We start from the raw sequence: 89,922 nt of genomic DNA, 5'->3' as shown, positions 1-89,922 counted from the left end.
GGGGTGTCGTCGCCCGGGAACTCGTACTTCGACAGCAGCTCGCGCACTTCCATCTCGACCAGCTCGAGCAGCTCGGCGTCGTCCACCATGTCGGCCTTGTTCAGGAACACGACGATGTACGGCACGCCGACCTGACGCGACAGCAGGATGTGTTCGCGCGTCTGCGGCATCGGGCCGTCAGCGGCCGAGCACACCAGGATCGCGCCGTCCATCTGCGCCGCACCCGTGATCATGTTCTTCACGTAGTCGGCGTGGCCCGGGCAGTCCACGTGGGCGTAGTGACGGTTCGGGCTTTCGTATTCGACGTGAGCGGTCGAAATCGTGATGCCGCGAGCCTTCTCTTCCGGCGCCGCGTCGATCGCGTCGTACGCCTTGAATTCGCCACCGAAACGCTCGGCGCCGACCTTGGTCAGAGCGGCCGTCAGCGTGGTCTTGCCGTGGTCGACGTGACCGATCGTGCCGACGTTCACGTGCGGCTTGGTGCGCTCGAACTTACCCTTGGCCATGGCTATCGCTTCTCGTGTTTGGTCTGTGTGTCGCGTTGGCTGTTGGTAAAGCAGCCGGGTGTCGCTTGAAGATGGTGCTCACGAAAGGAATCGAACCTTCGACCTCCTCCTTACCAAGGAGGTGCTCTACCGACTGAGCTACGTGAGCGAAACTTGGTACCGACGGGCTGTGCGACTTTCGTTCAATGGAGCGGGAGACGGGAATCGAACCCGCGCAATCAGCTTGGAAGGCTGAAGTTCTACCATTGAACTACTCCCGCGCCGCGTGCAGCCAATACAGCGTTGGAACTTGGAGCTTTGAAACTTTACCGCTTTGCCTGAGCGCCGTATCGATGAAGCTGATCGTCGCACCGGCCAACCTGGTGGAGGGAGGTGGATTCGAACCACCGAAGGCGTAAGCCAGCAGATTTACAGTCTGCCCCCGTTGGCCGCTTGGGTATCCCTCCGAAGAGCCCGTAATTTTGAAGTGCGATCTTCAGCTTGTCAACGCACTTTCACGAAATCTTTCGGGATTTTTTTCGCCCCCGCCGCCGGCGCTTGCGGCTGTCGACCGCGGGGGCGCGTAGTCTACTCAAACATTGAACCGGAAGTGCAAGACATCGCCTTCCTGCACGCGATATTCCTTGCCTTCCAGGCGCAGCCGGCCGGCGTCGCGGGCGCCGGACTCGCCCTTGTACTTGATGAAATCGTCGTAGGCGATGGTTTCGGCGCGGATGAAGCCCTTCTCGAAGTCGGTGTGGATCACCGCGGCGGCCTGCGGCGCGGTCGAGCCGGCCTTGACCGTCCAGGCGCGCACTTCCTTCACACCCGCGGTGAAGTAGGTCTGCAGGCCCAGCAGGGCGTAGCCGGCGCGGATCAGCCGGTTCAGGCCCGGCTCGGCCAGGCCCAGGTCGGCCAGGAAGGTGTCGCGGTCGGCGTCGTCGAGCTGGCTGAGCTCTTCCTCGATGGCGGCCGAGACCGGCACCACCTGGGCGCCCTCGGCCACGGCGCGGGCGCGCACGGCGTCGAGGTGCGGATTGTTCTCGAAGCCGTCCTCGAGCACGTTGGCCACGTACATGACCGGCTTGAGGGTCAGCAGGAACAGGTCGCGCAAGGCGGCCTTGTCGTCGTCCGACAGGTCCAGCGCGCGCGCCGGCTTGCCGGCGTCCAGGCCGGTGCGGACGCGGCCGAGGATTTCCTTGCGCACCACCGCTTCCTTGTCGCCGGTCTTGGCCGAGCGCTCGGCGCGCTGCAGGGCCTTCTCGACGCTTTCCAGGTCGGCCAGGGCCAGCTCGGTGTCGATGGTCTCGATGTCGGCGATCGGATCGACCTTGTTGTTGACGTGGATCACGTCCGGGTGCTCGAAGCAGCGCACCACGTGGGTGATCGCGTCGACCTCGCGGATATGCGCCAGGAACTTGTTGCCCAGCCCCTGCCCGCTGGCCGCGCCGGCGACCAGACCGGCGATGTCGACGAACTCGACCGCGGTCGGGATCAGCTTCTGCGGCTTGACGATCTCGGCCAGCGCGTTGAGGCGCGGGTCCGGCACCGGCACCGCGCCGACGTTGGGCTCGATCGTGCAGAACGGGAAGTTGGCCGCGGCGATGCCCGCCTTGGTCAGCGCGTTGAACAGGGTCGACTTGCCGACGTTAGGCAGGCCGACGATGCCGCATTTGATGCCCATGGGTGCTGAGTCCGGAAATGGAAAATGGCGAACGGGGAATGGGAGCCGCGCGCCGAACCGCGCGTGTCGCTGCGAGCGTGCAGCTCCCGGCAAAGAATCTTTCGGGCGAGGACGGGAATCGCGCAGCGGCGAACTTGCGTTCCCCGCGCCCTCTTCCCCGTTCCCGCTTCACTTCGCGGTATGCAACCGCGTCATCGCGTCCATGAAATTGCCCTGCACCGCCAGCGGCATCGCGTCGATGGCCTCGTCGATGGCGCGCAGGATCGTGGCCTCGTCGTCCTTGCCGGGACGGCCGAGCACCCACGGGGTGACTTTGTCCTTGTGGCCGGGGTGGCCGATGCCCAGGCGCAGGCGGTGGAACTTGCCGTGGCCGAGCAGTTGGATGGTGTCGCGCAGGCCATTCTGGCCGCCGTGGCCGCCGTCGAACTTGAGCCGGGCGGTGCCGGGCGCGAGGTCGAGCTCGTCGTGCGCCAGCAGCGCTTCCTCGGGCTCGATCTTCCAGTAGCGCAGCGCGGCGGCGACCGACTTGCCGGAGAGGTTCATGAAGGTGGCCGGCTTGAGCAGCCACACCGGCTTGCCGGCGATCTCGATCTTCGAGGTTTCGCCGAACAGCTTGGATTCCAGGCCGAAGCGGCCGCCGAACTTCTCGTTCAAGGCGTCCACAAACCAGAACCCGGCGTTGTGCCGGGTCCGGGTGTATTCGGCGCCGGGGTTGCCCAGGCCGACGATCAGGCGCAATCCCGCCATGACTCAGGACAGTCCGCAAACGCGGACCGGCGCGCCGGCTACGGCGCGCCGGCCGGCGATCACTTCTTGTCTTCGTCCTTCTTGGAGACCTTGGCGGCCGGCACGTCCGCGGCCGGCGCGTCTTCGGTCGGCTCGGCCTCTTCCTTGCCGTGCTTGGCGATCACGATGGCGACATCGTGTTCCTTGCCCAGCTTCAGCTCGGGAATCTCGACGCCCTTGGGCAGCTTGAGGTCCGACAGGTGGACGATGTCGCCGACCTTCAGGTCCGACAGGTCGATCTCGATGAACTCCGGCAGGTCCTTCGGCAGGCAGGACACTTCGACTTCGTTGAGCTCGTGGGTGACCACGACGTCGGCGGACTTGCCGGCCGGCGACTTGTCTTCGTTGAGGAAGTGCAGCGGCACCGACACGCGCAGCGCCTGGTTGGCGTCAACGCGCTGGAAGTCCAGGTGCATGATGATCTGCTTGAACGGGTGGCGCTGCATGTCGCGCAGCAGGACCTGCTCGACCTTGCCGTCGACGTCCAGGCTCAGGATCGAGGAGTAGAACCACTCGTGCTGGCTGGCCAGCCAGATCTTCTCGTGCTCGAGCTGGATCGGCTGCGGAGCGGCGCTGCCGCCGTAGATGATGGCCGGGATGCTGGCGGCATGACGAAGGCGGCGGCTCGCACCCTTCCCCTCGACCTTGCGGCCAGTGGCCTTGATGGTGTGTTCGGACATTTGCGTGTACTCGATGGTTACAGCGTTGGAACCGCCTCGCGGCGGTGGGGAAGCTCATCCGCGACCAGATGAGCCTTGAAACGAATTCTTTCGATCAATCGACGTAGAGCGAGCTCACCGATTCGCCGAAGGCGATGCGGCGGATCGTCTCGGCCAGCAGTTCCGCCACGCTGAGCTGGCGGATGCGGCCGGTGGCCCGGGCCGCAGCGGTGAGCGGGATGGTGTCGGTCACCACCAGCTCGTCGAGCTGCGAACGGGTCACGTTGTCGATGGCCGCGCCCGACAGCACCGGGTGGGTGCAATAGGCCACGACCTTCTGCGCGCCCTGCGCCTTGAGCGCCGCCGCGGCGGCGCACAGGGTGCCGGCGGTGTCGACGATGTCGTCGACCAGCACGCAGGTCTTGCCCGACACGTCGCCGATGATGTTCATCACCGTGGCGACGTTGGCGCGCGGGCGGCGCTTGTCGATGATCGCCAGGTCCGCGTCGTCCAGGCGCTTGGCGATCGCTCGCGCGCGCACCACGCCGCCGACGTCCGGGGACACCACGATCAGGTTGTCGGTGCCGTGCGCGCGCCAGATGTCGGCGAGCAGCAGCGGCGAGGCGTAGACGTTGTCGACCGGGATGTCGAAGAAGCCCTGGATCTGATCCGCATGCAGATCGACCGTGAGCACCCGGTCGGCGCCGACCGCGCCGAACATCTTGGCCGCGACCTTGGCGGTGATCGGCACGCGCGAGGAGCGCGGGCGGCGGTCCTGGCGGGCGTAGCCGAAGTACGGCACCACCGCGGTCACGTTGGCCACCGATGCGCGCTTGAGCGCGTCGATCAGGACCAGCAGTTCCATGAAGTTCTCGGCCGTCGGCGCGTTCGTCGGCTGAATGACGAACACCTCCTGGCGGCGCACGTTCTCTTCGATCTCGACCTGCACTTCCCCGTCGGAGAAGCGGCCGACGAGGGCCTTGCCGAGCCGGATGCCCAGCTCCTTGCACACGGCCTCGGCCAGCGGACGGTTGGCGTTGCCGCTGAAAACCAGCAGGTTGCGATCGTTTTGCACTGTCTTGGGACCGGGATTCGGGATTTGGGATTCGCGATTCGTAGCGGCGGCTGCGATGTACTGCCTTTTACGAATCGCGAATCCCAAATCTCCAATCCCTCGTTGTGGCAGGGGCGGTAGGATTCGAACCTACGAATGCCGGGATCAAAACCCGGTGCCTTGGGCCACTTGGCGACGCCCCTGCGGAAACCTGGATAGAACGCGAGATACCACTTGATTTGCTGCGCGACGGGAGGAGCCGCTGGCTCAACCGCGCCGGTTGGTTTCGAGCGCGGCATGCAGCGGCGAGCGCCCTGCCCCGGCCGCCGTCCAGGCGCGCAGGCCCGGCGGCAGTTCCGCCAGCGCGGCCTCGGCGGATTCGCGCGTGGCGAACTCGACGAAACACCCGCTGCCGGACCCGGTCAGGCGTGGCGATCCGATCCGCGCCAGAGCGGCGAAGGCGGCCTCGACGGCCCCCTCGCGCTGGCGCAGCACCGGCTCGAACGCATTCCCGAGCGGTCTACCCGAAACGAAGTCCGACATTGTCGCGGGCGCGGCATCCCGCGTCAATTCAGCGGATTGAAAAAGCGCCGCGGTCGGGGCGTGGACGCCGGGGTCGGCCAGCACGTACCAGGCCGGCGGCAGGTCGATCGGGCGCAGTTGCTCGCCCACGCCTTCGGCCCAGGCATTGTCGCCGCGCACGAACACCGGCACATCGGCGCCCAGGCCCAGGCCCAGCCGGGCCAGGGTGTCCACGCCCAGATCGGTGCCCCACAGCGCATCCAGGGCGACCAGAACGGTCGCGGCATCGGACGAGCCGCCGCCGAAGCCGCCGCCGGCCGGAATGCGCTTTTCGATGACAATGTCCGCACCTTGACTGCAATTCGACGCCTTTTGCAGCGCCAGCGCGGCCCGCACCGTGAGATCGTCGGCCTCGGCCACGCCGGCCACCGATCCGCCGTGGCGGACGATGCGGCCGTCGGCGCGCGGCCGCAGGCGGATGGTGTCGCCCCAGTCGAGCAGACGGAACACGGTCTGCAGCAGGTGGTAGCCGTCGGCGCGGCGGCCGACGATGCGCAGGAACAGATTCAGCTTGGCCGGGGCGGGCCAGGCCGACCAGGCGGGGTCGCCGATGGAATCGTGGGCCGAATCGGTGGAATCGAAGGACATCGGAAGCGCCGGGAACGTTCTGGGTTGCGATTCAGGGAGCCGCGGCCGCCCCGCCCTGCCACTGATCCACGATCAGCCGCACCCGCGCCGAATCGCGGCGCGCGTCCAGGCGCGCGGGCAGGTCGCCGCTGGCGGGCCATTCGTAGGCGATGGTCCAGCCGCCCTGGGCGATGGACTGCGGGCGCCCGTCGGCGCCGGGGACGATGCGCGCGTCGGCGCCGTCGCCGGCCGGCAGGCCGCGCAGCCACTGACCGAGCGCAGCCACCGGGATGTCCCAGCCGGTGGCCTGGAACAGCACTTCGGCGGCGTCCGCGCCCTCGCGCGGGCCGCCGTCCAGGCCGTCCAGGCGGGCGCCGTCGGGGCCGCCGCTCAGGCGCCAGCTCTGGCGGGTGACCGGCGCGCTCAGCGCGACTTCGTAGGCGCCGCCGCGCTGGTTCCATTCGATCCGGCCGCTACCGCCCTTGCCGGCGGTGGATACGGCGATGCGGCCGGTCAGCGACCAATCGGCGGTGGCGCGCACGCGCGCGGCGCGCGCGGCTTCGCGTTCGGCGGCATCGGCGGCCGGCACGACCTGCCCCGCCGGCGCGCCGGGACGCACGCCGGCGCCGGCGCACGCCGTCAACAGCGCGCCCAGCAACAGCGCCGCGCCGATGCGGGCGGGCGCAGCCAGCCTCGCGCCGGCAGCGGCTCGACCGAGGTCCGCCGCGCTCACAGCCCGTACTTCTTCAGCGCCCGCAGCAGCGAGCGGTTCTCGGCATCGATCTTGCGGCCCTGCTCGAAATACTTGCGCGCCTCGTCGCGGCGGCCGGTCTCCCACAGCAGCTCGCCCAGGTGCGCGGCGATTTCGGCGTCCTTGAGCATGGTCATGGCGCGGCGCAGTTCGACCTCGGCCTCCTTGACCCGGCCCAGGCGGTAGAGCACCCAGCCGTAGCTGTCGACGATGGCGCCGTTGTCCGGCTCGGCGGTGCGCGCGCGCTCGATCAGCTCCAGCGCTTCCTGATAGCGCGTGGTGCGGTCGGCCAGGGTGTAGCCGAGCGCGTTGAGCGCGGCCACGCTGTCGGGCTCGGCCACCAGGATGCGGCGGAAATCCGCTTCGGCGCGGGCGATGTCGTCCCGGCGCTCCCAGCTCAGGGCGCGCGCGTAGAGGATTTCCGGCTCGTCCGGGAACGCGGCCAAGCCGCGGGCGAAGGCCTCGTTCTCGCCGGCGACGCTCTTGTCTTCGGCGCGCAGGTTCGCTTCCAGGATGTAGGCGTCGCGGCGGGTGTCGTCCTCGGCCGAGGCGTCGGACTGGATCGCGCGCAACGCGGCGAAGGCTTCGTCGGCGCGCTTGAGCTTGTGCAACACGTTGGCCGCGCGCAGCCGCGCGATCTCGCGCTGCGGGCCGCCGGGCACGCCCTGGTACCAGTTCAGCGCCTCGTCGAAGCGCTCCAGATACTCGGCCAGCTGGCCCAGCAGCAGGCGCCGGGCCGGATCGGGCTTGGCCGCGCTGGCGCGCAGTTCGTCGTAGAGCGCGGTCAGGGTCGGCTTGTCGTCGGCGCGGGCCAGGAACGAGGCGCGCAAGGCGTAGGTCTGGTCGTCCTGCGGGCCGCGCGCGAGCACTTCGGCGACCTTCTGGAAATCGTTGAGGCCTTCGTACTGCTCGGCGATCAGCGCGCGCAGGCCGTTGTCGCTGTCGGCCAGCGGCACCAGGCTGGCGAGCAGTTGCGCGGCTTCTTCGCTCTTGCCGTCGTCGCGCAACTGGGTGACGCGCAGCAGGCCGACCCGCGGCTCGCCGGGGAAGCGCCGCACCACCTCATCGATGATGCGTTCGGTCAGCTTGGGCTGGTCCAGCCGCTGCGACAGGCCGCCGAAGGCGACCCAGGCCATCAGGTTGCGCGGCGGCAGGCGGCCGCCGTCGACCAGTTTCTCGACCATCCGCGCGGTCTGCTTGGGATCCTTGGAGCCGGCGGTGAGCACGCCCAGCGCCTGGCGCCAGCCGGTGTCGGGCGCGGCGGTCATCAGCGCGACCAGTTGCCGCAGCGCGGCGCGTTCGTCGCCGCGGCGCAGCGACAAGGTCGCCTCAGCCGCGGCGAACACCGGGCCCTGGCCGCCGAGCTTGCGCCACAGCGCCAGCGACTCGGTCGCGGCGGCATCGTCGCGCGCGACCAAGGCGATGCTGGTGGCGCGCTCGGCAAGCACCTTGTCGCTGGCGGCGCGCGCGGCCTTGAGATAAGCCGCGGAGGCCTCGTTGAGCTTGCCCGACTGCAGCGCGAATTCGCCGACCAGCAGCGGTTCCAGCGAGGCGCCGGTGGGATCCTTGGCGGCGCCGGCCTGGATCGCGGCGCGGGTCGCGGCGAGGGCGGCGGCGCTGGGCTCGGCGACCGTACCGGCGGCCGGCGCCGGGGCGGTGGCGCCGGCCAGAGCGCTCCAGCCGCCGGCCATCAGCAGCAGCGCGGCGGCCAGGGGCGCGCGGCGGCCGCGGACGGGGCGGCGGGCGCGCTGGGTGTTGTCTTCGGGGCTGTCTATTGGACCGATCGAGAAAATCGAATCGTAAGAAGACACGGGGGGACCAGTGGGCCGGTAGAATGGCGGCCTTCAGCAGCCCGCAGCTTATCGCAAGCGCCTGAACCGATGTCCCGCCTCCGCCGCCATCCGATGGAACTTCCCCGCCGCTGCGGGACGGCTGCGCGCGCAGGCGATCGGGTAGCGCGACGCCCGCCTCCATGAGCCTGTACGTCCTCGGCCTCAACCACCAGACCGCGCCGGTCAGCCTGCGCGAACGGGTGGCGTTCGCCGGCGATACGGTGCCGGCGGCGCTGGCCGCGCTGCGCGCGCTGGCGCCGGTGCGCGAGGTCGCGCTGCTGTCGACCTGCAACCGCACCGAGATCTACGCGGTGGCCGACGACGACGGCCGCGCCCTGGCCGAGTGGCTGGCCACCCATCCCGACGATGCCGGCGACCTGCACGGTTATCTGTACCGCCATCGCGACGCCGAGGCGGTGCGGCACCTGTTCCGGGTCGCCACCGGCCTGGATTCGCTGGTGCTCGGCGAGCCGCAGATCCTGGGCCAGGTGAAAGACGCCTGGGCCGCCGCGCGCGGCGCCGGCACCCTGGGCAGCCAGCTCGACCGGCTGTTCCAGCAGGCCTTCTCCACCGCCAAGCGCGCGCGCACCGACACCCGCATCGGCGCCAATCCGGTGTCGGTGGCCTCGGCCGCGGTGCGGCTGGCGCAGGAATCCTTCGCCCGGCTGGAAGACTCCAGCGTGCTGCTGGTCGGCGCCGGCGAGACGGTCGAACTGGCCGCGCGCCATCTGGTGCAGGCGAAAGCCAAGCGTCTGCTGATCGCCAACCGCACCCTCGCCCACGCCCAGGACCTGGCCACCCGCCACGGCGGCGTGGCGCTGCCGCTGAGCGAGATCGACCGCCACCTGGCCGAGGCCGACATCGTGCTCAGCGCCACCGCCAGCCGCGAACCGATCCTGCGCAAGCCGCAGGTGGCCGCGGCGCTGGCCGCGCGCAAGCACCGGCCGATGCTGCTGCTGGACCTGGCCGTGCCGCGCGACATCGCCGCCGACGTGGCCGAGCTGAAGGACGTATTCCTGTACACCGTGGACGATCTGGAACGCGCCATCGAAGACAACCGCCGCAGCCGCCGCGAGGCCGCGACCGAGGCCGAGGCCATCGTCGAGCTGCAGGTGGCGCGCTTCGTCGAGACCCTGGCCGCGAGTACCCGCACCGCGCCGATCAAGCGCCTGCGCGACCACGGCGAGGCCGCGCGCGAGGAAGTGCTGGCCAAGGCCCAGGCCCAGCTCGCCGCCGGCCAGGATCCGGGCGAAGTGCTCAACTTCCTCGCCCACACCCTGACCAACCGCCTGCTGCACGCGCCGACGATCGCCCTGCGCGAAGCGGCGCTGACCGGCAATCCGGAACTGGCGCGGGCCGCGGACAAGCTGTTCCCCGCCGCCAGCGGCGGGTCGGCAGTGGGCAATCGCGAATCGGGAACGGAGCGAAGCGAAGCGGCCGACGCCGAATCGCTGCAAGACCGTTAGCGCGGCCAGCCGCCGCGTTTTCGCCGTCTGCGCTTGCCCTCTCCTATTCGCTCTGCCGACTCAATGACCCCCACCCTGCGCCGCAAACTCGAAGCCCTGGCCGAACGCCGCGAAGAACTCGAACGCCTGCTCGCCGATCCCGGCGTGATCGGCGACAACGAGCGTTTCCGCAAGTGCTCGCGCGAGTTCGCCCAGCTCGAACCGGTGGCGCTGGCGCTGGCCGCCGAGGCGCAGGCCAAGGCCGACCTGGCCGCGGCCGAGGCGATGCGCGCCGATGCGGAGCTGCGCGAGCTGGCCGACGAGGAGATCGCCAGCGCGCACGAGCGCCTGCAGCGGCTCGACGTCGAGCTGATGGCGCACCTGATCCCGAAAGACCCGCGCGACGACGGCGACCTGTACCTGGAAGTGCGCGCCGGCACCGGCGGCGACGAGGCGGCGATCTTCGCCGGCGACCTGTTCCGCATGTATTCGCGCTATGCCGAGCGGCAGGGCTGGAAGGTCGAGATCGAATCGTCCAATCCCGGCGAGCACGGCGGCTTCAAGGAAATCATCGCCCGGGTCGAAGGCCGCGGCGCGTATTCGCGGCTCAAGTTCGAATCCGGCACCCACCGCGTGCAGCGCGTGCCGGAGACCGAATCGCAGGGCCGCATCCACACCTCGGCAGCGACCGTGGCGATCATCGCGGTGGAGCCGGAAGGCGAGCCGATCGAGATCAACCCGGCCGACCTGAAGGTCGACACCTTCCGCTCCTCCGGCGCCGGCGGCCAGCACGTCAACAAGACCGAATCGGCGATCCGCATCACCCATATCCCCAGCGGCGTGGTGGTGGAAAACCAGACCGAGCGCAGCCAGCACGCCAACCGCGACAAGGCGCTCAAGCGCCTGCAGGCGATGCTGGCCGACGCCGCCGCGGCCAAGGCCGCCGCCGCGCAGGCGCAGGACCGGCGCCTGCAGGTCGGCAGCGGCGACCGCAGCCAGCGCATCCGCACCTACAACTTCCCGCAGGGCCGCATCACCGACCACCGGGTCGAAGGGCTGACCCTGTACGACCTGCCGAACGTGATCGCCGGCGACCTCGACGCCCTGATCGGGCGTCTGGTGCACGAACACCAGGCCGACGAACTGGCGCGTTTGTCCGCGGGCTGATATCTGCCGGCTGACGCCGCCGCTGTTTGCCCGCGCCAACGCAACTACGACGCGGGGTTCCACGCACGGACTCGCCCGCCGTCCGACACTGCCGCGATTTCCCCCTGCAGGAGCGGCGCGAGCCGCGACCGCGACAACGCAGCTGCGGCGCAAGTTTCGGCGTAGTTGCGCTGTCGCGGTCGCGGCTCGCGCCGCTCCTACAGGTAGATCGCCTGCATTCGGCGCGAACTGGGGGACTGCGCGCACCCCGCCGCGATCGGCCGTCGCCGGTCATGACGCTGCCCCCGACCTGCGGCCATAATCGGCCCTCCCCCGCTGCGCCGACGTCCGCATGAGCCTCGCCATCCGCCGCGCCCGTTCCGCCGACCTCGACCTGGTCGCGCCGTTGTTCGACCGCTACCGGCATTTCTATACCCAGCGCGACGACGCCGCGGTCTCGCGCGCCTTCATCGGCGAACGCCTGCAGCGCGGCGATTCGGTGCTGCTGCTGGCCGCGCTCGACGATGCCGCGGCCGCGGGCTTCGTCCAGCTCTATCCGACCTTCTCTTCGGTGCGCGCGGCGCGGGTGTGGGTGCTCAACGACTTGTTCGTCGAGCCCGGCGCGCGCCGCCGCGGCGTCGCCCGCGCCCTGCTCGAGGCCGCCGCCGAGTTCGCCCGCACTGATGGCGCCGCGCGCCTGGAGCTGGAAACCAACCACGACAACGCCCAGGCCCAGGCGCTGTACGACGCCGCCGGCTGGCAGCGCTTCGACGGCACCCAGCGCTATCACTTATCGCTGGCGCAAGCCGGCCTGCCGCCGGCGCAAGCCTGAGCGCCGCGAGCCCCGCGCCATGACCGATCCGCGCGCCGCCCTGCGCCAGTCCCTGCGCGCCAATCCCAGCGATGCGATGGGCTGGGTGATGCTGGCCGAACACGAGCTCGACGCCGGCGACGCCGCCTCGGGCGAACTCGCCGCCCGGCGCGCGCTGGAACTGCGCCCAGGCCATCCCGAAGCGCTGGCGCGGCTGGGCCGCGCGCAGTGGATGCAGGGCCGCCGCGACGAAGCCGTACAGAGCCTGCGCGCGGCGACCCGCGCGGCGCCGCAGCATCCGGGCATGGCGGTGTGGCTGGGCCATGTGCTGGAAGACGTCGGCGACGCCGAGGGCGCGCTGGCCGCCTACGCCCACGCCTACGCGCTGGCGCCGCAGGAACCGCAGCTGGCCGCCTACCTGCTGGCGTGGCGGCGCAAGCTGTGCGATTGGCGCGATCTCGACCGCCTCGCGCGCCAAGTCCGCGACGCGGTCGCGCGCGCACAGGCCTCGGTGGAACCGTTCGCCTTCCTCAGCGAAGACGCCAGCGCCGCCGAACAGCGCCGCTGCGCCGGCCTGCGCGCGTCCGCCATCGCCCGCGCCGTGCCCACGTTGCCGCCGGCGCCGGTCAAGGACGCACAGGCGCCGGTGCGCGCCGGCTTCCTCTCCAACGGCTTCGGCAACCACCCCACCGGCCTGCTGACGGTGGCCTTGTTCGAAGCGCTCAAGCGCCGCGGCGGGCTGGAGGTGCATCTGTTCGCGCTCAACCGCGACGACGGCAGCACGATCCGCCGGCGCCTGCGCGAGGCCGCGCAGCAACTGCACGATGTCGCCCAGCAGCCGCACGCGCGCATCGCCCAGACCATCCGCGGCGCCGGCATCGACGTCTTGTTCGACCTGCGCGGCTGGGGCGGCGGCGGCACCCCGGAAGTGCTGGCGATGCGGCCCGCGCCGGTGCAGGTGAACTGGCTGGCCTATCCGGGCACCAGCGCCGCGCCGTGGATCCATTACGTGCTCGCCGACCGCTTCGTCCTGCCCGAGCCGATGGCCGAGCACTTCAGCGAAACCGTGGCCTGGCTGCCGCGCTGCTTCCAGCCCTCCGACACCGCCCGCGTCGTCGCCGAACCGCCGGACCGCGCCGCCTGCGGCCTGCCCGCGCAGGGCGTGGTGTTCTGCTGCTTCAACAACAGCTACAAGCTCAACCCGCGCAGCCTCGCGCGCGCGCTGGCGGTGCTGCGCGGCGTGCCCGGCAGCGTGCTGTGGCTGCTGTCGGGGCCCGGCAACGCCGACGCGCGCCTGCGCGACGCCGCGGCCGGCCACGGCATCGATCCGGCGCGGCTGGTGTTCATGCGCAAGCAGCCGCACGCCGACTACCTGGCGCGGCTGCGCCATGCCGACCTGTTCCTCGACACCCATCCCTACAACGCCCACACCACCGCCTCCGACGCGCTGTGGGCCGGCTGCCCGGTGCTGACCGCGCCCGGCGCGACCTTCGCCGCGCGCGTAGCCGGCAGCCTCAACCACCACCTCGGCCTGGGCGACATGAACGTCGCCGACGACGCCGCCTTCGTCGCCCGCGCGATCGCGCTGGGCAACGACCCGGCCGCGCTGGCGGCGTTGCGCGCGCAGCTGGCGGCGCGGCGCGCGGACAGCGGCGTGTTCGACATGGACGGCTTCGCCGTCGACTTCGCCGCGATGACCCTGGCGATGGCCCGGCGCCAGCGCAAGGGCGAGGCGCCGACGCCGCTGCAGGGGCCGGCGCGCGTCTGACGCGGCCGCCGTCGTCGCCGGCGCGCCGCTGCGCGCCCGAGGCGGCGCGCTCGAGGCGGTACGTTCGACGCAGCACGATTAACTCCGCGTGGACCGAACGTTCACGTGCGTCGTCGGCGAACGCGGCTACCGTCGCAGCTTCGAACTGAATCGTTCAGACGCCGCGCGCGCACGCTTGCCCGGCCTGACGCGGAGGAACGCAATGCGTAGACTGGCCGCCTTTTCGCCGTTCGCCGAACCGCCCGTGAACACGCTGCATCTCGAATTGCGCACGGCCACCGCACGCCAACATCAAGACCTCGACGCTGCGCTCGCCGGCGCGCTCGACGACCGCCGCGGCTACACCCGCTATCTGCTCGGCATGCTCGCGCTGGTCGAACTGCTGGCGGCGGCGCCACCGGCGGTGGATGCGCGCGCGGCCTGGAGCGAGTGGTTCGATCCGCGCCGCCAGGCGCTGCTGCGCCAGGACCTGCGCGACCTGGGCCTGCTGCCGCTGGCGCACGGACTGGCGCCGCTGCCGGGGTCGAGCTGGATGGGCGCGAACTACGTGCTGGAGGGTTCCACGCTGGGCGCGCGCGTGCTGCTGCGCGCCGCCGAGCGCCTGCGCTTGCGCGAGCCCGGCCTGCCGCTGGCGTTCCTGCAGCATCACGCCCGGCCAAGCGATCGCTGGCCGCGTTTTGTCGACGAATTGCAGACCCTCGAAGGCGGCCTGCGCGCGGACGCCGTGCGCGGCGCGCGGCTGGCCTTCGGTGTGGTCGCCGATGGATTGATCGAAAAGGAGTCTGCGTGACCGATCCGAAGTTGCAGGCCGCCTTCGAGGCCTGCGCGCGCGAACCGATCCATCTCAGCGGCGCGATCCAGCCGCACGGCGCGTTGCTCGCGTTCGCCGCGCGCAGCGGAGCGATCGCCGCGGCCTCCGACAACGCCGCCGAACTGTTCGGCGCCGACGATGCCGTCGCCCTGCTCGGCCAGCCCATCGACGACCTGTTCGACGCGCACGCGCTGGAGCTGATCCGCGCCAGCGCCGCGGCCTCGCGGCCCGGCGAGTTCCCGCGTCTGGCCGGGCTGGTCAACGCCGGCGTGTGGGGCGGGCTGCATCATTTGTCGGTGCACCTGCGCTCGGACTTGATCCACGTCGAACTGGAGCCGGCCGCGCGCGCCGTCGCCGAGCCGCTGGAAGCGCACGCGATGATCGCCGGGCTCGAAGCCCGCACCCAGGCGACGCCGTTCTTCCAGGCCGTGGCCGAGCAGGTGCGCGCGCTCACCGGTTACGACCGGGTCATGGTCTATGCGTTCCGCCACGACCACTCCGGCGAAGTCGTGGCGCAGTCGCTGGGCGGCGAACTCAGTTCCTATCTGGGCCTGCGCTTTCCCGCTTCCGACATCCCGCCGCAGGCGCGCGCGCTGTACCTGGCCAACCGGGTGCGGGTGATTCCCGACGCCGGCTACGCGCCGGTGCCGGTGCGCACCGCGGCGCAGGCGGCGCCGCTGGACATGAGCTTCGACGTGTTGCGCAGCGTCTCGCCGATCCATCTGGAATACCTGCGCAACATGGGCGTGTGCGCGTCGATGTCGATCTCGCTGATCGTCGACGGCCGCCTGTGGGGGCTGATCGCCTGCCACCATCCGCAGCCGCGCGCGGTCGGGCCGCGCGAGCGCATCGCCGCCGACGTGTTCGGCCGCTATGTGTCGCTGCTGCTGAGCACGCGCAACCTCAAGCAGATCGCCGCGGCCGAAGCCGCCGCGCGCCTGCACCGCGACCGCCTGGAACAGGCGCTGGCGCAGGCGTCCTCGCTGTTCGCGGTGCTGCGCGAGCAGCCCGATGCGCTGCTCGGCGCGCTCGCCGCCGACGGCGCGGCGGTGGTCGCCGGCGATGAGGCGGTGCTGGCCGGCGCCGACTTCGACCCGGCGCTGCTGGCGCCGGCCTTGGCCTGGGCGCACACCCACGCGCGCCACGCCGCCGCCGGCACCCACGCGCGCGCGGACTGGAACGCGAGCGGGCGCGGCCCGGCCGGCCTGTTCGCGGCGCCGCTCGACGCCGAAGCCAGCGGCTGGCTGCTGCTGTTGCGCAACGAACAGGTCGAACACGTGCGCTGGGCCGGCTCGCCGGCCGACGCCTACCAGCTCGACGCCGGCCGCCTGACCATCGGCCCGCGCACCAGCTTCGCCGAATGGAACGAAACCGTCTGCGGCACCGCCGAGCCGTGGTCGGAAGAAGTCGCCGAGGGCGCCGAACGCCTGCGCCTGCTGTTGTCGCGCTACCTGCATGCGGACGCGCGCAACCCGGCCGCGCACGACGACGTCGGCGGGCGCCTGGTGCGCCTGGACGCGCACGGCCACCGCCGCCGCCTGCTGCGGCTGGCCAACCTGCTCGACGATGCAGCCGAACATCTGGACCCGGCGCAGCGCGCGCAACTGGACGAGGCGATCGCGCGCATGGAAGCCGCGCTGGCGCTGCCCGCCGGCGCGGACCGCCGCGCCGCCGGCTGAGCGCCCGGCGCGGCGCCGCCGCCTGGGATCGCTGCCTGGGATCGCTGTCGAAAACCGCCGGTACACGCGCACGTCTTCACCGTGCCGCAACCCCGCCCGCGGCCGGTTTGCGCTAGTCTCGGCGGCATGACCGCAGAACGCGATTTCATCCCCCTGAACCTGTGCGTGCTGACCGTTTCCGACAGCCGCACCCTCGCCAACGACAGCTCCGGCGATTACCTGATCCAGTCGCTCACCGACGCCGGCCACCGCCTGGTCGAACGCAAGCTGTTGCCGGACGATCGCTACAAGTTGCGCGCGGCGGTGTCGCAGTGGATCGCCGATGAGGCGGTCGACGGCATCCTGGTCACCGGCGGCACCGGCTTCACCGGCCGCGACTCCACGCCCGAGGCGCTGCTGCCGCTGCTGGACAAGCAAATGCCGGGCTTCGGCGAGCTGTTCCGCGCGCTGAGCTTCGACGAGATCGGCACCTCGACCTTGCAGTCGCGCGCGTTCGCCGGCCTGGCCAACGCCACCTTCCTGTTCTGCCTGCCGGGCTCGACCTCGGCCTGCCGCACCGCCTGGGAAAAGATCGTCAGCGCGCAACTCGACGCGCGCACCCGGCCGTGCAACCTCGCCACTTTGCGTCCCCGCCTCAAGGAGTGATGCGCATGTCGCTGGATACCACCTTGCGCTTGCTGGCCAAGGCCAGCGGCCTGAGCGTGACCGACCTGGCCACCGCGATCCCGCGCGCCGGCGCCAACACCGTCAGCGCCTGGCTGCGCGGCGAGAAGCTGCCCGGCCGCGACCAGCTCGACGCGCTGGCGCGTGCCTTCGGCGTGCCGGCCGGCGCGCTGCTGGCCGAACTGGCCAGCACGCTCGATCCGGCCCGCACCCAGGGCGAGCACGACCTGCTCGCCGCCTACCGCGCGCTCGACACCCGCCAGCAGGGCGCGTTGATCGAAGTCGCCGCGAGCATGGCCGGCACCCGCCGCGCCGCGCCGGCGCGCAGCGCGCGCAAGGCGCCGGCGAAGAAGAAGGCTTCCGCCCGCAAGAAGGCCGCCCCATGAGCAAGCTCAAGCGCAAGGAATACGAGGAACAGCTGGCGCCGTTGCAGCTGGAGCTGGCGGCGATGGCGCGCTGGCTGCAGCACAGCGGCAAGCGCGTGGTGATCCTGTTCGAAGGCCGCGACACCGCCGGCAAGGGCGGCGCGATCGGTTCGATCTCGGAAAACCTCAACCCGCGCCAATGCCACGTCGTGGCCCTGTCCAAGCCCAGCGAACGCGAGGCCGGGCAGTGGTATTTCCAGCGCTACGTACCGCACTTGCCGGCGGCTGGCGAGATCGCCCTGTTCGACCGCAGCTGGTACAACCGCGCCGGCGTCGAGCAAGTGATGGGCTTCGCCAAGCCCGAGCAGGTCAAGGCCTTCCTCAAGCAGGCGCCGGTGTTCGAGAAGCTGCTGACCGACGACGGCATCGTGCTGTTCAAGTACTGGCTGTGCTGCGACCAGGACAAGCAGGAGGAGCGCTTCGCCGAGCGCCTCAACGACCCGCTCAAGCGTTGGAAGCTCTCGCCGATCGACCTGCAGGCGCGCGCCCACTACGACGACTACACCCGCGCCCGCGCAGCGATGCTGGAGGCCACCCACACCAAGCACGCGCCGTGGACGCTGGTGGATTTCAACGACCAGCGCCAGGGCCGGCTGACCCTGATCCGCGACCTGCTCGCGCGCCTGCCCGACACCGACGTGCCGCCGGCCAAGCTCGAGTTCCCGCCGCTCAAGGGCAAGCCGGCGAAGGAGAAATACGGCGCGCTCAAGCCGATCGGCGCGAAGTCGCACAGCAAGGGCTGAAACCAGCGGAGACGCCATGGACCGCGAACAAGCCGAACGCACCAGCCTGCTGCTGGCCGGCATGAACGCCACCCTCGACCGGCACCTGCTGCAATTGCAGGCGCAGCTATCGCACGACGAGTTCCGCGCCTTGTGCGCGGACTTCGGCCGGATCATGGGCGAAATGCTGAGCGTGACCGCCCCGCTCTACCGCCAGTTCCCGCAGCTCGAACCCGAAGAACTCGGCGGCCCCTACCGGATGGAATTCGTCGAAGTCCCCGAGGCCCTGTTCGCGCGCAAGGCGATCCCGCCGAGCGCCGAGTTCGATTGACGCGAAAATCGGTCGCTACCTGTAGGAGCGGCGCAAGCCGCGACCGCGACAACGCACCCGCGGCGCAAGTTTCGGCGTAGTTGGGTTGTCGCGGTCGCGGCTCGCGCCGCTCCTACAAAAAGCGCCATCCACCGCAAACCTACCGCTCAACCCTGCGAACGCCGATACGGCTGGAACAACTGCAACAGCCACGGCTTCTGCGCCAGCACCAGACTCACCCCCACCCGCTCCTGCGCGCTCAGCGCCGCGTCGCGCGCCAGCAGCGCGTCGAATTCGCGCGCCACCTCGCCCAGGCGCTGCTTGAGCTGGCCGATGCCGGCCGGGCTCAGCGCGCCGCTGAGCAGCAGCAGCACGTCCTGCTCGCCGTCGAAGGGGTCGGCGAAGTAGTCGTGCAGCAGCTTGAGCCGGAAATAGCGCTCCATCGGGCCGTCGGCGCGCCAGCGGAAATTGCGCGCGGTCAGCGGGCGGCCGCGGTTGCCGGGCATCAGCTCGATGATGCCGAGCCGGTCCAGCCGCACCAGCAGCCCGGTCCAGCGCGCGTCGTCGAAGTTGAAGTGGCCCTGCACGTCGGACTGCTTCCAGCGGTTCAAGGTCAGGAACAACGCCAGCAGCAGCGCCGGTTCGTCGACTAGGGCCTGCTCCTGCGCCTCGCTGAGCGTGGCCATCGGCGCGCGCCCGCGCCCGGCTTCGGCGCTGAGCTCGGCCAGGCCGATGTCGAGCACATCGCAGATCTCCTCCAGCCGCGCCAGGCTCATCGCCCGCCGCGAGAACATGCGCTTGACCGCTGCCTCGCTGAGCTTGAGCCGGCCGGCGAGGTCGCGATAAGTGAGGTCCTGGGCACGCAAAAAGCGCTTCAGGGCGTCGACGAGTTCGAGGGAAAGAGCCATGGGTAGCAAAATACGCTACCTCGCAGGGAAAGCCGAGCCACCTTGGCGATGAGCGTTGCCAGCTCCGCGCCCACCACCGAAGTTGGGCCTCGGATCGAAACGAGGTGGCACCGATGCCAGGGATTGCCGAACGCCTGCTCCCCTTTGCGATGGCCTGCGCCGTCGCCACCGCCGCACTGCCGGCGCACGCGGCCGTGCAATCCGACGGCGCCAGCCGGCAATCGGCGACCAGCCTGGACGCCTCGGTCGAAGTGCCGGTGGCCGCCGCCCATGCGCTGTCGGAAGGCGCCAAATTTTCGGTCACCGCGATCGAGGCCAGCGGCAACGCGGTCGCGGTGACGGTGTCCGCGGTCGGCGCGGGCGCCTCGCTGGTGGTCAAGCTCTCGGCCGAACAGGCGCGCACGCTGGGCTTGTCGGTCGGCGCCTCGGTGGTGATCACCGCGGTCGCCGCCGGCTGGCTGATCAGCGACGCCGCCGGCCACGTGTTCTGTTTCGTCCCCGACGAGCGCGCACGCCGCCACCTGCACAGCCGCAGGTTGAGCTGAGGTGGAAAGGGTTCCGGGAAGGTTGGGCAGGGAGCGGGACCCGGCGCAGGGATCGCGCCGGCGCAACACCGCCCCGGCATCGCGCGCGCACGGCAGGATGCTGATGGCCGCGACGATGCTGGCGGCGACGCTGGTCTTGCTGCCCGCGCAAGGACGCGCGGGCACCGGCTGCGGCAGCGAACCGCTGGCGCCGCGCAAGCTCGCCGACGCCGCCCAGACCGCGCTGACCGTGGCCGACGCGCTCGACCGCCGCGACGCGCCGCTGGCGCTGGTGGCGCGGGTCGGCACCGACCTGTCGGCGCAGGGCCTGGTCTACAGCCACGTCGGTTTCGTCGTGCGCGACCACCCGGCCGGCCGCTGGACCGCGGTGCACCTGCTCAACGAATGCGGCAGCGACCGCTCCAATCTCTACAGCCAGGGCCTGGTCAATTTCTTCGCCGACGACCTGGTCAAGCAGGACGCGCGCATCGTCTGGCTCGAACCCGAACTGGCGCAGCGCCTGGCCGAGCGCCTGCGCGCGCTGCCGCAAACCGCGCTGCACCAACCGCACTACAACCTGATCGCGCGCCCCGGCAGCGCCGAGTATCAGAACTCGACCGCGTGGGTGCTGGAAACCGTGGGCGCCGCGCTGTCGCCGACGCCAGCGCCGAATCGCGGCGCCGCGTTCGCGGCCGTGCAGCGCGACGGCTTTCGCGCCGACCGCGTGCATATCCCCTACTCCAAGCGCGTGCTCGGCGGTTTGTTCAGCGCCAATGTCGCCTTCACCGATCACCCCATCGCGACCCGGCTCGGCGGCGAGTATCCGGTGGTGACGGTGCGTTCGATCGTCGACTATCTCGAGCGCAGCGGCCACGTGCAGGCGCAGCAGGAATGGCGCAACGGGCGGGCGATGACGGCGCTGGGCGCGCTGTAACCCGCATCGGCGCGCTGTGGCTCTTTGTAGGAGCGGCGCGAGCCGCGACCGCGACAATCCAACTGCGCCGAAACTTGCGCGGCAGTTGCGTTGTCGCAGTCGCGGCTTGCGCCGCTCCTACAGGTAGCTACCGGTTTTCGCGGCGAACGGCTTGTGCGCTCAGAACACGAAGTCGACCACGCCCTCGACGAAGTCGCCGGCCTTGTCGGCGCCGGCGCTGAGGCCGTCGCCGATGGTGTCGGTGACGTCGCGCACCACGCCGCCGCCGGGGATGCCGGCCCAGTCCAGCGCGTCGCCGGCCCAGCCGCCCCACTGGTCGATGGTCTCGTTGGCCAGTTCGCCGCCGCTGTCGATCAGCACGTCGGTGAAGTTGCCCGGGTCGGCGGCGATGGTCAGCAGCATCTGGCCCCAGCCCTTGATCAGATCCGGGCTCACCGCCGAGGTGCCGATGCCGGTGTAGCCCTGGTCGCCGTTGAACTGGCCGTAGATTTCGCGATGGGCGTTTTCCCAGGCGTTGTGCTGGCCGCCCGAGACCGAGGCCAGTTCCTGGATGTCGCCGACCAGCGGGGTGCTGGCCTGGAAGCTGGCGTCCTGGGTCAGGGTGGTGCCGTTGCAGCTTTCGGTGAAGGTGAAGGTCTGGGTGCCGCGCAGGACGTGGCCGTCGAGGGTGTTGATGGTGATGGCGTGGTTGTCCGCGTCGAGGCGGATCTCCACCGGCAGCCAGGTCGGCGGCGGGCCGCCGGTTTCCAGCATGTAGCGGCCGCCGTCTTCCAGGCGCTGCGCCGGCGGGCGGATTTCCATGCCGCCGGCGCCGAAGACCTCTTCGGGGTTCTGCACGAAGTGATCGTAGGCTTCCTGCGGCGTAGCGTTGGGGATATCGCTTTGATAGACCGCGCGGGTGACTTCGCGGCCGACCTCGCCGATCGGCGGATTCGGCTGCAGGCCCTGCAGGATGCTGCTGACGTCGCCGTCGCTGGGGTAACGCGGCGTGCCCGGCGTATGCCCGGTCAGGTAGCTGGCGAAGCCGCGCGTGGCCAGCGCCAGCAGCGCGTCGCGCTGGTGTTCCTGCTGATCGTGGCTGCCGCCGACGGCGAGGTCGGGGTCGGGGCCCTGCACGCCGATCTCGAACTGATTGGGGCCGGAATCGGCCTTGACCGGGTTGAGCCCCGGCGCGCGCGGATCGGCCGGCGGCGGCGCCGGCGTGCAGACGGGGAAGTTGGCGGGACGGTAGGCGTCGACGGGCAGCATGGGGAACTCCTTGCGCGGGGGCCGTGCCATTGCACTCCCGCGCCGCGCCCACGCCAATCCGGGGCGGCCCGAGCTAGGGGCGGCCCTAGGCCGCGGATGCTTGAGGTGTTGTGTAGGGGCGGCGCGAGCCGCGACCAACCGAAGCCACGCCCGAAAGCGAATCCCCCCGAAGCCCGCACCCCACAAGCAGCGCTTTTTGTAGGAGCGGCGCGAGCCGCGACCGCGACAACGCGGCTACGCCGCAAGGTTCGTCGTGGTTGCGTTGTCGCGGTCGCGGCTTGCGCCGCTCCTACATGAAGCCCAACTTTTCGCAGGTGGAGCGCCTCAGGCAGCCATTCAGCCGCAGACGAAACCGTCGCCGGCCTCGGCCTCTGCGGCCGGCTCGCGTTCGAGCCGATCCACGCGCGCGTTCGCCGTGCCGTGACCCAGCCATTGGGCGAGGCGCTCGATGGCCGAGTCCTCGCCGACCGCCAGCACTTCCACCCGGCCATCGCGCAGATTGTTGGCGTAGCCGCGCAAGTCCAGCGCCACGGCCTGTTCGCGCGCGCCGGCACGGAACCACACGCCCTGCACCTTACCGCTGACGTAGAAGCGCGTGGCGGCCATCAGGTGTGGCCGGCGCTCGCGCCGCCCTTGCCCGCTTCGGCCGGCGCAGCTTTCTCGCCCGGCTTCGGCCCGCCCGCCTTGGCGATCGCGTCCTCGAGCTTCTTCGCGTCGACCGGGCCGAGGAATTTCTCCGCGACCTTGCCGTCCGGCCCGATCAGATACGTCATCGGCAGCCCCTTGGGCGTGTCGAACGACTTGGGCGGATCGGTCACATCGACCACGGCGATGGGATACGACACCGGGTGCTTCTTGAGGAAGGCCTCCATGTCGGCCTTGTCGATCTCCTCGTAGGCCAGGCCGATCACTTCGATGTGTTCGCGCATCGCGTCCAGCGCCGACAGCTCGGGCATTTCCTTGATGCACGGCGCGCACCAGGTGGCCCAGAAATTCACCACCACCCACTTGCCGCGGTGCTCGGCCAGGTCGTAGGTCTTGCCGTCGAGGATGGCGATGCGCAGTTCCGGCGTGTCGCTGGCGGCGGCCGGCGGCGCGGGCTCGGGCGTCTTGTCGCCGGCCGGCGCGGTCGCGGTGGGCGCCGTCGTCGCCGGCGGAGCCGCTGCATCCGGCGCGGGCGCCGGCTTCTGGCAGGCGGCCAGCGACAGCGCCGCGGTGAGGGCGAGCGCGGACAGCGGCAACGCGCGGACGGGAGCGGAGCTGGACTTCATGGGGCTTCCTCTTCGGCATGGATGCTGGACACGCGCCGTTTCATCAGCGCGCGCAGCGGTACGCGCAGTTCGTCCATCGCCGCCACCGCCGACTGGCCGAGCGAGTCGTCGCGGCAGGGCAGCATCGCTTCGGCGATGGGAATGCGCAGGTTGCAGGCTTCGTACAGGTCGCCCAGCGACAGTTCGTCCAGATCGCGCGCGAGCAGCCATTCGCCGCTCTCGGCGCGGCGCACCACGCTGATCTCGCCGAGCTGCTCGAGCATCTGCTGGACCAGCGAATCGGTCAGCATCGGCTCGAGCTGCTGGATGTCGTCGATGTGCAGCCCGCGCCCGCGCTTGCGCGCCTGCGCGAAACGCGCCAGCAGGCGCAGCAGGCCGTACATCTCGAAGCCCAGCGGCAGCCGCATCGAGGCCGGCTGGTAGCGGAAGGCGGCGATCGAGGACGCCAGCGAGGCGCCCAGCAGCACCGCGATCCAGCTCAGGTAGATCCACAGCAGGAAGATCGGCACGAACGCCAGGGTGCCGTAGATCTTCGAATACGAGCCGAAGCTGCCCAGGTACAGGCCGATGCCGCCCTTGATCAGCTCGAACAGCAGCATCGCCAGGAACGCGCCGGCCACCGCGTGGCGCCACTTCACCGTGCGGTGCGGCACGACCACGTAGATCGCGGCGAACGCCAGCCACTCCAGCGCCATCGGCGCGCCGCGCAGCAGCAGGCCTTCGAGCCAGCGGCCGGGCTGGGTGGCGAACACTTCCAGGGCGAAGAAGCGCGCCGAGATCGCCAGGCTGGCCGCGGCCAGCAGCGCACCCAGGGTCAGCACGGTCCAGTAGATCAGGAAGCGGCCGATGCGCGGGCGCGCCGAATGCACGCGCCAGATCCGGTTGAACGCCGCTTCCACGCCGTTGAGGGTGATCAGCAGCGACACCACCAGCGCGATCACGCCGGCGGCGGTGAGCTGGCCGGCGTTGGCCGAGAACTGCTTGAGGTAGGACTCCACCGAGCGCGCCGCCGAGGGCACGAAGTTGGAGAAGATGTAGTCGCTGAGCCGGTCGCTCCATTCGCCGAACATCGGGAACGCCGAGAGCACGCCGAACACCACCATCGACAGCGGCACCAGCGCGAACACCGTAGTGTAGGACAGCGCGCCGGCGGCCTGGAACAGGTTGTCGTCGAGGAAGCGGCGGGCGAGGAAACGGAAGAAGGTGTCCACGCGCGCGCGGTCGCGCACGCGGTCGCTCCAGCGATAGATCGAATCCAAAGGCTCCATCGGGCGCAGGGTAACCGATGGGGCGTTGGGGCGGCATGCAGGACGCCCTCATCCGCCCTTCGGGCACCTTCTCCCGCACGCGGGAGAAGGAACAGCAAGCCACCGCGCGCTGATAGCCCCTCTCCCGCCCGCGGGAGAGGGGTTGGGGTGAGGGCCGCGCCCCGCGCATTCCTCTATCCTTCCCCGCGCAAAGGAGAATCCGATGACCGAAGTGTTGGTGCTCTACTACAGCCGCGGCGGCTCCGTCGCCCGCCTGGCCCGCCAGATCGCGCGCGGCATCGGCGAGGTCGAGGGCGTCAGCGCGCGCCTGCGCACGGTGCCGCCGGTGGCCGCGATCACCCAGACCGCGGCGCCGCCGGTGCCCGAGGACGGCGCGCCCTACGTGGAGCCGCGCGACCTGGACGAATGCGCCGGCCTGGTGCTCGGCAGCCCGACCCGCTTCGGCAACATGGCCGCGCCGGTCAAGCACTGGCTCGACGGCCTGGGCGCGCAATGGGCCAGCGGCGCCCTGGTCGGCAAGCCGGCGGCGGTGTTCACCTCCACCGCGACCATGCACGGCGGCCAGGAATCGACCCTGCTGAGCATGATGGTGCCGCTGCTGCACCACGGCTGCGTGATCCTCGGCATTCCCTACACCGAACCGGCGCTGAGCCACACCCGCGGCGGCGGCACGCCTTACGGCGCCAGCCACGTCGCCGGCGCCCAGGACGACCCCACCCTCAGCGACGACGAGGCCGCGCTGGCGCGCGCGCTCGGCCGCCGGGTCGCGGCGCTGACCGCGAAGGTGAGCCGTTGAGCGGCGCCGGCTCCGCGCCCGGCGGCCCGCGCGAGGACGCGCCCGCAAGCTCGCCCGCCCCCACGCCCGCCGCGCCGCGGCCGCGCGCGCACTGGGTGCTGCTGGCCAGCCTGGTCGCCCTCTCCGCGCTGTTCGCGCTGTGGTACCTGCTGCCGGGCAAGCACTGGATCGCAGGGCTCAGCGTGTTCGTGCTGCCGCCGGCGCTGCTGGCCGCGGGCGTGGCCCTGCGCAGCCGGCTGGCGGCGTACTGGGCCGGGGTGCTGGCGCTGTTCTGGTTCTGCCACGGGGTCATGCTGGCCTGGTCGTCGCCGGACGAGCGGCTGTACGCCTGGATCGAGCTGATCCTGGCGCTGGCGGTGATCTTTTCGGCCAACCTGGCCGGGATGAAGGCGCGGCTCGGGCGCAAGCGGGGCTGAGGCCAGCCCTTGTGGGAGGGCCTTCAGGCCCGAGGCTTTGGTTCGGGCCACCGCTATCGGGCACAAAAGCATCGGGCCTGAAGGCGCTCCCACAAGGAACTCGCCGGCCGCGGGGTCCTATAATCGACGCCCCTCCTGCCCGAAGCCACACACCACCCGAGATGGACAAGCTCTGCATCGTCACCACCGGCGGCACGATCGACAAGATCTACTTCGACGACAAGTCGGACTACCAGATCGGCGAACCGCAGATCGGCCACATCCTCGAAGAGCTCGGCGTGGGCTTCCGCTACAGCGTCATTCCGATCATCCGCAAGGACTCGCTGCACATCACCCGCGAAGACCGCGAGCTGATCCGCGCCACCATCGCCGCCCAGGACGCGCGCCACGTGCTGGTCACCCACGGCACCGACAGCATGGTCGAGACCGCCAAGGTGCTGGCGACGATCGCCGACAAGACCATCGTGCTGACCGGCGCGCTGAACCCGGCGCGCTTTCGCGGCTCCGACGCCGAGTTCAACATCGGCACCGCGGTCGGCGCGGTGCAGTCGCTGCCGGCGGGCGTGTACATCGCCATGAACGGGCGGATCTGGGATCCGGCCAAGGTGCGCAAGAACGTCGAGGCCAACCGCTTCGAAGCGATCTGAGCGCGGCCGGCGGCGACTGCGCCGCAATGCAACATTGATGAAGCCCGGTCCGCGCGCGGATCGGGCTTCGTCGCTTTTACGGGCCGCGTATTCGTCCGCGCGCGTCGCCGCATCGCCACGCATGAGCCCGCAGCGGCAGCACGCGAATCGGCACCCCCAGTGCGCCCAGCCGCCCTCGCCGCCCGCGCGACGTGCGCCCCGCCCCGCTCGCCGCGTGACCGGGTTCGCTAACGCGGTCCGGTTTTCGATCCGCACCCGATGCGCAAAACGCCTTTGCGGCGCCGCCCGATCGATTAGGATCGGCGCTTCGTCCCATTGCAACGGTGATCCAAGATGCGTCGACCCGTTCCGGCTCTGACGGCTTCCGCCCTGGCGGCGTCCGCACTGGCGTTGTTGGTCCTGGCCGGTTGCCAGAAGCCCGCCGACCCCGCCGCGCACAGCGCCGCCGCGCCCGCCGACACCGGCAAGGCCCCCGCCGCCGGCGCCGCGTCGGACAATCCGCTGGAACCGCCGGAACGCCCGGTGCGCAGCGACGCGATCGGCTACGACGGCTTCAGCGGCGGCGCCGACGCCGGCAGCCCGGTCACCGCGCGCTTCGGCGCCGACGTCGCCAGCGTGCGCGGCGCCTGGGGCGGGGAAATGAAGGACAACAACGGCCAGCGCCCCGACGCCAAGTGCTTCCTGCTCTATCCGGTGCGCGGCGCGATCACCCACCAATACAGCTTCCTGATGGGCCAGGACGGCTTGGCCGGCATCGACGTCTACGACCCCAAGGCGCAGGCGCCCGGCGGCGGCCGCGTCGGCATGAGCATCGACGAGATCAACAAGGCCTACGCCGGCAAGATCAAGCAGGTGCCCAACCCGACCTTCGAAGGCGCCGCGTTCCTGGAAGTGCCCGCGCCCGACGGCAAAGACACCCAGCTGACCTTCGAGACCGACGCGCTGGGCAACGTCACCAACTGGCGCATCGCCCGCAAGAACGCGCTGGCGCACGAGGAAAGCTGCACGCGCTGAGCGCGGCCTGCGCGCCGGCGCGCGTCGCCGGCCGATGGCGCGCGCGCCGCGCCGCAAAAAGAAACCCCGGCCGAAGCCGGGGCGCGAACGTTTTCGCCAAGGCGGAAAGCGTTACTCAGGCATCAGAAGGTGATGCTCCACTTGTCGATGCGGCCGGTGTCGTTGGTGGCGTTGTCGTTGACCCGCAGCTTCCAGGTGCCGTTGAGCGGCTCGCTCGACAGGTTGAAGGTGAAGGTGCCGGTGAGGTTGTCGGCGCTGCCGCCGGCGTAGTTGCTGAGGTTGTAGAGCGAACCGTCCGGCGCGACCAGGTCGACCTTAATATCGCCGCGATAGGTGTGCAGGATGTTGACCGTCACCTGCGCGTTGCTCGGCGCGTTGCCGGTGCGGCCGGACACGCTGATCGGGCTTTCCACCGTGGCGTTGTCGTTGATCGCGTAGTCGGTGTCGTTGCTGTAGGTCTGGGTGCCCGGGCCCGGCCCGGGGCCGGTGCCGGCGGTCTTGCCCAGCTCGCCGAGGAAGGCCAGGCCGAGTTTGGCGAACGGCACGCTGTTGGTCGCCGAGTTGCCCATGTTGGCCAGCGTGTCCGAGGGCGAGTGGATGTACGGCGAGTAGCCGCCGCTGGAGGTGCCGCTCTCGAAGTAGATCGCTGCCGGGAAACCGGCCGAGGTCCACGAGGCATGGTCGGAGCAGCCGTAGCCGCAGGTGTAGCTGCCGAGCGTGCCGCCCAGGTAGGTCGCATGCAGATCGCGCAGGAACTGCTGCAGCGACGAGTTCGAGTAATCGGTGACCAGACGCACCGGGTTGGCGCCGCCGCTGCGGTAGTTGGTCATGTCCAGCTGCAGCACGCCGACCACGTTGACGCCGCGGTTCTGGAAGTCGGTGGCGATGGCCTTGGAGCCGCGCAGGCCCACTTCCTCGGCGGCGTAACCCATGAACTTGATCGTGCGCTTGGGCTTGTAACCGCTGGCCAGGGCCACGCGCAGCACTTCGGTCAGGGTCGCGATGCCCGAAGCGTCGTCGTCGGCGCCCGGCGCGTTCATCGCATCGCCGCTACCGCTGCTGGAGATCGAGTCCAGATGCGCGCCGAGCACCACCACCTCGTTGGGCAGCTCGCTACCCTGGATGGTGAGGATCGCCGAGGGTTGCGTCGAACAGGTGCTGCAACCGGTGAACAGTTCGGCGCTGACGTCGCTGCGGCCGTTGCCCAGAGCCAGCCAGGTGTCCTTGATCCAGGTCGCCGAGGTGCGGCCGTGGCTGGAGGAGTAGTAGCGGTTCGGGTACTGCGTCGACAGATGGCTGATGGTGCCGCGGATGTTGGCCTCGCTGACCTGGCTCAGCCACGGATTGACCGTGGCCTGGTTGTCGACGGTGTAGGTCGCGAACTTGGTGTCGATGGCCTCGCGGCTGCGGTCGGCCTTGACGAAGGCCTCGGCTTCCTGGCGGCTGTCGAAGGCGAAGTAGCCGCCGCAGCGCTTCTCGTTTTCGTGGACGTGGCGGATCAGGTCGGGCAGCTGGTGGGTCTTGAGTTCGGCGATCACCAGCGGCTTGCCGACGGCGTTGCTCAGGCCGGTGGAGTTCTTGGCCAGCGTTTTCGCGCCGGCGTCGAAAGTCTCGCGCGAGGTGACGATGTAGACCGGCTTGAACGGATCTTCGCCGGCGGCGAGCTCATGCGTGTGCGCCTGAGCTTGCGCCTGCGCATAAGCCGGCGCGAGCGCGGCGGCGAGCGCCAGCGCGAGCGTGGCGGCGGCAAGCGGGTGCGAACGGAATCGGGCGTGCGGGGAAGCGGATTGCGGATTCACGGAAAGCGCTCCTGGATCGGGCGCGCGCGGCGGATGCTCCGGCATCGGCGCGCGCACGCAGTGGACGGAAGCGGCGCGCGTGGCGCGCCGCGGGACTTGCTGCGCGTGAAAGCGCGGTCGAGCCGTACGGGGGAGAACGATCCGATGCGCCCGGGATTCGACGCTAAGCGCGGGGTGCGCGGCGGACAAGTGACAAGCGAAGCGAACGCACATTCGCGTTCGTGACTGGGATCATGCAACCGCGCAGTAAACGCTTACTGCGCGCGCGATTGCGTTTCGGCGACTGCGAAATCCCTTGATTTTCAGGGTTTCGACTATGGAAACAGTCTGCACTGCGAATGCCCTGGCTGCATTCGATGCGAGCGTTAGCGCGGCTGTGGGAGGGACTTCAGTCCTGATGCTGTTCGCTCCGGGGCGACGCGGCTGGCTGAGCGGAAAGCGTCGGGACTGAAGTCCCTCCTACAAAAGCCATGCCACATGAGAACCACCACAAAAGACCTCGAGCAAAGGCGGCCTTGTGGGAGGGACTTCAGTCCCGATGCTGTTCGCTCCGGGGCGACGCGGCTGGCTGAGCGGAAAGCGTCGGGACTGAAGTCCCTCCTACAAAAGCCATGCCACATGAGAACCACCACAAAAGACCTCGAGCAAAGGCGGCCTTGTGGGAGGGACTTCAGTCCCGACGCTGTTCGCTCCGGGGCTACGCAGCTGGCTGAGCGGAAAGCGTCGGGACTGAAGTCCCTCCTACAAAAGCCAGGCCACATGAGAACCACCACAAAAGACCTCGAGCAAAGGCGGCCTTGTGGGAGGGACTTCAGTCCCGACGCTGTTCGTTCCGGGGCTACGCAGCTGGCTGAGCGGAAAGCGTCGGGACTGAAGTCCCTCCTACAAAAGCTGTGTCACGGCCGCCGTGCCACTTGAACGCGCCTACAAAAGCTCTCGCGCAAACAAACGAAGCCCCGGCTGTCGGGCCGGGGCTTCGCGAAGCCGGTGCGCCACCTGCGCGCACCGGCGCTTCATCGCTCGCTCAGAAGGTGATGCTCCAGGCATCGATGCGCCCGGTGTCGCCGGTGGCGTTGTCGTTGACGCGCAGCTTCCAGGTGCCGTTGAGCGGCTCGCTCGACAGATCCTTGTTGAAGGTGCCGATGACGTTGTCGGCGCTGCCGCCGGTGCGGTTGTGGATGTTGTAGACGGTGCCGTCCGGCGCGACCAGGTCGACCTTCAGATCGCTCTTGTAGGTGTGGTAGATCGTCACCTGCACCGGCGTGCTGGCCGAGCCGTTGCCGCTGCGACCGGACACCGTGATCGGGCTTTCCACAGTCGCGTTGTCGCCGATCGCCACATCGACGTCGTTGCTGTAGGTCTGCGCCCCGCCGCTGCTGACCGTCACCGAACTGGTCTTGGTGTTGGTGGCGCCGCTGTTGTCGGTGACGGTCAGGGTGACGGTGTAGGTGCCCGCCGCGCTGTAGGTCTTGCTCGGGTTGGTCGCGGTGGACGTGGTGCCGTCGCCGAAGTTCCAGCTGCGCGAAGCGATGGTGCCGTCGCTGTCGCTGGAGGTGTCGGTGAAGCTGACGCTGAGCCCGCTGGCGGCGCTGGTGAAGTTCGCCACCGGCGGGTTGTTGCCGGGGCCGCCGCCGGTCACGGTGAAGCGCGCCGCGTTCGGCGTGCCCGGCTTGCCGGAGGCGTCGGTGCCCTGCACGTATACGGTGTGCACGCCCGCGGCCAGGCCGCTGGTGGAGATCGAACCGGTGACGTTCTCGTTGCTGCTGTTGAAGCTGCCGTCGCTGGCGCTCAACGCGATCGCCACCGCCCCGCTCGCCCACGGCGGCGTGTCGATGTAGGCGCGCGCCGAGGCGATGTTCTGCACCGCCTCGGTGCCGTTGCTCTGGTTGAACAGGCCGTCGTTGACGTTGGCGGTGACCGTCACCGGGGTTCCGGCCGGCACCGACGACGCCGACAGGCTCACCGCGGTGGTGTCCGGGCCGCTGGGCAGGGTGTACGGCGCCCACAGCGCGCGCGCGACGTAGCGCAGGGTCTTGAGGTTGTTCGGCAGCGTGGTGCCGGTGAAGCTGCTGCAGCTTTCGAAGAAGCTGCCGCCCAGCTCGATCGTATAGCCCGGCACGCCGAGCAGGCCGTACATGGTGTCGTCGGTGGTGCCGTCGGTGCCGTACAGCTCGTTGGACTGCTGCGGCCGGTAGCCGTTGAAATAGGCCATGCGCCGGCCGAAGGTCTGCAGCGCGTTGCGGTTCGGCGCCGGGTTGACGGTATCGCCCCACGACCACAGCACCAGATCCGCGGCGCTGTGGATGTCGATGAACACGCCCTGGTAGTCCTCGGGCGCCGGCGTGGAGACGTCGTCGCTGCGGCGGTCGGGGAAGATGCCGCCGGTGTAGACGCCGTTGCTGCCGCGGGTGCCGGCGACCAGGCGCATCAGGGCCTGGGTTTCCGGGTCCGAAGTCGGCGTCGGCCCGCGGTAGGTTTCCGCGCACTGGTTGCCGCTGGAGCCGCCGGAGACGGTGTTCCAGTGATACGGGAAGTTGCGGTTGAGGTCGGTGCCGAAGCTGCTGGCGCTGCAGCTGCCGCCGTTGCTGTTGTTGACGTTCTTGCGCCACGACGAGCCGGCCTCGGCCTTCTTGCGCCCGTCGGGGTTGGCGTTGAGCACCAACTGGAAGGCGAAGTTGTCGAGCAGCCAGGTCGCTTCGGCGTCGGTGCCGTAGCCGTTGACCAGGCCTTCGGCGAAACGGGTGACCAGTTCGGCCGGCGCGTACTCGCGCGCGTGGATCGAACCGAACAGCACCAGCGTGGGCTTGTTCGGCAGCGCCGCGTCGGTGGCCGAGTTGGTGATCTTGAACACCTTCAGGTCGTAGCCGGTGCCGGCGTTCTGGGTCTTCTGCCAGCTCGGGCCGATGACGCGCACGCTGGCCAGGTTCGGCTTGCTCGCGGCCAGCTGATCCATGGTCTGGTAGGTCTCTTCGACCGTGCGGAAGCAGGTGTAGCCGGGGATGCTCTTGGTCCCGTCGAGCGAAGACTTCAGCGCGCTCTGCAGGCGCTGGAACTGCGCGGTGGCGGCCTGGTCGACCTCGTACTTGAAGCCAGCCGCGCGCAAGGCGGCCAGGTCTTCGGGCATGGCCTCGACCTTCACCGTCTTGGCTTGACGGTCGACGATCAGATGCTGGAAGCGCGAGGCGATGCGTTGCAGCTGTTTGGGGTTTTCATACTGGGCGGTGACGAACACGGGCTGGTCGTCGGCGGCCGCGGCGCTGGCGGACAGGGCCAGCAACAGCGGCAGCGCGGCAGATTGGAAGCGCATTGGGAGACTCTCCATGGACCGGTGCGGTGTGGGCAGCGACGCGATGGCGTGCCGGAGTCATGCTTGGATGCGCCGCGTGCGCTGGCAAGCGCCGTGCGGCGCGCGAGTGCGGGGCTTTCGTGAAGCAGGTCAGCAGAACGGCGCTGTGCGCATTCGCGCACACTTCGCCGCGGTGTCGCGCAGCATCCCTGTAGGAGCGGCGCGAGCCGCGACTGCGAATCGGCGGCGACGACGCAACCGGCCGATGCCCGCGGCAACGGCAACCCTCGCGCATGGCAGCGGGTTTCGACGCAGGCGCGGTGTCGTGGTCGCGGCTCGCGCCGCTCCTACAGGGAGAAACGAAACTTCCTGGCCCCGAAAAAAGCCGCGGCCCGAAGGCCGCGGCGTGGTGCGGTTCAACCCGTAGGCATCAGAAGGTGATGCTCCACTTGTCGATGCGGCCGGTGTCGGCGGTGGCGTTGTCGTTCACCCGCAGCTTCCAGGTGCCGTTGAGCGCTTCGCTCGACAGGTCCTTGGTGAAGGTCTGGATGATGTTGTCGGCGCTGCCGCCGGTGCGGTTGTGCAGGTTGTAGACGGTGCCGTCCGGCGCGACCAGGTCCACCTTCAGATCGCTCTTGTAGGTGTGGTAGATCGTCACCTGGATCGGCGTGGTCGCCGAGCCGTTGCCGGTGCGGCCGGACACGGTGATCGGGCTTTCGACCGTCGCGTTGTCGGTGATCGCCACATCGGTGTCGTTGGTGTAGGTCTGCGCACCCGGGCCGCCGGACACGGTGACCGAACCGGTCTTGGTGTTGGTGGCGCCGCCGTTGTCGGTGACCGTCAGGGTGACGGTGTAGGTGCCCGCCGCGGCGTAGGTCTTGCTCGGGTTGGTCGCGGTCGAGGTGCTGCCGTCGCCGAAGTTCCAGCTGCGCGAGGCGATCGAACCGTCGCTGTCGGTGGAGCTGTCGGTGAAGGTCGCGGTCAGGCCGCTGGTGGTGGAGGTGAAGTTCGCCACCGGCGGGGTGTTCGGCGTGCCGCCGCCCGAATCCAGGCCGTCGATGAACTGCGCGCCGGTGCTGGCCGGATCGAGCCAATCGCTCAGGCGCGAGGCCGCGGCGCCGCCGCCGGTCCACGAGGTGAACACGCGGCCGTACTGGTCGCTGCGGTTGGTGCCGGTGGCGCTGCAGCTCGAGGGGCCACCGTGCAGTTGGCCGAGCACGCGCTTTTCCGGGCTGTAGATCGGCGAACCCGACGAACCCGGCTCGGTCACGCCGCCCGAGGGCTGCCACTGCACGTTCAAGTGCGTGGTGCCGGCGCCGCCGCCCCAGGCCACGAACGAGGTCGGGCTGGTGGAGTTGCTGATGCGCTTCTCGGCGACGTTGGGATGGTGGATGGCGATCGCGCCGGGATAGTTCTGGTCGCGACGGTCCCAACCGGCCCAGAACAGGTTGAACGCGGGGTTGGCCGCATTGTTCAACTCGAGCAGGGTGAAGTCGGAGGTGGCGTAGGTCGCCTTGACCGTCGAACCCGACTGGGTCTGGCTCATCGAGCCGTCGCCGTTGGCGCCGCTGGCCGGCGTGTTGGGCGCGCGGCAGGTCGAGTTCTGGTAGTTCCAGTACACCACGATCGACGCCGCGGTCGAGGCCGTGCCCATGCCGCAGTGGTGCGCGGTCAGGAAGTACATCTTGCGGTCGTTGGCGGTGTTGTTGACCAGCGAACCGGTACAGGCCAGCGTGCCGCTCTTCGAGTACGCGCCGACCGCGCGGATGATGTCGCGGCGGCCGTCGCCTTCGGGGCAGACCACGTCGATGTTGCACGAACCCGACACGCCCTTCTCGCCGGACGCAGCGGCCAGGCGGCGCGCGAGCGGGCCGAAACCGACGTAGTCGTGGTTGACCTTGGTCAGGCGCAGCTTGAACTCGCCGACCTTGTCGCGCGGGATCACCGCTTCGATCACCGCTTCGGCGCCCGGCACCACCGCCGTCCACAGCTGGCGCGCCGAGTTGTTGTTGCTGGCGTCGTACTGGCTGATCAAGCCGCGATCGCCGGCCGGCGCCTGAGTCGCCGGATACACCAGCAGGCGGCCGCCGGCGGGCATGTAGTAGTCGGTGAAACCGAAGTTCAGCGACAGCGCCTTCTCCGAGCGCACGCGCTGGCGCCACACGGCGAACTGGCCGTCGGCGGTGTATTCCCACGCGCCGGAGTTCTGCGGGGTCATGTCCACGTCGATCGCCAGGGCGAAGCGCGGGATGTCGCCGCGCTTGTCGCGCTGCAAATCTTCGGCCTTGGCCTTGGCCACGTCGAGCGCCGGCATGGTGCGCAAGGCGACCTTGTCGACGCTGGAAAGATTGGCGTAATCGAACGCCGCGGGGCGCGAGGCCGGGGCGGCGAGCGCGGCGCTGATCGACAAACCGAGCAACAGCAGGGAACCACAAATGCGTTTCATTGCTTGTCTCCGTCCGTGATGTGAGGCATGGCCCGACGCCCGGCGTGGCCGGTGCTGGATGGCGAACGACGTCGGGTCAAGCGGTGGGAACAGGATGCTCCAGAGGGTAAGGCGGGGGATTGCCGCATGCTTCCCCTACAGCGTGCGTTTGAAGCGCTACTTCGCAGCGATTGCACGTTCAATCGGCGTGGCATTTGTCGCCGGTGGCGGCGGCGTTCGCCGCATGGGCCACGGCGCGACTGTGAATCACCCGCGTCGCGCACAACAAGACGCAAATCCCCCGGCTGCACATAGCATCCGTGCATCGCGTCACGCATACGACGAAGAGTTGTTGCAGATGAAATCGGTGGCGAAAACAGGAAATCGAAATTGAGAACGCGCGCGAATTCAGAATGCGCGTCAGCGCACGGCGCGCGGGAACTTCGAGGTAGGGAGATCGGGCACCCGCACGATTGTGCGGAAAAGTTTCGGCGGCGCGAGCGCGAAACCCTTGAGGAAGCGACTGCAGGAGCGGCGCAAGCCGCGACCGCGACACTGCAGTTTCGACGCAGGCGCGATCTCGCGGTCGCGGCTTGCGCCGCTCCTACAGGGAGGGACCACAACCTGCGCGGGGAAGCAGCGGTCCCGGCACCCATGCGGCGCCGCAAAAAAAGCCCCGGCCGAAGCCGGGGCTGTGTCGCATCGCAGAACGCAGCCTCGCGGCTGCGCGATCGCGATCAGAAGGTGATGGTCCAGTTGTTGATGTAACCCGTATCGGCGCCCGCGCGATCGGCCGCACGCAGCTTCCAGGTGCCGTTCAAGGCTTCGCTCGACAGATTGACCGGATAGGTCTTCTTGATGTTGTCGGCGCTGCCGCCGGTGCGGTTGTGCAGGTTGTAGACGCTGCCGTCCGGCGCGATCAGGTCGACGATCAGGTCGCCCTGGTAGGTGTGGACGATGTCGACCGCGACCTGGGTCGGGTTCGGCGCATTGCCGGTACGGCCGGAGACCACGATCGAGCTGGTCACGCCGGTGGCGTTGTTGTCCGGGATGTTGACGTCGGTGCCGTTGGCGTAGGTCTGCACGCCGCTGGCGCCGACGGTGACGGTCGCGGTCTTGGTGTTGCTGGCGCCGCCGTTGTCGGTGACGGTCAAGGTGACGGTGTAGGTGCCGGCCGCGCTGTAGGTCTTGCTCGGGCTGGTCGCGGTGGAAGTGGTGCCGTCGCCGAAGTTCCAGCTGCGCGAGGCGATCGAGCCGTCGCTGTCGCTAGAGCTGTCGGTGAAGCTCACCGTCAGGCCGCTGGCCGAGGAGGTGAAGTTCGCCACCGGCGGCTGGTTCGACGGCGCGCCGCCCGAATCCAGGCCGTCGACGAACTGCGCGCCGGTGGCGCCGGTGTCGAGCCAGTCGCTCAGGCGCGTGGCCGCGGTGCCGCCGCCGGTCCAGGAGGTGAACACGCGGCCGTAGTAGTCGGCCTTCTGCTCCTGCGGCACGGTGCAGCTCGACGGGCCGCCGTGCAGCTGGCCGATCACGCGCTTGTCCGGGCTGTACAGCGGCGAACCGGACGAGCCCGGCTCGGTCACGCCACGGTTGACGCCCCACTTCACGAACAGGTGGGTGCCGTTGGGAACCGTCGGCGGGTTGTAGTCGGCGCCGCCGTAGCCGGTGAAGCGCGAGGCGCTGTCGGAGAAGCTGATGCGCTTGTCGGCGACGTTGGGATGGTGGATGGCGATGGAGTTCGGGTAGTTCTGGTCGCGGCGGTCCCAGCCGGCCCAGTACAGGTTGTAGGCCGGATTGGCTGCGGTGGTCAGTTCGAGCAGGGTGAAGTCGGACGCGGCGTTGGTCGCGCGCAGGGTGGCGCCGGTCTGCGACTGCGACAGCGAGCCGTCGCCATCCGCGCCGCTGGCGGCCGAGCCCGGCGTGCGGCAGGTCGAGTTCTGGTAGTTCCAGTACACCACCATCGAGTTGTTGACCGAGGCGCTGGTCATGCCGCAATGGTTGGCGGTCAGGAAGTACATCTTCTTGTCGTTCGCGGTGTTGTTGACCAGCGAACCGGTGCACCACATCGTGCCCTGCTTCGAATAGGCGCCGACCGCGCGGATGATGTCGCGGTAGCCGTTGCCTTCCGCGCAGACCACGTCGATCTCGCAGCTGCCCGAAGCGGCCTTGGTGCCGGCCTGCTGCTGCGCGCCGCGCACCAGCTTGCCGAAGCCGACGTAGTCGTGGTTGACCTTGGCCAGGTGCAGCTTGAGCTGGCCGAGCTTGGCCTTGGGCACCACCACTTCGATCACCGCTTCCTCGCCCACCACCACCGGCGTCCACAGCTCGCCGAAGGCGTTGTTGTCGGCGCTGGTGAAGCTGCGCACGCGGCCGGCGGCCGAGCCCGGGCCTTGGTCGGCCGGGTAGATCAGCATGCGCGCGCCTTCGGGCAGCTTGAACTTGTCGAAGTGGAAGTTCAGCGACAGCGCGTCCTTGGATTCGATGCGGGTGCGCCAGATCGCGGTGTCGGCGTCGAGGTCTTCCCAGGCGCCGTCCTTGAGCGTGTCGATGTCCACCGCCAGCGCGGTGGCGAAGCGCGGCACTTCGTTGCGCGCGTTGCGCTTGACGTCTTCGGCGCGCAGCTTGGCTACGTCCACGGCGGGCATGACGCGCAGGGCGATGCGGTCGACGCGGGCCAGGCGGGCGTGGTCGAACGCGGCCGGGCGCAGGGCGGGCGCGGCCAGCGCGCTGCCGATGGACAGGGCCAGCAGGCCGAGAGTGAGAGTGATGCGTTTCATGGCGTGATTCCGTCCGAATGGGAGGATGACGAGGGCGCCGCGCGAACGCGGGCCGGCGATGAAGCAGCGATGGGGCGTGGGTGACGAGGGCATTGCGGGGTTGCGCGGATCGGTGTTGCGCGATGCGGTGTTGCTCGACGCGGTGCGGTTCGAATCGGGGGTGTTGCCCCAAGCGACGGGGTTTCAAGCGGCGTTGCGGGCGACGCGGCGGGGCGGACGCGCCCGGTCCGAGGCGGAACCGGGCGCGACCGCGTCCGCGACGGCCCGCGTCCGGGCCGCCGTTGCATCGTCGCGTTGCGCCGCATCCGTTATCGAAGCGGCGCCAGGGCGTTGCGCTCCCCTGCGCGCAGGAACCCGGCAGCGGATACCGCCGGGCGGTGTTGCCGGCCTTGCGGCCGCACAGCGAACGCGGGCCGCGGGCGCCGCCGTTGCGGCGCCTGCGGCGTCACGATCAGAACGTGACGCTCCAAGCGTTGATGTAGCCGGTGTCGGCGGCGGCGCGGTCGGCGACGCGCAGCTTCCAGCTGCCGTTGAGCGCTTCGCTCGACAGGTTCACCGTGTAGGTCTTCTTGATGTTGTCGGCGCTGCCGCCGGTGCGGTTGTGCAGGTTGTAGACGCTGCCGTCCGGCGCGACCAGATCGACGATCAGGTCGCCCTGGTAGGTGTGGACGATGTCGACCGCGACCTGCGCGTTGCTCGGCGCGTTGCCGGTACGTCCCGACACCGCGATCGAGCTGCTCACGCCGGTGACGTTGTTGTCGGGAATGTTGACGTCGGTGGCGTTGCTGTAGGTCTGCACGCCGCTGGCGTTGACGGTGACGGTCGCGGTCTTGCTGTGGGTGGCGCCGCCGTTGTCGGTGACTGTGAGCTTCACCGTGTACGTACCCGCCGCGCTGTAGGTCTTGCTCGGATTGGTCGCGGTCGAAGTGGTGCCGTCGCCGAAGTCCCAGCTGCGCGAGGCGATGGTGCCGTCGCTGTCGGTCGAGCTGTCGGTGAAGCTCACCGTCAAACCGCTGGCCGAGGAGCTGAAGTTCGCCACCGGCGCGGTGTTGCCGCCCGGCGCGCCGCGGAACGCCGCCACCGCCGCCTTGGTCTGCACCAGCACGCGCTGGTTGTGGTTGCGGTCGGCCGTGCCCATCGCCACGCCGTTGTAGGTCACGTCCGGGTTCGACCAGTAGTTCAGGCGCGGGCAGCCGCCGGTGCAGTTGTAGGCCATGATCGTGCGCCACTTGCTGCCGGTGGCCGGCTCGTAGCGGTAGCCGTGGCCGTAGGCGTAGGGCGTGTTGGTCGGGTCGGCGGCCGGGTCGTGGCGCGCCGACAGCAGGTGGCCGATCTCGTGGGCGAAGCTGTAGTAGCCGGTGGCGCAGTCGTAATGCACGGTCGCGAACGCGGTCGCCGCGGTCGAGCCGATGGAGTGCGCGAGGCCGCAGTTGCCGGCGTCGTCGATGATCAGCACGCTGACGTCGGCGGCGTTGGCGTCGCGGCTGGCGTGGATGTCGTCCATGTAGCCGTCGCTGGGATCGGCGAAGCGCTCCTCGTCGGTGAAGTGGCCGTCGCCGGCCGAGGTGTATTCGACGGTGCGGTAGTTGGCCAGCTCCAGCTGGATGCCGACGTTGGAGTTCGTATAGCCCTGGTTGCTTTCGGCGATGGCCAGGTCGACCAGCGCGCGCATGTCGCCGCCGTAAGCGGTCACCGCCTGGTTGGTGGCGACCACCTGCACGCGGATGGTCGCGGTCGCGCCGGGATCCACCGCAGCGGGGCCGACCGCGGCGAGCGCGGCACGGCTCGCCGCGCGCATGTCGATCTGCGGCAGGTCCGAATCGCGATAACCGACCGGATGATCCGGCGGCATGCGGCTTTCGTCGACTTCGACCACGGCGTGGCTGCCGTCGGCGAGCGGACGGATGCGGTACAGCCGGCCGTCGATGCGCACGTTGCCGGTGACGCCGTCGCCGCGCCGCACCAGCGCGACCGAGTTGCGCTCGTCGCGGCGCACTTCGCGCCCGTCGTGCGCGGCCTTGCGCGGGTTCTCCTTGAGATGGCCCAGCCACACCGTGCCGCCGTCGCCGGTGTCACGCGCGCTGTCGAGCACGGCGTTGACGAGGTTGGCGCCCAGGCGCAGTTCGATCTCGCGCGTGGCTTTGGACACGAGCGCGGCGTCGGCGCGCTTGAGTTGCAGCGAGGCGGTGGCGGGCGCCGCGGCCAGGCGCCGGGCTTCGCCCGCGGCGGCCGATTGCACCGACGACGCGGCGGCGACGCCGGTACGCGCCGCGGGCGCGTCGCCGACGAACAGCGGTTGCGCGGCGAAGACCGGCAACACGGCGAATCCGGACAACAGTACGGCGGCACGCGCGGCGTGGCGCGCGCGCAGGCGTGAGGTGGTACGCATATTGTTCAATCCCCGAGTTCGAAGGCCGCAGTGCGGCCGAATGAAGTGCGTTGTTTGCAACTGTGCTTGTCAGGAGCGTTGCGTGTCGGCGGTCGGGCGTGCGCAGCGGGTGGATGAAGCGCCTGACCGAGGTGCGACCAGCGCCGCTGCGTCGCGCGTGGAATCTGCAATGCGCGCACAGCCGGTCGTGGTGCGGAGCCGGATCGTCGGCCGGACCGCATGACGACGCTAACGGCATCGCCCAGGCACCGGCAATGCTTGACGAGCGCTTGCAGCGGCTGCCTTCGTGATGCCTGTCATGCATCGGAAAACTGCCTCGAAAATGAGATTTCCAGCGTCTCGACACATGCGACGCGGGCAATGAAAAACCCCGACCGAAGCCGGGGTTGATCGAACGCGTTCGCGGCCGGGCGCGCGCGGCCGGCGCTACGGTTTCTTCGCCGCCACCACCGCGGCGGCCGCTTACAGCCTCGGCGCCTTGGGCGTGGGCTCGTCCAGCGTCGCCGCTGGCGCAGCGTGCTCGGCGCCCTGCGTTTGCGCCTGCCGTTGCGCCAAGGCCGCCTGGACTTGCTGCGAGGCCTGGACCAGCGGGGTGGCATGGTCTTGCGCGGACGGCAGGAACGCCAGCTTGACGGCGCTGTCGCCGATCGCGCCCTGCCCGGCGATCAGGCCGCTGCGGTCGTTGTTGAACACCGCGAAGTCGATGCGGTCCAGGTGTTCGTTCTGGCCGCCCTGCGGCCGCGGCGCGCCGGCCAGGCTGGCATAGGCCAGATTGGCGCCGGCCTGTTGCAGGCGCTCGCCGGTGAAGGTGCCCGGCGGAATGTTCGGCGAACGCTCGATCGCCGTCACCGCCTGCTGGAAGCGTTCGTGGCCGGGATGATCGGCGCGAGTGATGTCGGGCGCGCCGGCAGGCGCAGGCGTCGTCGCAGCCGGGTTGCGCGCAGCGGGGCTGGCCCCGGGCGGCGTCGGCGCGGGTTGTACGGGCGCAGGCGGCGCGGTGCCCGCAGGCGCCGCTTGCTCCGTTCCGGGTTGCGTCGGCGCGCCCGACGTCACCGCAGCCGGCTGCTGCGACTGCACGCGCGGCGCCGGGCCGATGTTGAACTCGGCCAGACTGCCTGCGCGGGTCAGGTCCTTGAGGGCGACGGTGATGACCGGATCGTTCGCGTTCCAGCTCCCGCCGATGTTGTGATTGCCTTCCTGCGCGCGCTGATTGTTGCCGTAGGGATTGCGCAGGGTGATCCGGGCTTCGTTGGTGGCCGGATCGCGCTTGACGTCCACCACCATGTAAGCGTGGCTTTCTTCGAGGCCATCGTTGACCTCGCGGCCCTGGGTCGCCAGCGTGACCGGCCGACCCGCCGCCAACGCCTGCTCCACTTGGTTGTAGGCCGTATCCAGCTCCGTCCGGTGGTTGGTCGCCGGCGCGTGGAACGGCGGCGGCTCCGAGCGCGCCACGTGGTTGGGCCCGGTGGGCCGTACCGCCGGCGCGTCGGGATCGGCAATCCGCACATTGCGGCCGGGTTCGCCGGTCACCGCGTAGATGCCGTCGGCCAGCGCGCCGCCGCCGGTCACCGCGCCGATGGTGCGGTAGCCGCGGCCCAGATCGGTCTGACCGCGCTCGTTGCGGCCGTAGAGTTCGGCGAATCCGGCCTCCATCACCGTCGGCCATAACGGCCCGGCGCCGTCACGGTTGTTGTCGGCGACGCCGCCGCCGTCGCGGCGCAGGTTGTTGCGGATGTCGTCTTGCGAAACCACCACCGACTCGCGGATCGGCTCGCTGCGTCCCTGCCCGCGCTCTTGCTCGTTGGGCGGGCGGTACAGCGTGACCGTAAACTCCTGGGTGCGCGGATCGAAGGCGATGGCATCGCGGATGCGGTCGGGCTGGCGCTCGCCCAAGGCGCCCAGCGGGGCGAGAAAATAGCAGTCGTAGACTTCGTCCTGGCGGATATCGTCCCAGTGCGGACGACCGTCCGCGCCATACAGATCCGCTGCCGTGTACTGACGTGCTTGTCCGGCCATCTCGCTGGTCCTTGCCTTGGGCGGTGTCTGGAAGATCGGAGTCTTGAGGTCGAAGGTCTCGAACAGCGGCGGTGCGAAGATCGTTGATTGGAAGATCGTTGCCTGGAAAAGCAGAATTGCGCAGATCAGCGTTGCGAAGGCTGCGATCGCGAAGCAGGCGCCAGTTCGAAGTAGCCAAGCAGACGGCGATCGCCCGGGCCCGGCAGGCCATCGCGTCCGCGCACCAAGGCCAGGTAGCGCGGGCGACCCTCGTCGAGCTTCCACAACAGCAATGCGTAATGCTCGTCGTCCTGCCAGCCGTCGACCTGCAACGTGCCGCCCCAGGTCTGCTCAACGTATCGATTCGCCAGACCCCCCAGGCCGGACCACTTGGGCGACCCCGGCTCGGTCGCAGTGAAGCGTCGCTGCAGCACACGGTACTCGCCCCTGAGCCTGTGCTCCAGCCACTGCGCCATCGCCGCCTGCGCCGGCTCCTCTGGCGGCGTCGCGGCGGCACCATCCGAACGTTCTGGCGTCAGCTGCGCCTGCAGGCTTTGCAGCAGACGGTCGCCGCTGGGGACGGTGCGACAGCCCCAGAGCGCACAGCAGGTCAGGATCAGCAAGGCTGCGACGGGGCGGAGCTTCAAGGCACGTCTCCTTCGGCCAGATCGGGCCAGTCTACCCGCAGCGTCGCCACCGGGCCCGCGCGGTCAGCGCGCCGGGCGCCCCCGCTGCATACGCTCGCCCTCGTCCTGGGCGCACTGGCCAGCTTCTGCGGCACGGCCCACGGCGACAACGAAAAACCCCGGCCGAAGCCGGGGTTTTTCGTTGCATTCGGCCGGTGGTCCGCAGGGTCGGTCGCAGCCGGTACATCGCGGCGAGCGCCGGCGCTTACTTGTCGACCGTCGCCGGCTGGCGAATGATCGGGCCGAGCGAGATGTGGTTGTCCGGCTCGATGAACTGCACGTCCGGATCGGCGGCGAAGGCGTTCATCAACGCCACCGCCTCGCCGCGGTCGAGCGCCGGGCTGACGCTGAAGACATCGGCGTTGATGCCCATGCGGTGCTTCCAGGTCAAGGCGAGCCCGCGCTTGCCGAACTGCGCGGCGGTGCGGTCCAGCCGCGGCTGCACCGCGCCGACCTGCTTGAGCGGCTGGGTATCGTCGCGGTACTTGACGATGAACTGGCCGAACGGCCCGGCGCCGACGGGTTCGCCGACCTGGGCCTTGGGTTTGTTCGGATCGGCGGCGGCGCGATCGGAGGGCATGGGCTGGGGCTCCGGTGTGGGGACGGCATCGACCGAGGCTTCGCTCGGCAGGTTCGGTGCGGCCTTCGGCGCGGGCGGCTTGGCGGCGTCGGACGAGGCGTTGCCGGAGGCCATGCAGGCGCCGACCGCCAGGCACAGCGAGACGGCGATGGCCGCGGGGACGAGGCGGCGGGACAGGGGCGACATGCGGGCGACTCCTTCGGTGAGGAATGGTCTGCAACGCGCCGGGGCGCGCAACGGGGTCGATAGTAGCGGTTCGCGCGCACAACCGAGCCTGAAACCGCGGCGGACGCGCCCTGCCCTCGCATCGCTGTCCGCGCCCGCGAGGCTATCCGCGCCCGCGAGCACGAACGCGAACGCGCAGCAACGATGCGGAAGAAAACGCTGCCCCGACCGAGGCCGAGGCAGCGTGGTGGATCATGGTGCGGAGCAACACGCCCGCTTCCGATTCAGGATGCGGCAGTACGGCCGCAGCAGCGCCCAGCCAACAAACTGCCGCGCCCGCTGCGGCCTCGACCGCGCGAGCCGTCGGATCGCCGCGACACCGCGCCGCCGCGACACCGATGCGCGTAGCGTTCGCGCGACTACTTCGACGCTTTCGCCGCCGCCACCGCCGCGGCCGCATCGACGATGCCCGCGCCGCAGCCCTTGGAACACTTGCTGGACGGCATCGGCCGCGCGGTGCTCTTGAGGATCGCCTCGACCTGCGCCGGCGTCTTCGCCGGCGCCGCCGAGCGCACCAGCGCGGCCACGCCGGCCACGTGCGGCGAGGCCATCGAGGTGCCCGACTTGCTGCCGTAGCCGTCGTTGGCCACGGTCGACAGCACGCTGCTGCCCGGCGCGCTGAGGTCCAGCGTCGGCCCCCAGGCCGAATACGAGGCGCGCGCGGCGTTGCGGTCGGTGGCGCCGACCGACACCACGTTGTTGCAGCCCGCCGGCACATTGCCGGAGACGTTGTTGTTGCCGTTGCCGGCGGCCACCACCACCACCGCGCCGTTGGCCACCGCCGCGTCGACGCCGGCCTGCCACGCCGGCGTGCAGGCGATCTCGCTGCCGAGCGACACGTTGATGACCTCGGCCGGGTTGGCGTTGTCCGGCACCCCGGCGACGCGACCGCCCGAGGCCCAGACGATCGCGTCGATGGTGTCCGAATGGGCGTTGTAGCCGCTGGAACCGGCCGCGCGCACCGGCACGATGCGAGCGCCGTGGGCGATGCCGGCCACGCCCCTGGCGTTGTTGGTCACCGCGGCGATCGTGCCGGTGACGTGGTTGCCGTGGGTGTTGACCTCCGAGTCGGCCGGATTGGCGTCGCGGCCGTCGCCGTCCAGCGACTTGCCGCAGCCGGCCGGCAGATCGTCGATGCCGCATTCGGCCGCGTTGCGGCCGCTGACCGAACTGACGAAGTCGTACCCCGCCAGCACGTTCGCGTTGAGGTCGTTGTGCGGCATGATCCCGGAATCGACCACGGCGACGACCACGCCGGCGCCGTTGGTGGCGTTCCACGCGGTCGGCGCGCGCACGCCCGCGGCGGAATCGGCGTAATGCCATTGCTGCGGGAACTGCGGATCGTTCGGCACCATGCGCGTGGTCACGCCGCCGTCGGCCTGGACGAATTCGACGTTGGGGTCGGCGGCGAGCTGGCGCATCAGCGCCGCCGCGGCGGCGCGCTTGAGCGGCGCGGGAGTGGCGACCACGCGCATGCCCGGCAGCGCCATCGCGCGCAGCGCGGTGAGCTTGGGTGCGCCGGCGCGCGTGGCGGCGGCGTCGAGCGCGGCGCGCATCGCCGCGACCTCGCGCGAAGGCGCGCTGCCGAGGCGGAACTTGACGATGAACTGGCGGTTGCCGTCGTCGCCGAGCCCGGCGAAGTGGGCCTGGCCGGCCAGCGCCGGCGCGGCGGCGCTCAGCACGAGCGCGGTGGCGGCGGCCAGCAGGGTCGTGCGGGCGGTGCGGGGTGAATGATGGCGCATGGTCGTCCTCATGACGGGTTCGTCTTCATGACGGATCCAGATGATGGCGGCGCTACGGCCGTCTACCGCCCGCGGATGCGGATCCGAAACGCATCCTGGTTCGATCATCGGCCCGGCGCCGACGCGCGCGCAGCGGCGATGCGCTCAAATCCCAAGGAAAACAGCGAACGCCATCGCAGCCTGAGGGAATTCGGATCGGTCCGAGCCGCGCTCGCGCGTCTGCGGGTGCGCACGCCGCAGGTGCGAGGTACGGCGCGCGGCCGTGGTTTCGCCGTTGCTCATCGCATCGGCGCAGGATGTGGAGAGATGCGGATCGAAAAAAGAAAACCCCGGCACAGGCCGGGGTTTTCGTCGAAGCTGCGGCGCGTGCCGCTTAGAACGTGATGCTCCAGGTATCGATGCGGCCGGTGTCGCCGTTGGCGTTGTCGTTGACCCGCAGCTTCCAGTTGCCGTTGAGCGCCTCGCTCGACAGATTCAGCGAGAAGGTGCCGCTGAGGTTGTCGGCGCCGCCGCCGGTGCGGTTGTGCAGGTTGTAGAGGCTGCCGTCCGGCGCGACCAGGTCGACCTTCAGATCGCCGCGGTAGGTATGGACGATGTTGAACGAGACCGAGGCGTTGGCCGGCGCGTTGCCGCTGCGGCCGGCCACCGCGATGGTGCTTTCCACCGTGGTGTTGTCGCCGATCGCCACGTCGTTGCCGTTGCTGTAGGTCTGCGTCCCGGTGCCGGGGCCGGGGCCGGTCGAGCCGCCCGCGGCGGCGACTGCCGCAGCCGCGTCGATCAGGCCCGCGCCGCAACCGCCCGAGCAATTGCTGGCCGAGATCGGCCGGGCGGTGCTCTTGAGGATCTGTTCGACCTGGGCCGGCGTCTTGCTCGGCGCCGCCGACAGGATCAGCGCCGCCACGCCGGCGGCATGGGGCGCCGCCATCGAGGTACCTTGCTCGTAACGGTAGCCGTTGTTGCGATAGGTCGAGAGGATGCCGTTGGCGTCGTTGGCCGCCGACTGCGCGCCGCCCGGCGCGGTGATGTCCATGCTCGCGCCGAAATTGGAGTAGTACGAGCGCGCGCCGTTGCGGTTGCTCGCCGCCACCGACACCGCGTTGTTGCAGCTGGCGGGGGTGAAGTTGGCGACGTCGGTGTTGTTGTTGCCGGCGGCGACGATCACGGTCGAGCCGTTGCCGACTGCGGCGTTGATCGCCGCCTGATAGGCCGGCGTCTGGCTGCACGGAGCCCCGCCGCCGAGCGAAAGATTGATCACCTCGGCCGGATTGGCGTTGGCCGGCACGCCCGAGACGCTGCCGCCGGAGGCCCAGACGATCGCGTCGGCGATATCGGAATCGCTGCCGACGCCGTCTTTGCCGAGTACGCGCAGCGGCACGATCTTGGCATTGAACGCCACGCCGGCCACGCCGAGGTTGTTGTTGGTCACCGCCGCGATCGTCCCGGCGACATGGGTGCCGTGCATGACGTCGGAGACGTCGGCGGGATTGGCGTCGCGGCCATCGCCATCGTCGGACCGGCCGCAGCCCGCCGTCGCGCCGGCAGGGCGGCATTCGGCTTCGGAGAAACCGGTGGACGAGCTGACGAAGTCGTAGCCCGGAAGAACGTTGGCGTTGAGATCGGTGTGCGAAGCGATGCCGCTGTCGATCACCGCCACCACCACGCCGGCGCCGGTGCTGGCGTTCCAGGCGGTCGGCAGGCGGATGCCGGCGGCGCTGTCGGCGTAATGCCACTGCTGCGCGAAGCTCGGATCGTTCGGAGTCATCATCATCCGGCTGATGCCGTCGAGCTGGACGAATTCGACGTTCTCGTCCGCGGCGATCTGACGCATCAGCGCGGTGGCCTGGGCGCGGTCGAGCGCGCGATCGGACGCCACGACGCGGGCGCCGGGCATGATCATCGCGCGCACGGTGCGCAGGCGCGGGCCCGTGGCCGCGCCCGGCGACGCCACGCGCTCGGCGGCACGGTTGAGGGCGCCGCTGAGCGACTTGGCATCGCCGGCCGGCGCGCTGCCGCTGCGGAACTTGACGATGAAGCGGCTATTGCCCTGATCCTGCAGATTGCCCAGATAGACCTGGCCGGCGAAGGCCGGCGCGGACAGGGCCGCGAGCGCGAGCGCGGCGGCGAGCGCGTTGAAGCGAACGGAACGGACTTGCATCGTGTTTCTACCCCCAAGCGGAAGAATGAAGAGACGATCGTGAGGCGCGCGAGCGGATCAAGCTGCGGGCGCGCGGCCACGGCGCCGAGCCGGCCGGATCGCTGTCGCGCGATCTCGGTTGCGTTTCAATCTAGGAGCAAGCGCGCGGGCGACGCCGCCCTCGGCGTTTCGCTGAAGCGAGAGAAACGAGCGCTCGCTCACGTCTGGCATTTTTTAGGACGAGTCTTAGAAGCGCCGCGACTCGCCGCTTTCCGCGAGCGACGAACGTGGGACTGCACGGTTGCGCCGCTCGGCGCGCGCTCCAGGCCCCGCCTTCGAGCTACCGCGGGACATCGGCTCAAGTCCACCGCACGATAGACAAAGCACCGCAAGACCACGGCCCGCGGGTCCGCGACCGCGCACGCATCGCCGGCGAGAGCGACGAACACGCAACGAAAAAGCCCCGGCCGGAGCCGGGGCTTGGTATCGCATCGGCGAATGCCGCTTTACTCAGAAGGTAACGCTCCAGCTATTGATGTAGCCGGTGTCCACCGCCGCACGGTCGGCCGCGCGCAGCTTCCAGGTGCCGTTGAGCGCTTCGCTCGACAGGTTCACCGTGTAGGTCTTCTTGATGTTGTCGGTGCCCGAACCGGTGCGGTTGTGCAGGTTGTAGACCGAGCCGTCCGGCGCGATCAGGTCGACGATGAGGTCGCCCTGGTAGGTGTGGACGATGTCGACCGCGACCTGCGCATTGCTCGGCGCGTTGCCGGTGCGGCCGGTGACGCTGATGGAGCTGGTCACGCCGGTGGCGTTGTTGTCGGGAATGTTGACGTCGGCGCCATTGGTGTAGGTCTGCGGCCCGCTGCTGGCGCCGACGGTAACGGTCGCGGTCTTGGTGTTGCTCGCGCCGCCGTTGTCGACGACGGTCAGCTTGACGGTGTAGGTGCCGGCCGCGCTGTAGGTCTTGCTCGGGTTGGCCGCAGTGGAGCTGGTGCCGTCGCCGAAGTCCCAGCTGCGCGAGGCGATGGAGCCGTCGCTGTCGGTCGAGGTGTCGGTGAAGCTCACCGTCAGCGCGTTGGCCGACGAGCTGAAGTTCGCCACCGGCGCCTGGTTGCCCGGGGTGCCGCCGGCCGCGGCCACCGCCGCTGCCGCGTCGACCAGGCCCGAACCGCAGCCGCCGGAGCACTTGTTGGCGGCGATCGGCCGCGCGGTGCTCTGCAGGATCTGCAGGATCTGCGCCGGCGTGCGCGGGCTCGCCGCAGCAGCCTGGATCAGCGCGGCGATGCCGGCCACGTGCGGCGCCGCCATCGAGGTGCCGGCCATCGGGCCGTACGCGTTGCCGCTGACGGTGGAGATGATGCCCTCGGTCGAGCTCGGCCCGAAGATGCCGTTCTCGCCGCCCGGCGCGGTGACGTGGATGGTGGCGCCGTAGTTGGAGTACGAGGCGCGCGAACCGGCCTTGTTGCTGGCGGCCACGCGGATCACGCCGTTGCAGCTGGCCGGGGTGAAGCCGGCGACATCGACGTTGTCGTTGCCGGCGGCGACCACCACGGTCGAGCCGTTGGCGATCGCGGCGTCGATCGCCGCCTGCCACGCCGGCGTGTCGCTGCACGGGGCCGGGCCGCCGAGCGAGAGATTGATGATCTCGGCCGGATTGGCGTTGGCCGGAACGCCCGGCACGGTGCCGCCGGAAGCCCACACCACCGCGTCGGCGATGTCCGAATCCGAGCCGAAGCCCTGGTTGCCGAGCGCGCGCACCGGCACGACCTTGGCGTTGTACGCCACGCCCGCGCCGCCGGCGCCGTTGTTGGTCACCGCCGCGATGGTGCCGGCCACGTGGGTGCCGTGGACGATGTTCGACGAGTCGTTGGGATTGGCGTCGCGGCCGTCGCCGTCGTCGGACTTGCCGCAACCCGGCGAGGCGCCGGCGTCGCGGCATTCGGCGTCGGAGAAGCCGGTGGTCGACGAGATCATGTCGTAGCCCGGCAGGATGTTGGCGCTGAGGTCGGTGTGCGACAGGATGCCGCTGTCGACCACCGCGACCACGATGCCGGTGCCGGTGCTGGTGTTCCACGCGGTCGGCGCGCGGATGCCGACGGCGCTGTCGGCGTAATGCCATTGCTTGCTGAAGCTGGGATCGTTCGGCGTCGCCAGCGCGCGGCGGATGCCGTCGATCTGGACGAACTGCACGCTCGGGTCGGCGGCGATCTGGCGCATCAGCGCGGCGGCTTCGTCGCGGCCGAGCGCGCGGTCGGAGGCGATCACGCTGGCGCCGGGCACCAGCATGCGGCGCACCTGGTGCAGGCCCACGCGCGCGCCCTTCGAGGCGGCCGGCAGCGTCAGCTTGGCCGCGGCGGCGTCGAGCGAGCGGCTCAACGCGACGCCGCCGCTGGCAGCGGCGCTGTCGGTCTTGTACTTGACGATGAAGCGGCTGTAGCTGCCGCCGGCCTTGAGCGCGCCCAGGTGGGCGTCGCCGGCGAAGGAAGGCGCGGCCAGCGCGGACAGCGCGAGCGCGGTGGCCGCAGCGAGCAGGTGCGTACGGTGGCGGCGAACGGAACGGAACGACATGGTGTAACCCCTCAAAGTAAGCGCCGCGAGGCGGCGAAAAGAACGTTCCGGCGCGCCGTCGTGGCGGCTGCGGCGGCGGGAATCGCTGCGAAGGGCGCGCGTGGGGGATCGCGTCCGGGGCACACGCTATCTGTGCAATAAAGGCGCGGATAGATGCGTTGGGCCCGGTTTGTCCGCGAGTAATCGATGTCGATCACAGTACGCGCATTGGTAATGAAAGCGAGGCGCGCAAGCATGCTTTTGACAGTCGCACGCGCATAGTTTTTACGCTTTTAACGCACCTCAAAAACACCGAGATATCCGACCGGCTACTTGTAGCAGCGGCGCGAGCCGCGACCGCGAAACCACCCGCTCGCGCCGAAACCCTCGCCGCAGCCGCATTGGCGCGGTCGCAGCTCGCGCAGCTCCTACAGCCGCTCCGGCCGCCACGCGATCTACCTGTAGGAGCGGCGCAAGCCGCGACCGCGCAGCCACCCGCTCGCACCGAAACCCGCGCCGTAGCCGCCTTGTCGCGGTCGCAGCTCGCGCAGCTCCTACAGCCGCTCCGGCCGCCACGCGATCTCCCTGTAGGAGCGGCGCAAGCCGCGACCGCGCAACCACCCGCTCGCACCGAAACCCTCGCCGTAGCCGCATTGGCGCGGTCGCAGCTCGCGCAGCTCCTAAGGCCGCTCCGTCCGCCACGCGATCTCCCTGTAGGAGCGGCGCAAGCCGCGACCGCGCAACCGCGCTTGCGTCGAAACCACCACGGGCGCGCGAAAAAACCGCAACTCTCTGAACGAAAAAGCCCCGGCCGAAGCCGGGGCTGCAATCGCATCGCTCAACGCAGCCATTGCGGCCGCGCGGCAAGGATCAGAACGTGACGCTCCAGCTGTTGATGTAGCCGGTGTCCACCGACGCGCGATCGGCCGCGCGCAGCTTCCAGGTGCCGTTCAAGGCTTCGCTCGACAGGTTCACCGTGTAGGTCTTGACGATGTTGTCGGTGCCGGCGCCGCTGCGGTTGTGCAGGTTGTAGACCGAACCGTCCGGCGCGATCAGGTCGACGATCAGGTCGCCCTGGTAGGTGTGGACGATGTTGATCGACACCTGCGCATTGCTCGGCGCGTTGCCGGTGCGGCCGGACACCACGATCGAGCTGGTCACGCCAGTGGCGTTGTTGTCCGGGATGTTGAAGTCCGCAGCGTTGCTGTAGGTCTGCGTGCCCGGGTTCGGGTTGCCGCCGCCGAGCGAATCCAGCGCCGCCTTGGCGTCGACGATGCCGGTGCCGATGGCCTGGTCCGGGGTCTGCGGGAACGCGCGCGCGGTGGTCTTGAGGATGGTCTCGATCTCGGCCGGGGTCTTCGGCGTCGTCGCCTTGGCCTGCAGCAGCGCGACCACGCCGGCCACGTGCGGCGTCGCCATCGAGGTGCCGCCGTAGGAGGCGTAGCTCTCCGAACCCGGCGTGGTGGTGCCCGAGTTGAGCGTCGACAGGATGTTCGAACCCGGCGCGGCCACATCGACCACGGCGCCGTAGTTGGACTTCTGCGTGCTGCTCCACACCGAACGCTTGCCGGCGCTGTCGACCGCGCCGACCGCGACCACGTTGTTGCAGTTGGCCGGACGCGCGTTGGAGGCGTTGACGTTGCTGTTGCCGGCCGCGACCACCACGGTCACGCCGCGCCCCACCGCGCCGTCGATCGCCGCCTGGTAGGTCGAACCGCAGGCGCCGCTGCCGCCGAGCGACATGTTGATGACTTCGGCCGGGTTCGGATTGGCCGGGATGCCCGACACGCTACCGCCCGAGGCCCAGGTGATCGCGTCGGCGATGTCGGCCAGGGTGCCGCCGCACTTGCCGAGCACGCGCACCGGCACGACCTTGGCGTTGTACGCGGTGCCGGCCACGCCCTTGGCGTTGTTGGTCACCGCCGCAACGGTGCCGGCGACGTGGGTGCCGTGCCAGCTGGAGTTGCTGCTGTAGGTCACGCCGCACTCGCCGGCGGTGAACCAGTCGCCCTGGTCGGCCGGATCCGAATCGCGGCCGTTGCTGTCGCGCGCGGCGGTCGAATCGCTGATGAAGTCGTAGCCGGGCAGGATGTTGGCGTTGAGGTCGCTGTGGTTGGTGATGCCGGTGTCGATCACCGCCACCACTACGCCGGTGCCGGTGCTCACGTCCCAGGCCTGCGCGGTGTTGATGCCGGACGCGCCGTAGCCCCACTGCTCGCCGAAGCGGGTGTCGTTGGGGGTGAAGAACGCGGTCATCGGCGCGTTCTTTTCCACGTATTCCACGTTCGGGTCGGCGGCGATCTGGCGCATCAGCGACTCGGCTTCGGCCGGGTCGAGGCGGCGGCCGGCCTGGACCACGTCGGCGCCGGTGCCGATGCGGCGCAGGTGCTTGAGGCCGAGCTTGGCGCCCTTGCCGGAGAAGCTGGTGGCCGCGTTGTCGAGCGCGCGGTTGAGGCTGGCGGCGTTGCTGCGCTCGGCGGTGCCGGCGGCGTATTTCACGATGAACTGGTTGTTCTGGTCGGCGTTGGCCAGCGCGGCGAGGTTGATGCGGTCGGCGGCCGAGGCCGACAGCGCGATGCACGACAGCGCAGCCACGGTGGCGGCGGCGAGCGCATGCTGGCGCAGCGCGCCGTTGGAACGATAGGACATGGTGGAACCCCCAAAACGAAGTGCCGCAATGCGGCGTTCAACGCGCGGTGTTCGGGCGGCCACGTCCGTGTCGGCTTACGCCAGCGCCCACGCTGTTTGTGTACGGACTCGGTGTTGTCCCGGCCCGCCTTAACACGCTACGTATGCAACAGAAGCACCAACAAGATGGATAGAACCCACATCGCGCGCCGGACCCGCGATACGCATCACACATTTGGATTTCGGTCGCTACGCGGCGGGTGGAAGCGCGGCCTCACTGCGTCCCGCCGGGCGCATTTCACAGCTCGGGTGTGAGCCGGCCCGCAGGCAAAGAAAAACCCCGGCCGAAGCCGGGGTTTTTCGTGACGCGCATCGCAAGCCGGAGGCTTAGAAACTCAGGCTCCAGCTGTCGATGCGGCCGGTGTCGACCGAGGCGCGGTCGGCAGCGCGCAGCCGCCAGGTGCCGTTCAAGGCTTCGCTCGACAGGTTCACCGTGTAAGTGCGGTTGATGTTATCGGTGCCGTTGCCGGTGCGGTTGTGCAGGTTGTAGACCGAGCCGTCCGGCGCGATCAGGTCGACGATCAGATCGCCCTGGTAGGTGTGGACGATGTTGACCGACACCTGGGCGTCGCTGGGTGCGTTGCCGGTGCGGCCCGACACCGCGATCGAGCTGGTGACGCCGGTGGCGTTGTTGTCCGGGATGTTGGCGTCGGTGCCGTTGCTGTAGGTCTGCACGCCGCCGCTGCTGCCGACGGTCACGGTCGCGGTCTTGGTGTTGCTGGCGCCGGCGTTGTCGACGACGGTCAGCTTGACCGTGTACGTCCCGGCCGCGCTGTAGGTCTTGCTCGGGCTGGTCGCGGTGGAGGTGGTGCCATCGCCGAAGTCCCAGCTGCGCGAAGCGATGGAGCCGTCGCTGTCGCTCGAGCTGTCGGTGAAGCTCACCGTCAGGCCGTTGGCCGAGGAGGCGAAGTTCGCCACCGGCGCCTGGTTGCCCGGCGTGCCGCCGGCCACCGCCGCGACCGCGGCGTTGGCGTCGACGATACCGGCGCCGATCGGGCGATCCGGCGCGGACGGGAACGCGCGCGCGGTGTTCTTGAGCAAGGTCGCCATCTGCGCCTGGGTCAGCGGCGTCGACGCGGCCGACTGCACCAGCGCGGCGACGCCGGCCACGTGCGGCGCAGCCATCGAGGTGCCGCTCAGCGAGCCGTACTGGTTGTTGGCGCCGTTGAAGCCGTTGACCGTCGAGATGATGGCCGAACCCGGCGCGGCGACGTCCACGCGCGCGCCGAAGTTGGAGAACGACGAACGCGCGCCGGTGTTGGTGACCGAGCCGACCGAGATCACCGAGGTGCAGTTGTTGAGCGTATAGCCATTGGCGTCGGCGTTGCTGTTGCCGGCGGCGACCACCACGATGGTGCCGCGGCTGATGGCGAAGTTGAGCGCATCGCGGGTGCCGTTGTCGCAAGTAGCCGGGTTCTGGCTGCCCAGGCTCAGGTTGATCACATCGGCGGGATTGGCGTTGGCCGGAACGCCCGGCACCGAGCCGCCGACCGCCCAGGTGATGCCGTTGATGATCGCCGCGGTGCTGCCGCGCGGGCCGTCGAATACGCGTACCGGCAGGATCTTGGCGTGGGGCGCGGTGCCGGCGACGCCGACGCCGTTGTTGGTCACCGCCGCCACCGTGCCGGCGACGTGGGTGCCGTGAAAGCCGGCGGAATTGGTCGGGTCGCTGGGGTCGTTGTCGTTCTGGGCGAAGTCCCAGCCCGGCAGCATGTTCGCGGCGAGGTCGGCATGGCGGTTGACGCCGGAGTCGATCACGCCGACCACCGCGCCGGCGCCGGTGTTGCGCTCCCAGGCCTGTTCGGCGCGGATGCCGCCGGGGCCGTTGCCGAAGCCGAACTGACGCGGGTACTCGGGATCGTTCGGCGCCACGTACAGCACCATTTCGCGATCCACTTCGACGTACTCGACGTTCGGGTTCTCGGCGATCTGGCGCATCAGCGCCTCGGCCTCGGCCGGGGCGAGCTTGCGGTTGGCGGTCACCAGGTCCGCGCCCAGCGCCAGCGCCTGGGCGCGGCGCAGGCCGATCGCCGGCGGCGCCTTGGCGCCGCTGCGGCTGTTGAGCCCGATCAGCCGGCCGGCGCTGTTGGCCGCCGCGCTCAGCGAGCGCTGCAGTTCGCTCGCGTCGCGCCGCTCGACGCTGTCGCTGCGGTACTTGACGATGAAGCGGTCGGTCGACTGGCCCGACGCCAGCGCGCTGGTGTTGACGCGCAGGTACTGGATCGGGCCGGCCGCGAAGGCGGACGCGGCGAACAGCGAGGAAACGGCGAAGGCGGTGGCGACCGAAAGCGTGCGCAAGCGCAGAGGACGCGAAGCATGACGGGGCATCGGACTTTCCTTTCGAACGAGTGGCCGCAAGGCGCGGCGAGTGCGGCGCGCGGCTGCCGCCGCGGCGCTGCCGGCGAACGGCATGGCGAGGCGGGCGCGACCGGCGACGCGGCGTGCACGCCGCGGGTGGGCGGCGCGGGAAGCAGCTTGGCGTCCCGGCGCGCGCGCTCGTCCGCCGAACGCGAACGCGGTCACGTCCGTTCTTGTGCGTTGGTACGTGGGTTTGCGCTTTTTAGGACGCGTCCTAGATCGGCGGGTACGAACCGGCTAGCGCGGATCGGCGCATGCGGATCGGCGGGTACGGATCGTCGCGTGCGGGTGCTGGATGCGGATCGCCCGCAGAAGATCGCCAGCCGCAATCGCTGGATCGCGAATCGTCGACAAGAATCGTGAGCCCGCGCTCGCCGAGCGGGATCTCGCGCAGCGAATCGCCGAGCGCGCAAACAGGAACACTCGACGAGCCGGCCCATCCCGGCCGGCATCGGCGCCAGGCAGCCCGGGATACGCATCGCGGGGTGTCGCGTCGCCGGACGCGGATCGCCAAGAAGTACCGCCCGGCGCACCGCCCGGCGTACACGACGACCGCCCCCTCGCCGGCCGCAGCCGGCGCCGGGCGCGCCTTACAGCATCCCGGTCTCGAGCCGCGCCGCCTCGGACATCATGTTGCGGTTCCACGGCGGGTCGAACACCAGCTCGACGTCGGCCTCGGCCACGGTCGGGATCATTTCCAACTTGCTGCGCACGTCGTCGACGAGGATGTCGCCCATGCCGCAGGCCGGCGCGGTCAGGGTCATGCGCACCTCGACCGTGCGCTGGCCGTCGTCGCGGTGCTTGACCGCGGCTTCGTACACCAGGCCCAGCTCGACCACGTTGATCGGGATCTCCGGGTCGAAGCAGGTGCGCAGCTGTTGCCACACCAGCCGCTCGACCGCCTCGTCGTCGGCGCCCTCGGGCAGCTCCAGCGGCTCCGGCGGCTCCTTGCCGATGGCGTCGGCGTCGCGGCCGTGGATGCGGAACAGGTTGCCTTCGACGAAGACGGTGTAGCTGCCGCCGAGCGCCTGGGTGATATAGCCCACGCTGCCCGCGGGCAGGGTGACCTGCTCGCCTTGGGGCACCATGACGACGGCGCAATCGCGCTCGAAACGGACGGGTTCGCTGCTGCGGGAATACATGCCGGAAAGATGGGGGGTGCCGGGCCGCGGCACAAGATCCGTCATTCTACCGGCCGCGGACGGCTATGCTGTAGGGCTTGCCCCCGCCCACAGTGTTCCGCCGATGACCGTCGCCCCGCCCGACCGCCCCGCCCCGCGCAGCGCCGCCGGTCCGAGCCCGGACGCCCCGCGCGCCCGCCTGAGCCTGTATTCGTGGCTGTTGATCGGCCTGGGCACGTTCGGATTCGCCGCATTCTGGGTGCTGGCCGCGCTCGCCTTCGACCGCCAGTTGGGCTGGATGGCGGTGCTGGGCGCGCTCGACATCGCCTGGATGCTGCGCCTGGGCGGCTGGCGCCCGGGCTGGGCGCGCGCCATCGCCGGCACCGCGGCGACCGTGCTGATCCTGGCGGTCGCCAACTGGGGCATCGTCGCCGGCCAGCTCAGCGGCCCGTTCGGGCTGGACCTGCTGTCCTCGGCCGGCAAGCTCGGCCCGAACCTGTTCTGGACCTTGTTCCAGCTCGCCAGCTCCGGGCTGGATCTGGTGTTCATGGCCGCGGCGCTGGTGATTGCGGCGCTGGCTTCGCGCTGAACCCGCCCGCTTCGCGGTTGCGTATCCCCCTGTAGGAGCGGCGCGAGCCGCGACTGCGACAACGCAGCTACCGCGAGGCTTGCGGCGTAGTTGCGTTGCCGCGGTCGCGGCTCGCGCCGCTCCTACAGGTAGCCCAGGCCAGTCCGCTCAGGCGGCCGCGGGCGCGGCGGCCAAGCCGGTCTCGTGCAGGCAGGCGGCGAACAGCCGCGCCGCCTCTTCGATTTCCGCCACCGACAGCGCGCCGTAGCCGAACAGCAGGCCGGCGCGCTGCGGCGGGTCGATGTAGCACGGCGCCACCGAGTACAGCCCCAGCCCGCGCGCCTGGGCGTGGGCGAGGAAGGCCTCTCCCTCGGCCGGGCTGCGCCCGCGCAGCCACACCAGCAGGTGCATGCCGGCGCGCGAGTCCTGGATCTCCAGCGCGTCGCCGGCCAGCCGGCGCAGCGCCGCCAGCAGCGCGTCGCGGCGCTGGCGCAGGGTCTTGGCGGTGCGGCGCAGGTGCCGCTCGAAGCCGCCGTCGGCGAGGAACTGGGCCAGCGCGGCCTGCTCGATCCCGGGCGAGCCGAAGTCGTCGGCCCATTTGGCCGAGACGAAGTCCTCGCGCAGCCCCGGCGGCACCACCATGTAGCCCATCCGCAGCGACGGGAACAGCACCTTGGAGAAGGTGCCGACGTAGATCGTGCGGCGCGCGTCGTCGAGCCCGTACAGCGCCGCGTGCGGCTGCGCGTCGAAGCGGAATTCGCCGTCGTAGTCGTCCTCGAAGATCCAGCACTCGTGGCGGCGCGCGTAGTCCAGCAGCGCGCGCCGGCGCGGCAGCGACATCAGCGCGCCGGTCGGGAACTGGTGCGAGGGCGTGGTGCAGATCAGCCGCGGCGGGCGCTCGGGCAGCAGGTCGGTGCGCAGGCCCTCGCCGTCGACCGGGATCGGCCGCAGCCGCGCGCCGTGGATCTGCAGCGATTCGCGCACGGCGAAGTAATGCGGGTCTTCGATCGCCGCCTCGTCGCCTTCGTCGAGCAGCACCCGCGCGGTCAGCGCGATCGCCTGCTGGGTGCCGGCGACGATCACCACGTCCTCGGGCACGGCGCGCACGCCGCGGCGCAGCGACAGGTAATCGCAGACCGCCGCGCGCAAGGCCGGCAGGCCCTGCGAAGTCGGGTAGTTCGGCGGGGTGTAGGCGGCCGCGTGCGACAGCGCGCGCGCCCAGGCCGAGGTCAGCAGCGGATTGGTGAACGGCACGCCGTACTGGAAGCTGTGCACGGTGCCGGGCAGGCGCCGGCCGGGGATGTTGGCGTGGTCGTGATAGCGGCGCAGGCGTTGGGCGTAGGCGCTCTGCGCCGGTAGCCGCGACGGCGGCTCGCTGGGCGGCTGCGCCGGTGCGCCGGGCAGCACCACGAAGCTGCCCGAGCCCACCCGCGCCTGCATGAAGCCTTCCGCGCGCAGTTGCTCGTACGCCGCCAGCACGGTATTGCGCGACAGGCTCAGCTGCTGCGCCAGCAGCCGGGTCGGCGGGAAGCGCATCCCGGCCGGCAGCCGGCCGGCCAGCACCGCATCCTTGAGCGAGCGGACCAATTGGCCGTGCAGCGGGCCGCGGCCGTCCAGCGGCAGGTACATGGGCGGACTCCCGATTGGCCCCGTCGCGGGCCGTTCCAGGGCGAGTGTGCCAAGCCGATCCGCGACTGGCGAGGCACCGCAGCGGGGCCGCGCCCGGTTTGCCGGTCCCGGCACATCGACTGCGCGAGGCCGGCGCAATCGCGGCGGGTCGGCGGCGGCGGCGTGGGTGCCCGAATCGACGGCGGCGCGCCCGCGGCGACGGATTGGCTCCATCGCTGCTCGCCTTATTGGCCCTCCAGATGACGGCCGCAGCTGGCTAGCTTAGGAGCCAACCGCAAGCCTGGACGCCGCTGAGGCCCTCATGAGCGTGCAACACCACCGTATCCATTTCGCCGAACGCCTGGACCTGGGCGCGCTGCCGGCCGCGGCCGGCGCCGGCCTGCACCTGGTCCGCGCCAGCGGCCGCGCCGTCCAGCTCGACCTGCCGCCGAACTGGCTGTCGTTGTGGCTGCCGCTGCGCGGCCCGCTGCGGCTGGAGGCCGCCGACAGCGCCTGGGACCTCGCCCCCGGCCACCTCCAGGTCTGGCGCGACAGCCGGGTGCGCAGCAGCGCGCGCGGCCCGTGCTGGTGGCTGTGCCTGTGCGGCCCGGAGTCGGCGTGGAAGCCGCACCTGGACGACGAGGCGGCGCAACCGCAGGGCAGCGACCTGTTCCCGTGGGAAGGCGCGGCGCCGCGCGATGCCCGCCGCCTGCTGGTGCGGCTGGGCCGGCTCGACGGCCGCGCCGAGCCGCTCAGCGCCAACGGCCCGGCCCTGCTGCGCACCCTCGGCGCGCTGCTGCGCGAGGAACAGCGCGAGCTGCTCGAACGCCTGCCGCGCTGCAGCGGCCGCACCCTGCGTCGGCGCCAGCAGACCCTGCTGCGGCTGCTGCGCGTGCAGCACCTGATCCGCCGCCATCCCGAGGTGCGCCTGGACCTGGGCCGGCTCGCGCGCAGCGCCAACTACTCGCCCTGCCACCTGATCCGGATCTACCGCGAGGTGTTCGACGAAACCCCGAGCGAATACGCCGCACGGCTGCGCTCGGACCGCGCCTGGCGCATGGTCCGCGACACCCGCATGCCGGTGTGCGAGATCACCGAGGCGCTCGGCTTCGAAAGCCAGAGCGCGTTCTGCCGCGCGTTCAAGAACTCCTTCGGCGTCACCGCGACTCAGGCGCGGCGCGCCGAAGCCGCGCGCGGCCGCGCGGCTTGAACGCCGCGGCCGTTCCGCATCCGGCCGCACCGCACCGACGTATCGCCCTCGTTGCGCCGTGGCGCCCTCGCATCGCCGAGCTACCCGTCGCCATTCCAATGCCCATCCACCGCCCATCCATCGCGAGTCCGCCATGACCGTCGCCGCCCGCTCCCTGCCGCTGTGGACCCTCGCCGGCGGGCTGATCGCCGCCACCCTCGATATCGGCTACGCCATCAGCTATTGGGGCATCACCAAAGGCGTCGCGGCCACGCGCGTGCTGCACAGCGTCGCCTCCGGCCTGATCGGCCGCGAGGCCGCGCTGGCCGGCGGCGCCGGCACCGCCGCGCTGGGCCTGTTCCTGCACTATTTCATCGCCGTGCTGATGGCCGCGGCCTACGCGATCGGCGCCAGCCGTCTGGCGTGGATGCGCCGGCGTCCGTGGCTGGCGGCGACCTTGTACGGCCTGTGGCTGTTCGTGGCGATGAACTTCATCGTCGTCCCGCTCTCGCGCGCCGGCATGAAGGGCCTGCCGCCGGACCCGGTGTGGATCGCGCTGAGCATCGCCGTCCATGTCGTGTTCGTGGCCTGGCCGATCGCCTGGGCGGTGAACCGCGCGCTCGGCGGCAACCGCACGGGGCTGCGCTGATGCGCCGCGCACGCAGCGGGCGCGGCCTGCGCGCCGCGCTCGCGAGCTTCGGCCCGGGCCGCACCGCGGCGGCCGCGCTCGCCGCGACCCTGGCCGCCGCCCTGGTCCTGCACGGCTTCGCCCGCGCCGCCGACAAGCCCACCGCACAGCCGGGCCACGAGAGCGAAAACGTCGCCCCCGCCGTGGCCTACCCGAGCGGCTACCCGCGCTGGACCCACCTCAAGAGCGGCCTCATCGCCGCCGGCCATCCCGCATTCGCGCGCTTCGGCGGCCTGCACCACATCTACGCCAACCCCGCCGCGCTGGAAGGCAACCGCGACGGCCGCTACGCCGACGGCGCGGTGCTGGTCTACGACCTGTTCGAAACCCGCGACAGCGGCGACGGCCTGATCGACCAGGGCCCGCGCCGGCACATCGACGTGATGGTCAAGGACAGCCGCCGCTTCGCCGCCACCGGCGGCTGGGGCTACGCCGAATTCGCCGCCGGGCAACGCAGCGACCGCCTCACACCCGCCGACCGCGACGGCTGCGCGGCCTGCCACGCCAGCCGCGCGCAGCACGGCCACGTCTTCAGCCAATGGCAGAACCGCGACGAGGACGGCGCGCCGAACTCCTGACCACGGCCCGTCCCGGCCGGGTCCGCCCCCTGCCGGCGCGGACCCGGCCGCCGCCGAGCCCGCCATCGAGCCGTACCGCCCAGCCGGACGCGCCCGGCATGCGAGAATCCGCGCTCACACCACTCCCGATTCCCGTCCGGCGGCTCAGCTGGGCGCCGGGACGGCATTCGCAACGCACCGGCCCGCCCTGCTCCAGCGCGCGGCCGCGCGGCTCCAACGGCAGGACCGACCATGATCAACAACGATGTATTGCGCAGCATTCGCTACATGCTCGATCTGAGCGACCACAAGGTCGTGGAGATCGTCCATCTCGCCGATCCCGCGTTCGCGCTGGAAAAAACCCAGGTGCAGGCTTTCCTCAAGAAAGACGAGGACGCCGACTACGCGCAATGCGACGACGCGGTGCTCGCGCGTTTTCTCGACGGGCTGGTGTTCCACTTCCGCGGCCGCGACGAAAGCATGCCGCCGCGCCCGCTGGAAACGCGCGTCACCAACAACCTGGTGCTGAAGAAGCTGCGCGTCGCCTTCGAGCTCAAGGACCTGGACATGCACCAGGCCTTCGCCGACGCCGGTTTCCCGGTCTCCAAGCCGGAACTGAGCGCGCTGTTCCGCCAGAGCGACCACAAGAACTACCGTCCCTGCGGCGACCAGATGCTGCGCAATTTCCTCAAGGGCCTGACCTTGCGGATTCGCGGCGAAAAGTAAGCGGCCGCGCGATCGCGGCGAGGCGCGCGCACGTATCGCGCGCGACCGCATGGCCGATGGCTGCGGCCCGGCCAGCGACTAGCGCTGGCTGAGCCATGCTTCGCGGACGCATTGCCCGCCTCGCGCGAGGCCGCGGCGAATCAATGCCCGCCGTCGAGCGCCTTGAGTTCGGACACCAGCGCGCTCGCCATCTCCGCGCCGTCGCCGTACAGCATGCGGGTGTTGTCGGCGTAGAACAGCGCGTTTTCGATGCCGGCGAAGCCCGTGCCCTTGCCGCGCTTGATCACGATGGTGTTCTTGGAATTGATCACGTCCAGGATCGGCATGCCGTAGATCGGCGAGGCCGGGTCGGTCTTGGCGACCGGGTTGACCACGTCGTTGGCGCCGATCACCAGCGACACGTCGGTGTTGGCGAACTCGGGGTTGATGTCGTCCATGTCGGCGATCAGGTCGTACGGCACGCCGGCTTCGGCCAGCAGCACGTTCATGTGGCCCGGCATGCGCCCGGCCACCGGGTGGATCGCGAACTTCACCTTGACCCCGCGTTCGGTCAGCTTCTGGGTCAGCTCCCAGATCTTGTGCTGCGCCTGCGCCACCGCCAGGCCGTAGCCGGGCACGATCACCACGCGTTCGGCGAAGGCCATCATCGCCGCGACGTCGCCGGCTTCGATCGGCTTTTGCGTGCCGGCGATTTCCTGCGCCTGCCCGCCGCCGCCGAAGTTGGAGAACAGCACGCCGCTGATCGGCCGGTTCATCGCCTTGGCCATCAGGCGCGTGAGCAGCATGCCGGCCGCGCCGACCATGGTGCCGGCGATGATCAGCGCCTCGTTGCCCAGCACATAGCCTTCGAACGCCACCGCAAGGCCAGTGAAGGCGTTGTACAGCGAAATCACCACCGGCATGTCGGCGCCGCCGATCGGCAGGGTCATCAGCACGCCCAGCGCCAGCGCGGCGATGAAGAAGGCGACGATGACGCCGACGTTGAGGGTCATGAACGCGGCGATGCCGAGCGCTACCACCGCCAGCGCGACCAGCGCGTTGAACGCCTGCTGGCCGGGGAACACCACGCGCTTGTCCAGGCGCCCGTCGAGCTTGGCCCAGGCGATCACCGAACCCGACAGCGACACCGCGCCGATCGCCGCGCCGACCACCGCCAGCACCAGCGCCACGGTCGGCGTGTGCATCGCGATGACGCCGCGTTCGAGCTGCGCCTGCAGCGGGTCGGACGGCATCTGCGCGGACAGCCGCAGCAGTTCGACCGCGCCGATCGCCGCCGCCGAGCCGCCGCCCATGCCGTTGTACAGCGCGACCATCTGCGGCATGTCGGTGATGGCGACCTTCTTGCCCGAGATCCACGCCGCCGCGGTGCCCAGCAGCACCGCGGTCGCGATCAGGCCCAGGTTGTGCAGGCCCGGCAGGAAGAACGTCGCCACCGTGGCGATGATCATGCCCGCGCCGGCCCAGCGGATGCCGCTGCGCGCGGTCACCGGCGAGGCCATGCGCTGCAGGCCCAGCAGGAACAGGGTCGCGGCGACCAGGTAGCTCAACTTCACCACAGTGGAAAGAACGTCCATCAGCGCGCGCGCTCCATAGAACGATAGCTGCCCGACGGGCAGGACCCAGCCGAGAAAGGAAGGACCGGCGAGCAGGGCCGCGCCGACGACGGCGGCTGCGGCCGCCGCGAGGTACCGCAGCAGCGGCGCATTCAGCCGCCCGCCTTGCCGGCGGGCTTTTTGCTGGACTTGAACATCTCCAGCATGCGCTCGGTCACCACGTAGCCGCCGGCGGCGTTGCCCGCGCCGAGCAGCACCGCGACGAAGCCGATGGCTTTTTCCAGCAAGGTGTCGGCGTGGCCGAGGACGATGATCGCGCCGATCAGCACGATGCCGTGGATGAAGTTGGAACCCGACATCAGCGGGGTGTGCAGGATCACCGGCACCCGCGAGATGATTACGTGGCCGGCGATCGCGGCCAACATGAAGATGTACAGCGCCACGAACCCGTCGCTCATCCGTCTCGTCCCCATGCGTTGTCCGGGCCATCATAACCGGCCGTGAATGCAGCGCCAGCGTTGTCAACCGATCCGGGCCGCGGGCGTTCCCGGATTGCATGAGCGCCGCACATTCCGGCGCAGGGACCGCCCCGCATGCCCGACACCCTCCGACTCCGCCGCCGCCCCCGCGGGCCGGCCGCGCCCGGCTGAAGGACCGCGCCGTGCTGCAACCGCCCGCCGCCCGTATCCTGGAGGCCGTGAGCGTCGAACCCGACCCGCTGCCGCCGAACGACCCGCTGGAGCATCGCTACGACGCCCGCCGGCCCGAGCGCGCGCGACCGTCCGCCGGCGAAGCCGATGCGCCGGCCGAGCAGACGCAGCGCTGGCGCGCCGACGCGGCCGAGCGCACGGACGAGCGCATGGACGAGGATCCGCGCGACGACGCGCTGGCGTCGCTGCCGGAGCCCGACCCGGCCCCGGCGCGGCTGCCGGCCAGCCTGGAGGAGTTCCTCGCCGGCCTGGGCACGCGTGCGTTCCGCTTCGCCGAACTCGGCCTGCGCCACCGCGAGGACGCGCTGGACGCGGTGCAGGACGCGATGATGAAGATGCTCGGCTACCGCGAACGTCCGCCGCAGGAATGGACGCCGCTGTTCTGGAGCATCCTGCGCAGCCGCATCGTCGATGTGCAGCGGCGCCGGGCGTTCCGCCTGCGCTGGCTGCTGCCGGCGGCGCGCGGCGACGACGACGCGCCGGCCGACTGGGCCGACGACGGCCCCGACCCGCAGCGCACCCACGACGGCCGCGAAGCTTACGGCCGCCTGGCCCAGGCGCTGCAAAAACTGCCGCGGCGGCAACGCGAAGCGTTCTCGCTGCGGGTATTGGAAGAACTCGACGTCGCCACGACCGCGCGGGCGATGGGCTGCAGCGAAGGCGCGGTGAAGACGCATCTGTCGCGGGCGCGCGAAGCGCTGCAGCGGCAATTGGAGGAATGGCGATGAACACCGACCCGCGCAGCGCCGACGGCCGCACCCCGGCGCCGCACCGCGCAAGCCCGGCGGCCGAAGCGGACGCGCGTTTCGACGCGGCCCTGCGCGATCTGCACGCGCAGGCGCTCGAACGCGTGAGCCCGCAGGTCCGCCAGCGGCTGCGCACGATCCGCAGCGAGGCCGCCGCGCAGCCCCAGCGGGGCCGCGGCGGCCTCCTCGGCTGGGCCCTGGCCAGTTCCGGCGTGGCCGCGGTGGCGCTGGCGCTGGGACTGCAGTTCGTCGGCACCGGCGCGCCCGCGCCGGGCCCCGCGCCCGCGCCGCTCGCCGTCGCCATCGCTCCCGCCAGCGAGGCCGCGGCCGCGCCGGTGACGGTGGAGACCGGCTACGACCCGGACACCGCGGTCGCCGCGCTCGACGAAAATCCCGACCTGTACCTGTGGCTGGCGTCCAATTCCGACGCCCTGCCGCGCACCCACGTGGAGTGACCGCCATGCGCCGTACCTTTTTCGCCCGCGCCGGCCTGGCCATCGCCCTGGCCGCGCTCGTCGCGCCCGCGCTGGCCGCGCCGCCGGCCGCCGCCGGCGCCGCCGCCCTGCCGGCCTGGGACCAGCTCAGCCAGGCCCAGCGCGAACAGTTGATCGCGCCGATGCGCGACCGCTGGAACAGCCAGCCCGACGAACGCCAGCGCATGCTCGAACGCGCCCGCCGCTGGCAGCAGATGACCCCCGACGAACGCCGCGAGGCGCGCAACGGCATGAAGCGCTGGGAAGCGCTGGACCCGGAAGAGCGCGGGCAGATGCGCGCGCTGTTCGGCAAGATGCGCGGCCTGGACGAGAACGGCAAACGCGCGCTGATGGAAAAGTGGCGGGCGATGACGCCCGAGCAGCGCCGCGCCTGGGTCCAGGCCAACCCGCCGCCGCCCAAGCCGCGCGGCGATCATGGCGACCACGGTGGTCGCGGCGAACCGCCGTTCCCTCCGCCGCCGCCTCCGCGCAATTGAACGAAAGCCGCGCCCGCCCTTTGTAGGAGCGGCGCGAGCCGCGACCGCGACATCACATTTACGCCGCAACTACGGTGACCTGCGTCGTTATCGCAGTGTCGCGGTCGCGGCTCGCGCCGCTCCTACAGGGAGCACCCGAACCTGCGCCGGCGCGCCGAACTTACGCCTCCGCGCGAACGCGGAGATCCGACGCTCACGGGGCAGGACCTGGGCAGCGTCCGGATCTCCGCGTTCGCCGGTTCTTCAGCGCTTGGCTGTTGTAGGAGGGCCTTCAGGCCCGACGCTGTTGTTCCAGATCGCAGCGACCTGAGAAAAGAGCCTCGGGCCTGAAGGCCCTCCCACAGGAAGGCCCAGGCAGACCCAGACAGGCTTGGACAAGCCCGACCACACTCGACCGGCTTACGCCGCCGCGCTGTGCGCCTCGTCCTTGCGCTCCGGCCACACGGTCTTGGCCAGCAGCTCGTCGTTCCAGTCGTACTTGAGCTCGCCGCCGTCGACGAACAGGCTGACGAAGTTGAACGCGTTGCGCGCGAACATCTCGCTGGCGTGGACCGCGCCGCTGCTGGCGAGGTTGAGCGGGCCGGCGACGGTGACGCCGTCGATATCCAGGGTTTCGCCCGGACGGGTCAGCTCGCAGTTGCCGCCGGTTTCGGCGGCCAGGTCGACCAGCACGCTGCCGGGCTTCATCCCGGCGATCATCGCCGCGCTGATGATCTTCGGCGCCGGCCGCCCCGGCACCGCGGCGGTGCAGACGATCACGTCGATGTTCTTCAGGTGCTCGCCGAGCCGGCGCTGCTGCTCGGCGCGCTCCTCGTCGGTGAGCTGGCGCGCGTAGCCGCCCTCGCCCGCGGCGCTGACGCCCAGGTCGAGGAACTTGCCGCCCAGCGATTCGATCTGCTCGCGCGTCTCCGGCCGCACGTCGAAGCCTTCGACCTGCGCGCCCAGGCGCTTGGCCGTGGCGATGGCCTGCAGGCCGGCCACGCCGGCGCCGACGATGAGCACGCGCGAAGGCCGGATGGTGCCGGCGGCGGTGGTCAGCATCGGGAAGAAGCGCGGCGCCAGCTGGCCGGCGATCAGCACCGCCTTGTAGCCGGCCATGCCGGCCTGCGAGCTGAGCACGTCCATGGCCTGGGCGCGGGTGGTGCGCGGCAGGCGTTCGAGCGGGAAGGCCAGCAGCTTGCGCGCGACGATGGCCTCGCCGCGCGCGGCGTCGGCCTGCGGCTGCAACAGGCCGACCAGGGCCGTGCCTTCGCGCAGCAGGTTCAGGCGTTCGCCGTCGGGCGCCTGCACGCACAGCACCACCTCGGCCTGGGCGGTGGCGCCGGCGGCGTCGTCGGCCAGTTCCGCGCCGGCCTGGACATAGGCCTCGTCGGTGAAGCCGGCGCTGCGCCCGGCGCCGCGCTGGACGCGCACGCGCGCGCCGCGGGCGATCAGTTTCTTGCAGGTTTCCGGCGTCAGCGCTACGCGCTTCTCGCCGGCAGCGGTTTCGCTGGCAACGCCTATCGTGATGCCCGACATGCTCTGCTCCGTGCCCGGTTCGGCTGATCGTAGCGGATGCGCAGGGGCAAGCGCGATCCCGGCAGATGGGCGGCGGTGCGCAGCGGGACGTCGGTTACGGTCGGCGGGCGCTGGAAACGAGCGCAGAGGAACGAGCAAACGCCGCGTTCGCGACTGCTTTTGCCTGTTCCTCTTACCTCTTCACTCGTTCCCGATCGGCTTCGGGCCTCAAATCACCCGATCCAGATGCCGCCGCACCTGCCGCATCGCCTCGTCGAACGCGGTGCGCTCGGCGCCGACCACCAGCCGGCCGTTGGAGGCCAGCACCGCCAGCTCCTCGGCCGAGGCGACCAGGGCGCGCACGCCGCGGCGGTTGACCAGCAGCAGGCGCGAGGTCAGCGGGCTCAGCCAGGCGACCTTCACCGCGATGGTTTCGCCTTGCAGGCTGGTCAGGCGCAGCCAGTCGCCGGGTTCGAGCTGGCGCATGCGTTCGGCCAGCAGCGGGTCGTGCCCGCCCTGCGCGGCGGCGTCGTCGAGGTAGCGGCGGCGTTCTTCGGCCACGTCCTCTTCGACTTCGGCGGCGCTGGGCTGCGGGTGGTCGCTGCGTTCCTTGTCCGGCGTCGCCAGCGCCCGCACCAGTCCCGCCATCGCGTGCTGGGCGGCGCTTTCGTCCAGGCCCGACGACGACAGGCACTGGATGATGATCGGCTGCAATGCCAGCAACTGGTCGGCCAGTTCGCGGCCGCGGTTCTCGGCGGCGAGCTTGTCGGCCATCACCAGCGCGTCGCCCAGCGCCATCGCCTGGGCGCGACGCTTGGGGTCTTCGTTCTCGCGCAGCAGCACCTGCACCAGGTGATGGCGCCAGGGCGTGGCGATGAAATCGGCCACCGCCGAGGTCAGCTTGCCGTCGCCGATGCGATCGCGCACCGCCTGGTCGGCCTGGCTGCGCGCAGCGCCGAGGCGCTCGCGGCCGTAGGTGGCCTTGGCCGCGCGCTGTTCCTGCAGTTCGATGCGGCGGCGGTGCTGGGACAGCATCGCGTCGAGTTCGGCATGCGCCAGCTCGAATACGGCCAGGTCTTCGTTGTAGTCCGAGACGATGCGCTGGGAGATTTCCGAGGCGCGCTCGAGCAGGTCGCGGTCCTGCGGCGTCTCGCCGTCGTTGCCTTCGCAGGCTTCGGTGATCGCATCGAGCAGGCGCCGCGCCGGGTGTTCGCGTTTGACGAACACTTCGTTGTCGGTCAGCGCGACCTTGACGTAGGGCATGACCAACCGTGCGTACACGCGGCGGGCGCGGTCCTGCAGGGCGTGGTTGCGGAACAGCGAGTCGAACAGCAGCGCGACCAGATCGATCGCGTCGTCCTCTTCCGGGCTGAAGCAGGTCTGGTCCGGGTTGAAGCCAAGCCGGCGCGCGCCGTCGTAGAGCTGGTCGCGGATGGTCTCGCCCAGGCGCCCGGACACCGCCAGCGCGCGCGCGAACGCGTCCGGCGGCTCGGGCTGCAGCAGCGAGGCCATGCCGACCACTTCGTCCACGCGCAGTTCGCGGCGCTGGGCCATGGTGCGTTGCGGCTGATGGCCCGGCGGCAGGCCGCCGGTCTTGACCAGGCCCTCGCGCCAGGCGTGCAGTTGGGTGCGCAGTTCGGCCAGTTCGGCCGCCATCGCGGCCACTTCGACCTGCGACACCGGCGCCCCCTGCGCGGCATAGCCGGCGCCAGCGCCCTGGCCGGGCGCGGGCGGGAACGATCCTTGTTGATAGTCGTGCGGCACGGACGCTGCGGCCTCGCGATGCGGAACGGTGTCGAACACGCCGTCGAGCGTGTTGCGGTCGCGGCGCTCTTCCGCCGCCGCGCGCGCCGGACCGGCCGGTGGCGCGCCGGTGGCCATGCCGTAACCGGCGGTGGCGAGCAATTGGTTGATGCGCGCGTACATGTCGCCCAGCAGCCGCGCCAGTTCGTGCTCGTACTGGCGGAACAGGCGCACGCGCAGGCTTTCGGTGACCTGGGCCTCGGTGTAGACCGAGGTGAAGGCGCGCACCAGCCGGTACGGCCCGATCGGGTTGACGCCGTCCGGCGCGCCCAGCGCCTGGGCCAGCATCTGCAGCCGCGCGCGCACCATTTCCAGCGGACGCTGGTAGCGCGATTCGAGCAGTTCGATCAGGCGCTCGCCGTCGAGGTCGAAGGCCAGCTGCTGTTCGCCGACCAGTTGCAGCGGCGAGCCGCCGACGCCGCCCACCGCCGCGGCGGACGCGCGATAGGCTTCGAAGCCTTGCGCGATCTGCTGGCGGAAGGCCATGACATGGCTGGCCTGTTGCTGGCGCAGGACCCACAATGCGGCCTGGTCTTCGAACTGGTGGTTGCGGCCGTCGCCTTTGAGCGAATCGGCCTTGAGGGCATCCTCGATCGGTCCGTACAGGGAACCGGGCAGCCCCCCGAGTTGCTCGAGCGTCTGTCGTTTGAGTTCTTCGAGCACGCGCGCGGGATCCGCTCGCGTGTTGCTGACGACACCGTGCAAGTGACCAGACACTCGCAATCCCCCTGGTGGATGCGGCACGTCTTTTTACGACCGCGAACGTCAGGATAGTGCCTAGATGCGACCATTCATGTGTCGCCGTTCATTTTTGTGACCGAGATTCAGATTCCTTAAATGCCTACCCCTGCCCCCGACCTTCTCGCCGCCCTCGACCAGCGCCGCTCGGTGCCCGCCAAGCAGCTGTCCGAGCCCGGACCGGACGAATCCGCCCTGCAGCGTATGCTCGCCGCGGCCGTGCGCGTGCCCGACCACGGCAAGCGCGTGCCGTTCCGTTTCCTCACCATCCAGGGCGATGCCCGCCACACGCTCGGCGAGCGCATCGCCGCGCGCGGCATCGAGCGCTTCCCCGACGCCGGCCCGGCGGCGGTGGAAAAAGACCGCGGCCGCTTCTCGCACGCGCCGCTGATCGTCACCGTGATCGCCCAGCTCGGCCCGGACGAGAAGATCCCCGAGCTCGAGCGCACCCTCACCGCCGGCTGCGTCTGCTTCGCCCTGCTCCAGGCCGCGCAGGCGCTGGGTTACGGCGCGGTGTGGCTGACCGGCTGGCCGGCCTACGACGAACAGGTCGAGCGCTGGCTCGGCGTGCAGGCGCACGAGCGCATCGTCGGCTTCATCCACATCGGCACCGCCAAGCTCGAAGCGCCCGAACGCGAGCGCCCGGATCCGGTCGCGCTGACCCAGGCCTGGTCGCCGTGACGGTTTGCTGTCTTCTGCCGTCCCGGTATCGGCGCGGCGCCGCGCGTGCTGGAATGAGCGCATGACCTCGACCCCACCCGCCGCGGCGCAGACGCCGGTCTATCTGGTCGATGCCAGCCTGTACGTGTTCCGCGCCTGGCATTCGATCCCCGACGACTTCCAGGACGCCGAAGGCTGGCCGAGCAACGCCGTGCACGGCTTCGCCCGCTTCCTGCTGGAGCTGATCGAGCGCGAGCGCCCGCAACACATCGCCGTCGCCTTCGACGAGGCGCTGGATTCGTGCTTCCGCAACGCGCTGTACCCGGCCTACAAGGCCAACCGCGACCCGGCGCCGGACGCGCTCAAGCGCCAGTTCGGCCATTGCAAGGCGCTGTGCTCAGCGCTGGGCCTGAGCGTGCTGGCCGACGTGCAGTACGAGGCCGACGACCTGATCGGCAGCGCGCTGATGCGCATGCGCGGGCACGGCTACCGCGGCGTGATCGTTTCGGCCGACAAAGACCTCTCGCAGTTGCTGCACGCCGCCGACGAGCAATGGGACTTCGCCCGCGGCCTGCGCTGGACCGCCGCCGGCGTGCCCGAGCGCCACGGCGTGCAGGCGACCCAGATCGCCGACTACCTGGCGTTGTGCGGCGACGCGGTCGACAACATCCCCGGCGTGCCCGGCATCGGCGCCAAGACCGCGGCCGCGCTGCTCGGCCACTTCGGCAGCCTCGATGCATTGCTGGCGCGGGTCGAAGAAGTCCCGTTCCTGCGCCTGCGCGGCGCCGCCAGCGCCGCGGCCCGGCTGCGCGAGCACCGCGCCCAGGCGCTGCTGTGCCGGCAACTGACCACGATCGCGCTCGACGCGCCGCTGGCCGAAGACGACGATCACTACCGCCGCGGCCGCGCCGACGCCGACACCCTGCAAGCCCTGTGCGACCGTTTGCGCTTCGGCCCGATGACCCGGCGCCGGCTGTACACCGCGGTCGGGCTCGACTTCGCTGCGTCACAGGTTCCGTCGTAGCATCCTGGCCTTCCCGCGCCAGCGCGCGTTGCGCCTGGCGCCCGCGCACCGGCGCGCAGCGCGCCCGGCGCCGCAGCACCGCATCCCATCACACCGCCCGCCGCCGCCGCGCGGGCCACCGGCGAGGACCGCTATGACCGCACCCGCAGATCACGCAGCCCAGCACGAACCCGTGGAAACCATCTACAACGGCCAATGGCTGCGGATGATGCGGCGCGGCCACTGGGAATACGCCGAACGCACCCACGGCAAGGGCATGGCGGTGATCATCGTCGCGGTGACCCCGGACGACAACGTGCTGTTCGTCGAGCAATTCCGCGTGCCGCTCAACGCGCGCACCATCGAAATGCCGGCCGGCCTGGTCGGCGACGACCACGCCCACGACACCCTGGAATCGGCCGCCGCGCGCGAACTGATCGAAGAAACCGGCTGGGAACCGCGAAAGGTCGAAGTCCTGCTGACCGGCCCGACCTCGGCCGGCATGAGCAGCGAACGCATCGCCTTCGTCCGCGCCACCGACCTGCACCGCATCGGCCCCGGCGGCGGCGTCGCCGGCGAGGACATCGTGGTCCACGAAGTGCCGCGTGCGCAGGCGCCGGCGTGGTTGATGGCTCGGCAGGCCGAGGGTTACGAGCTGGATTTGAAGCTGTGGGCGGGGCTTTGGATGATCGAGCGGAATCCGGATGGGTCGGTGGTGGGCGGCGACCGCGCCCCGGATCGCTGAGCCCGTGACGCGCGTAAGGCGCAGGGAAAACACTGCGTAAGTGCCCACCTGCACAGCATTTACATAGAATTCGAAAAAACACAGAAATTGCGCTTTTTTTCGAACTATCCCGCTTCGCATCCCAGCTCTAAGCTGCCTGCCGGTTTTCGAGCAGGCAGCGAAGGCAATGCATGTTCTGGTATGCGGCGGAGCCGGCTACGTGGGTTCGCATACGGCCTACGCATTGGCCCTGGCGGGACATGAAGTCAGCGTGCTCGACAACCTCAGCAGCGGCCATCGCGAGGCGGTGCGCTGGGGCCGGCTGATCGAAGCCGATCTGCTGCATCCGCACTCGCTCGACGCCGCATTCCAGCAGCCGGTCGATGCGGTCATGCACTTCTGCGCGCGTTCGCTGGTCGCCGAATCGGTGGCGCAGCCCTACGATTACTATGATCATAACGTCGTCGGCACCTTGCACTTGTTGCGCGCGATGCGCCGGCATGGCGTGGACCGGCTGGTGTTCTCCTCGACCGCCGCGATTTTCGGCCACCCGCACAGCTCGCGCATCGACGAAGATCACCCCAAAACACCGATCAATCCCTACGGCGCCAGCAAACTCATGGTCGAACGCATGCTCGCCGACGCCGCCGGCGCCTATGGCCTGCGCTCGGTGTCGCTGCGCTATTTCAACGCCGCCGGGGCCGCCGCTGAAGCGGGGATCGGCGAATCGCATGCGCCGGAGACCCATCTGATTCCGAACGTTCTACGCGCCGCGCTGGGTGTCGGCCCGCCGCTACGGGTATATGGCGACGACTACTCCACTACGGACGGCACCTGCATACGCGACTACGTGCACGTGCTCGATCTGGCCGATGCGCATCTGCGAGCCCTGACCGCGATGGATGCAGCACCATCCGCCTGCGCGCGGACTTTCAACCTCGGCAACGGCTCGGGCTTCAGTGTCCTCGAAGTGATCGAGTCCGCTCGACGCATCAGCAATCGCCCCATTGCCTTCGAGTTCGCACCGCGTCGAGCCGGCGACCCGGCCGTCCTGGTCGCTGCTAGCCAGCGCGCCCTGGATCAACTGGGCTGGCGCCCGCGATTCGAACGGCTCGACGACATCGTCGCCTCGGCCTGGCGCTGGCACTGCGACGCAGCCTACTGAACGAATCGATGAAACTTCCCCATTTCCTTTCCAGCTACCTCAAGCAAAGCCGCGAACTGCTGCAGGCCCACGACGAAACCCGAGCCATGTCTCTCGCGGTCGGCGGCGATTTCGAAGCGGTGGGCGTGGTGGAGTTCTGCCTGCTCAAGCAATGGGGTCTGCGCCCGGGGCACCGACTGATCGATGTGGGCTGCGGCAGCGGTCGCCTGGCCGCGCAGCTGGCCAGTTATCTGCAAAGCGGATACTTGGGACTGGATGTGGTGCCGGAGCTGCTCGACTACGCACGTCGCGTGTGCGCGCGTGAGGATTGGACGTTCCGCCTGGCGCCCGGAACCCACATTGGCGAGCCCGACGCCTCCGCCGACTTCATCGTGTTTTTCTCAGTGTTTACTCATCTTCACCACGAGGAGACCTATCGCTACCTGCGCGACGCAGCACGCGTGCTGCGGCCCGGCGGCACGCTGGTGTTCTCGTTCCTGGAGTTCCGGGTGCCATCGCACTGGGCGGTATTCGAGTCGTCGGTAAACGACGAACGCGAAGAAAAGGTGCTCAACCAGTTTCTCGATCGCGACCTGATCGGCGCGTTCGCACGCAGTCTGAACCTTGTAATCGTTACCTTGCAAGACGGCGACTTGGCGCATATTCCACTGGATCGAAGCGTAGTCTGGGACGACGGCCGCGAGATGTCGGGCCTGGGCAGCCTGGGGCAGTCAGTCTGCGTACTGCGCCACCAACTAAGACGCGAGACCTGAAGCCGCCGTTACAACCACTGCACGACTCTTGCACACACCGCAGCGACATCGACGCTAAACGGCCGATGAGGCCCGCCGACGTCGCCCTCGTCCTGTGCCAGGCCCCAGACGAAGCCGTGACGCAAACCCAGCGAGGAAAACAAGCCAGTGTGAGCATAGCTCCAGGCGGAAGATGACTCGATCTCAATCACCCGCGCATGTCCCGGCGCGAACACCGCGTTGAACATGCCCGCACCGGAACACCCGACGATCAGCTCGGCATTGGAGAACAAGGCGATCTGCTCACGCACACTGAGCAGATCGGGATGCACGACCTCCATCCCCAATCCGGACAACGCCGCTTCCAGCTCTCCCTCGTTGAGGCAGCGCCGTCCGCTTCGCGTAGCTAGGCCGGAAGAACGCGAAACGTACAAGCGCCGGATCGGCGCGGTGCGAAAGCGATCGCCTAAGCGGCGCAGATCGGAGCGCGCCTGGGGCTCCAGGTACAACGCGTTGGTCGGCTCGGACAGATACAGCGCGGACCGGAAGCGATAGTGGAGGCCCGAATCGTGCGGCAATACCCGATCGCGCGCCAAGCCGATCAGGTCGAGTAGTTCCAGACGCTCGCGGCCGGCGCAATAGGCCAAAATACGTTCGGCGCCGAGTTCCTTGAAGCGGATCAGTTTCGGCAGTATCCGGCATAAATAACTGCCCCAGTTCGAAGGCTCATCCGATACCGCCAGAGCGATATCTTCCCCCAACTGTCGCGATGGATTGGCGCGGAACCCTTGCCCATCGGCGTTTTCGGGGCGCAAGCCGCTACGCAGATCGCCGCGCAACACGTCGCTGGCGCGCTCGTGCGGCGCCAAAACGCGGTCGCAGAACCAAAAATCTTCTCCCACGATATTGCGCAGGCCGTCCAGCGCAACCTCTGGCCCCAGACGCAACAGGAAGGACTCGAATCCGATCCGTTCCGGTAACCGCGGAATGCGCCGACCACGATCGAACGGATCATCGTCGAAAGCCAAGTCCTGTCCGCAAAGAACCTCGCCGCTGAATGCTTGAAGACAGGTCCATTCGCGCGATTCACGACGGGGATCGGGCAACAACTGCGGAGCGCCGCTCATTCCGCCGGCTCCGATCCCGACTTACCAAGGCCGGCAACGCCGAGCTCCCCTCGGCCGCCTTCCTGGCGGAGCAAGCCCAGATCCGACAACCCATTACCGTGAAGGAAATCGCGATAGCGCTGCGCCAACTCGGCGCGATTGCGATCGAACATGGCGCCATCGAAACGCCATAGCGACGACAACTGCGTTCGCGACACGCCATCGATGATCTGGTCGGCCGGCACATAAGGAACACGCATGACTTCGCATAACTCTAGCGTGCGCGAGTCATGAGGGATGCAGATGGCCGGAATGCCTGCCTGCAAAGCCAGCATGACGCCGTGAATGCGGGTGCCGATCACCAGATCGTAGCGGCGAAAATGCTCCATCCAGGCGCACACGTCGAAGAAGCTGAGCGCGTGGCGCGAACACCATTCGCGGAACTGCTCGATATCCAGATGCGGCGCACAGAAATCGCGGCAAGCTGCGAGTTCAGATTCAGGTACAGATCCGGCGTCGCCGCGGCCCAACGCGACCATTTCAAGCGGACTTTGCATGACGCAGCTACCGCCGGTCTGCGCCGCGATCGCCGCCAGAGACGCCTCGATCCTGCTTAGCCCGGTCCACTGATAATGGCCGGATACCACGCATATCCGCTTGGGTTCGACGTAGCGCAATTCGATCGCCCGGCCTAGTTGCCGATCCGGGTTTAGGAACAGGCTCGGGCAGCCCAGCGTCACGACCCGATCGCCGAACCCCAACGACTCCAGAACGCGCCGCGAGAACTCCCCGCGTACCGATATGTTCGGCGCAGAACCAGGTGCGCGATCGGCCAACAGCCGCAACCAGGTCAGCGTGCCGGCCGGTACCTCCGGCATGCCCATCTCGGCGCCTGCCTGAACCCCCAGCCCCAGTGCAACGATGGCCGGGCGGGTCGCGGCCATCCTCTCGGCTATCGCCGCCATGTCGATATGGTCGCCCACTTGGTTCGCGCATGGCAGCACCGCCACTTTGCCTGCCGCGTCGACACGCGCCGCGCACGCGCCCCACCCGACCCTCCGGCGCAATCCGAGCTGGCGCCGAATCGCATAGTGGAACGCCAGATTGCCGGTGTTCTCGCCGACCCGGCGAAAGCACTGCGCCGTGTCCAGCAACGCGCTGTCGCGCACCGATGCAGCGATACCGTACAGGAACGCCTGCGGATTAGGATTCAGTTCGTCCGAACGCATTGCGCGACCTCCAGGTGCTTTCGCGCGCAAACCGCATGCGAGTCCGGGCGACGAATCCCGGAAGCCATCTGCCGCCACAGGTCGGGATCGCACGCGCGCAGCAAAGCATCGCCCCAGCGACGCGCATTGCCGACACCGACATGCAGCCCGTCAACGCCATCGCGAACTTTCTCCGCCATGCCGCCGATATCGGATACCAACAAAGGGCGACCGCAGACGAAGGCTTCCTGTATGACCATCGGCGAGTTCTCCCACCAGACCGACGGCACCACCACCCAGTCCACGCCGGCCATGCGCTCGCGCAGTTCGTGCGGACGATATGGTCCGATCCACTGCACCACGCCCTTGTCGATCAGAGGCTGCGCCAGCTCTCGAATCGAATTGCGGAACTCGTCCGACTGCGCGTCCAGGTTCGCCCCATGCACTTCCAACACCAGCCGGCTCCGTTGCGCCTTGGGCAGTTCGCGCAGCGCCTTGAGCAGCACATGCAGGCCTTTGTATGGATTGATTTGGCCGAAGTAGCCGAATCTCGCCCGGAGCTCGCCGTCGGCTGCAGGACGCGGGGGCAACGCTTCGCCGTCGCCCTGTCCGTTCTCGATCACGCTGATCTTCTCGGCCGGCAATCCCCAATCGATGTAGCGCTGGCGCAAGAACTTCGACGGCGAAACGAAATGATCGACGTAATCGAAATGACGCTGAATGAAATGCTTGCGTCGCCATAAATCTGGCACGCTGAGTTGCGGAAAGCAGCCGCGGCAGTCGTCGAACGACTCACGGCTGCATAGGCTTCCGTCGACGCGTATCATCTGTCCCTGGTTGTGGCAGATCGCCATGTACTCGTGCAGGGTCAAGCACAATGTGGCCGAAGGCAGAATGTCCTTGACCACGCGCAGGAATTCCATACCTAGGTGCGCGTAGTGGTGCGCATGCACGATCGTCGGGCGCAACGCGCTGAGCAACTCGGCGAAGGATTCAGTCACGCTGCGGCGCTGCGCCGCTTTGAGCATGGTCCAGTCGTGGATCCCCTGCTCCCACAGATATTCGTCCTTCCGCCTCGGAACGATCGCGCCCGACGCGCCCCTTCCGCGGTCGCAACTGGCCAGAAACCAGGCTCGATCCACGCCGGGCGCTTCGCGATAGGCCCGATAGAGCTGATAGGCCGCGATTTCGCCGCCACCGAGACTGAAATCCGGATGCCGATGGGACATCACCAGGATCCGTTGCCCGGCGACATCCGTGTGTGCGACCGCACTCATACCGGCGTTCCCCGCTCTTGCGCCACTATCGATTCGATCAGCCCGCGCCAGCGCCGTTGATGGCGCAGCGCGTTCCATAGCGTCACCCGCGCACGGAAGCCGCCGTCCCCCAGTGCCACCAGCGACTGCCGCTCCAGGTGCACCATCTGTACGCTGGGCAGATAAGCCGACGACAGGCCTATTTCCCACAGTTTCAAGCACAAGTCGGAGTCCTCGAAGTCGCCGATCAGATAGCCGGCGTCCCAGCCGCCGACTGCATCGAAATCGCTCCTGCGAACCATCATGCAGGCGCCGGTGACAGCCGGCACCTGAGTCAGACCACGATGCGGATCCAGTTGCGGATCCAAACCGAGCCACGGATGGCGGTTGATCCACACCCCGAATTCCTCCAAACGCTCGAATCGCATACCGACGTGCTGAATGCCGCCTTCGGCGAACACCAATCGCGGCCCGAGCGCGCCGATCTCGGCGCGGCTTTGCAACACCTCCAGCATCGATTCCATCCAGCCCGACGACTGCGGAAACACATCGCTATTGAGGAAAAGCAAGTATGGAGCCCGCGCCTGCGCCGCACCGAGATTGTTCGCGCCGGAAAATCCCCGGTTGATCGCGCCGAATACCCAACGCACCGGCACTCGGTAGAGTCGATGCAACTCCTCCATGTGCGAGGCGAACGCGGGCATCAGCGCCGGGTCGTCGACGACATAGATCAGTTCGGCACGCGCACGCAGGTCGCCGTCGCGTACCCATTCCAGCATCTGACTCTCGACAAAGTCGTAACGTCCGTACAACGGCACGATCACGCTCAATTGCGGATCGGCCACGGCTTCGCCCAGTTGTCGCCCGCTTATCTGGGCCTCGACCCAGGTCCGCTGGGCCCGTTGGATCAGCGCGCTGAGCAGCGGCAGTTCGACTCGTTCGTGATGTCGCTCCAATTCGGCGTCGGCAACCTGCACCCCGAACAGCCAACGGCTCACGCTCACCGGGTCGGCGCCGATCTGATCGCATTCAACCCTGTGCAACACATGCACGCCTGCGTCGGTCAACGCGCACAGACTGAAGCTACGCACGCCAGCGACATCGTCCAGATGCAACACAAAACCGGATCCGAGCGCACGCGGACCGAAAGTGGCGCCAACGCTGTCGAGCACATCGCGCCGCGTGCGCCAGGAAGCGGATTCTAGGCTGTGGAGTCGCCCGCAGTCGTCCTCCAACCAGAACCGCGTGCCGAGCCCGCCCACGGCCCAACCGCAGATCACCGCGTGGCCGGTCGCGGCAGGCGTTAGGGCACTTTCCAGGTAACCGCGGGCTTCAGCCGGATCGGCCTGGCAGCTATAGGCCGCCAGCAGCCTCCAGTCCCTGCTGCCGAATTCCACCTGGCGCAACAGTACGGCGCGTGCCGGGCCCGGTACGGACGCCGGCACCGCTGCGACGGCGTTGGCGTCTGCGACGTTCAAGCCTATCCGGCCGCTCTCACTTCCAGCCCGCCAGCTCAGCCATGCTTCCTGGTCCGCCCCAGACTCCTCCGGCTCTGCTATCAGCACGAAGCCTAGCGCATCGCGGTGGCCTGGAAAGTGCGCAGCCACGTCCGGGCGCTCGATACCGAAGCAACGGCTGCGTAATCTTCCGCGCGCCGACTCCAACTCGATCGCCATCTCCCCGATCCGCCATCCCGATACGACCAGCATGCCGGATAAGCCGAAATAATCGTCGACCATTATCCTCGCTGCGCCGGAGGCTGTGACGACAGGACCGTCGGCAGTTTCCGTCGGCGATTGCGCCACCCCGAGCGCAGAGCGCGATCCAAATAAAGGAAACTTCATCGTATGCCCTCCCGCGTCGCAACGCGTACGAAGGCGGCCACACGCCGAGGCAACGACGCGTCGATCATCATGCTGCCTCCACCACGCTTCCGGTCGCCATGTGCAGAGGGTGGCCGATGGGATGGCGAGCGTTGCCGACCGATACACGCAACCGCACAGCGATGTCGGAAGGGTCTTGCGGCCATTGCGCCGGCAAGCGGAATCGAAAACCGAAGCGCCCGCTGCGGCGCGCGGTTGCCCTGACTACATCCTCGCGCATCACCCTTTCGAACGCATCGAGCTTGGAATGGCGCCCATCTAGCTCCACCCACAGATTCTCGGCCTCGCGCTCGCGCTCGCCGATGGCCCAGCCTTCGACTTCGATCGACCGCTCCTGCAGGCGGATGCGCTCTATATATCCGCGCACATCGCCGAACAGCAACGGATCTTGCGCGAGCGCACACTGGCGCAGATCCGGTTGAGCGGCGGAGACCAGTTCGCGATAGACCGACAAGCCCTCCTCTATGGAGCCGAAGTAGCGCATACGCCCCCGATCGAGCACCAACGCGGTGTCGCACACGCGTCGCAACAGCTCAGAGTTATGGCTCGCAAGAACCACGATGCGAGCGCCTTCGACGCGGCCAAGCATGCGCTCCTGTGCACGCTGCAAGAACGCTGCATCACCTGTGGCGATCCACTCGTCCATCAGCAGGATATCGGGCTGGGCACATGTGGAGATCGCGAACCCAAGCCGCATGCGCTGCCCCGCCGACAGGCTGCCCAGCCTGTTGGCGACGCGGTCGCGCAATCCGGCGAACTCGAGGATATCGCCCATCGCGCTCCGCAGTTCGCGCCGGCTCAGTCCCATCGCGGTGCCGCGCAGCAATACGTTCTCGATCAAGCTGGCGTGTTCGGCGAAGCCTAGGGTGGAATTGAGGAGCGATTGCAAGGTGCCGCTGTGCGCGACGCTGCCGCGGGTCGGCGGATAGACGCCATTGAGCACCCTCAACAAAGTCGTCTTGCCCGCACCGTTGAGCCCCAACAGGGCGATGCGCGTACCTGCAACAGCATTCAGCGATATTCCCGAAAGCACTGTCACATAACGACGAGTACTGCCGCTGAGCGAGGCGCGCAGCCCCACCGACTCGATTCCGTCCACACGCTGTGTGTCCAACGGAAGTTCCAGCGCGACTTCGCTGGCCTTGAGATAGATACTCATCGATCCGCCCCTCACAGCCAAAGCGGCACGCGCCGCGCGCAGCTTCGATAAACCAATGCGGACGCCGCCGTTCCGATCCCCGCCATTGCCGCCAGATACCACCACGTCATCGGCTCGACCTGCTCGCCGAGTACCGGCCCGCGCACCGCCGCCAGCATGTGGTGAAACGGATTGGCGCGCATGAAGTCGCCGGTGACGCTGCCGGCCGGAGCCGCCTCGGGATACCAGACCACCGGGGTGATCAGAAACGACGCCATGATGATGCTTCCGACCATTTCGGCCAGATCGGGGAAGCGCGCTCCGGCGATCGCCACCACCACCGCGATCAGAAACGTGTTCACCAGCAATGCCGCCATGCCCAACAGCGACAGCCCGATCCCCGACGGCTCGAAGCTCGGCGAGACGACCGTCACCGCGATCACCAGAGGCAAGGTGAAGACGAAATAGTAGAAGGATCGCGCCAACGCGCGCAGCACGTAGTCGGTCAAGCGCAGTTGACCGTCGAGGATATAACTCTGATGGATCGAGAACGCAGTCGCTGAATCGGCCAATACCGTTGTGAGCAGCCGGAACAAGGCGAAGCCCAGACCGACGTGTGCGAAGTACCGAGCGCGGTCCATGCCAGGCTGCATCGCTGCGAGGAAGCCGCCGATGCCCCAGATGTAGATCGCGGTCGGAATGAGCAGCCACGCCAGGCCGAGTCGGGTACGGCGATGCTTGATCACCGTGTCCAACCAACTGCCGTAGAGCCAATGATCGGGCCTGCGCAGGCTCTGGCGCAGGTGCGAAAACAAAGTAGTCATGCATTCACCGGAATCGCGTTCGGAGGGAGGATGGCACCCAGGGCCCGACTCGCCCGCGACCGCGGCGGAAACGCCAGGTCGAAATGCAGGCTTTCGAGCGAAAGATTCGGGTTGTAGGCCGGGTCGTTGGCCAGCAGGTCGCCCCAGCGGCGCTGCATCGCCGCCGACTCGGCCAGGAAGCGCTCGCGTTTCTCCGGGGTATCCTCCGGCCCACGCGAAGCCGACTCGTGGTGATACAGCTCCGCATGCGGCGTCCACACGTTGCGGTAGCCGCGCGCGTGCAGGCGCAGGCACAGGTCGACGTCGTTGAAGGCCACTGCGAGGGTTTCGTCCATGCCGCCGATTTCGGCGAACAGCGTGCGGCGCAGGGCCAGGCAGGCGCCGGTGACGGCGCTGAGGTTCTGGACCACGCCGGCGCGGCCGAGGTAGCCGTTGCTGGCGCGGCGCAGGTGGCCGTGGGCGTGGCCGGCGACGCCGCCGATGCCGAGGATCACGCCGGCGTGCTGGATGGTGTCGTTGGGGTAATAGAGCATGCCGCCGACTGCGCCGACGTCCTCGCGCACCGCGTGCGAGACCAGTTCGTCGAGCCAGTCCGAGGCGATCACTTCGGTGTCGTTGTTGAGCAGGCACAGCACTTCGCCGCGCGCCTGCGCGGCAGCAAAGTTGACGATGGCGGAGAAATTGAACGGGTGCGGCCAGGTCAGCACCCGCACGTGTTCGCGCTGGCGCAGTTCGTCCAGGTAGCGCAGCGTCTCGGGCTCGCTGGAGCCGTTGTCGACCACCAGCAGTTCCAGCGGCCGGTAGGCGGTGCGCTGCAGCACGCTCTCCACGCAGGTGCGCAGCAGGCCGACGCGGTCGCGGGTGGGCACGATCAGCGAGGCCAGCGGGCGCTCGGACAGGCCGCGCACGCTGCGGTAGTAGCCGTGTTCGGTGACCTCGACGCGGGCGCGCACGCCGGTGCGGCCGTAGTGTTCCTCGATCGCGCGGCGGCCGGCTTCCAGCGCGTAGGGCTTGGCGCCGCCGGACAGCGCGGTGGATTCGGGCAGCACCCGCCAGTGGTACAGCACCCGCGGGATGTGCACGATCTGCGCGTCGTCCAGGCGTTCGGCGCAGCGCAGCAGCAGGTCGTGGTCCTGCGCGCCTTCGTAGCCGGGGCGCAGGCCGCCGAGTTCGCGCACCAGCGCCGCGTCGATGGCGACGAAATGGCAGATGTAGTTCTGCGCGCGCAGCAGGTCGGGGTTCCAGGCCGGCTTGAAGTTGGGTTCGAAGCGCCGGCCGCTTTCGTCGATCTTGTCCTCGTCGCTGTAGAACAGGCGCGCGCGCGGATGCTCGGCGATCGCGCGCGCGACTTCGGCCAGGGCCTGCGGCGCCAGTTCGTCGTCGTGGTCGAGGAAGGCCAGGTGGCTGCCTTGGGCCAGTTCGATCGCGCTGTTGCTGGCTTCGCAGATATGGCCGTGGTTGTCGCGCAGGCACAGGGCGATGCGCGGGTCGCGCGCGGCGTACTCGCGCAGCAGGCGCCGCACCGCGCCCGAGCGCGAGGCGTCGTCTGCGATGCACAGCTGCCAGTGCGGCCAGGTCTGCGCCAGCACGCTGTCCAGGCAGCGCCGCAGCCACGGCAAGGGCGGGTCGCGCACCGGCAGCACGATCGAAATCGTCGGCACGGATGCGCTGGCGACAGGCTCAGGGAGCGCTGGCTCGCTCGGCGCGCGTTCGGCGGCGGGCGACTTCGCCGCCGCCGATTCTGCCGCCGCCGCGCGGTCGTAGCGCGCCAGCCAATGCTGATAGGAATGCGCGCCCTGGCGCAGCGCGCGGCGGTAATGCTGCAGCAGCGTCTTGCCGCCCTCGCCGATGCGCCCGCGCAGCGCCGCGCGCAGGAAGCGCAGGCCGGCGCCGACCGCCTCTTCGCACAGCACCTCGCGGCGCGCGCGCTGGATCCCGCACAGCAGTTCCCACACCGCGCGCATCCGCGACACCCGGCGCAAGCGGAACTCGCGCACGGCGAACTGCGCCAGATGCTCGCTGGGGTCGAAGCGCAGCCGATGCAGGCGCGAGCCGATCAACACCACGCTGCGCGAGCGCCCGTCGTCGCCCGGCTCGGCCAGGCCGATGCGCAAGGCTTCGGACACGCCGGCGCCGAAATCGGGATACAGGCAGGGCGCGAGGATGCGGCCCTCCTCCAGCTCGAAGCGCAGGTCCAACACGTACCATCCCGGCGGCGGCAATTCGCCCTGCGCGCTGCCGACCTCGAACTGCGGATCTTCGCCTTGCGCCACATAGCCGGTCGGCGCGCGCGCGGGCAGCGAGCGCAGTTGATGGATCGGCGTCAGCCGCAGTTGCGCGTTGAGCGCATAAGTCCTGGTTGCGAACATTTCCCCTCGTCGTGCGGCGCCTTCCAAGCGCCCGCGCATGCTTCGTCGTCGCCCGATCCGGTCGCGCGGCGTGCGTCGACGACGACGCCGGACCTGATCGGCGGGCGATTGCAGCGCCGATGGGAAAAGTCAGTCAAGCGGGAAAATTTCGCCGAATTCCGCAGAATTCGGATGCACGAAACACGCAAGCCGTTGATCGCAATCGGCCTGGCGGAAATGCGTTGCACATTTCCGGTGACATTAACTGAGTGGCAAAAACTCGCTTTCGATGTCTTGCGAGGCTAGCGGTGATGTAGCGTTCGCTCGCCGATTCGCGCAACTGCGCAAGAATCGCCAAGCCGTTCGCTTTCGCTCGCGGCCGTCGCGCGAGCCGATCGGTGCCGCGACGGTGATGCTCAGATCCCGAGCAGGCACCGCAATGTCACTGCATAGAACTATTTACCGCGCCAAAGCGCGCCACCCAGGCGCGCCGCAATCGCGCGGCGCAGACGGCCTCGCCGTCCGCGCCGCGCCTGCGCTCAGGCGAAGCGGTCGGTCGCGCGCACCAGCGCGTCGATGTTCTCGACCTCGAACGCCGAATGGCCCGAGGCCGGGGTGATCTCCAGCTCGGCTTTCGGCCAGGCCTTCTTCAGTTCCCAGGCGTTCTGCACCGGGCAGACCACGTCGTAGCGGCCGTGCACGATCGCGCCGGGGATGTCGGCGATCTTGTGCGCGTCGCGCAGCAACTGGTCTTCGACTTCGAAGAAGCCGCCGTTGACGAAGTAGTGGTTCTCGATGCGGGCGAAGGCCAGGGCGAATTGGGCATCCTCGTGGCCGCTGACGAAATCCGCGTCGACGTGCAGGAAGCTGGTCGCGCCTTCCCACACGCTCCAGGCGCGCGCGGCGTCCAGGCGGGTCTTCTCGTCGTCGCTGGTCAGGCGGCGGTGATAGGCGCTGATCAGGTCGTGGCGCTCGACCGCCGGAATCGCGTTGAAGTAGTGCTCCCAGGCGTCCGGGAACAGGCGCGAGGCGCCTTCCTGGTAGAACCACTCCAGCTCCCAGCGGCGCAGCATGAAGATGCCGCGCAGGACCAGCTCGGTCACGCGCTGCGGGTGGGTTTGCGCATACGCCAGCGCCAGGGTCGAGCCCCACGAGCCGCCGAACACCTGCCAGCGCTCCACGCCGAGCTTGACCCGCAGCTTCTCGATATCGGCGACTAGGTCCCAGGTGGTGTTGTCGACCAGGTCCGCGTGCGGCGTCGAGCGCCCGCTGCCGCGCTGGTCGAACAGGACGATGCGGTACTTGGCCGGGTCGTGGAAGCGGCGCATCTTGGCGCTGCAGCCGCCGCCGGGCCCGCCGTGCAGCAGCACCACCGGCTTGCCGTCGGGATTGCCGCACTGCTCGTAATACAGGCTGTGGCGGTCGTCGACCTGGATCGTGCCGGTGTCGAAAGGTTCGAGTTCGGGATAGAGCGTGCGCATCGCGGGCCTCGCAGTCGGGATGCCCGCAGTTTAGCCGGCCGGGCCGGGGCGATCGGTGCCCGGTCCGGCGGTTCGGTCGCAGCGGTGGACCGCGCTTCGGGCCATGCGTCGGGGCGAGGCCGGGCCGGAACTCGGGCCGGCGAGCCGGCCGCGGCCGCTCAGCCGGGCCAGCGGCCGAGGCTGACGCGGTCGCGTTGCTCCCAATCCTGTTCGGTCGCGACTTCGGCCAGCCCTGCCGCGAGCAGCAGCGCGCGCACCGCCGGGCCCTGGTCCCAGCCGTGCTCGATCAGCAGCCAGCCGCCGGGGCGCAGGTGCGCCGGCGCTTGGGCTGCGATGGTGCGGATCGCGTCCAGCCCGTCGGCGCCGGAGGCCAGCGCGGTCAGCGGTTCGAAACGCAGGTCGCCCTGGCGCAGGTGTGGGTCGGCGGCTTCGATGTACGGCGGGTTGCTGGCGATCAGATCGAAGCGCTCGCCCTGCAGCGGCGCGAACCAGTCGCCGAGGCGGAACTCCAGGTTGCGCAGCCGCAGTTCGTCGGCGTTGGCGCGCGCCACCGCCAGCGCCTGCGCGCTGAGGTCCACCGCCAGCACCTGCGCGCGCGGCCGCTCGGCCGCCAGCGCCAGGGCGATCGCGCCGCTGCCGGTGCCCAGGTCGGCGACGCGCGCCTCGGCCTGGGCCGGCAGGCGGTCCAGCGCCAGCTCGACCAGGCGCTCGGTCTCCGGACGCGGGATCAAGGTGGCCGGGCCGACTTGCAGATCGAAGCGCCAGAAGCCGCGCCGGCCGAGCAGGTAGGCCACCGGCTCGCCGGCCTCGCGCCGCGCCAGCCAGTCCTGGAAGCGGGCTAGCGCCGCATCGTCGGGCACGTGGTCGTCGTGGGCGAACAGCCAGGCGCGCGGGCGTTGCAGCGCCGCGGCCAGCAGCAATTCGGCCTCGGCCGGGTCGACCCGGCCGCGCGCGCGCTTGAGCAGTTCGCCGACCGGCAACGCGGCGGCGTTCACGCCGCGCCCCGTTCAGTGCCGTGCGCGAATGCGGCAGCGGCCCGATTTTTCGTTCCGATTCCGTCGCAGACCCATGTCGCACCGCAACAAAAAAACACAGTTCCGCGCTCCATAGCCGGCTCCCGAACAAAATACCGTCGAAAACCGTCAGATCGGCCCGTCGACCCAGTCGCAGATTTGAACAAAAAACTTCCGCCTCGTCACTGATCCAAGCGGTCGGTTTGGCTATCGAAAATGCATCGAAAACTCGTCTTGCAAGAGCAAAAAAAACCGTGATAGCCAAGGCACCGAGGATGTCGCATCGCAACGCCGGTTTCACCGCCGATGCTGCGCCGGCATGCTCCGTCCGCGCAAGCGGGCGCCGCTTTCAACTCAACCAGGAAGTCTCAACATGAAGAAGATTTCGATCCTGAAAGTGCAGAAGCTGAAGACCACCTCGGTCGCCGCGTACCCGATCTGGCTGTGCCTGCCCTGGTGGCCGCAGCTGTGATTTGAGCCGCGTCGGCGAACGGCCGCGTCCGTGCGGCCGCAGCGTCGGCGTGCGCATGATCGGGCGCCGCCAAGGATTGGCGGATCTTCCACCATTCCGGCGAAGTTGCCGCGTCCGCGCAAGCGGCGCGCGCAGCGACGTCATGGTGCGCCCGCTTCATACGCGAAGTGAGGAAGCGGGCCGGCGAGCGATCGCCGGCCCGCTTGCTCCACACCGCAACCCGACGGCCCCGCGATGGCGAACAGCGACGACCAGACTTACTACGTGATTCCGCTGTCGGTGCAGCGCGAAGGCGAGGCCTATTACATCGGCAACGCCGAGCTGGGGGAGTTCTACGAATTTCCCGAGGACGGGCTGCGCATCGTCGAACGGCTGCAGGCCGGCGACAGCGTCGGCGCGATCAAGCGCGCGCTCGCTGCGCGCGCGGCCGACGCCACGAATACGGACAACGCGAACGGCGAGACCGGCGCCGACTCGGCCGCCGCGGAAACCGTCGACATCGACGATTTCCTCGTCCAGCTGCGCGAGATCGGCTTCATCCTGCCGCCGCACGAACGCGACGCCTACCAGCGCCGCGTGGACGAATCCGCCGCCGGCGACCGCCGCCTGTCGTTCCGCGCCAACACCGCGCTGGCGCGCGCGCTGTTCTCGCCGGCGACGCTGGCGCTGTACCTGGGCGTGCTGGCCTATGCCGGCTACAGCGCCTGGCTCGACCCGCGCCTGCGCCCGAACCTGGAAGCCTTCTATCTGGAACAGCACCTGACCCTGACCCTGGTCGCGCTGCTGGGCCTGTACTTCGTCACCATCATGCTGCACGAGCTAGGCCACATGCTGGCCGCCGCCCGCTACGGCGTCAGTTCGCGCCTGGGCATCGGCAACCGCCTGTGGGACCTGGTCGCCGAAGCCGACCTCACCGGCATCCTGTCGCTGCCGCGGCGCCAGCGCTACCTGCCGCTGCTGGCGGGGATGATGGTCGACGTGCTCAACATCGCCCTGCTGAGCCTGACCGTGGGCTGGTTGCTCGACCGCGGCGGCAATGTGTTCTTGGTGCAGTTGCTGCAGGCGCTGGTGCTGCAGTTGCTGATCACCTTGTCGTGGCAGTTCAACATCTTCCTGCGCACCGATTTCTATTACGTGGCGTGCAATTACTTCGGCCATCCCGACCTGGACCAGCAGGCGCGGCTGTACCTGCGCGATCGCCTGCACCGCTTCAGCGGCGGGCGCATCGGCGCGGCCGCCGCGCCCGGCGCGCTGGTGCCGCGCAATCTGGGCGTGCTGCGCGCGTTCTCGCTGCTGTGGGTGGTCGGGCGGATCTCGGCGCTGGCGCTGCTGGCGTTCGTGCTGATTCCCACCCTCACGCGCTACATCGTGCGCGCCTACGACATCTTCGCCAGCCCGGCCGCGACCCGCGCCGCGGCCCTGGACGCGACCGCGTTCGCCGCCATTTCCGTCGCCCTGTTCGCCACCGGCATGTACCTGTGGCTGCGGCGGCGCTGACTTTCCATCGATCCGGCTTTCCACGCATAAGGAGATTGCGATGAACCTCGCCGCCGACGTCACTGTGCCCACCGCCGCAACGCTGCGCCTGCGCCCGGCCGGCGCCGACGGCGCCGCGCCCGACGGCGCGCCCGATCGCCGCCTCGCCATCGACGCCGATTTCCACCGCGGCGGCACCTGGGCCGGCGTCGCCGATCTGGCCGAACTGGCCTGGCGCGAGCTCGGCGAGCGCGGCCGCGACGATCTCATCGACGCGCACAACCCCGAACTGCACATGGCCCTGGCGCGCCATCGCGAGCGCATCGCGCTCAAGTACGCCTGCCTGACCGAAACCGCGCACGACGCCGAGCGCACCCGCAATTTCCCGCTCGACCGCGCCTATCGCCTGGTCCACGGGCTGGTCGGGCTGATGCTGGACTGGAAGCGCGCGCTCGCGCCGCAGCAGCGCTGGCAGGTGGTCGCGTTCGGCTACGACCACGCTCAGCACCTGGCCGCGCGCTTCTTCGCCGAACTGGCGCGGCGCGGCGCCGCCCACGGCATCGAAGTGATCGTGTACAGCGCGCTCGACACCCAGGCGCTGGCGCAGCGCGCGCCGGGCCTGCACGCGCAGGCCGCGAGCGACGCCGGCGCAGCGCCGCCGGCGCCGGCCGCGCTCGACGACGCCGCTTACGCCGCGCTGCAGCCGCGGCTCGAACGCGGCGAGCCGCTGGCCTGGGAGATCCACGCGCCGGCCCTGATCGTCTACCACCGCGGCCGCGGCGAAGACGCGCTGGCCGCGCGCGCGGCCCTGCGCGCGCTGTGCCTGAGCAACCACTACGGCTACTACCACGAGTCGGCCAGCTTCGCCGATACGGTGCTGGCGCACTTCGAGGACATGGTCGGCGACGACGAGGACGCGCGCTGGAACTACATCGGCAATATCTTCCAGGGTTTGGTCAGCGCCGGCCGCCAGGAGTTGGCGCTGGAGCTGATCCTGACCCGCGCCGAACCGCACCTGCGCCGCCGCGAGCTGCGCGCGAAGATGAACTACCTGCTGTCGATGATCCACCTGCGCTACGCGCGCACGCCCGACCTCGCCCTGGCCGAGCACTACATCCTGCTCGCCGCGCAGGACATCGCCGCCGCGCGCGGCGCCATCCAAGACGCCGACCAGACCTTCCTGCGGGTGTTCATCGACAACGGGCTGGCGTTCCTGCGCGTGCGCCAGGGCCGGCCGCGCGAGGCGCTGGCGCTGTGCCAGGAAGGTTACGCCCTGCTCACCCGCGAGCTCGGCGACGAGCGCCACGCCTTGCACCGCTCGGTGCTGCAGTACAACACCGCGCAGGTCTACGTGATGCTCGACCGCGCCGAGGACGCGCTGGCGTACTACCGCAAGTCGATGGAGATGGATCCGTACTACTCCGAGTACTACAACGAGAGCGGCAACCTGCTGCAGCGCCAGGGCCGGTTCGAGGAGGCGCTGGCCTTGTACGAACTGGCGGTGCGCTACAGCGCGCCGTATCCGGAAGTGCATTTCAACCGCGGCGTGTGCCAGTCGCAGACCGGCGACTGGGAGGCGGCGCTGGACAGCTTCGCGCTGAGCCTGGAACTCAACCCGCAGCAGCCGGAGATCCATCAGATCCGCGCCGAGATCCACGAGCAATCTGGCGACGCCGACGCCGCCCTGGCCGACTACGACGCCGCCATCGCCCTGGCCGCCGACTCGGTCGCCGCGCGGGTCAACCGCGCCGTGCTGCACTACGGCCGCGGCGACTACGCACGCGCGCTGGCCGACATGGACCGGGCGATCGCGCTGGACCCGGACAATCCCGAGCACTACGAGAACCGCGCCGAGATCCACAAGTCCATGCGGCGCGAGGAGCTCTACCGCCACGACCTGGACCGCGCCGAAGCCTGCCGCGCGACGGCCTGAGCCCGGCCGAGCCGCGTCGGCGCGTTCGCTCTTGTGAGAGGGGCTTCAGCCCCGAGGCTGTTGGCTCAAGTCGCCGGAATCTCCGTCGCGAGCGGATCGGAAAGCATCGGGGCTAAAGCCCCCTCCCACAAAAAGCCAAGCAATGCAGCGCCCGCGCCCTCGCTCTTGTGGGAGGGGCTTCAGCCCCGACGCT

General features: G+C 69.6%; 75 protein-coding genes, 4 tRNA genes and 2 pseudogenes. 34 read left to right on the top strand and 47 right to left on the bottom strand.

What is annotated here, in order from left to right:
* The 12 genes from BLU84_RS04255 to BLU84_RS04200 all read right to left on the bottom strand — a co-directional run.
* On the bottom strand, positions 1 to 506 hold a 506-nt coding region (locus tag BLU84_RS04255), incomplete at its 3' end, for a GTP-binding protein (RefSeq protein WP_139174620.1).
* 72 nt (positions 507 to 578) lie between these two features.
* Positions 579 to 654 (bottom strand) — tRNA-Thr (locus BLU84_RS04250).
* Positions 655 to 692: 38 nt separating this feature from the next.
* Positions 693 to 766, bottom strand: a tRNA-Gly gene (locus BLU84_RS04245).
* Between the two features lie 100 nt (positions 767 to 866).
* Positions 867 to 952: transfer RNA gene (locus BLU84_RS04240), tRNA-Tyr, on the bottom strand.
* Between the two features lie 125 nt (positions 953 to 1,077).
* The gene (gene ychF / locus BLU84_RS04235) at positions 1,078 to 2,169 is read right to left on the bottom strand and encodes a redox-regulated ATPase YchF (RefSeq protein WP_074863178.1); all 1,092 of its coding nucleotides are present in this window, start codon (positions 2,167 to 2,169) and stop codon (positions 1,078 to 1,080) included.
* Between the two features lie 168 nt (positions 2,170 to 2,337).
* Entirely contained in the window at positions 2,338 to 2,916 is a 579-nt protein-coding gene (gene pth / locus BLU84_RS04230) for an aminoacyl-tRNA hydrolase (protein ID WP_074863176.1), read from the bottom strand.
* A gap of 59 nt (positions 2,917 to 2,975) precedes the next feature.
* Positions 2,976 to 3,635 (bottom strand): 50S ribosomal protein L25/general stress protein Ctc, encoded by a 660-nt coding sequence (locus tag BLU84_RS04225; protein WP_074863174.1) that lies wholly within the window; start codon positions 3,633 to 3,635, stop codon positions 2,976 to 2,978.
* A gap of 94 nt (positions 3,636 to 3,729) precedes the next feature.
* Positions 3,730 to 4,689 carry a ribose-phosphate diphosphokinase gene (locus tag BLU84_RS04220; RefSeq protein ID WP_074863171.1) on the bottom strand — a complete coding sequence of 320 codons (960 nt, stop codon included), beginning with the start codon at positions 4,687 to 4,689 and terminating at the stop codon, positions 3,730 to 3,732.
* A 105-nt stretch (positions 4,690 to 4,794) separates the two neighbouring features.
* A tRNA-Gln gene (locus tag BLU84_RS04215) sits at positions 4,795 to 4,871 on the bottom strand.
* 64 nt (positions 4,872 to 4,935) lie between these two features.
* Complete coding sequence (gene ispE, locus BLU84_RS04210; RefSeq protein ID WP_074863170.1) at positions 4,936 to 5,838, bottom strand: 4-(cytidine 5'-diphospho)-2-C-methyl-D-erythritol kinase; 903 nt, start codon at positions 5,836 to 5,838, stop codon at positions 4,936 to 4,938.
* A gap of 31 nt (positions 5,839 to 5,869) precedes the next feature.
* The gene (gene lolB / locus BLU84_RS04205; RefSeq protein WP_233431056.1) at positions 5,870 to 6,550 is read right to left on the bottom strand and encodes a lipoprotein insertase outer membrane protein LolB; all 681 of its coding nucleotides are present in this window, start codon (positions 6,548 to 6,550) and stop codon (positions 5,870 to 5,872) included.
* Positions 6,547 to 8,259 carry a tetratricopeptide repeat protein gene (locus BLU84_RS04200; protein ID WP_139174650.1) on the bottom strand — a complete coding sequence of 571 codons (1,713 nt, stop codon included), beginning with the start codon at positions 8,257 to 8,259 and terminating at the stop codon, positions 6,547 to 6,549. The genes lolB and BLU84_RS04200 overlap by 4 nt, the downstream gene beginning before the upstream one ends.
* A gap of 281 nt (positions 8,260 to 8,540) precedes the next feature.
* On the opposite strand from BLU84_RS04200, the gene hemA reads away from it, so the two are divergent.
* From hemA to BLU84_RS04150, 10 genes are all read left to right on the top strand, one after another.
* On the top strand, positions 8,541 to 9,866 hold the full coding sequence (gene hemA, locus BLU84_RS04195; protein WP_074863168.1) for a glutamyl-tRNA reductase: 1,326 nt from the start codon (positions 8,541 to 8,543) through the stop codon (positions 9,864 to 9,866).
* Positions 9,867 to 9,929: 63 nt separating this feature from the next.
* Positions 9,930 to 11,012 carry a peptide chain release factor 1 gene (prfA, locus tag BLU84_RS04190; RefSeq protein WP_074863166.1) on the top strand — a complete coding sequence of 361 codons (1,083 nt, stop codon included), beginning with the start codon at positions 9,930 to 9,932 and terminating at the stop codon, positions 11,010 to 11,012.
* 331 nt (positions 11,013 to 11,343) lie between these two features.
* Complete coding sequence (locus tag BLU84_RS04185; RefSeq protein ID WP_074863165.1) at positions 11,344 to 11,823, top strand: GNAT family N-acetyltransferase; 480 nt, start codon at positions 11,344 to 11,346, stop codon at positions 11,821 to 11,823.
* A 19-nt stretch (positions 11,824 to 11,842) separates the two neighbouring features.
* Positions 11,843 to 13,570 carry an O-linked N-acetylglucosamine transferase, SPINDLY family protein gene (locus BLU84_RS04180; protein WP_074863163.1) on the top strand — a complete coding sequence of 576 codons (1,728 nt, stop codon included), beginning with the start codon at positions 11,843 to 11,845 and terminating at the stop codon, positions 13,568 to 13,570.
* Positions 13,571 to 13,814: 244 nt separating this feature from the next.
* Positions 13,815 to 14,360: a biliverdin-producing heme oxygenase gene (locus BLU84_RS26105; protein WP_139174618.1), complete on the top strand. Its 546-nt coding sequence runs from the start codon at positions 13,815 to 13,817 to the stop codon at positions 14,358 to 14,360.
* The gene (locus BLU84_RS04170; protein WP_074863159.1) at positions 14,357 to 16,060 is read left to right on the top strand and encodes a GAF domain-containing protein; all 1,704 of its coding nucleotides are present in this window, start codon (positions 14,357 to 14,359) and stop codon (positions 16,058 to 16,060) included. The genes BLU84_RS26105 and BLU84_RS04170 overlap by 4 nt, the downstream gene beginning before the upstream one ends.
* A gap of 126 nt (positions 16,061 to 16,186) precedes the next feature.
* Entirely contained in the window at positions 16,187 to 16,705 is a 519-nt protein-coding gene (gene moaB, locus BLU84_RS04165; RefSeq protein ID WP_074863156.1) for a molybdenum cofactor biosynthesis protein B, read from the top strand.
* A 5-nt stretch (positions 16,706 to 16,710) separates the two neighbouring features.
* A complete protein-coding gene (locus tag BLU84_RS04160) occupies positions 16,711 to 17,109 on the top strand; it encodes a helix-turn-helix domain-containing protein (RefSeq protein ID WP_074863349.1) in 399 nt (132 codons plus the stop codon).
* Complete coding sequence (ppk2, locus tag BLU84_RS04155) at positions 17,106 to 17,891, top strand: polyphosphate kinase 2 (protein ID WP_074863154.1); 786 nt, start codon at positions 17,106 to 17,108, stop codon at positions 17,889 to 17,891. The genes BLU84_RS04160 and ppk2 overlap by 4 nt, the downstream gene beginning before the upstream one ends.
* Before the next feature lie 16 nt (positions 17,892 to 17,907).
* Entirely contained in the window at positions 17,908 to 18,201 is a 294-nt protein-coding gene (locus BLU84_RS04150; protein WP_074863152.1) for a hypothetical protein, read from the top strand.
* Positions 18,202 to 18,347: 146 nt separating this feature from the next.
* Here BLU84_RS04150 and BLU84_RS04145 read toward each other — a convergent pair whose 3' ends face one another.
* Entirely contained in the window at positions 18,348 to 19,088 is a 741-nt protein-coding gene (locus BLU84_RS04145; protein ID WP_074863150.1) for a helix-turn-helix domain-containing protein, read from the bottom strand.
* A gap of 113 nt (positions 19,089 to 19,201) precedes the next feature.
* Between BLU84_RS04145 and BLU84_RS04140 the strand changes: the two genes are divergently transcribed.
* Both BLU84_RS04140 and BLU84_RS04135 read left to right on the top strand, forming a co-directional pair.
* Positions 19,202 to 19,633, top strand: a complete 432-nt coding sequence (locus BLU84_RS04140; RefSeq protein ID WP_139174616.1) for a hypothetical protein — start codon at positions 19,202 to 19,204, stop codon at positions 19,631 to 19,633.
* A gap of 103 nt (positions 19,634 to 19,736) precedes the next feature.
* Positions 19,737 to 20,546 (top strand): DUF2145 domain-containing protein, encoded by an 810-nt coding sequence (locus BLU84_RS04135; protein ID WP_170849082.1) that lies wholly within the window; start codon positions 19,737 to 19,739, stop codon positions 20,544 to 20,546.
* A gap of 159 nt (positions 20,547 to 20,705) precedes the next feature.
* Here the strand turns inward: BLU84_RS04135 and BLU84_RS04130 are convergent, their stop codons facing one another.
* The 4 genes and pseudogenes from BLU84_RS04130 to BLU84_RS04115 all read right to left on the bottom strand — a co-directional run bounded on the left by BLU84_RS04130 (position 20,706) and on the right by BLU84_RS04115 (position 24,333).
* Positions 20,706 to 21,794 carry a hypothetical protein gene (locus BLU84_RS04130; RefSeq protein WP_074863145.1) on the bottom strand — a complete coding sequence of 363 codons (1,089 nt, stop codon included), beginning with the start codon at positions 21,792 to 21,794 and terminating at the stop codon, positions 20,706 to 20,708.
* A gap of 336 nt (positions 21,795 to 22,130) precedes the next feature.
* Positions 22,131 to 22,400 carry an acylphosphatase gene (locus BLU84_RS04125; RefSeq protein ID WP_074863143.1) on the bottom strand — a complete coding sequence of 90 codons (270 nt, stop codon included), beginning with the start codon at positions 22,398 to 22,400 and terminating at the stop codon, positions 22,131 to 22,133.
* 71 nt (positions 22,401 to 22,471) lie between these two features.
* A pseudogene (locus tag BLU84_RS04120) lies at positions 22,472 to 23,065 on the bottom strand (TlpA family protein disulfide reductase); the annotation flags it as partial.
* On the bottom strand, positions 23,062 to 24,333 hold the full coding sequence (locus BLU84_RS04115) for a YihY family inner membrane protein (protein WP_074863139.1): 1,272 nt from the start codon (positions 24,331 to 24,333) through the stop codon (positions 23,062 to 23,064). The pseudogene BLU84_RS04120 and the gene BLU84_RS04115, both read right to left, overlap by 4 nt.
* Before the next feature lie 202 nt (positions 24,334 to 24,535).
* Here BLU84_RS04115 and wrbA point away from each other — a divergent pair, with 202 nt between their 5' ends.
* The 4 genes from wrbA to BLU84_RS04095 all read left to right on the top strand — a co-directional run bounded on the left by wrbA (position 24,536) and on the right by BLU84_RS04095 (position 27,206).
* Positions 24,536 to 25,129, top strand: a complete 594-nt coding sequence (wrbA, locus tag BLU84_RS04110; RefSeq protein WP_074863137.1) for an NAD(P)H:quinone oxidoreductase — start codon at positions 24,536 to 24,538, stop codon at positions 25,127 to 25,129.
* Positions 25,126 to 25,545 carry a DUF2069 domain-containing protein gene (locus BLU84_RS04105; RefSeq protein ID WP_425479307.1) on the top strand — a complete coding sequence of 140 codons (420 nt, stop codon included), beginning with the start codon at positions 25,126 to 25,128 and terminating at the stop codon, positions 25,543 to 25,545. The genes wrbA and BLU84_RS04105 overlap by 4 nt, the downstream gene beginning before the upstream one ends.
* Positions 25,546 to 25,706: 161 nt before the next feature.
* Positions 25,707 to 26,192 carry an asparaginase domain-containing protein gene (locus BLU84_RS04100; protein WP_074863135.1) on the top strand — a complete coding sequence of 162 codons (486 nt, stop codon included), beginning with the start codon at positions 25,707 to 25,709 and terminating at the stop codon, positions 26,190 to 26,192.
* A gap of 333 nt (positions 26,193 to 26,525) precedes the next feature.
* The gene (locus BLU84_RS04095) at positions 26,526 to 27,206 is read left to right on the top strand and encodes a hypothetical protein (RefSeq protein WP_139174614.1); all 681 of its coding nucleotides are present in this window, start codon (positions 26,526 to 26,528) and stop codon (positions 27,204 to 27,206) included.
* 122 nt (positions 27,207 to 27,328) lie between these two features.
* Here BLU84_RS04095 and BLU84_RS04090 read toward each other — a convergent pair whose 3' ends face one another.
* From BLU84_RS04090 to BLU84_RS04050, 10 genes and pseudogenes are all read right to left on the bottom strand, one after another.
* Positions 27,329 to 29,005: a M20/M25/M40 family metallo-hydrolase gene (locus BLU84_RS04090; RefSeq protein ID WP_170849081.1), complete on the bottom strand. Its 1,677-nt coding sequence runs from the start codon at positions 29,003 to 29,005 to the stop codon at positions 27,329 to 27,331.
* A gap of 1,024 nt (positions 29,006 to 30,029) precedes the next feature.
* On the bottom strand, positions 30,030 to 32,312 hold the full coding sequence (locus BLU84_RS04085; protein ID WP_074863129.1) for a M14 family zinc carboxypeptidase: 2,283 nt from the start codon (positions 32,310 to 32,312) through the stop codon (positions 30,030 to 30,032).
* Between the two features lie 409 nt (positions 32,313 to 32,721).
* Complete coding sequence (locus BLU84_RS27450) at positions 32,722 to 34,737, bottom strand: proprotein convertase P-domain-containing protein (RefSeq protein WP_083382299.1); 2,016 nt, start codon at positions 34,735 to 34,737, stop codon at positions 32,722 to 32,724.
* Positions 34,738 to 35,453: 716 nt separating this feature from the next.
* On the bottom strand, positions 35,454 to 37,490 hold the full coding sequence (locus tag BLU84_RS04075) for a PKD domain-containing protein (protein ID WP_074863125.1): 2,037 nt from the start codon (positions 37,488 to 37,490) through the stop codon (positions 35,454 to 35,456).
* A gap of 451 nt (positions 37,491 to 37,941) precedes the next feature.
* Positions 37,942 to 38,529 carry a proprotein convertase P-domain-containing protein gene (locus tag BLU84_RS28230; RefSeq protein WP_425479321.1) on the bottom strand — a complete coding sequence of 196 codons (588 nt, stop codon included), beginning with the start codon at positions 38,527 to 38,529 and terminating at the stop codon, positions 37,942 to 37,944.
* Positions 38,530 to 38,556: 27 nt separating this feature from the next.
* Positions 38,557 to 39,861: pseudogene (locus BLU84_RS04070) on the bottom strand (M12 family metallo-peptidase); the annotation flags it as partial.
* A gap of 480 nt (positions 39,862 to 40,341) precedes the next feature.
* Positions 40,342 to 41,895, bottom strand: coding sequence for a calpain family cysteine peptidase (locus BLU84_RS04065; protein WP_074863122.1), 1,554 nt, complete (start codon positions 41,893 to 41,895; stop codon positions 40,342 to 40,344).
* Between the two features lie 125 nt (positions 41,896 to 42,020).
* Positions 42,021 to 42,521: a hypothetical protein gene (locus tag BLU84_RS04060; RefSeq protein WP_074863120.1), complete on the bottom strand. Its 501-nt coding sequence runs from the start codon at positions 42,519 to 42,521 to the stop codon at positions 42,021 to 42,023.
* 244 nt (positions 42,522 to 42,765) lie between these two features.
* The gene (locus BLU84_RS04055; RefSeq protein ID WP_074863118.1) at positions 42,766 to 43,326 is read right to left on the bottom strand and encodes a hypothetical protein; all 561 of its coding nucleotides are present in this window, start codon (positions 43,324 to 43,326) and stop codon (positions 42,766 to 42,768) included.
* A 398-nt stretch (positions 43,327 to 43,724) separates the two neighbouring features.
* Positions 43,725 to 45,119, bottom strand: coding sequence for a S8 family serine peptidase (locus BLU84_RS04050; RefSeq protein ID WP_170849080.1), 1,395 nt, complete (start codon positions 45,117 to 45,119; stop codon positions 43,725 to 43,727).
* A gap of 15 nt (positions 45,120 to 45,134) precedes the next feature.
* Between BLU84_RS04050 and BLU84_RS27055 the strand changes: the two genes are divergently transcribed.
* Positions 45,135 to 45,491, top strand: a complete 357-nt coding sequence (locus BLU84_RS27055; RefSeq protein WP_170849079.1) for a hypothetical protein — start codon at positions 45,135 to 45,137, stop codon at positions 45,489 to 45,491.
* Here the strand turns inward: BLU84_RS27055 and BLU84_RS04045 are convergent.
* From BLU84_RS04045 to sufT, 5 genes are all read right to left on the bottom strand, one after another.
* Positions 45,481 to 47,262: a S8 family serine peptidase gene (locus tag BLU84_RS04045; RefSeq protein ID WP_074863114.1), complete on the bottom strand. Its 1,782-nt coding sequence runs from the start codon at positions 47,260 to 47,262 to the stop codon at positions 45,481 to 45,483. The genes BLU84_RS27055 and BLU84_RS04045 overlap by 11 nt on opposite strands.
* Positions 47,263 to 47,751: 489 nt before the next feature.
* Entirely contained in the window at positions 47,752 to 49,809 is a 2,058-nt protein-coding gene (locus BLU84_RS04040; protein ID WP_074863112.1) for a S8 family serine peptidase, read from the bottom strand.
* Positions 49,810 to 50,658: 849 nt separating this feature from the next.
* Positions 50,659 to 52,437 (bottom strand): S8 family peptidase, encoded by a 1,779-nt coding sequence (locus BLU84_RS04035; protein WP_074863110.1) that lies wholly within the window; start codon positions 52,435 to 52,437, stop codon positions 50,659 to 50,661.
* 366 nt (positions 52,438 to 52,803) lie between these two features.
* Positions 52,804 to 54,804 carry a S8 family serine peptidase gene (locus BLU84_RS04030; protein WP_074863108.1) on the bottom strand — a complete coding sequence of 667 codons (2,001 nt, stop codon included), beginning with the start codon at positions 54,802 to 54,804 and terminating at the stop codon, positions 52,804 to 52,806.
* A gap of 620 nt (positions 54,805 to 55,424) precedes the next feature.
* Positions 55,425 to 55,976 (bottom strand): putative Fe-S cluster assembly protein SufT, encoded by a 552-nt coding sequence (sufT, locus tag BLU84_RS04025; RefSeq protein ID WP_064750028.1) that lies wholly within the window; start codon positions 55,974 to 55,976, stop codon positions 55,425 to 55,427.
* A 103-nt stretch (positions 55,977 to 56,079) separates the two neighbouring features.
* On the opposite strand from sufT, the gene BLU84_RS04020 reads away from it, so the two are divergent.
* Complete coding sequence (locus tag BLU84_RS04020; protein WP_233431054.1) at positions 56,080 to 56,544, top strand: hypothetical protein; 465 nt, start codon at positions 56,080 to 56,082, stop codon at positions 56,542 to 56,544.
* Between the two features lie 147 nt (positions 56,545 to 56,691).
* On the opposite strand, the gene pdxR is transcribed toward BLU84_RS04020, so the two are convergent.
* A complete protein-coding gene (gene pdxR, locus BLU84_RS04015) occupies positions 56,692 to 58,152 on the bottom strand; it encodes a MocR-like pyridoxine biosynthesis transcription factor PdxR (protein WP_074863106.1) in 1,461 nt (486 codons plus the stop codon).
* Between the two features lie 301 nt (positions 58,153 to 58,453).
* Between pdxR and BLU84_RS04010 the strand changes: the two genes are divergently transcribed.
* From BLU84_RS04010 to BLU84_RS03995, 4 genes are all read left to right on the top strand, one after another.
* Positions 58,454 to 59,341, top strand: coding sequence for a helix-turn-helix domain-containing protein (locus BLU84_RS04010; protein WP_074863104.1), 888 nt, complete (start codon positions 58,454 to 58,456; stop codon positions 59,339 to 59,341).
* A gap of 133 nt (positions 59,342 to 59,474) precedes the next feature.
* Positions 59,475 to 59,969, top strand: coding sequence for a hypothetical protein (locus tag BLU84_RS04005; protein ID WP_074863102.1), 495 nt, complete (start codon positions 59,475 to 59,477; stop codon positions 59,967 to 59,969).
* On the top strand, positions 59,969 to 60,586 hold the full coding sequence (locus tag BLU84_RS04000; RefSeq protein ID WP_083382297.1) for a cytochrome P460 family protein: 618 nt from the start codon (positions 59,969 to 59,971) through the stop codon (positions 60,584 to 60,586). Before BLU84_RS04005 ends, BLU84_RS04000 begins: the two co-directional genes overlap by 1 nt.
* Positions 60,587 to 60,817: 231 nt before the next feature.
* Positions 60,818 to 61,291 carry a YehS family protein gene (locus BLU84_RS03995; RefSeq protein ID WP_074863099.1) on the top strand — a complete coding sequence of 158 codons (474 nt, stop codon included), beginning with the start codon at positions 60,818 to 60,820 and terminating at the stop codon, positions 61,289 to 61,291.
* Positions 61,292 to 61,431: 140 nt separating this feature from the next.
* Here BLU84_RS03995 and BLU84_RS03990 read toward each other — a convergent pair whose 3' ends face one another.
* Together BLU84_RS03990 and BLU84_RS03985 are read right to left on the bottom strand one after the other, a co-directional pair.
* A complete protein-coding gene (locus BLU84_RS03990; RefSeq protein WP_074863097.1) occupies positions 61,432 to 62,865 on the bottom strand; it encodes an NAD(P)(+) transhydrogenase (Re/Si-specific) subunit beta in 1,434 nt (477 codons plus the stop codon).
* A 131-nt stretch (positions 62,866 to 62,996) separates the two neighbouring features.
* Positions 62,997 to 63,302: an NAD(P) transhydrogenase subunit alpha part 2 gene (locus BLU84_RS03985; RefSeq protein WP_074863095.1), complete on the bottom strand. Its 306-nt coding sequence runs from the start codon at positions 63,300 to 63,302 to the stop codon at positions 62,997 to 62,999.
* Between the two features lie 401 nt (positions 63,303 to 63,703).
* Between BLU84_RS03985 and BLU84_RS03980 the strand changes: the two genes are divergently transcribed.
* From BLU84_RS03980 to BLU84_RS28225, 4 genes are read left to right on the top strand one after another with little or no spacing between them, the layout of a single operon-like run.
* The gene (locus BLU84_RS03980) at positions 63,704 to 64,282 is read left to right on the top strand and encodes an RNA polymerase sigma factor (RefSeq protein ID WP_074863340.1); all 579 of its coding nucleotides are present in this window, start codon (positions 63,704 to 63,706) and stop codon (positions 64,280 to 64,282) included.
* The gene (locus tag BLU84_RS03975) at positions 64,279 to 64,755 is read left to right on the top strand and encodes a hypothetical protein (protein ID WP_139174608.1); all 477 of its coding nucleotides are present in this window, start codon (positions 64,279 to 64,281) and stop codon (positions 64,753 to 64,755) included. Before BLU84_RS03980 ends, BLU84_RS03975 begins: the two co-directional genes overlap by 4 nt.
* A 5-nt stretch (positions 64,756 to 64,760) precedes the next feature.
* Complete coding sequence (locus BLU84_RS03970; RefSeq protein WP_083382317.1) at positions 64,761 to 65,270, top strand: DUF3106 domain-containing protein; 510 nt, start codon at positions 64,761 to 64,763, stop codon at positions 65,268 to 65,270.
* Positions 65,209 to 65,580, top strand: coding sequence for a DUF6053 domain-containing protein (locus BLU84_RS28225; RefSeq protein WP_425479306.1), 372 nt, complete (start codon positions 65,209 to 65,211; stop codon positions 65,578 to 65,580). The genes BLU84_RS03970 and BLU84_RS28225 overlap by 62 nt, the downstream gene beginning before the upstream one ends.
* Here the strand turns inward: BLU84_RS28225 and BLU84_RS28220 are convergent.
* The 3 genes from BLU84_RS28220 to BLU84_RS03960 all read right to left on the bottom strand — a co-directional run bounded on the left by BLU84_RS28220 (position 65,514) and on the right by BLU84_RS03960 (position 69,287).
* Positions 65,514 to 65,660, bottom strand: a complete 147-nt coding sequence (locus tag BLU84_RS28220) for a DUF6053 domain-containing protein (RefSeq protein ID WP_425479305.1) — start codon at positions 65,658 to 65,660, stop codon at positions 65,514 to 65,516. The genes BLU84_RS28225 and BLU84_RS28220 overlap by 67 nt on opposite strands.
* A gap of 9 nt (positions 65,661 to 65,669) precedes the next feature.
* Positions 65,670 to 66,788, bottom strand: coding sequence for an NAD(P) transhydrogenase subunit alpha (locus BLU84_RS03965; RefSeq protein ID WP_074863090.1), 1,119 nt, complete (start codon positions 66,786 to 66,788; stop codon positions 65,670 to 65,672).
* Between the two features lie 207 nt (positions 66,789 to 66,995).
* Positions 66,996 to 69,287 carry a DUF1631 family protein gene (locus BLU84_RS03960; protein WP_267889170.1) on the bottom strand — a complete coding sequence of 764 codons (2,292 nt, stop codon included), beginning with the start codon at positions 69,285 to 69,287 and terminating at the stop codon, positions 66,996 to 66,998.
* A 120-nt stretch (positions 69,288 to 69,407) separates the two neighbouring features.
* Here BLU84_RS03960 and BLU84_RS03955 point away from each other — a divergent pair, with 120 nt between their 5' ends.
* The 5 genes from BLU84_RS03955 to BLU84_RS03935 all read left to right on the top strand — a co-directional run bounded on the left by BLU84_RS03955 (position 69,408) and on the right by BLU84_RS03935 (position 73,612).
* The gene (locus BLU84_RS03955; protein ID WP_074863086.1) at positions 69,408 to 69,989 is read left to right on the top strand and encodes a nitroreductase family protein; all 582 of its coding nucleotides are present in this window, start codon (positions 69,408 to 69,410) and stop codon (positions 69,987 to 69,989) included.
* Positions 69,990 to 70,050: 61 nt separating this feature from the next.
* Complete coding sequence (locus BLU84_RS03950; protein ID WP_074863084.1) at positions 70,051 to 70,992, top strand: 5'-3' exonuclease; 942 nt, start codon at positions 70,051 to 70,053, stop codon at positions 70,990 to 70,992.
* A 133-nt stretch (positions 70,993 to 71,125) separates the two neighbouring features.
* Positions 71,126 to 71,716, top strand: a complete 591-nt coding sequence (locus BLU84_RS03945; protein WP_074863082.1) for an NUDIX hydrolase — start codon at positions 71,126 to 71,128, stop codon at positions 71,714 to 71,716.
* Positions 71,717 to 71,882: 166 nt separating this feature from the next.
* Positions 71,883 to 72,860: a UDP-glucose 4-epimerase GalE gene (galE, locus tag BLU84_RS03940; protein WP_074863080.1), complete on the top strand. Its 978-nt coding sequence runs from the start codon at positions 71,883 to 71,885 to the stop codon at positions 72,858 to 72,860.
* A gap of 8 nt (positions 72,861 to 72,868) precedes the next feature.
* Positions 72,869 to 73,612 carry a class I SAM-dependent methyltransferase gene (locus tag BLU84_RS03935; RefSeq protein ID WP_074863078.1) on the top strand — a complete coding sequence of 248 codons (744 nt, stop codon included), beginning with the start codon at positions 72,869 to 72,871 and terminating at the stop codon, positions 73,610 to 73,612.
* An 8-nt stretch (positions 73,613 to 73,620) separates the two neighbouring features.
* Here the strand turns inward: BLU84_RS03935 and BLU84_RS03930 are convergent, their stop codons facing one another.
* The 9 genes from BLU84_RS03930 to prmC all read right to left on the bottom strand — a co-directional run bounded on the left by BLU84_RS03930 (position 73,621) and on the right by prmC (position 85,830).
* Complete coding sequence (locus BLU84_RS03930; protein ID WP_083382295.1) at positions 73,621 to 74,718, bottom strand: glycosyltransferase family 61 protein; 1,098 nt, start codon at positions 74,716 to 74,718, stop codon at positions 73,621 to 73,623.
* Complete coding sequence (locus tag BLU84_RS03925; RefSeq protein ID WP_139174606.1) at positions 74,715 to 75,926, bottom strand: polysaccharide pyruvyl transferase family protein; 1,212 nt, start codon at positions 75,924 to 75,926, stop codon at positions 74,715 to 74,717. The genes BLU84_RS03930 and BLU84_RS03925 overlap by 4 nt, the downstream gene beginning before the upstream one ends.
* Positions 75,908 to 77,182 (bottom strand): glycosyltransferase family 4 protein, encoded by a 1,275-nt coding sequence (locus BLU84_RS03920; RefSeq protein ID WP_074863072.1) that lies wholly within the window; start codon positions 77,180 to 77,182, stop codon positions 75,908 to 75,910. The genes BLU84_RS03925 and BLU84_RS03920 overlap by 19 nt, the downstream gene beginning before the upstream one ends.
* Positions 77,179 to 79,005 (bottom strand): glycosyltransferase, encoded by a 1,827-nt coding sequence (locus BLU84_RS03915; RefSeq protein ID WP_083382291.1) that lies wholly within the window; start codon positions 79,003 to 79,005, stop codon positions 77,179 to 77,181. Before BLU84_RS03915 ends, BLU84_RS03920 begins: the two co-directional genes overlap by 4 nt.
* A 67-nt stretch (positions 79,006 to 79,072) precedes the next feature.
* Entirely contained in the window at positions 79,073 to 80,203 is a 1,131-nt protein-coding gene (locus BLU84_RS27050; RefSeq protein ID WP_074863069.1) for an ABC transporter ATP-binding protein, read from the bottom strand.
* An 11-nt stretch (positions 80,204 to 80,214) separates the two neighbouring features.
* Positions 80,215 to 81,006 carry an ABC transporter permease gene (locus BLU84_RS27045; protein WP_074863068.1) on the bottom strand — a complete coding sequence of 264 codons (792 nt, stop codon included), beginning with the start codon at positions 81,004 to 81,006 and terminating at the stop codon, positions 80,215 to 80,217.
* Entirely contained in the window at positions 81,003 to 83,375 is a 2,373-nt protein-coding gene (locus BLU84_RS03900) for a glycosyltransferase family 2 protein (RefSeq protein ID WP_074863066.1), read from the bottom strand. The genes BLU84_RS27045 and BLU84_RS03900 overlap by 4 nt, the downstream gene beginning before the upstream one ends.
* Positions 83,376 to 83,893: 518 nt before the next feature.
* Positions 83,894 to 84,835: a prolyl aminopeptidase gene (gene pip, locus BLU84_RS03895; protein ID WP_074863065.1), complete on the bottom strand. Its 942-nt coding sequence runs from the start codon at positions 84,833 to 84,835 to the stop codon at positions 83,894 to 83,896.
* Between the two features lie 158 nt (positions 84,836 to 84,993).
* Positions 84,994 to 85,830 (bottom strand): peptide chain release factor N(5)-glutamine methyltransferase, encoded by an 837-nt coding sequence (prmC, locus tag BLU84_RS03890; protein WP_074863062.1) that lies wholly within the window; start codon positions 85,828 to 85,830, stop codon positions 84,994 to 84,996.
* A gap of 724 nt (positions 85,831 to 86,554) precedes the next feature.
* On the opposite strand from prmC, the gene BLU84_RS03885 reads away from it, so the two are divergent.
* The 3 genes from BLU84_RS03885 to BLU84_RS29005 all read left to right on the top strand — a co-directional run.
* Positions 86,555 to 87,817 carry a zinc metalloprotease gene (locus BLU84_RS03885; protein ID WP_074863060.1) on the top strand — a complete coding sequence of 421 codons (1,263 nt, stop codon included), beginning with the start codon at positions 86,555 to 86,557 and terminating at the stop codon, positions 87,815 to 87,817.
* 40 nt (positions 87,818 to 87,857) lie between these two features.
* Complete coding sequence (locus BLU84_RS03880; protein ID WP_074863058.1) at positions 87,858 to 89,729, top strand: tetratricopeptide repeat protein; 1,872 nt, start codon at positions 87,858 to 87,860, stop codon at positions 89,727 to 89,729.
* A gap of 33 nt (positions 89,730 to 89,762) precedes the next feature.
* The coding region (locus BLU84_RS29005) for a hypothetical protein (protein WP_484502530.1) at positions 89,763 to 89,922 on the top strand (160 nt) is incomplete at its 3' end.

This window comes from Lysobacter enzymogenes (genome assembly GCF_900106525.1).
In the GTDB taxonomy this organism is placed as follows: domain Bacteria; phylum Pseudomonadota; class Gammaproteobacteria; order Xanthomonadales; family Xanthomonadaceae; genus Lysobacter; species Lysobacter enzymogenes.
The sequence above is the reverse complement of the archived record's forward strand: the minus strand, read 5'-3'. Positions and strand labels throughout refer to the sequence as shown.

Excerpts from the sequence above, each read along its gene's own strand:
- BLU84_RS03915 (WP_083382291.1), bottom strand. The coding sequence starts at position 79,005 with ATGAAGTTTCCTTTATTTGGATCGCGCTCTGCGCTCGGGGTGGCGCAA.
- BLU84_RS03885 (WP_074863060.1), top strand. The coding sequence starts at position 86,555 with ATGGCGAACAGCGACGACCAGACTTACTACGTGATTCCGCTGTCGGTG.
- BLU84_RS04020 (WP_233431054.1), top strand. The coding sequence starts at position 56,080 with ATGACCGTCGCCCCGCCCGACCGCCCCGCCCCGCGCAGCGCCGCCGGT.
- galE (WP_074863080.1), top strand. The coding sequence starts at position 71,883 with ATGCATGTTCTGGTATGCGGCGGAGCCGGCTACGTGGGTTCGCATACG.
- BLU84_RS03980 (WP_074863340.1), top strand. The coding sequence starts at position 63,704 with ATGGACGAGGATCCGCGCGACGACGCGCTGGCGTCGCTGCCGGAGCCC.
- BLU84_RS04065 (WP_074863122.1), bottom strand. The coding sequence starts at position 41,895 with ATGGCCGGACAAGCACGTCAGTACACGGCAGCGGATCTGTATGGCGCG.
- BLU84_RS03965 (WP_074863090.1), bottom strand. The coding sequence starts at position 66,788 with ATGTCGGGCATCACGATAGGCGTTGCCAGCGAAACCGCTGCCGGCGAG.
- BLU84_RS04010 (WP_074863104.1), top strand. The coding sequence starts at position 58,454 with ATGAGCGTGCAACACCACCGTATCCATTTCGCCGAACGCCTGGACCTG.
- BLU84_RS03930 (WP_083382295.1), bottom strand. The coding sequence starts at position 74,718 with ATGAGCGGCGCTCCGCAGTTGTTGCCCGATCCCCGTCGTGAATCGCGC.
- BLU84_RS04095 (WP_139174614.1), top strand. The coding sequence starts at position 26,526 with ATGCGTCGACCCGTTCCGGCTCTGACGGCTTCCGCCCTGGCGGCGTCC.
- BLU84_RS03925 (WP_139174606.1), bottom strand. The coding sequence starts at position 75,926 with ATGCGTTCGGACGAACTGAATCCTAATCCGCAGGCGTTCCTGTACGGT.
- BLU84_RS04130 (WP_074863145.1), bottom strand. The coding sequence starts at position 21,794 with ATGCTGCCCGTCGACGCCTACCGTCCCGCCAACTTCCCCGTCTGCACG.
- BLU84_RS04185 (WP_074863165.1), top strand. The coding sequence starts at position 11,344 with ATGAGCCTCGCCATCCGCCGCGCCCGTTCCGCCGACCTCGACCTGGTC.
- BLU84_RS04180 (WP_074863163.1), top strand. The coding sequence starts at position 11,843 with ATGACCGATCCGCGCGCCGCCCTGCGCCAGTCCCTGCGCGCCAATCCC.
- BLU84_RS27450 (WP_083382299.1), bottom strand. The coding sequence starts at position 34,737 with ATGAAACGCATTTGTGGTTCCCTGCTGTTGCTCGGTTTGTCGATCAGC.
- BLU84_RS04115 (WP_074863139.1), bottom strand. The coding sequence starts at position 24,333 with ATGGAGCCTTTGGATTCGATCTATCGCTGGAGCGACCGCGTGCGCGAC.
- BLU84_RS03985 (WP_074863095.1), bottom strand. The coding sequence starts at position 63,302 with ATGAGCGACGGGTTCGTGGCGCTGTACATCTTCATGTTGGCCGCGATC.
- BLU84_RS04040 (WP_074863112.1), bottom strand. The coding sequence starts at position 49,809 with ATGTCGTTCCGTTCCGTTCGCCGCCACCGTACGCACCTGCTCGCTGCG.
- wrbA (WP_074863137.1), top strand. The coding sequence starts at position 24,536 with ATGACCGAAGTGTTGGTGCTCTACTACAGCCGCGGCGGCTCCGTCGCC.
- prfA (WP_074863166.1), top strand. The coding sequence starts at position 9,930 with ATGACCCCCACCCTGCGCCGCAAACTCGAAGCCCTGGCCGAACGCCGC.
- BLU84_RS03975 (WP_139174608.1), top strand. The coding sequence starts at position 64,279 with ATGAACACCGACCCGCGCAGCGCCGACGGCCGCACCCCGGCGCCGCAC.
- sufT (WP_064750028.1), bottom strand. The coding sequence starts at position 55,976 with ATGTATTCCCGCAGCAGCGAACCCGTCCGTTTCGAGCGCGATTGCGCC.
- BLU84_RS04200 (WP_139174650.1), bottom strand. The coding sequence starts at position 8,259 with ATGGCCGGCGGCTGGAGCGCTCTGGCCGGCGCCACCGCCCCGGCGCCG.
- BLU84_RS04005 (WP_074863102.1), top strand. The coding sequence starts at position 59,475 with ATGACCGTCGCCGCCCGCTCCCTGCCGCTGTGGACCCTCGCCGGCGGG.
- BLU84_RS04000 (WP_083382297.1), top strand. The coding sequence starts at position 59,969 with ATGCGCCGCGCACGCAGCGGGCGCGGCCTGCGCGCCGCGCTCGCGAGC.
- BLU84_RS04030 (WP_074863108.1), bottom strand. The coding sequence starts at position 54,804 with ATGCCCCGTCATGCTTCGCGTCCTCTGCGCTTGCGCACGCTTTCGGTC.
- pdxR (WP_074863106.1), bottom strand. The coding sequence starts at position 58,152 with ATGTACCTGCCGCTGGACGGCCGCGGCCCGCTGCACGGCCAATTGGTC.
- BLU84_RS27050 (WP_074863069.1), bottom strand. The coding sequence starts at position 80,203 with ATGAGTATCTATCTCAAGGCCAGCGAAGTCGCGCTGGAACTTCCGTTG.
- BLU84_RS28225 (WP_425479306.1), top strand. The coding sequence starts at position 65,209 with ATGGCGACCACGGTGGTCGCGGCGAACCGCCGTTCCCTCCGCCGCCGC.
- pth (WP_074863176.1), bottom strand. The coding sequence starts at position 2,916 with ATGGCGGGATTGCGCCTGATCGTCGGCCTGGGCAACCCCGGCGCCGAA.
- BLU84_RS04160 (WP_074863349.1), top strand. The coding sequence starts at position 16,711 with ATGTCGCTGGATACCACCTTGCGCTTGCTGGCCAAGGCCAGCGGCCTG.
- ppk2 (WP_074863154.1), top strand. The coding sequence starts at position 17,106 with ATGAGCAAGCTCAAGCGCAAGGAATACGAGGAACAGCTGGCGCCGTTG.
- ychF (WP_074863178.1), bottom strand. The coding sequence starts at position 2,169 with ATGGGCATCAAATGCGGCATCGTCGGCCTGCCTAACGTCGGCAAGTCG.
- BLU84_RS03990 (WP_074863097.1), bottom strand. The coding sequence starts at position 62,865 with ATGGACGTTCTTTCCACTGTGGTGAAGTTGAGCTACCTGGTCGCCGCG.
- BLU84_RS04140 (WP_139174616.1), top strand. The coding sequence starts at position 19,202 with ATGCCAGGGATTGCCGAACGCCTGCTCCCCTTTGCGATGGCCTGCGCC.
- BLU84_RS03920 (WP_074863072.1), bottom strand. The coding sequence starts at position 77,182 with ATGAGTGCGGTCGCACACACGGATGTCGCCGGGCAACGGATCCTGGTG.
- BLU84_RS03950 (WP_074863084.1), top strand. The coding sequence starts at position 70,051 with ATGACCTCGACCCCACCCGCCGCGGCGCAGACGCCGGTCTATCTGGTC.
- BLU84_RS03995 (WP_074863099.1), top strand. The coding sequence starts at position 60,818 with ATGATCAACAACGATGTATTGCGCAGCATTCGCTACATGCTCGATCTG.
- BLU84_RS03970 (WP_083382317.1), top strand. The coding sequence starts at position 64,761 with ATGCGCCGTACCTTTTTCGCCCGCGCCGGCCTGGCCATCGCCCTGGCC.
- moaB (WP_074863156.1), top strand. The coding sequence starts at position 16,187 with ATGACCGCAGAACGCGATTTCATCCCCCTGAACCTGTGCGTGCTGACC.
- BLU84_RS03945 (WP_074863082.1), top strand. The coding sequence starts at position 71,126 with ATGACCGCACCCGCAGATCACGCAGCCCAGCACGAACCCGTGGAAACC.
- BLU84_RS03935 (WP_074863078.1), top strand. The coding sequence starts at position 72,869 with ATGAAACTTCCCCATTTCCTTTCCAGCTACCTCAAGCAAAGCCGCGAA.
- BLU84_RS04035 (WP_074863110.1), bottom strand. The coding sequence starts at position 52,437 with ATGTCCTATCGTTCCAACGGCGCGCTGCGCCAGCATGCGCTCGCCGCC.
- BLU84_RS03955 (WP_074863086.1), top strand. The coding sequence starts at position 69,408 with ATGCCTACCCCTGCCCCCGACCTTCTCGCCGCCCTCGACCAGCGCCGC.
- BLU84_RS04055 (WP_074863118.1), bottom strand. The coding sequence starts at position 43,326 with ATGTCGCCCCTGTCCCGCCGCCTCGTCCCCGCGGCCATCGCCGTCTCG.
- BLU84_RS04135 (WP_170849082.1), top strand. The coding sequence starts at position 19,737 with ATGGCCGCGACGATGCTGGCGGCGACGCTGGTCTTGCTGCCCGCGCAA.
- BLU84_RS03900 (WP_074863066.1), bottom strand. The coding sequence starts at position 83,375 with ATGTTCGCAACCAGGACTTATGCGCTCAACGCGCAACTGCGGCTGACG.
- BLU84_RS04125 (WP_074863143.1), bottom strand. The coding sequence starts at position 22,400 with ATGGCCGCCACGCGCTTCTACGTCAGCGGTAAGGTGCAGGGCGTGTGG.
- BLU84_RS04145 (WP_074863150.1), bottom strand. The coding sequence starts at position 19,088 with ATGGCTCTTTCCCTCGAACTCGTCGACGCCCTGAAGCGCTTTTTGCGT.
- BLU84_RS04085 (WP_074863129.1), bottom strand. The coding sequence starts at position 32,312 with ATGCGCTTCCAATCTGCCGCGCTGCCGCTGTTGCTGGCCCTGTCCGCC.
- hemA (WP_074863168.1), top strand. The coding sequence starts at position 8,541 with ATGAGCCTGTACGTCCTCGGCCTCAACCACCAGACCGCGCCGGTCAGC.
- ispE (WP_074863170.1), bottom strand. The coding sequence starts at position 5,838 with ATGTCCTTCGATTCCACCGATTCGGCCCACGATTCCATCGGCGACCCC.
- BLU84_RS04045 (WP_074863114.1), bottom strand. The coding sequence starts at position 47,262 with ATGCAAGTCCGTTCCGTTCGCTTCAACGCGCTCGCCGCCGCGCTCGCG.
- BLU84_RS04100 (WP_074863135.1), top strand. The coding sequence starts at position 25,707 with ATGGACAAGCTCTGCATCGTCACCACCGGCGGCACGATCGACAAGATC.
- pip (WP_074863065.1), bottom strand. The coding sequence starts at position 84,835 with ATGCGCACGCTCTATCCCGAACTCGAACCTTTCGACACCGGCACGATC.
- BLU84_RS03880 (WP_074863058.1), top strand. The coding sequence starts at position 87,858 with ATGAACCTCGCCGCCGACGTCACTGTGCCCACCGCCGCAACGCTGCGC.
- BLU84_RS04075 (WP_074863125.1), bottom strand. The coding sequence starts at position 37,490 with ATGAAACGCATCACTCTCACTCTCGGCCTGCTGGCCCTGTCCATCGGC.
- BLU84_RS27055 (WP_170849079.1), top strand. The coding sequence starts at position 45,135 with ATGACGGATCCAGATGATGGCGGCGCTACGGCCGTCTACCGCCCGCGG.
- BLU84_RS04225 (WP_074863174.1), bottom strand. The coding sequence starts at position 3,635 with ATGTCCGAACACACCATCAAGGCCACTGGCCGCAAGGTCGAGGGGAAG.
- BLU84_RS27045 (WP_074863068.1), bottom strand. The coding sequence starts at position 81,006 with ATGACTACTTTGTTTTCGCACCTGCGCCAGAGCCTGCGCAGGCCCGAT.
- BLU84_RS04050 (WP_170849080.1), bottom strand. The coding sequence starts at position 45,119 with ATGAGGACGACCATGCGCCATCATTCACCCCGCACCGCCCGCACGACC.
- BLU84_RS04150 (WP_074863152.1), top strand. The coding sequence starts at position 17,908 with ATGGACCGCGAACAAGCCGAACGCACCAGCCTGCTGCTGGCCGGCATG.